Annotated in this window: 90 protein-coding genes and 1 pseudogene (2 of these 91 running past the window's edge); 58 read left to right on the forward strand and 33 right to left on the reverse strand. The window is 46.5% G+C overall.

Features of this window, described 5'->3' with window-relative positions; translation table 11 throughout:
* From rapJ to znuB, 6 genes are all read left to right on the forward strand, one after another.
* Window positions 1–568, forward strand: the 3' portion of a protein-coding gene (rapJ, locus tag SB658_RS14740; RefSeq protein ID WP_003234740.1) for a response regulator aspartate phosphatase RapJ. The gene continues 554 nt to the left of window position 1, outside the view; the window shows 568 of its 1,122 coding nt (coding positions 555–1,122); its start codon lies off the left edge, out of view; its stop codon occupies window positions 566–568.
* A gap of 107 nt (window positions 569–675) precedes the next feature.
* Entirely contained in the window at window positions 676–1,452 is a 777-nt protein-coding gene (locus tag SB658_RS14745) for an SDR family oxidoreductase (protein WP_003234739.1), read from the forward strand.
* 24 nt (window positions 1,453–1,476) lie between these two features.
* Window positions 1,477–3,162, forward strand: a complete 1,686-nt coding sequence (locus SB658_RS14750; protein WP_085186708.1) for a glycoside hydrolase family 13 protein — start codon at window positions 1,477–1,479, stop codon at window positions 3,160–3,162.
* Between the two features lie 187 nt (window positions 3,163–3,349).
* Window positions 3,350–4,309: a metal ABC transporter substrate-binding protein gene (locus SB658_RS14755; RefSeq protein WP_085186710.1), complete on the forward strand. Its 960-nt coding sequence runs from the start codon at window positions 3,350–3,352 to the stop codon at window positions 4,307–4,309.
* A 54-nt stretch (window positions 4,310–4,363) separates the two neighbouring features.
* On the forward strand, window positions 4,364–5,059 hold the full coding sequence (gene znuC / locus SB658_RS14760; protein WP_014475714.1) for a zinc ABC transporter ATP-binding protein ZnuC: 696 nt from the start codon (window positions 4,364–4,366) through the stop codon (window positions 5,057–5,059).
* Window positions 5,017–5,859: a zinc ABC transporter permease ZnuB gene (znuB, locus tag SB658_RS14765; RefSeq protein ID WP_003246340.1), complete on the forward strand. Its 843-nt coding sequence runs from the start codon at window positions 5,017–5,019 to the stop codon at window positions 5,857–5,859. The genes znuC and znuB overlap by 43 nt, the downstream gene beginning before the upstream one ends.
* Window positions 5,860–5,896: 37 nt before the next feature.
* Here the strand turns inward: znuB and SB658_RS14770 are convergent, their stop codons facing one another.
* Window positions 5,897–6,892, reverse strand: coding sequence for an LLM class flavin-dependent oxidoreductase (locus SB658_RS14770; protein WP_038828536.1), 996 nt, complete (start codon window positions 6,890–6,892; stop codon window positions 5,897–5,899).
* 283 nt (window positions 6,893–7,175) lie between these two features.
* On the opposite strand from SB658_RS14770, the gene SB658_RS14775 reads away from it, so the two are divergent.
* The 7 genes from SB658_RS14775 to niaP all read left to right on the forward strand — a co-directional run bounded on the left by SB658_RS14775 (window position 7,176) and on the right by niaP (window position 13,944).
* The gene (locus tag SB658_RS14775; RefSeq protein ID WP_003234725.1) at window positions 7,176–7,775 is read left to right on the forward strand and encodes a TerD family protein; all 600 of its coding nucleotides are present in this window, start codon (window positions 7,176–7,178) and stop codon (window positions 7,773–7,775) included.
* A gap of 21 nt (window positions 7,776–7,796) precedes the next feature.
* Complete coding sequence (locus tag SB658_RS14780) at window positions 7,797–8,378, forward strand: TerD family protein (protein ID WP_003234723.1); 582 nt, start codon at window positions 7,797–7,799, stop codon at window positions 8,376–8,378.
* A gap of 34 nt (window positions 8,379–8,412) precedes the next feature.
* Window positions 8,413–8,991, forward strand: a complete 579-nt coding sequence (locus SB658_RS14785) for a TerD family protein (RefSeq protein WP_003241242.1) — start codon at window positions 8,413–8,415, stop codon at window positions 8,989–8,991.
* 51 nt (window positions 8,992–9,042) lie between these two features.
* Entirely contained in the window at window positions 9,043–9,816 is a 774-nt protein-coding gene (locus SB658_RS14790) for a TerC family protein (RefSeq protein WP_003246458.1), read from the forward strand.
* Between the two features lie 83 nt (window positions 9,817–9,899).
* Window positions 9,900–11,513 carry a YceG family protein gene (locus SB658_RS14795; RefSeq protein ID WP_410601933.1) on the forward strand — a complete coding sequence of 538 codons (1,614 nt, stop codon included), beginning with the start codon at window positions 9,900–9,902 and terminating at the stop codon, window positions 11,511–11,513.
* A gap of 15 nt (window positions 11,514–11,528) precedes the next feature.
* The gene (locus SB658_RS14800) at window positions 11,529–12,620 is read left to right on the forward strand and encodes a toxic anion resistance protein (RefSeq protein WP_003234715.1); all 1,092 of its coding nucleotides are present in this window, start codon (window positions 11,529–11,531) and stop codon (window positions 12,618–12,620) included.
* A gap of 121 nt (window positions 12,621–12,741) precedes the next feature.
* The gene (gene niaP, locus SB658_RS14805; protein ID WP_003246397.1) at window positions 12,742–13,944 is read left to right on the forward strand and encodes a niacin permease NiaP; all 1,203 of its coding nucleotides are present in this window, start codon (window positions 12,742–12,744) and stop codon (window positions 13,942–13,944) included.
* A 252-nt stretch (window positions 13,945–14,196) separates the two neighbouring features.
* Here niaP and SB658_RS14810 read toward each other — a convergent pair whose 3' ends face one another.
* Together SB658_RS14810 and SB658_RS14815 are read right to left on the reverse strand one after the other, a co-directional pair.
* A complete protein-coding gene (locus tag SB658_RS14810; RefSeq protein WP_003246304.1) occupies window positions 14,197–15,369 on the reverse strand; it encodes an MFS transporter in 1,173 nt (390 codons plus the stop codon).
* A 68-nt stretch (window positions 15,370–15,437) separates the two neighbouring features.
* Entirely contained in the window at window positions 15,438–15,740 is a 303-nt protein-coding gene (locus SB658_RS14815; RefSeq protein ID WP_010886398.1) for an ArsR/SmtB family transcription factor, read from the reverse strand.
* 289 nt (window positions 15,741–16,029) lie between these two features.
* Here SB658_RS14815 and opuAA point away from each other — a divergent pair, with 289 nt between their 5' ends.
* The 3 genes from opuAA to opuAC are packed head-to-tail and all read left to right on the forward strand — an operon-like array spanning window position 16,030 to window position 19,017.
* On the forward strand, window positions 16,030–17,286 hold the full coding sequence (gene opuAA / locus SB658_RS14820) for a glycine/proline betaine ABC transporter ATP-binding protein OpuAA (protein ID WP_003246301.1): 1,257 nt from the start codon (window positions 16,030–16,032) through the stop codon (window positions 17,284–17,286).
* 1 nt (window position 17,287) lies between these two features.
* Window positions 17,288–18,136, forward strand: coding sequence for a glycine/proline betaine ABC transporter permease subunit OpuAB (gene opuAB / locus SB658_RS14825; RefSeq protein WP_003234703.1), 849 nt, complete (start codon window positions 17,288–17,290; stop codon window positions 18,134–18,136).
* On the forward strand, window positions 18,136–19,017 hold the full coding sequence (opuAC, locus tag SB658_RS14830; RefSeq protein WP_003234700.1) for a glycine/proline betaine ABC transporter substrate-binding protein OpuAC: 882 nt from the start codon (window positions 18,136–18,138) through the stop codon (window positions 19,015–19,017). The genes opuAB and opuAC overlap by 1 nt, the downstream gene beginning before the upstream one ends.
* 38 nt (window positions 19,018–19,055) lie before the next feature.
* Here the strand turns inward: opuAC and SB658_RS14835 are convergent, their stop codons facing one another.
* Window positions 19,056–20,207, reverse strand: coding sequence for a M20 peptidase aminoacylase family protein (locus tag SB658_RS14835; protein WP_003234698.1), 1,152 nt, complete (start codon window positions 20,205–20,207; stop codon window positions 19,056–19,058).
* Window positions 20,208–20,356: 149 nt separating this feature from the next.
* Between SB658_RS14835 and SB658_RS14840 the strand changes: the two genes are divergently transcribed.
* From SB658_RS14840 to SB658_RS14860, 5 genes are all read left to right on the forward strand, one after another.
* Window positions 20,357–21,790 carry a YfcC family protein gene (locus SB658_RS14840; protein WP_003246402.1) on the forward strand — a complete coding sequence of 478 codons (1,434 nt, stop codon included), beginning with the start codon at window positions 20,357–20,359 and terminating at the stop codon, window positions 21,788–21,790.
* A 115-nt stretch (window positions 21,791–21,905) separates the two neighbouring features.
* Complete coding sequence (locus tag SB658_RS14845) at window positions 21,906–22,487, forward strand: DUF6773 family protein (RefSeq protein ID WP_003246445.1); 582 nt, start codon at window positions 21,906–21,908, stop codon at window positions 22,485–22,487.
* A 148-nt stretch (window positions 22,488–22,635) separates the two neighbouring features.
* Window positions 22,636–24,615 carry an alpha-amylase gene (gene amyE, locus SB658_RS14850; RefSeq protein ID WP_003234692.1) on the forward strand — a complete coding sequence of 660 codons (1,980 nt, stop codon included), beginning with the start codon at window positions 22,636–22,638 and terminating at the stop codon, window positions 24,613–24,615.
* Window positions 24,616–24,791: 176 nt separating this feature from the next.
* Window positions 24,792–25,757: an L-lactate dehydrogenase gene (locus SB658_RS14855; RefSeq protein ID WP_072173905.1), complete on the forward strand. Its 966-nt coding sequence runs from the start codon at window positions 24,792–24,794 to the stop codon at window positions 25,755–25,757.
* Window positions 25,758–25,788: 31 nt separating this feature from the next.
* A complete protein-coding gene (locus SB658_RS14860) occupies window positions 25,789–27,414 on the forward strand; it encodes an L-lactate permease (RefSeq protein WP_101501840.1) in 1,626 nt (541 codons plus the stop codon).
* A 43-nt stretch (window positions 27,415–27,457) separates the two neighbouring features.
* Here the strand turns inward: SB658_RS14860 and bmr3 are convergent, their stop codons facing one another.
* The gene (gene bmr3 / locus SB658_RS14865; RefSeq protein ID WP_144500913.1) at window positions 27,458–28,996 is read right to left on the reverse strand and encodes a multidrug efflux MFS transporter Bmr3; all 1,539 of its coding nucleotides are present in this window, start codon (window positions 28,994–28,996) and stop codon (window positions 27,458–27,460) included.
* 112 nt (window positions 28,997–29,108) lie between these two features.
* Here bmr3 and SB658_RS14870 point away from each other — a divergent pair, with 112 nt between their 5' ends.
* From SB658_RS14870 to SB658_RS14880, 3 genes are all read left to right on the forward strand, one after another.
* On the forward strand, window positions 29,109–29,573 hold the full coding sequence (locus SB658_RS14870) for a MarR family transcriptional regulator (RefSeq protein ID WP_003246360.1): 465 nt from the start codon (window positions 29,109–29,111) through the stop codon (window positions 29,571–29,573).
* 71 nt (window positions 29,574–29,644) lie between these two features.
* A complete protein-coding gene (locus SB658_RS14875; protein WP_003246469.1) occupies window positions 29,645–30,274 on the forward strand; it encodes a LysE family translocator in 630 nt (209 codons plus the stop codon).
* Window positions 30,275–30,343: 69 nt separating this feature from the next.
* Window positions 30,344–31,105, forward strand: coding sequence for a YqcI/YcgG family protein (locus SB658_RS14880; protein WP_003246374.1), 762 nt, complete (start codon window positions 30,344–30,346; stop codon window positions 31,103–31,105).
* Window position 31,106: 1 nt separating this feature from the next.
* Here SB658_RS14880 and SB658_RS14885 read toward each other — a convergent pair whose 3' ends face one another.
* Entirely contained in the window at window positions 31,107–32,447 is a 1,341-nt protein-coding gene (locus tag SB658_RS14885; RefSeq protein WP_003234675.1) for an amino acid permease, read from the reverse strand.
* A 129-nt stretch (window positions 32,448–32,576) separates the two neighbouring features.
* Between SB658_RS14885 and SB658_RS14890 the strand changes: the two genes are divergently transcribed.
* Window positions 32,577–33,173 carry a DUF1989 domain-containing protein gene (locus tag SB658_RS14890; RefSeq protein ID WP_003246345.1) on the forward strand — a complete coding sequence of 199 codons (597 nt, stop codon included), beginning with the start codon at window positions 32,577–32,579 and terminating at the stop codon, window positions 33,171–33,173.
* 129 nt (window positions 33,174–33,302) lie between these two features.
* The gene (nadE, locus tag SB658_RS14895; protein ID WP_003246440.1) at window positions 33,303–34,121 is read left to right on the forward strand and encodes an ammonia-dependent NAD(+) synthetase; all 819 of its coding nucleotides are present in this window, start codon (window positions 33,303–33,305) and stop codon (window positions 34,119–34,121) included.
* A gap of 49 nt (window positions 34,122–34,170) precedes the next feature.
* On the opposite strand, the gene tmrB is transcribed toward nadE, so the two are convergent.
* Window positions 34,171–34,764: a tunicamycin resistance ATP-binding TmrB gene (gene tmrB, locus SB658_RS14900; protein WP_026009830.1), complete on the reverse strand. Its 594-nt coding sequence runs from the start codon at window positions 34,762–34,764 to the stop codon at window positions 34,171–34,173.
* Window positions 34,765–35,041: 277 nt separating this feature from the next.
* Here tmrB and SB658_RS14905 point away from each other — a divergent pair, with 277 nt between their 5' ends.
* Entirely contained in the window at window positions 35,042–35,602 is a 561-nt protein-coding gene (locus SB658_RS14905) for a shikimate kinase (protein ID WP_019712415.1), read from the forward strand.
* 27 nt (window positions 35,603–35,629) lie between these two features.
* Here SB658_RS14905 and SB658_RS14910 read toward each other — a convergent pair whose 3' ends face one another.
* Window positions 35,630–36,391 carry a class I SAM-dependent methyltransferase gene (locus SB658_RS14910; RefSeq protein WP_015715211.1) on the reverse strand — a complete coding sequence of 254 codons (762 nt, stop codon included), beginning with the start codon at window positions 36,389–36,391 and terminating at the stop codon, window positions 35,630–35,632.
* A gap of 117 nt (window positions 36,392–36,508) precedes the next feature.
* Here SB658_RS14910 and SB658_RS14915 point away from each other — a divergent pair, with 117 nt between their 5' ends.
* From SB658_RS14915 to putR, 7 genes are all read left to right on the forward strand, one after another.
* Entirely contained in the window at window positions 36,509–37,483 is a 975-nt protein-coding gene (locus tag SB658_RS14915; RefSeq protein ID WP_015715212.1) for a LysR family transcriptional regulator, read from the forward strand.
* 71 nt (window positions 37,484–37,554) lie between these two features.
* Window positions 37,555–38,511 carry a cephalosporin C deacetylase gene (cah, locus tag SB658_RS14920; RefSeq protein ID WP_015715213.1) on the forward strand — a complete coding sequence of 319 codons (957 nt, stop codon included), beginning with the start codon at window positions 37,555–37,557 and terminating at the stop codon, window positions 38,509–38,511.
* 83 nt (window positions 38,512–38,594) lie between these two features.
* A complete protein-coding gene (locus SB658_RS14925; protein ID WP_003246492.1) occupies window positions 38,595–39,377 on the forward strand; it encodes a nucleotidyltransferase domain-containing protein in 783 nt (260 codons plus the stop codon).
* A gap of 191 nt (window positions 39,378–39,568) precedes the next feature.
* Window positions 39,569–40,480 (forward strand): proline dehydrogenase PutB, encoded by a 912-nt coding sequence (putB, locus tag SB658_RS14930; RefSeq protein WP_003246421.1) that lies wholly within the window; start codon window positions 39,569–39,571, stop codon window positions 40,478–40,480.
* 16 nt (window positions 40,481–40,496) lie between these two features.
* Window positions 40,497–42,044 (forward strand): L-glutamate gamma-semialdehyde dehydrogenase, encoded by a 1,548-nt coding sequence (pruA, locus tag SB658_RS14935; RefSeq protein WP_003234655.1) that lies wholly within the window; start codon window positions 40,497–40,499, stop codon window positions 42,042–42,044.
* A gap of 90 nt (window positions 42,045–42,134) precedes the next feature.
* A complete protein-coding gene (putP, locus tag SB658_RS14940; protein WP_072175235.1) occupies window positions 42,135–43,589 on the forward strand; it encodes a sodium/proline symporter PutP in 1,455 nt (484 codons plus the stop codon).
* A gap of 152 nt (window positions 43,590–43,741) precedes the next feature.
* Complete coding sequence (gene putR / locus SB658_RS14945) at window positions 43,742–44,977, forward strand: proline utilization transcriptional regulator PutR (protein WP_003234651.1); 1,236 nt, start codon at window positions 43,742–43,744, stop codon at window positions 44,975–44,977.
* A gap of 36 nt (window positions 44,978–45,013) precedes the next feature.
* Here the strand turns inward: putR and SB658_RS14950 are convergent, their stop codons facing one another.
* From SB658_RS14950 to SB658_RS14960, 3 genes are all read right to left on the reverse strand, one after another.
* Entirely contained in the window at window positions 45,014–45,871 is an 858-nt protein-coding gene (locus SB658_RS14950; protein WP_003234649.1) for a TIGR03943 family putative permease subunit, read from the reverse strand.
* Between the two features lie 4 nt (window positions 45,872–45,875).
* On the reverse strand, window positions 45,876–46,760 hold the full coding sequence (locus SB658_RS14955) for a permease (protein WP_144500914.1): 885 nt from the start codon (window positions 46,758–46,760) through the stop codon (window positions 45,876–45,878).
* A gap of 99 nt (window positions 46,761–46,859) precedes the next feature.
* Window positions 46,860–47,714 (reverse strand): alpha/beta fold hydrolase, encoded by an 855-nt coding sequence (locus tag SB658_RS14960; protein ID WP_069963972.1) that lies wholly within the window; start codon window positions 47,712–47,714, stop codon window positions 46,860–46,862.
* Window positions 47,715–47,876: 162 nt separating this feature from the next.
* Between SB658_RS14960 and ffoR the strand changes: the two genes are divergently transcribed.
* A complete protein-coding gene (ffoR, locus tag SB658_RS14965; protein WP_029727065.1) occupies window positions 47,877–48,887 on the forward strand; it encodes a ferredoxin--NADP(+) reductase in 1,011 nt (336 codons plus the stop codon).
* Window positions 48,888–48,918: 31 nt separating this feature from the next.
* Here the strand turns inward: ffoR and cobA are convergent, their stop codons facing one another.
* The 5 genes from cobA to nasB all read right to left on the reverse strand — a co-directional run bounded on the left by cobA (window position 48,919) and on the right by nasB (window position 57,775).
* Window positions 48,919–50,370: a uroporphyrinogen-III C-methyltransferase gene (cobA, locus tag SB658_RS14970; protein WP_080348067.1), complete on the reverse strand. Its 1,452-nt coding sequence runs from the start codon at window positions 50,368–50,370 to the stop codon at window positions 48,919–48,921.
* A 60-nt stretch (window positions 50,371–50,430) separates the two neighbouring features.
* The gene (gene nirD, locus SB658_RS14975) at window positions 50,431–50,751 is read right to left on the reverse strand and encodes a nitrite reductase small subunit NirD (RefSeq protein WP_003246252.1); all 321 of its coding nucleotides are present in this window, start codon (window positions 50,749–50,751) and stop codon (window positions 50,431–50,433) included.
* A 31-nt stretch (window positions 50,752–50,782) separates the two neighbouring features.
* Window positions 50,783–53,200 carry an NADPH-nitrite reductase gene (gene nasD, locus SB658_RS14980; protein WP_144500915.1) on the reverse strand — a complete coding sequence of 806 codons (2,418 nt, stop codon included), beginning with the start codon at window positions 53,198–53,200 and terminating at the stop codon, window positions 50,783–50,785.
* Between the two features lie 120 nt (window positions 53,201–53,320).
* Entirely contained in the window at window positions 53,321–55,453 is a 2,133-nt protein-coding gene (gene nasC / locus SB658_RS14985; RefSeq protein ID WP_144500916.1) for an assimilatory nitrate reductase catalytic subunit NasC, read from the reverse strand.
* A 6-nt stretch (window positions 55,454–55,459) separates the two neighbouring features.
* A complete protein-coding gene (gene nasB / locus SB658_RS14990) occupies window positions 55,460–57,775 on the reverse strand; it encodes an assimilatory nitrate reductase electron transfer subunit NasB (RefSeq protein ID WP_144500917.1) in 2,316 nt (771 codons plus the stop codon).
* Window positions 57,776–57,954: 179 nt separating this feature from the next.
* Here nasB and SB658_RS14995 point away from each other — a divergent pair, with 179 nt between their 5' ends.
* From SB658_RS14995 to zinU, 5 genes are all read left to right on the forward strand, one after another.
* Window positions 57,955–59,160 carry an MFS transporter gene (locus tag SB658_RS14995; RefSeq protein ID WP_015252853.1) on the forward strand — a complete coding sequence of 402 codons (1,206 nt, stop codon included), beginning with the start codon at window positions 57,955–57,957 and terminating at the stop codon, window positions 59,158–59,160.
* 116 nt (window positions 59,161–59,276) lie between these two features.
* Window positions 59,277–60,191: a GTP cyclohydrolase FolE2 gene (gene folE2 / locus SB658_RS15000; RefSeq protein WP_144500918.1), complete on the forward strand. Its 915-nt coding sequence runs from the start codon at window positions 59,277–59,279 to the stop codon at window positions 60,189–60,191.
* Entirely contained in the window at window positions 60,188–60,772 is a 585-nt protein-coding gene (locus SB658_RS15005) for a L,D-transpeptidase (protein WP_032730538.1), read from the forward strand. Before folE2 ends, SB658_RS15005 begins: the two co-directional genes overlap by 4 nt.
* Window positions 60,773–61,002: 230 nt before the next feature.
* Window positions 61,003–61,182 (forward strand): hypothetical protein, encoded by a 180-nt coding sequence (locus tag SB658_RS15010; protein ID WP_032677541.1) that lies wholly within the window; start codon window positions 61,003–61,005, stop codon window positions 61,180–61,182.
* Between the two features lie 27 nt (window positions 61,183–61,209).
* Window positions 61,210–62,403, forward strand: a complete 1,194-nt coding sequence (gene zinU / locus SB658_RS15015) for a zinc metallochaperone ZinU (protein WP_024572175.1) — start codon at window positions 61,210–61,212, stop codon at window positions 62,401–62,403.
* Window positions 62,404–62,451: 48 nt separating this feature from the next.
* Here the strand turns inward: zinU and SB658_RS15020 are convergent, their stop codons facing one another.
* Together SB658_RS15020 and SB658_RS15025 are read right to left on the reverse strand one after the other, a co-directional pair.
* A complete protein-coding gene (locus SB658_RS15020) occupies window positions 62,452–63,132 on the reverse strand; it encodes an amino acid ABC transporter permease (protein ID WP_086343438.1) in 681 nt (226 codons plus the stop codon).
* 9 nt (window positions 63,133–63,141) lie between these two features.
* The gene (locus SB658_RS15025) at window positions 63,142–64,005 is read right to left on the reverse strand and encodes a transporter substrate-binding domain-containing protein (protein ID WP_086343439.1); all 864 of its coding nucleotides are present in this window, start codon (window positions 64,003–64,005) and stop codon (window positions 63,142–63,144) included.
* A 160-nt stretch (window positions 64,006–64,165) separates the two neighbouring features.
* Between SB658_RS15025 and SB658_RS15030 the strand changes: the two are divergent.
* The 4 genes and pseudogenes from SB658_RS15030 to bglC all read left to right on the forward strand — a co-directional run bounded on the left by SB658_RS15030 (window position 64,166) and on the right by bglC (window position 66,836).
* Window positions 64,166–64,362 (forward strand): annotated as a pseudogene (locus SB658_RS15030) (hypothetical protein).
* A gap of 18 nt (window positions 64,363–64,380) precedes the next feature.
* The gene (locus tag SB658_RS15035; protein WP_064672016.1) at window positions 64,381–64,836 is read left to right on the forward strand and encodes an RDD family protein; all 456 of its coding nucleotides are present in this window, start codon (window positions 64,381–64,383) and stop codon (window positions 64,834–64,836) included.
* Between the two features lie 81 nt (window positions 64,837–64,917).
* The gene (locus tag SB658_RS15040) at window positions 64,918–65,250 is read left to right on the forward strand and encodes a YckD family protein (protein ID WP_015252849.1); all 333 of its coding nucleotides are present in this window, start codon (window positions 64,918–64,920) and stop codon (window positions 65,248–65,250) included.
* Between the two features lie 152 nt (window positions 65,251–65,402).
* Complete coding sequence (gene bglC / locus SB658_RS15045; RefSeq protein ID WP_029727076.1) at window positions 65,403–66,836, forward strand: 6-phospho-beta-glucosidase; 1,434 nt, start codon at window positions 65,403–65,405, stop codon at window positions 66,834–66,836.
* A gap of 36 nt (window positions 66,837–66,872) precedes the next feature.
* On the opposite strand, the gene nin is transcribed toward bglC, so the two are convergent.
* The 5 genes from nin to hxlA all read right to left on the reverse strand — a co-directional run bounded on the left by nin (window position 66,873) and on the right by hxlA (window position 70,942).
* A complete protein-coding gene (gene nin, locus SB658_RS15050) occupies window positions 66,873–67,271 on the reverse strand; it encodes a DNA-entry nuclease inhibitor (RefSeq protein WP_015715226.1) in 399 nt (132 codons plus the stop codon).
* A gap of 26 nt (window positions 67,272–67,297) precedes the next feature.
* Window positions 67,298–67,747 (reverse strand): DNA-entry nuclease, encoded by a 450-nt coding sequence (gene nucA, locus SB658_RS15055; protein WP_003234608.1) that lies wholly within the window; start codon window positions 67,745–67,747, stop codon window positions 67,298–67,300.
* Window positions 67,748–67,914: 167 nt separating this feature from the next.
* Window positions 67,915–69,636, reverse strand: a complete 1,722-nt coding sequence (gene tlpC, locus SB658_RS15060; protein WP_410601861.1) for a methyl-accepting chemotaxis protein TlpC — start codon at window positions 69,634–69,636, stop codon at window positions 67,915–67,917.
* A gap of 110 nt (window positions 69,637–69,746) precedes the next feature.
* A complete protein-coding gene (gene hxlB / locus SB658_RS15065) occupies window positions 69,747–70,304 on the reverse strand; it encodes a 6-phospho-3-hexuloisomerase (RefSeq protein ID WP_003234605.1) in 558 nt (185 codons plus the stop codon).
* A 5-nt stretch (window positions 70,305–70,309) separates the two neighbouring features.
* Window positions 70,310–70,942, reverse strand: coding sequence for a 3-hexulose-6-phosphate synthase (hxlA, locus tag SB658_RS15070; RefSeq protein ID WP_003234604.1), 633 nt, complete (start codon window positions 70,940–70,942; stop codon window positions 70,310–70,312).
* Between the two features lie 232 nt (window positions 70,943–71,174).
* Between hxlA and hxlR the strand changes: the two genes are divergently transcribed.
* From hxlR to SB658_RS15100, 6 genes are all read left to right on the forward strand, one after another.
* Complete coding sequence (hxlR, locus tag SB658_RS15075; protein ID WP_003246265.1) at window positions 71,175–71,537, forward strand: transcriptional activator HxlR; 363 nt, start codon at window positions 71,175–71,177, stop codon at window positions 71,535–71,537.
* A gap of 573 nt (window positions 71,538–72,110) precedes the next feature.
* Entirely contained in the window at window positions 72,111–82,874 is a 10,764-nt protein-coding gene (gene srfAA / locus SB658_RS15080) for a surfactin non-ribosomal peptide synthetase SrfAA (protein WP_410601864.1), read from the forward strand.
* 12 nt (window positions 82,875–82,886) lie between these two features.
* Entirely contained in the window at window positions 82,887–93,638 is a 10,752-nt protein-coding gene (gene srfAB / locus SB658_RS15085; RefSeq protein ID WP_410601866.1) for a surfactin non-ribosomal peptide synthetase SrfAB, read from the forward strand.
* 36 nt (window positions 93,639–93,674) lie between these two features.
* Window positions 93,675–97,502, forward strand: a complete 3,828-nt coding sequence (gene srfAC / locus SB658_RS15090; RefSeq protein WP_410601868.1) for a surfactin non-ribosomal peptide synthetase SrfAC — start codon at window positions 93,675–93,677, stop codon at window positions 97,500–97,502.
* Window positions 97,503–97,530: 28 nt separating this feature from the next.
* Window positions 97,531–98,259: a surfactin biosynthesis thioesterase SrfAD gene (gene srfAD, locus SB658_RS15095; RefSeq protein WP_015715230.1), complete on the forward strand. Its 729-nt coding sequence runs from the start codon at window positions 97,531–97,533 to the stop codon at window positions 98,257–98,259.
* A gap of 100 nt (window positions 98,260–98,359) precedes the next feature.
* Complete coding sequence (locus SB658_RS15100; RefSeq protein ID WP_106610911.1) at window positions 98,360–99,586, forward strand: MFS transporter; 1,227 nt, start codon at window positions 98,360–98,362, stop codon at window positions 99,584–99,586.
* A 14-nt stretch (window positions 99,587–99,600) separates the two neighbouring features.
* On the opposite strand, the gene SB658_RS15105 is transcribed toward SB658_RS15100, so the two are convergent.
* Entirely contained in the window at window positions 99,601–100,158 is a 558-nt protein-coding gene (locus SB658_RS15105) for a YcxB family protein (RefSeq protein ID WP_106610912.1), read from the reverse strand.
* Between the two features lie 53 nt (window positions 100,159–100,211).
* Window positions 100,212–101,150 carry a DMT family transporter gene (locus SB658_RS15110; RefSeq protein WP_122060533.1) on the reverse strand — a complete coding sequence of 313 codons (939 nt, stop codon included), beginning with the start codon at window positions 101,148–101,150 and terminating at the stop codon, window positions 100,212–100,214.
* Window positions 101,151–101,273: 123 nt separating this feature from the next.
* On the opposite strand from SB658_RS15110, the gene SB658_RS15115 reads away from it, so the two are divergent.
* A complete protein-coding gene (locus SB658_RS15115) occupies window positions 101,274–102,608 on the forward strand; it encodes an aminotransferase-like domain-containing protein (RefSeq protein WP_144500871.1) in 1,335 nt (444 codons plus the stop codon).
* Here the strand turns inward: SB658_RS15115 and SB658_RS15120 are convergent.
* The 6 genes from SB658_RS15120 to bsdA form a co-directional block, all read right to left on the reverse strand.
* Entirely contained in the window at window positions 102,603–103,277 is a 675-nt protein-coding gene (locus SB658_RS15120) for a 4'-phosphopantetheinyl transferase (protein WP_032726545.1), read from the reverse strand. The genes SB658_RS15115 and SB658_RS15120 overlap by 6 nt on opposite strands.
* Before the next feature lie 104 nt (window positions 103,278–103,381).
* On the reverse strand, window positions 103,382–104,029 hold the full coding sequence (locus SB658_RS15125) for a YczE/YyaS/YitT family protein (RefSeq protein ID WP_014475783.1): 648 nt from the start codon (window positions 104,027–104,029) through the stop codon (window positions 103,382–103,384).
* Window positions 104,030–104,349: 320 nt separating this feature from the next.
* On the reverse strand, window positions 104,350–105,093 hold the full coding sequence (tcyC, locus tag SB658_RS15130; RefSeq protein WP_003234543.1) for a cystine ABC transporter ATP-binding protein TcyC: 744 nt from the start codon (window positions 105,091–105,093) through the stop codon (window positions 104,350–104,352).
* 13 nt (window positions 105,094–105,106) lie between these two features.
* The gene (gene tcyB / locus SB658_RS15135) at window positions 105,107–105,811 is read right to left on the reverse strand and encodes a cystine ABC transporter permease TcyB (RefSeq protein ID WP_003234541.1); all 705 of its coding nucleotides are present in this window, start codon (window positions 105,809–105,811) and stop codon (window positions 105,107–105,109) included.
* Window positions 105,798–106,604 carry a cystine ABC transporter substrate-binding lipoprotein TcyA gene (gene tcyA / locus SB658_RS15140; protein WP_015382752.1) on the reverse strand — a complete coding sequence of 269 codons (807 nt, stop codon included), beginning with the start codon at window positions 106,602–106,604 and terminating at the stop codon, window positions 105,798–105,800. The genes tcyB and tcyA overlap by 14 nt, the downstream gene beginning before the upstream one ends.
* 115 nt (window positions 106,605–106,719) lie before the next feature.
* Window positions 106,720–107,592, reverse strand: coding sequence for a transcriptional regulator BsdA (gene bsdA / locus SB658_RS15145; RefSeq protein WP_003234533.1), 873 nt, complete (start codon window positions 107,590–107,592; stop codon window positions 106,720–106,722).
* Window positions 107,593–107,681: 89 nt separating this feature from the next.
* Between bsdA and SB658_RS15150 the strand changes: the two genes are divergently transcribed.
* The 5 genes from SB658_RS15150 (at window position 107,682) to SB658_RS15170 (ending at window position 111,336) form a co-directional block, all read left to right on the forward strand.
* Window positions 107,682–108,296 carry a non-oxidative hydroxyarylic acid decarboxylases subunit B gene (locus tag SB658_RS15150; RefSeq protein ID WP_014478815.1) on the forward strand — a complete coding sequence of 205 codons (615 nt, stop codon included), beginning with the start codon at window positions 107,682–107,684 and terminating at the stop codon, window positions 108,294–108,296.
* A 2-nt stretch (window positions 108,297–108,298) separates the two neighbouring features.
* Complete coding sequence (gene bsdC / locus SB658_RS15155) at window positions 108,299–109,720, forward strand: phenolic acid decarboxylase BsdC (protein WP_410601873.1); 1,422 nt, start codon at window positions 108,299–108,301, stop codon at window positions 109,718–109,720.
* A gap of 16 nt (window positions 109,721–109,736) precedes the next feature.
* On the forward strand, window positions 109,737–109,964 hold the full coding sequence (gene bsdD / locus SB658_RS15160; protein WP_144500872.1) for a phenolic acid decarboxylase subunit BsdD: 228 nt from the start codon (window positions 109,737–109,739) through the stop codon (window positions 109,962–109,964).
* Window positions 109,961–110,425 (forward strand): pyridoxamine 5'-phosphate oxidase family protein, encoded by a 465-nt coding sequence (locus SB658_RS15165; protein ID WP_015715237.1) that lies wholly within the window; start codon window positions 109,961–109,963, stop codon window positions 110,423–110,425. Before bsdD ends, SB658_RS15165 begins: the two co-directional genes overlap by 4 nt.
* A 65-nt stretch (window positions 110,426–110,490) precedes the next feature.
* Complete coding sequence (locus SB658_RS15170) at window positions 110,491–111,336, forward strand: alpha/beta fold hydrolase (RefSeq protein ID WP_120363264.1); 846 nt, start codon at window positions 110,491–110,493, stop codon at window positions 111,334–111,336.
* 40 nt (window positions 111,337–111,376) lie between these two features.
* Here SB658_RS15170 and SB658_RS15175 read toward each other — a convergent pair whose 3' ends face one another.
* Window positions 111,377–112,855, reverse strand: coding sequence for a peptide MFS transporter (locus SB658_RS15175; protein WP_043940051.1), 1,479 nt, complete (start codon window positions 112,853–112,855; stop codon window positions 111,377–111,379).
* 279 nt (window positions 112,856–113,134) lie between these two features.
* Between SB658_RS15175 and SB658_RS15180 the strand changes: the two genes are divergently transcribed.
* A complete protein-coding gene (locus tag SB658_RS15180) occupies window positions 113,135–114,889 on the forward strand; it encodes a right-handed parallel beta-helix repeat-containing protein (RefSeq protein ID WP_124060090.1) in 1,755 nt (584 codons plus the stop codon).
* Window positions 114,890–114,903: 14 nt separating this feature from the next.
* On the opposite strand, the gene SB658_RS15185 is transcribed toward SB658_RS15180, so the two are convergent.
* Window positions 114,904–115,125: a YczF family membrane protein gene (locus SB658_RS15185; RefSeq protein ID WP_015715241.1), complete on the reverse strand. Its 222-nt coding sequence runs from the start codon at window positions 115,123–115,125 to the stop codon at window positions 114,904–114,906.
* 125 nt (window positions 115,126–115,250) lie between these two features.
* Between SB658_RS15185 and gerKA the strand changes: the two genes are divergently transcribed.
* Window positions 115,251–115,343: the start of a spore germination protein GerKA gene (gene gerKA, locus SB658_RS15190; protein ID WP_101169811.1), read on the forward strand. It continues 1,542 nt past the right edge of the window; the window shows 93 of its 1,635 coding nt (coding positions 1–93); its start codon is at window positions 115,251–115,253; the stop codon falls past the right edge of the window.

Genomic DNA, 115,343 nt, shown 5'->3' on the forward strand with positions numbered 1-115,343 from the left:
CATCGCCGGAAATTTGACCGATGTGTATCATCATGAAAAAGCACTGACCCACTTGTGCAGCGCTTTAGATCATGCCAGGCAGCTTGAAGAAGCGTACATGATCGCCGCTGCCTATTATAATGTCGGACACTGTAAGTACAGTCTGGGTGATTACAAAGAAGCGGAGGGCTATTTCAAAACAGCCGCCGCCATTTTTGAGGAGCACAACTTTCAGCAAGCTGTTCAAGCTGTATTTTCACTGACCCATATCTACTGTAAAGAGGGAAAATACGACAAAGCAGTAGAGGCGTATGACCGCGGGATAAAGAGCGCGGCTGAATGGGAGGATGACATGTACTTGACGAAATTCCGCCTCATTCATGAGCTGTATCTTGGAAACGGTGACCTGAACGTGCTAACAGAATGCTTTGACCTGCTGGAATCCAGGCAGCTTCTTGCAGACGCCGAAGATCTGCTGCATGATACAGCGGAACGTTTCAATCAGCTGGAACATTACGAGTCCGCCGCTTTCTTTTACCGCAGGCTGATGAATATTAAAAAGAAGCTTGCCGAGCAGCGTTTTCAATAGGAAATGGCAGAGAACTACAGATTCTCTGCTTTTTTTGTGCTGTTTTCAACTCGGAAAAACAGGGTATTTTCCACTGCATAGTGAGAAATCAGAGGAGGATATCAAGTATGTACAAAGATTTAACCGGAAAAACAGCGATTGTGACAGGGTCTTCAAAAGGAATCGGGAAAGCCATTGCGGAACGGTTCGGACAGGAGAAAATGAATGTTGTTGTAAACTACCACAGCGACCCGTCTGGAGCCGATGAAACCCTGGAAATCATTAAGCAGAACGGAGGGAAAGCCGTCGCAGTTGAGGCGGACGTGTCAAAAGAAGAGGGGATTCAGGCGCTCTTGGACACAGCTTTAGAGCATTTCGGCACGCTCGATGTGATGGTAAACAACTCTGGTTTTAACGGCGTTGAGGCGATGCCGCATGAGATGAGTCTTGAAGATTGGCAGAGAGTGATTGATGTCAATGTTACCGGAACCTTTCTGGGAGCGAAAGCAGCACTTAACCACATGATGAAAAACAATATCAAGGGCAATGTGCTGAATATCTCAAGTGTTCATCAGCAGATTCCGCGCCCTGTCAACGTTCAGTATTCCACATCCAAAGGCGGCATCAAGATGATGACGGAAACGCTGGCGCTCAATTATGCGGATAAGGGAATCCGCGTCAATGCGATAGCGCCCGGCACCATTGCCACAGAATCAAATGTTGATACGAAAAAGGAAGAGAGCAGGCAAAAACAATTGAAAAAAATCCCGATGAAAGCCTTCGGAAAGCCTGAAGAAGTGGCGGCAGCAGCAGCTTGGCTCGTATCTGAGGAAGCAAGCTATGTGACCGGCGCAACACTTTTCGTCGACGGCGGAATGACACTTTATCCGTCTCAGCTTGAATAGAACACAAAACAGGGGGATTGCGGGATGAAAACGGACTGGTGGAAGGATGCAGTGGTGTACCAAATTTACCCGAGAAGCTTTCAGGACAGCAATGGAGACGGAATTGGGGATTTGCGGGGGATTATTTCCCGTCTTGACTACATAAAGGAGCTCGGGGCAGATGTGATTTGGATTTGCCCGATCTATTCTTCTCCGAATGTTGATTACGGGTATGATGTGACAAACCATAAGGCGATTATGGATTCTTACGGAACAATGGACGATTTTCACCAGCTGCTGGACCAGGTGCATCAGCGGGGATTAAAGCTGGTGATGGACTTTGTGTTAAATCACACCTCGGTCGAGCATCCGTGGTTTAAAGAAGCGGAGCTGGACAAAAACAGCAAATACCGCAGCTATTATTATTGGCGTCCCGGCACAAAGAACGGCCCGCCGACAGACTGGCTGTCAGACTATGGCTGCCCGGTCTGGCAATACGAGGAGCACACCGGAGAATACTATCTTCATATGAATGCCGTCAAACAAGCTGATTTAAACTGGGAAAATCCTGAAGTTCGCCAGGCGGTGTATGACATGATGAAATTTTGGCTCGATAAAGGGGTCGACGGTTTGCGAATTGATCAGCTCCATCTCATTTCTAAGAAAGAATATCTTCCTTCGTATGAGGACTATATCAATCAGCAGGCAGAGCCGAAGCCCTTTCAGCCAAATGGCGAACGAATCCATGACTATTTAAAAGAAATGACAGATGAAGTGTTTTCTCAATATGATGTCATGTCTGTCGGAGAGGTCGGCAGTGTCACACCGGAAGAAGGCCTGAAATATACGGGAACAGATAAGCATGAGCTGAATATGATTTTTCACTTTCAGCATATGGAGCTTGATCAGCAGCCCGGAAAAGAACATTGGGATTTGAAGCCCCTTGAGCTTTCTGATTTAAAATCGGTTTTGACAAAATGGCAAAAGAAGCTTGAACATCAAGGCTGGAATACATTGTTTTGGTGCAACCACGACCAGCCCCGGATTGTGTCCAGATTCGGAGACGATGGGGAATACCGCAAAGCATCAGCGAAAATGCTGGCAGCCGTACTTTATTTTATGAAGGGCACGCCGTATATTTATCAGGGAGAAGAAATCGGGATGACAAACGCGCCGTTCACCCGGATTGAAGACTACAAAGATATCCAAACGATCAATATGTATCATAAACGGGTGTTTGAAAAAGGCTATGATCCAAATGATGTGATGAGATCGATCTTAGCCAAAAGCCGGGATCACGCCCGGACCCCGATGCAGTGGAACAGCGGCAAAAATGCCGGATTTACTGACGGCACGCCTTGGCTGAAGGTCAATCCGAACTTCACCGCAATCAATGTGGAGGAAGCGCGGGGAGATCCTGATTCTGTCTTAAACTATTACAAAAAGCTGATCAGCCTGAGAAAGCAGTACGCTGACCTCATGAAAGGGAGCTTTGATCTTTTGCTTCCGGACGATCCGCAGTTGTTTGTATACATGAGAGAAAACAGTAAACAGCAGCTTTTGTCGGTCAATAATTTTTCAAAAGAGCAGGCTGTTTTTCAGTGGCCTAAGAACTGCGGCAAAGCTCAGGCCTCACTGCTTCTCAGCAATTATAACAACGATGATCTTGCTGACGAAATGGTGTTCCAGCCTTATGAGAGCAGGGTCTATCTTCTGGACAAAACAAACTAATGATTGAAGTAGCCCGGCATTCTTAGCCGGGTTTTTTTAGTACATATATTCGCTCTGCAGGCGGGAAGAATAAATGAAAATGAAATTTATTCTTGCAAAACGTAATGACTTCGGTTTATTATGATATAGGATTACAAAATCGTTATCATTTTGATTTAAAGTTACTGAAAAAGAGGGGATATACGATATGTTTAAAAAATGGAGCGGTTTGTTTGTGATTGCAGCGTGCTTTTTATTGGTTGCAGCATGCGGCAACTCATCAACAAAAGGGTCGGCGGATTCAAAGGGTGATAAACTGCACGTTGTCACAACGTTCTATCCGATGTATGAATTCACAAAACAAATTGTAAAAGACAAAGGCGATGTGGATCTGTTAATCCCATCTTCCGTTGAACCGCATGATTGGGAACCGACGCCGAAAGACATTGCTAACATTCAGGATGCTGATTTGTTCGTTTATAATAGTGAATACATGGAGACATGGGTTCCGTCAGCTGAAAAAAGCATGGGCCAAGGCCATGCCGTTTTCGTTAATGCAAGCAAAGGTATTGATTTAATGGAAGGCTCTGAAGAAGAACACGAAGAGCATGATCATGGGGAGCATGAGCACAGTCATGCAATGGATCCTCACGTATGGCTCAGCCCTGTTCTGGCAAAGAAGGAAGTTAAAAATATTACGGCGCAAATCGTGAAGCAGGACCCGGATAACAAAGAATACTATGAGAAAAATAGTAAAGAATATATTGCAAAACTGCAGGATCTTGATAAACTATATCGTACAACCGCAAAAAAAGCGGAGAAAAAAGAATTTATCACGCAGCATACAGCTTTTGGCTATCTGGCAAAAGAATACGGCTTGAAGCAGGTTCCGATTGCAGGGCTGTCACCTGACCAAGAACCGAGTGCAGCCAGCTTGGCAAAGCTGAAAACATATGCCAAAGAACATAATGTAAAAGTCATTTACTTTGAAGAAATTGCATCCTCAAAGGTCGCAGATACGCTCGCCAGTGAAATCGGCGCGAAGACAGAAGTGCTGAATACACTGGAAGGCTTGAGCAAAGAAGAACAGGATAAAGGTTTAGGGTATATCGACATTATGAAACAAAACCTCGATGCCCTGAAAGATTCACTATTGGTTAAATCATAAGATAGTGTGCGCCGGAGGGTGCACACTATTTCTTTGTGAGAAAGGAAGATTAACATGAATCTCGTCTCATTGAAAGATATCGTTTTCGGCTATTCCCATACGCCTGTTTTAGATAAAGTATCACTTGATATTGAAAGCGGTGAGTTCGTCGGCATCACTGGACCAAACGGCGCCTCTAAATCGACGCTCATAAAGGTAATGCTCGGCATGCTGAAACCGTGGGAAGGCACAGTGACGATCAGTAAAAGGAATACAGAAGGGAAACGCCTGACCATAGGGTACGTCCCGCAGCAAATTTCTTCATTTAATGCCGGCTTTCCGAGCACGGTGCTGGAGCTTGTTCAGTCAGGCCGCTATACAAAAGGGAAATGGTTTAAACGTTTAAATGAAGAAGATCATCTTGAAGTAGAAAAAGCACTGAAAATGGTGGAAATGTGGGAGCTCCGCCATCGTAAAATCGGTGATTTATCAGGCGGACAGAAACAGAAAATCTGTATCGCCAGAATGCTCGCCAGCAACCCGGATCTGCTGATGCTGGACGAACCGACGACAGCTGTTGATTACGACAGCAGAAAAGGATTTTACGAATTTATGCATCACCTCGTGAAAAATCACAATCGCACAGTTGTGATGGTTACTCACGAACAAAACGAAGTACAGCAATTTTTAGATAAAGTGATTCGATTAGAGAGAGGAGAAAAAGGCGGATGGAAATGTTTGACTTGGAATTCATGCGACGAGCTTTTCTAGCAGGCGGCATGATCGCCGTCATGGCTCCGATACTAGGAGTGTATCTCGTTCTCAGAAGACAGGCCTTAATGGCTGACACACTTTCACATATCTCATTGTCAGGTGTTGCCATCGGCTTTTTTCTCAGCACCAATATAACCGCAGCAAGCATAGTCGTCGTGACCATCGGCGCGATCGGAATTGAATACATGCGGCGGGCGTATCGGACTTATTCAGAAGTGTCCATTGCCATCTTAATGGCAGCTGGTTTGTCCTTCGCGATGTTTTTAATCAGCCTTTCCAAAGGCACAGCCAATATGAGCATCGATCAATACCTATTTGGATCGCTTGTGACAGTAAACCAGCAGCAGGTCTATATTATCAGTATTATCACACTGCTGATCCTGCTTTATTTTATCGTACTGAGAAGGCCGCTCTACCTGCTGACGTTTGATGAAGCAACAGCCAAAACATCGGGAATCAATACAAACGTTCTCTCGTTGTCATTCAGTATTGTCACAGGCCTTGCGATTTCAGTCATTATTCCGATCATCGGGGTCCTTCTTGTATCGGCCCTGCTCGTATTGCCGGCAGCCTTCGCCATCAGAATTGCAAAAGGCTTTAACATGGTTTTCATTACAGCCATACTCATTTCATTATTCAGCGTATTTACGGGACTGACATCATCCTATCAGCTCGGGACGCCGCCAGGTCCGTCTATTACCCTTCTATTGATCGTTTTGCTATTAATCGGATTTGCAGTTCAGGGAGTTTGGACGTTTATCAAAAAAGAAGCTCAGCGCAAAAAAAGAAGCCGATAACATGAAAAGCAGTTTTCCCTAGGGAAAACTGCTTTTTTTATAGAAACAATCCGGCAAGGCGCTCATAAGATTCTTTTTTCGCCTCAAAATCAAACACATTGCACAGAACCATGATTTCATTTGTTTCGTAGCGGCCTGTGAGGTCTAACAGCTGTTGTTTGACAGTGGTTGGAGAACCGATCACCATCCGCTTTCTGTTTTCTTCTATGAGTTTTTTATCGGAAGCTGTATAGGGATGAGCTTTCGCTTCCTCGATGCTTGGCACGCGGCTGTCCAAGCCTTTTCCGACGCGAAGAAGCCACAAATCCTGGCTTAATGCGAGTTCTTCTGCCTCTTCATCTGTTTTTGCGCAAATGACAAAAATCGTAAACAGTGCGGATGGATTCGAAAAATGGGCTGAGGGCCGAAAGCTTTCCCGGTAGATGCGGAATGCATTTTCTCCTCGCTCGGGATTAATGAAATGCCCAAATACATATCCAATCCCCTGGTGCGCCGCGCGTCTTGCGCTGTTTTCACCAAGACCGAGCACCCATAGCTCGGGTGCCGTACCAATAAGGGGTGCCGCTTTGATTCCGGCATACGGATGGTCGGGAGGAAGGGAATCTGTTAGAAAATAAGAGACATCCTGCAGCTGTCTGTTAAATTCGGTTAAGCTTTTTTTCACCCCGTCCGTTAATGCAAGCCTGGTTTTTGTCGTGCCGCCGGGGGAACGACCGACGCCGAGGTCAATCCGGTTTGGATACAGGGCCTCAAGCTGGCGAAAGGTTTCAGCCACTTTAAATGGGCTGTATTGGGGCAGAAGCACGCCGCCTGATCCGACACGAATGGTGTTTGTCTGTGCTGCGATGCGGGCGATCATGATTTCAGGCGCTGTGCTTGCCAGTCCTTTCGTGCTGTGATGCTCGGCAAACCAATAACGCTTATAGCCCCACTCTTCGCTAAATCGAGCAAGCTCAACCGAATGCTGAAGAGTTGTCACAGGGCTCTCTCCTTTAGAAACAGGTGCCTGATCAAGTATGCTTAAATGAATCAAAAGGCCGCTTCCTTTCTGTCTGTTTTTAGATGGTGACACCAGAATAGGCAAAATGACTTGCCCGCGTCAAATTGTTTGTTTAAGAAGCGTACTTTATAGCATTTGCAAATCATATATCAAATATGGAAGTTTTTTTTCGAGGTTTTTCGTCAATTATTCTTAACTTTTACGAAACTTTGATATAATAACAAACGTATATATTAGTAATTTACGGCTTATTTTCCTTGTGAGCGTAAAAATAAATGTGACTATCTTCACATTTCGATGAGTAGGAGTGAATCGTGTGGCAATTTCTTTAGAAAAAGGTCAACGAATTGATTTAACAAAAGGAAAAGCCGGTCTGTCAAAATTGATGGTCGGTCTCGGCTGGGACCCAGTGTCCTCAGGCGGAGGATTCTTCAGCAAACTGCTTGGCGGAGGCGGTCCGAATATCGACTGTGACGCTTCAGTGCTGATGCTGGAAAACGGAAAATTCACCGATAAGAAAAACCTGATTTATTTCGGCAACCTGAAAAGCCGCTGCGGCGGTGTACAGCATACAGGCGACAACCTGACGGGTGACGGTGCGGGCGATGACGAGCAAATTATGATAGATTTAGATAAAGTGCCTGGAAACATCGATAAGCTTGTATTTGTAGTGAACATTTACGATTGTGTCAGAAGAAAACAAGATTTCGGCATGATTCAAAATGCGTTTATCCGCGTAGTTGATCAATCTAATCACGAGGAAATGCTCAAGTACAATTTGAGAGACAATTACGCCGGCAGAACAAGCCTGATTACAGCAGAAATCTACCGCAGCGGCAGTGAGTGGAAGTTTGCGGCGATCGGTGAAGGCACAAACGATACGAGATTAGAAGATATTATCAGCCGATACGTATAAAAGAAAAGGAGTGGATGAAACATGACAATTTCATTGGCAAAAGGACAAAAAGTAGATTTAACAAAAACAAATCCGGGTCTTTCAAAGGTTGTTGTCGGTTTAGGCTGGGATACGAACAAGTATGACGGCGGACACGACTTTGATCTTGACTCAAGTGTGTTTCTGTTAGACGCCGCAGGCAAATGCGCGTCACCAAACGACTTTATTTTCTACAACCAGCTTGAAGGCGGCAACGGTTCAGTCGTTCATTCAGGCGACAACCTGACTGGTGCTGGCGAAGGCGACGATGAGAATGTAAAAGTAAATCTCAGCGCTGTACCGGCAAACATTGATAAAATCTCATTTGTTATTACCATTCACGATGCAGAAGCGCGCAGCCAAAACTTTGGACAAGTATCAAACGCGTTTGTCCGCATCGTAAATGAAGAAACAAATGAAGAGCTCATCCGTTACGATCTTGCAGAAGATTTCTCTATTGAAACGGCAATCATTGCAGGGGAGCTTTACAGACATAACGGCGAGTGGAAATTCTCCGCAATCGGCTCAGGCTACCAAGGCGGCCTTGCCCGCATTGCAACAGACTACGGTTTGCAAGTCGGTTAAGACAAATACGAAGAGCAGAAAGGAGAGAGGCAGTATGGCCATTCAATTATCAAAAGGACAGCGCATTGATTTAACAAAAACAAATCCGGGACTGACAAAAGCGGTGATCGGCTTAGGCTGGGATACAAACAAGTACTCCGGCGGACACGATTTTGACCTGGATGCTTCGGCCTTTTTAGTTGATGCGCATGATAACTGCGTAAATGATCTCGATTTCGTCTTCTATAATAACCTTGAACATCCGAGCGGCGGTGTCATCCATACGGGTGACAACCGCACGGGTGAGGGCGACGGAGATGATGAGCAGATTATCGTTGATTTCTCAAAAATCCCGGCTCACATTGAGAAAATCGGCATCACAGTGACCATTCACGACGCTGAAGCACGCAGCCAAAACTTTGGACAAGTTTCCAATGCATTTGTCCGCGTTGTGGATGAAGAAACGCAGAATGAGCTTCTTCGCTTCGATTTGGGAGAAGACTTCTCCATTGAAACAGCTGTTGTCGTTTGTGAGCTTTACAGACACGGCGGCGAGTGGAAATTCAATGCGATCGGTAGCGGATTTTCCGGCGGGCTGGCTGCATTGTGCCGGAATTACGGTTTGCAAGTGTAAGCGAGTGACAAATAGAGAAGTCACCGTTTCAAATTAATAGGAGGAAAAAACTTGGACTTTTTACATCATATTTTGTCTACGTATGCTTCATTTTTCGATTGGAAAATGTGGGGGGAAGTTCTGACTGATCCTGTTTCCTGGGGTTTGATCGGTTCCCTTGTTGTTCTGGAAGGCCTTTTATCGGCCGATAACGCGCTTGTTCTTGCGGTCATGGTTAAACACCTGCCGGAAAAACAGCGGAAAAAAGCGTTAACGTATGGTTTGTTTGGAGCTTATATTTTCAGGTTTATTTTCATCGGGCTCGGTATGCTTCTCATTAAATTCTGGTGGATCAAGGTGCTTGGCGCGCTTTACCTGGCTTGGCTCGTCATTAAGCACTTCTGGATAGGCGAAAAAGAAGAGGAAGCGGACGGCATGAAGAAAAACTCTTGGATGGTCCGCACGTTCGGGATCTTCTGGGCGACTGTCATTTCAGTAGAATTAATGGATCTTGCCTTCTCTGTGGACAGCATCCTGGCCGCGTTTGCAGTATCTGAAAAAGTATGGGTGCTTCTGATCGGCGGTATGCTTGGTATTTTAATGATGCGTACAGTGGCAAAAGTGTTCCTTGTGCTGATTGATAAAATTCCTGAGCTGGAAAACACAGCATTCGTGTTAATCGGCATTATCGCGCTGAAAATGGCGGGGAGCGCTTTCCATTACGAAATGCCGCACTCTGTATTCTTCATTATCATTATCGCTGCATTTGCGGTAACATTGATCATTCACTACATCAATAAACAAAAGCAGGTGCGCGAACAAACAGCCGCTTCAAAAGAAGAATAAAACAAAACAAGGAGGGAGGTTCAATGTCCTTCCTTTTTTGTTACCGAAATATCGTTCAATGACAAACCGGAAAGGAGGATATGATGAGACAAGAAGAACTAACCATTCATAAAGCACTTCCGGCTGATGGCGATTGGAAAAGCCTGCTGTTTCAGCCATTGCCGGAGCGGGATCACTATGAAACTGCACAAGGCCTTTCTTTTTCTCGTCTTGCCGGTCAGATATTGGGCACGCCTATTGATGAGACGGACTACTATAACGAGTTGTATGAGCTGTCTGTAAACGACCGCATAACGATTTTGAGTGAAACGCTCGATAAAACAATCGAACCGGAAACATTTCAAAAGCTTCAGCATATTCATTCCATCAATCAGAAAGAAAAAGGGCTGTCAGTCAGCCGCTTTGTTGCCTTTCTGGACGGGGAAAAGCTGATTGCGAAGCACTCAAATCCTTTAATGCACCGCCATTTAAGAAAAGCGCTGATGACGCTTTTACATACCTTTGCGGACAGTCATGAAAAGGGGCTGAATCATCCTGATTTTCGCAGAGTGCTGCTTGATGTCTCGAAGTTTTCCTTAAACCATCTGAATCCTTGGCTGGAAAAAACCGATATAGAGCGGGAGATGCCGAAGATTGTTTGGTATGGAGATGCGACGAAAAGCCAGCTCTATTTCTTATATTATCTGATGCTGGTCGGCTGTGATGTACTGCTGTTCCATCCGGCGGGAACGGATCAGCTGGCGCTTGTCGACCCGAAGCAGGAGCTCGGTTTTACGGAAAAGCTCCCGGATGTTTCGGAGCTTCAGCCGTTTCCGAAAGAAAAACCAGACCGGAAATCAACAGTGGCTTACCGCTCAACAAAGGAAATTGAACATGTGCTGAATCACGAGGAATCCATGCTATATAAGCCGTGGCAGTTCAGAGATCACACACCGGTGTCCGTTACGCTGAAAACGACCTATGATGAATTGTTTTTAATCACGAAAGAACGCGCCTTTATTCGGCCGAATTTCAAAGCTGATAAACATTCCATTGAGATTCCGAATGTATTCGCCAAAATTATGGGCGTGTCGAAAGACAATAAGGAATATTGGAACAGGCTTCATACTCTAGCGGATTATCAGGAAACAGAAATGGTCAGAAGCTTTCCATTTACAGAAGAAATAAAGTCGAACTATCAATTTCACTACAGCCACGCACTTGATCAAGAAGGGAACATTGATCCGGACAAGCTGATGGCAAGCAATGTGTGGCAGTACAAACAGCTGCCGGCGGGCGTTCAGACTGCCATTGCCAAAACGATTTCGAGAATGTGCAGGTACCCGCGGCTTAAAGCCTTGCATCAGGAACAAGTCAAGGATGTTCAAATCTATTTGTTTAAACAAACAACAAACCTGCCTGCTAATCTGCTGAAATTGATTCAAATGTTCGACTATGCGCAAACCGTTCCGAAACTCGTTTTATATCATACGGAAATGAGCGGCGGACTCACGCGTTCGGATGCTGCCGCCCTGCTGTTCCTGAATGAAATCGGAATCGATATCATCATTTATAATCCGCCCGGACACCAAGATATTGAGCAGTTTATTGAAGAGGATCAGTATGATATCCACTGGCTGGATGACATGGTGTTTCAGCAGGACTACAAAGAGCCTTCGCTTGTGAAAAGGCTCTTCAGAACCATTACCCAAAAATAAGGAGAGAAGAAAAGCATGACAACAGAAAATCAAAATCCGCTTGTTCTCGATAAAAATGAAGAGATTTCCCAGCAAAAAGCTGACGATATCCGTCTTCAGCTCCGTCAGGAACCAGAAGTGAAGCGGCTTGCTCAACAAATTGACGTCAAAAACCAAATGGAGCTGCTTGAGTACGGCAAGGAGCCGGCCGTTGAAATATCCAAGTTCTCTGACCGCATCTTGGGGATGATGAAAACAACAAGCGTGACAGACTCCGGCACAATGCTGACTCAGCTTGGGAAAATCATGGACCGCTTCGACAAAAATGATTTTGATGAGCCAAAGGGATTAATGGCGAAAATTTTCAAACGCGGCGGCAGCATGATTGAAAAAATCTTTAAAAAGTATCAGACGCTTGGCGGAGAGATTGAAAAAATCCACGTTGAGATTTCAAAATACAAAGATGAGATGACGAAGACGAACTACACGCTCGATGAAATGTATGAAAACAATATCAAATACTATATGGAGCTTGAAAAATACGTCGTTGCCGGGCAGATGAAACTGGAAGAGATGCAGTCGATCCTTCCTTCATATGAGGAAAAAGCGGCAAGCGGGAACCAGCTGGCGCAAATGCAGCTCGATACGTTGCGCAACGGCATTCAGGCGCTTGAGGAACGGGTGTATGATCTTGACATGGCACGGATGGTGGCGCTTCAAACCGCACCTCAAATCCGTCTCCTGCAGCGAGGAAATGCAAAGCTGATCGGGAAAATCAACTCCGCGTTTATCATTACCATTCCGATTTTCAAAAACGGCATTATTCAGGCTGTTACGGTAAAGCGGCAAAAGCTTGTGGCTGATTCCATGAGCGAGCTTGACCGCCGGACAAACGAGATGCTGAAACGAAATGCTGAAAACATCTCGAGCCAAAGTGTTGAAATTGCGAGAATGGCCGGCAGACCGAGCATAGATATTGAAACGATTGAATCGTCTTGGAACACGATTGTCAGCGGCATGCAGGAAACAAAACAAATCGAAGAAGAAAACAAGCGCCTCCGCGAAGACGGCGCGAGACGAATTGCCCAGCTTCAGGATAATATTAAAAAAGCAGCATTGCAGCAATAATAAAAACCCCGCTTGTGGAACATAAGCGGGGTATTTCAATTACATCATTTAGTTAATGACAATGTGTAAAGACAGGTGTAAACTTAAACGGTAATCATTTTGCATATCAGAGGTGTTGGCAATGGGAAAACAACAGCCTATATCCCAGCGTAAACTGCTGGGCGTCGCCGGTTTGGGGTGGCTGTTTGATGCAATGGATGTCGGAATATTATCGTTTATTATCGCCGCGCTCCATGTAGAGTGGAATCTGTCGCCCGAAGAAATGAAATGGATCGGAAGCGTCAATTCCATCGGCATGGCTGCGGGTGCGTTTTTGTTTGGTTTGCTTGCTGATCGAATCGGCCGCAAAAAAGTGTTCATCATCACCCTTTTATGCTTTTCCATCGGAAGCGGCATTTCCGCTTTTGTGACGAGCTTATCGGCATTTCTAATCCTTCGTTTCGTGATTGGTATGGGACTTGGCGGCGAGCTTCCAGTCGCTTCAACACTCGTTTCGGAAGCGGTTGTGCCTGAAAAGCGGGGCAGAGTGATTGTGCTTTTGGAAAGCTTTTGGGCCGTGGGCTGGCTCGCAGCGGCCTTGATTTCTTACTTTGTGATACCAAGCTTCGGCTGGCAGGCTGCCCTTCTGTTAACTGCGCTGACTGCTTTTTATGCGCTGTACCTGCGGACGAGTCTACCTGATTCGCCGAAATATGAATCGCTTTCTGCCAAAAAGAGGTCGATGTGGGAGAATGTAAAAAGCGTCTGGGCAAGACAGTATATACGGCCGACGGTGATGCTGTCGATCGTTTGGTTCTGTGTGGTGTTTTCTTATTACGGCATGTTCCTATGGCTCCCGAGTGTCATGCTGCTGAAAGGCTTCAGCATGATTCAAAGCTTTGAATATGTCCTGCTGATGACGCTTGCTCAGCTACCTGGCTATTTCTCTGCCGCATGGCTGATTGAAAAAGCGGGCCGGAAGTGGATACTCGTCGTTTACTTGATTGGCACAGCAGGAAGCGCCTATTTCTTCGGAACGGCGGATTCCTTAAGTCTTCTGCTTACGGCTGGAGTGCTGTTATCGTTTTTCAATCTCGGTGCGTGGGGCGTGCTGTATGCTTATACCCCGGAGCAATACCCGACTGCGATTCGAGCAACAGGTTCAGGAACGACAGCAGCGTTTGGAAGAATCGGCGGCATCTTCGGGCCTTTGCTCGTCGGAACCCTGGCAGCCCGTCATATTTCGTTTTCGGTCATCTTTTCAATCTTTTGCATTGCAATCTTACTTGCGGTTGCTTGTATTTTGATTATGGGGAAAGAAACGAAACAAACTGAGCTAGAATAGGAAAAGCACCTCTTAAAAGAGGTGCTTTCAGCGTGTCGACAAACCCTCGCATTCGTTGTCAGGACTGCGCTTCGGTGCTCAATGCGAAGTGGATCAACGGCTAAATTCTCAGGCGTCCTGCCTAAACGCCGTCGTCATCACATCCTGTGAATGTCCGCTCCTATGCTCGTCCTTCCTAGACTTCAAGGGTTTTCAATCACGCTGAAAAGATTTTGTCAACAATCTGAGGCACCTCTTGAATGAGGTGCTTTTTTACAATTGCGCCCGGGCTGTGGATTGGCGTTTCCCGGTTTTACTGATTGTCTGGTAGAGCGTCATAGAAAGTATGAACAGAATGGCAGTAAATCCTGTGACAGCTCCGAAATGCTGTGTGCTTTGATATAAAAAACCTGCAATACTTGTACCGACAGTGGTTCCGGCATACATAGCGGCATTGGAAAGGGAAGCGATGGTTCCTCGCGCATTTGGTGCAATGGATTGAAAGACACCCATCATTAACGGAAAGATGATGCCAGCTGTAAAGAACGTGAGAAAAAAGCCGGCTTCTACTAAAAACAAGTTTGGAAAGAACGGAAGAGCGAAATAGAGAGCGCCCATTAGCAGCATCCCGCTGATCAGTGTTTTAAACATGCCCAGCTTTTCTGAAACCCGGCTGCCGATAAGGCTCCCGAGCATATTTCCCAGTCCGAGTACAAGCATAGCTGCGCCAATTTGTGACACGGTTAAATGATAATCCGCGGAAAGCCAAGTACCCAGAAAGCTGAACGATGCGAAGTTTCCGGTTTGAAACAGAAAATAGGCAAGCAGAATGACCGATGTTTTCGGCAATGAAAAAAGCTCCCGATAGGGGTTGACAATTGATGGGCGCGCCAATGGTTCAGAAGGCCGGATGCCAGGCATGACCGCCGCCAGGATCAATAGAAGAATAAGCGAGCACGCTGACAAAACGAAAAATGGCGTATGCCATGTAAAGGAAGCGAGAAACCCTCCAATAGGAAGTCCGAGCATTTGTGAAGCGGCCAAACCTGCTGTCGCAATCCCCATGCCTTTTATGATCTGAGAAGGCTGGACAATGACTGGGATGGACGCCCAAATTTGAGGCGTCACAAACGCAGCGCTAACGCCTGCGGCAAAACGGAACAGGCACATGGCGGCAAAAGAGGGAGCGATGCCGCATAAAAATGTGGATACGATAAAGCCTGCAAGTCCCCACAGCATGACTGTTTTCCTGTTCAGCCGGTCTGAGATTGGGCCTGCAATGAAAGCGAAGAGTGCATAACCGAGTGCATAAGCACTGACCATCCAGCCTGACAAATCAGTAGAGACATGAAACTGATCCTGTAAAAGGGGGAGAAGCGGCGAAAGCAAAAAGGTATCCGTGCCAATGACAAACATGACACTGAAGAAAAGCCAAATGCGATTCAAATTTTATCACTCCTATTGTTTTATAACTTTAAAACTATGAAACAGATATGTATAGAGAAAACCCTTTGTTAGAGGGTTTCCAAAAAGCCAGGCAGGTATGTTTGAAATGTGTCTTCACGCAGACTGACGTATTTTGTCCGCGAATCTTTCCGGGTTGCCGTCAATCCCGCTTCACGCAGCGTTTTAAAATGATAAGATGCCGTGGTTTTGACAATATTGCACTTTTCACCTACTTCACCGCAGCTGAGTTCTTTTCCGCTGACATAAAGCGTACGAATAATGGCAAGCCTTGATTCATCAGACAGTGCTTTAAAAATTTGCGCTCTGATTTGATCATCTGATTGTTTCATAGTCATGAAACTATAATACATAATGGGTGTTGAAAAAGCAACTTATTTTTCCAGTAAAGGAGCAGGAAGTCATAAGAGGAAGGAGGAATTCAATTCCAATAAAAGCGTTTTCAACTAAAGGTAGGAGAAAAATCACCCGTAAAATACAATCATATAGGAGGATTACAGAGCATTTAGAAGCATAAATAAGATCATGTGGTCACATGGATGTTTATAAAGAAATGGTACAGAATAAAAGAGAATATGCTGTTTGTGTGGGAAGTTACATAAATGTTACGGTAATAAAGATTGCTTAATATGGAGGGAAAATATGAGTGTAGATGAGAAACCAATTAAGATAAAAGTCGAGAAAGTCTCTAAGATTTTTGGGAAACAAACAAAGAAGGCAGTTCAAATGCTTGCCAACGGAAAGACAAAAAAAGAGATCCTGAAAGCAACCGGATCAACCGTTGGGGTTAATCAGGCAGATTTTGAAGTATATGATGGTGAGATATTTGTCATCATGGGTCTATCAGGGAGCGGTAAATCAACTTTAGTACGGATGTTAAACCGGCTTATTGAACCGACTGCCGGAAATATTTACATTGATGGTGACATGATAACAAATATGTCAAAAGACCAGCTCCGGGAAGTCCGCCGGAAAAAAATCAGCATGGTCTTCCAAAAGTTCGCTCTGTTTCCGCACAGAACGATACTTGAAAACACAGAATACGGACTGGAGCTTCAAGGTGTAGACAAACAAGAGCGGCAGCAAAAAGCGCTTGAGTCTCTTAAGCTCGTTGGACTGGAAGGATTTGAACACCAATATCCCGACCAGCTTTCCGGCGGGATGCAGCAGCGTGTCGGCCTTGCCCGCGCGTTGACGAATGACCCGGACATCCTTCTGATGGACGAAGCGTTCAGTGCGCTCGATCCACTGATTCGTAAAGATATGCAGGATGAGCTTCTTGATCTTCACGATAATGTCGGAAAAACAATTATCTTTATTACGCATGACTTGGACGAAGCGTTGCGGATCGGCGACAGAATTGTCCTAATGAAGGACGGCAACATCGTTCAAATCGGCACGCCTGAAGAAATCCTGATGAATCCATCTAACGAATATGTTGAGAAATTCGTCGAAGATGTTGATTTGTCTAAAGTCCTCACAGCAGGCCACATTATGAAACGCGCTGAAACAGTGCGGATTGATAAAGGGCCTCGCGTAGCATTGACACTGATGAAAAACCTTGGAATTTCTTCAATTTATGCAGTGGATAAACAAAAGAAATTATTAGGTGTTATCTATGCGTCTGATGCGAAAAAAGCGGCTGAGTCTGATTTGTCACTTCAAGACATCTTGAATACAGAATTTACGACTGTACCAGAGAATACGTATCTGACTGAGATTTTTGACGTTGTGTCCGATGCGAATATTCCAATTGCGGTTGTGGATGAGAAGCAAAGAATGAAAGGAATTGTCGTAAGAGGCGCGCTGATTGGCGCACTTGCCGGCAATAACGAGTATATCAATGCTGAAGGCACTAACGAACAAACACAAGATCCTTCTGCACAGGAGGTGAAATAAGATGGATAGACTGCCTAGAATACCTTTAGCAGATATTATTGACCGTTTTGTTGACTGGATTACGATGACGTTTGGCGGATTCTTCGACGGAATCGCTAACGGATTGGCCGCTTTTGTAAATGGAATTGTCACCGGTCTTGGATTTATTCCATCTATTTTGTTAACGATTATTTTCGCCGCACTTGCGTGGTGGATCAGTACAAGGGGAATTGCGTTATTTACGTTGATTGGATTCCTCCTGATCGATTATTTAGGATATTGGGACCCAATGCTGCAAACATTGGCGCTTGTGTTGACATCTGTGATTATTTCGATTGTGGTCGGGGTACCGATCGGAATTTGGGCGTCTCAGAAGGAAACGGTTCGCCGTATTGTAACGCCAATTCTTGATTTAATGCAGACAATGCCTGCTTTCGTATATCTATTGCCGGCGATTTTCTTCTTTAACATCGGTGTTGTGCCGGGTGTTGTTGCATCTGTTATCTTCGCGATGCCGCCGACAATCCGCATGACTGTTCTCGGTATTAAACAAGTGCCGGCGGATCTGATTGAAGCGACTGAGGCATTCGGTTCTACAACAGCTCAGCGTTTGTTTAAAGTTCAGCTTCCGCTTGCGACAAAAACGATTTTGGCCGGAATTAACCAGAGCATCATGCTTGCGTTATCAATGGTTGTTATCGCCGCAATGGTCGGTGCACCGGGACTTGGTTCTGAAGTATACAGTGCCGTTACACAGCTGAAAACCGGGGTCGGAGTAGAGGCCGGTATCGCCATCGTTATCGTTGCCATTACCCTGGACCGTATTACTCAAAATATTAAAGTGAAGAAGAAAAGCAGGGGGAATGCCTGATGCTTAAAAAAATCATCGGCATCGGCGTTTCAGCCATGCTGGCGCTCTCACTTGCGGCTTGCGGTTCAGAAAACGATGAAAATGCATCCGCAGCAGAACAAGTGAATAAGACCATCATCGGGATTGACCCCGGTTCAGGGATTATGTCCCTGACTGACAAAGCGATGAAGGATTATGACCTGAATGACTGGACATTGATTTCAGCGTCAAGTGCTGCGATGACCGCTACGCTTAAAAAGTCATACGACCGTAAGAAACCGATTATCATTACAGGATGGACACCGCACTGGATGTTCTCCAGATATAAGCTGAAATATCTCGATGATCCGAAACAATCTTATGGCAGCGCAGAGGAAATCCATACGATCACACGCAAAGGCTTCAGCAAAGAGCAGCCGAATGCCGCAAAGCTTCTGAGCCAGTTTAAATGGACGCAAGACGAAATGGGCGAAATCATGATCAAAGTGGAAGAAGGCGAGAAACCTGCCAAAGTTGCTGCTGAGTACGTCAATAAACACAAGGATCAGATAGCCGAATGGACAAAAGGCGTTCAAAAGGTGAAGGGAGACAAAATCAACCTTGCCTATGTGGCGTGGGACAGTGAGATTGCAAGTACAAACGTCATAGGCAAAGTCTTAGAAGACTTGGGCTATGAGGTAACACTTACTCAGGTAGAGGCTGGGCCGATGTGGACTGCAATTGCAACGGGAAGTGCGGATGCATCACTTTCCGCATGGCTGCCGAATACCCATAAAGCATACGCTGCTAAATATAAAGGCAAATATGATGATATTGGCACCAGTATGACTGGTGTGAAGATGGGGCTTGTTGTTCCTCAATATATGAAAAATGTCAACTCAATTGAAGATTTGAATAAATAATGAAGAAAGCAGCCTGTAGCCAGGCTGCTTTTTTTGCGTTAAGAAGCGTTAGCGGCAGCAAGTGATTCCGCCTTCTGAAATGTTTTGAGCACGGCGTTCGCCAAAATATGAATGCCGGTAAATATCGCATTTCTGTCAAAGGTCATGTGCGGATGATGGAGCCCCGGCTGGAGCCCGCAGCCTAGTCCGAGCATCGTTGTTTTCAGATTCGGCACCTTCACGGCGTAAAAATGGAAATCCTCTCCGCCGGTAGTAACAAGCGGGTCATCAAGCCGCTCAGCCCCGATGATATCTGTAATGGCTTCTGCCATGATCGCTTCAGCTTCTTTGTTTTGTGTTGCCGCAGGAAGGCTGTGTTCTTTTTGCAGATCGATTTTTGCGCCGAATGCAGCGGCGGCCGCTTCACAGGCTCTTTCTGTCTCGGCGATTAACGCCTCCATGGCTTCATTGGTCTGTGCGCGCAAATCAAGGCTGAACGATGCTTTTCCTGGAATGATGTTAGAGCTTTCACCGCCGGCTTGAAGTTTTGTCATTTTGACGGTATGCGGGATTTGCGGGTCAATATGAATGAGTCCGAGCTTATGTACAAGAAATGCCGCAATTTCAATGCTGTTTTTCCCGAGGTGCGGACGGGCGCCATGAGCCTCTTCCCCGATGATCGTTCCCTCAATGTGCTGGCTTGATCCGTGCAGAATAGACGGAGCGCAGCGGCCGTTCTGTGTTTCCTGGATCGGACGGACGTGAACGCCATACAAATAGTCGATATCATCAAGCACGCCTTCTTCTATCATTTTCAAGGCGCCGCCGCCTTTTTCTTCTGCCGGCTGAAAGATAAAACGGATTGTGCCCTTCGGAAGCTCAGGTTGTTTTTTGAGCAGCATTAACGTGCCCAATGCCATTGTCATATGTGAATCGTGTCCGCAGGAATGGTTGGCGCGAAATGTGCCGTTAACCTCCTGCCACAGCGCGTCAATATCAGCGCGTACCGCTACAACAGGTGAGCCTGAGCCGATTTCGCCGACAACCCCGGTGCAGTCTGAAAACGTGCGCGTCCGGCACCCTAAATCCTCAAGCTTTTGTTTCAAAAATGAAGTTGTCTCATATTCCTTCCAGCTGACTTCAGGGTTCGCGTGCAGATGCTCGAAGATGTCCATAATGGTTTGTTTCATTTCTTCTGAAAGCTTTTGCATGGTTAGAAATACCTCCTTCTATCAGAATGAATTTTTACCTTCTTTACTTTATTTATATTGAAACAGAAATATAGGCTGTATATAATATAGCACATATTGCTACTTTTCAGAATAATTAATATTTTCAAACAGAGGGGATGGATCGAAATATGAGTATGCCAGCAGCCGAAACACAGCCTAAGAAAAAACGTATGACATTTAAAATGCCTGACGCCTATGTCCTCTTATTTATGATTGCTTTCATTTGCGCAATCGCTTCATATATTGTGCCGGCAGGTGAATTTGACCGCGTGACAAAGGGGGATGTCACGACCGCTGTTCCGGGAAGCTATCATTCAATTGAACAGTCTCCGGTCAGCTTGATCAGCTTTTTTACTTCTCTACAGGATGGAATGGTTGGATCAGCACCCATCATCTTTCTGATTTTATTCACAGGCGGCACCATTGCTATTCTAGAAAAAACGGGTGCCATCAATGGCCTGATTTACAATGTCATCAGCAAATTCCGCACAAAGCAATTATTATTTATTTGTATTGTCGGCGCATTGTTCTCCATTCTCGGAACAACCGGGATTGTCGTGAATTCAGTTATCGGTTTTATCCCCATCGGCCTCATTGTGGCACGATCCTTAAAATGGGACGCAGTCGCGGGAGCCGCTGTTATATACATCGGCTGCTACGCTGGATTTAACTCCACCATATTATCACCGTCACCGCTCGGTTTATCACAATCAATCGCGGAGCTCCCTCTTTTCTCAGGAATCGGCCTGCGAGTTGTGATATACATATGCTTTTTGCTGTCTTCTATTATTTATATCTATTTGTATACGAGAAAATTAAAAAAATCAAAAGATGCCAGTGTGTTAGGAACAGATTGGTTCCCTGCGGCAGGAATGGGCGAAGCCGGTAAAGAAGAAGATCAGTCAGTGCCGTTTACCGTTCGCCATAAGCTGATTTTGGCTGTGGCGGGACTCTCACTTGTCGGATTTTTATACGGCGCTTTGAAGCTTGGCTGGTCAGATTCCCAAATGGCTGCGACATTTATTTTTATTTCTGTCCTTGCCGGTTTAATAGGCGGGCTTGCGGCGAACGATATTGCCAAAACCTTCATTACGGGCTGCCAAAGTCTTGTATACGGGGCGCTGATTGTCGGGATGGCACGAAGCATTTCCGTTATCCTTGAAAATGGAAAGCTTCTCGATACTGTCGTCAATGCTTTGGCTTCACTTTTGGATGGATTCAGCCCGATTGCTGGGGCAATCGGCATGTATATCGCCAGTGCGCTGCTTCATTTTCTCATCTCTTCAGGTTCTGGCGAAGCCGTTGTATTTATTCCAATCCTGGCGCCGCTCGCTGATTTGATGGGAATCACGAGACAGGTTGCGGTTGAAGCGGTTATGCTTGGAGAAGGGGTCGTCAACTGTGTGAACCCGACATCCGGCGTTCTCATGGCGGTGCTTGCCGCCAGCGGTATTCCGTATGTCAAGTGGCTGCGGTTTATGGTGCCGCTTGCTCTGATTTGGTTCTTGATCGGGCTTGTCTTTATCGTGATCGGAGTCATGATCAATTGGGGGCCGTTTTAACGATTGCTGCCCGCCGGCTTGTACGGCGGGCTTTTGAGTTATTCATTGCAGAAGCGCAGGCTGTTATTGTAACATGTAAGCCATAAGCCATTCGTAAAAGTGCGGGAGGAAGGTCATGAATAATCTGCGTAATAGACTTTCAGGCGTGAATGGGAAAAATAAGAGAGTAAAAGAAAAAGAACAAAAAATCTGGTCGGAGATTGGGATGATAGCGGGAGCATTTGCGCTGCTTGATGTGATCATCCGCGGCATTATGTTTGAATTTCCGTTTAAAGAATGGGCTGCAAGCCTTGTGTTTTTGTTCATCATTATCTTATATTACTGCATCAGGGCTGCGGCATCCGGAATGCTCATGCCGAGAATAGACACCAAAGAAGAACTGCAAAAACGGGTGAAGCAGCAGCGAATAGAATCAATTGCGGTCGCCTTTGCGGTAGTGGTGCTTACGATGTACGACAGGGGGATTCCCCATACATTCTTCGCTTGGCTGAAAATGATTCTTCTTTTTATCGTCTGCGGCGGCGTTCTGTTTCTGCTTCGGTATGTGATTGTGAAGCTGGCTTACAGAAGAGCGGTAAAAGAAGAAATAAAAAAGAAATCATCTTTTTTGTTTGGAAAGCGAGGGAAGCGTTCACAGTTTCGGGCAGCTTTTTTTATAGGAACATTGATTTGTATTCACTCTGCCAAGTTGTTTTGATAGAGTGATTGTGATAATTTTAAATGTAAGCGTTAACAAAATTCTCCAGTCTTCACATCGGTTTGAAAGGAGGAAGCGGAAGAATGAAGTAAGAGGGATTTTTGACTCCGAAGTAAGTCTTCAAAAAATCAAATAAGGAGTGTCAAGAATGTTTGCAAAACGATTCAAAACCTCTTTACTGCCGTTATTCGCTGGATTTTTATTGCTGTTTCATTTGGTTCTGGCAGGACCGGCGGCTGCGAGTGCTGAAACGGCGAACAAATCGAATGAGCTTACAGCACCGTCGATCAAAAGCGGAACCATTCTTCATGCATGGAATTGGTCGTTCAATACGTTAAAACACAATATGAAGGATATTCATGATGCAGGATATACAGCCATTCAGACATCTCCGATTAACCAAGTAAAGGAAGGGAATCAAGGAGATAAAAGCATGTCGAACTGGTACTGGCTGTATCAGCCGACATCGTATCAAATTGGCAACCGTTACTTAGGTACTGAACAAGAATTTAAAGAAATGTGTGCAGCCGCTGAAGAATATGGCATAAAGGTCATTGTTGACGCGGTCATCAATCATACCACCAGTGATTATGCCGCGATTTCCAATGAGGTTAAGAGTATTCCAAACTGGACACATGGAAACACACAAATTAAAAACTGGTCTGATCGATGGGATGTCACGCAGAATTCATTGCTCGGGCTGTATGACTGGAATACACAAAATACACAAGTACAGTCCTATCTGAAACGGTTCTTAGACAGGGCATTGAATGACGGGGCAGACGGTTTTCGATTTGATGCCGCCAAACATATAGAGCTTCCAGATGATGGCAGTTACGGCAGTCAATTTTGGCCGAATATCACAAATACATCTGCAGAGTTCCAATACGGAGAAATCCTGCAGGATAGTGCCTCCAGAGATGCTGCATATGCGAATTATATGGATGTGACAGCGTCTAACTATGGGCATTCCATAAGGTCCGCTTTAAAGAATCGTAATCTGGGCGTGTCGAATATCTCTCACTATGCATCTGATGTGTCTGCGGACAAGCTAGTGACATGGGTAGAGTCGCATGATACGTATGCCAATGATGATGAAGAGTCGACATGGATGAGCGATGATGATATCCGTTTAGGCTGGGCGGTGATAGCTTCTCGTTCAGGCAGTACGCCTCTTTTCTTTTCCAGACCTGAGGGAGGCGGAAATGGTGTGAGGTTCCCGGGGAAAAGCCAAATAGGCGATCGCGGGAGTGCTTTATTTGAAGATCAGGCTATCACTGCGGTCAATAGATTTCACAATGTGATGGCTGGACAGCCTGAGGAACTCTCGAACCCGAATGGAAACAACCAGATATTTATGAATCAGCGCGGCTCACATGGCGTTGTGCTGGCAAATGCAGGTTCATCCTCTGTCTCTATCAATACGGCAACAAAATTGCCTGATGGCAGGTATGACAATAAAGCTGGAGCGGGTTCATTTCAAGTGAACGATGGTAAACTGACAGGCACGATCAATGCCAGGTCTGTAGCTGTGCTTTATCCTGATGATATTGCAAAAGCGCCTCATGTTTTCCTTGAGAATTACAAAACAGGTGTAACACATTCTTTCAATGATCAACTGACGATTACCTTGCGTGCAGATGCGAATACAACAAAAGCCGTTTATCAAATCAATAATGGACCAGAGACGGCGTTTAAGGATGGAGATCAATTCACAATCGGAAAAGGAGATCCATTTGGCAAAACATACACCATCATGTTAAAAGGAACGAACAGTGATGGTGTAACGAGGACCGAGAAATACAGTTTTGTTAAAAGAGATCCAGCGTCGGCCAAAACCATCGGCTATCAAAATCCGAATCATTGGAGCCAGGTAAATGCTTATATCTATAAACATGATGGGAGCCGAGTAATTGAATTGACCGGATCTTGGCCTGGAAAACCAATGACTAAAAATGCAGACGGAATTTACACGCTGACGCTGCCTGCGGACACGGATACAACCAACGCAAAAGTGATTTTTAATAATGGCAGCGCCCAAGTGCCCGGTCAGAATCAGCCTGGCTTTGATTACGTGCTAAATGGTTTATATAATGACTCGGGCTTAAGCGGTTCTCTTCCCCATTGAGGGCAAGGCTAGACGGGACTTACCGAAAGAAACCATCAATGATGGTTTCTTTTTTGTTCATAAATCAGACAAAACTTTTCTCTTGCAAAAGTTTGTGAAGTGTTGCACAATATAAATGTGAAATACTTCACAAACAAAAAGACATCAAAGAGAAACATACCCTGGAAGGATGATTAATGATGAACAAACATGTAAATAAAGTAGCTTTAATCGGAGCGGGTTTTGTTGGAAGCAGTTATGCATTTGCGTTAATTAACCAAGGGATCACAGATGAGCTTGTGGTCATTGATGTAAATAAAGAAAAAGCAATGGGCGATGTGATGGATTTAAACCACGGAAAGGCGTTTGCGCCACAACCGGTCAAAACATCTTACGGAACATATGAAGACTGCAAGGATGCTGATATTGTCTGCATTTGCGCCGGAGCAAACCAAAAACCTGGTGAGACACGCCTTGAATTAGTAGAAAAGAACTTGAAGATTTTCAAAGGCATCGTTAGTGAAGTCATGGCGAGCGGATTTGACGGTATTTTCTTAATCGCGACAAATCCGGTTGATATCCTGACTTACGCAACATGGAAATTCAGCGGCCTGCCAAAAGAGCGGGTGATCGGAAGCGGCACAACACTAGATTCTGCGAGATTCCGTTTCATGCTGAGCGAATACTTTGGCGCAGCGCCTCAAAACGTGCACGCGCATATTATCGGAGAGCACGGCGACACAGAGCTTCCTGTTTGGAGCCACGCGAATGTCGGCGGTGTGCCGGTCAGTGAACTCGTTGAGAAAAACGATGCGTACAAACAAGAGGAGCTGGACCAAATTGTAGATGATGTGAAAAACGCAGCTTACCATATCATTGAGAAAAAAGGCGCGACTTATTATGGGGTTGCGATGAGTCTTGCTCGCATTACAAAAACCATTCTTCATAATGAAAACAGCATATTAACTGTCAGCACATATTTGGACGGGCAATACGGTGCAGATGACGTGTACATCGGTGTGCCGGCTGTCGTGAACCGCGGAGGGATCGCAGGTATCACTGAGCTGAACTTAAATGAGAAAGAAAAAGAACAGTTCCTTCACAGCGCCGGCGTCCTTAAAAACATTTTAAAACCTCATTTTGCAGAACAAAAAGTCAACTAACCGCAACTTTAGAGTAAAGGGCTGATTGTCAATGTGGGAGCAGTTGTATGATCCGTTTGGAAACGAGTATGTGAGCGCACTTGTGGCGCTCACTCCGATTCTCTTTTTTCTTTTGGCTTTAACTGTTTTGAAAATGAAAGGCATTCTTGCGGCATTTCTTACCCTAGCCGTCAGTTTCTTCGTCTCCGTTTTGGCATTTCATATGCCGGTTGAAAAAGCGATTTCTTCTGTTTTGTTAGGAATCGGGAGCGGGCTGTGGCCTATTGGCTACATCGTCCTGATGGCGGTGTGGCTGTATAAAATCGCAGTGAAAACCGGGAAATTTACCATTATTCGGTCCAGCATTGCCGGCATTTCGCCTGACCAACGATTACAGCTATTATTAATTGGTTTTTGTTTTAACGCGTTTTTAGAAGGCGCGGCCGGTTTTGGTGTTCCGATTGCGATTAGTGCGGCGCTGCTCGTCGAACTTGGTTTTAAACCGTTAAAAGCGGCGGCGCTCTGCTTGATTGCAAACGCCGCCTCCGGAGCCTTTGGGGCGATTGGGATTCCTGTCATCACAGGGGCGCAGATTGGTGATTTGTCTGCTCTTGAGCTGTCTCGGACATTAATGTGGACACTGCCGATGATCTCATTTTTAATACCATTCCTGCTTGTATTCTTATTAGACCGAATGAAAGGAATCAAACAGACATGGCCCGCTCTTCTGGTTGTGAGCGGTGGGTATACAGCGGTTCAGACACTGACAATGGCGGTGCTCGGGCCGGAATTAGCAAACATTTTGGCGGCCTTATTCAGCATGGGCGGGCTTGCCCTCTTCCTCCGCAAATGGCAGCCGAAAGAGATTTACCGCGAGGAAGGGGCCGGCGATGCTGGTGAGAAAAAGGCATACCGTGCCGCTGACATTGCGAAAGCGTGGTCTCCTTTCTACATTTTAACTGCGGCGATCACCATCTGGAGCCTTCCTGCCTTCAAAGCGCTTTTCCAAGAAGGCGGGCTGTTATATCAATCAACGCTCCTGTTTAAAATGCCTTTTCTGCATCAGCAAATTATGAAAATGCCGCCGATTGCGCCATCTGCCATGCCGTTAGATGCAGTCTTTAAAGTTGATCTGCTGTCAGCGACTGGTACAGCGATTTTAGCGGCGGTCATCGTGACAGGGCTGTTCAGCAAAAAGTTCTCCTCCCGGGATGCCTTTGCTTCCCTGAAGGAGACAGGAAAAGAGCTGTGGGTGCCGATTATGACGATCTGCTTCGTGATGGGGTTTGCCAATCTGGCCAACTTCGCAGGGCTCAGCTCTTCAATTGGGTTAGCATTGGCGAAAACAGGAGACCTGTTCCCGTTTGTCAGTCCTGTTCTTGGCTGGATTGGCGTGTTCATCACCGGTTCTGTTGTCAGCAATAATGCTTTGTTCGGCCATTTGCAGGTTGTCACCGGAGCGCAGATCGGTGCGGGTTCAGACTTGCTGTTAGCCGCAAATACGGCGGGCGGTGTCATGGCGAAACTTGTTTCTCCTCAATCTATCGCCATCGCTGCCGCAGCGGTAGGCCAAACAGGCAAGGAATCTAAACTGTTTAAAAGGACAGTGGCGTACAGCCTGATTCTGTTATTGATCATTTGTATATGGACGTTTATTCTTGCAAGATTTGGAGTGTAATAGAAAAAAGCAGTACATGCCCAGCATGTACTGCTTTTTTATGTTAATTTGCTTTCTTTGTCATTTCGGCTGTTGTTTTCACTCTGGCTTTTCCCATAAATAAAATGGTAACCGCCGCGAGGACAATTGGAATCAAAGCGAGCAAAAAGACATACGTAATACTTGATGACATCGCGTCAATAATGCGATTCAGGATCGCATCAGGAATCTGGGAACGTGTTCCCGCTTGGAATATCTCTTGCGGGTCGCCAATATTTTGCGTAGCACCTGATCCCGCTGAGCCTTTCATACCGCTGAAGGCGTCACTCAGCTTGTTCGTGAATACGTTTGTTTGCACCGTTCCGAAAATGGTGACGCCTAAGGTCATGCCAAATGATCGCAAAAATGAATTTGTAGAGTTTGCCGTTCCCCGAAAGCGAGGTTCAAGATCATTCATCGATGCCGCCGGCAGCAGGGAGAAGTTAAAGCCTACACCAAAGCCTGAAATCATCATAAAGACTGTCAGCCATACCCGTGCTGTGTCAGGCGTCATATTGGAAAGAAGCAGCATGCCGATAAAGAAAGCTATAACAGATATCAGCATCAAATTGCGGAAGCTTGCCTTCGTTTGGAAGATTCCGCCGATCATGCTTCCGATGACTGATCCAATCATCATCGGCGTCAGAATGAAGCCCGCGCTTGTCGCCGAGCTGCCGTAGACCGCCTGAACGAAAATCGGAATAAATACCGCTAAAATAATAAATGTTCCGCCATACAAAAAAGCGAGAATCTGCGCTGTGGCAAACAAGCGGTTCTTAAACATCCAGAAAGAAATAATCGGCTCTTCTGCTTTTCTCTCCACAATAAAAAAGGCAATGAAGAAAACGGCGAATACAATAAACAGCCCGATGATCTGAATGGAATTCCAATCGTATGTTTTGCCGCCAAGCTCAAGGGCGAACATCAGGCATACAATGGATACGATTAATGTAATCGCGCCGCCCCAGTCTATTTTCTGCTTTCTGTGCTCCAGAGATTCTTTGTAGTAGCGAATAATGAAAAACAATGACAATGCGCCGATCGGCACATTGATGTAAAACACCCAGTGCCAGCTGATCGAATCTGTAATGATCGCCCCTAAGAGCGGACCAAGAACACTGGATAATCCAAATACAGCACCGAACATGCCGGACATTTTTCCGCGTTTTTCCGGCGGAAACAAATCAAAGATAATGGTAAAGGCAATCGGCAGGAGCGCGCCGCCTCCGATCCCTTGAATGGCCCGGAAGATGATCAGTTGATTCATCGTCTGGGCAATCCCGCATAAAGCCGAACCGATTAAGAAAAAAATAAGTCCAAACAGGAAAAAACGTTTTCGGCCGTACATATCGGAAAGCTTGCCGTAAATCGGCATGCCAGCCATAACCGCCACCATATAGGATGCCGTCACCCAGGCAAATTTATCGAAGCTTCCAAGATCGGCTACGATATTGCCCATCGCGGTGGCAACAATCGTATTGTCCATTGCAGACATCAAGATGCCCAGCAGGAGACCGAGGACCACAAATTTGGTGGAAGCCTGTTTTTCTGTTGTTGTGTCCATTTGTTCTACCTCCTCTTACTTTTCTATGTAAGTTCTGATATCATGATAATAGTTTGATCATTGAATATCTCGATTATCAAGATAAACTCGATTTTATAGGGAGGACTGTCAGTTGTCAACAAGAAATTCCAGAAGTGAGTTGGAAAAGACTGCTGTTCAGCTTTTTCGAAAACTGGGCACAAGAACGGTTCTGTTTCATCAGGCAGCCGCTCAAGCTCTCGGTCTGTTTCCTACCGATTTGAAATCAGCTGACATTTTAAATGAAGCAGGTCCGATGACGGCCGGAGAACTGGGGAAAAAAACCGGCCTCAGCACGGGTTCCGTCACGGCGCTTGTTGACCGGCTGGAAAAAGCGGGGTATGTGGCTCGTGAAAAGGACCCGAACGATCGCAGGAGAGTCGTAATCGTCCCTTTGACTGCTTCGAAAAAACATATAAAGGATTTGTTCCGTCCTCTGTCTGAGTCAACGATGGATTTGTGCCGCGAATATACGGAAGAGGAGCTGGAACTCATTTTCAGTTTTGTAGGCAAAGCCGCCGATATTATGGAGGAAGAGCTTGAACGTCTGAAACAGTAAGTGAATTTGTGCATAGCTTGGCCCTTTCCCGAATAAATTGTACAAGATACATAAGAAGGGAGTACGGGCCGGTGAACATTTTTTTGAGCTATATTGTGCTGGGACTGTCCTTGTCTGCGCCTGTGGGGCCAGTGAATGCGGCGCAAATAGACAAAGGAATTAAAAACGGTTTTTGGCATGCATGGATTTTCGGTTTAGGCGCCATGACAGCGGATGGGCTGTACATGCTTTTTATCTATTTCGGGCTGTCACAGTTCTTGACCGCTCCATTTGTAAAAACGTTTTTGTGGCTGTTCGGCTTTTTTGTCCTGACCTATACCGGAATTGAAACGCTGAAAAACGTCAGAGAACCGATGGATGTGCGAAGCTCGCGGGGGAAACCGTCATACAGGAAAACATTCGCATCGGGTTTTCTCATTTCATTGTCAAACCCATTGAGCATCCTTTTTTGGCTTGGAATTTACGGAAGCATTCTTGCGAAAACAGCAGAGGCCTACAATATGAATCAGCTTCTAATCTATAGCTCCGGCATCATGATCGGCATTTTAATCTGGGATTTCTGCATGGCTATCACAGCCAGTACGTTCAGAAACCTGCTTCATGAAAAGCTATTGAGAGGATTGACCGGAATCGCCGGTGTATCCCTCCTTGTGTTTGGCTTTTACTTTGGTTATCAGGGCATCAAACAGTTATTGGGCTGATTCATGAAGGACAGTCACCTGCCGCTTCCAGTTTTAATATAGTATCCAGATGATACTGGAGGTGGATCAATGGTGAATGGGATTTACACCAAAAGTTTTCTGGAACGTATTCAGGAAGAGCTTCCTGAATGGCAAAGAATCGCTTTTGAGCTGCTGGCAGAAACTCTGGGGGACGACGCGGATACATTTCCGTGCATTCCCGGACGCCAGGCGTTTCTGACTGATCAGCTTCGGATTGCTTTTGCCGGAGATCCGCGGGAAAACCGCACAGCGGAGGAACTGGCTCCGTTGCTTGCGGAGTACGGCAAGATATCGCGGGACACGGGAAAATACGCATCCCTCGTTGTGTTGTTTGATACACCGGAAGATTTGGCGGAGCATTATTCGATTGAAGCGTATGAAGAGCTGTTTTGGCGCTTTTTAAATAGACTGAGTCATCAAGACGAAAAAGAATGGCCGGAAGACATTCCGGCCGATCCTGAGCATTATAAATGGGAGTTTTGTTTTGACGGCGAGCCGTATTTCATTCTGTGCGCTACACCGGGGCACGAGGCAAGAAGAAGCCGGAGCTTTCCTTTTTTTATGGTCACGTTTCAGCCAAGGTGGGTGTTTGATGACCTAAATGGATCAACTGCATTTGGCCGTAACATGAGCAGGCTGATCCGATCTCGTTTAGAGGCCTATGATCAGGCTCCGATTCACCCGCAATTAGGCTGGTACGGAGGAAAAGATAATCGTGAATGGAAGCAGTATTTCCTCCGTGATGACGAAAAACAGGTATCGAAGTGCCCGTTTTCTTATTTAAAGAACATGTTCAACAAAATGAAATAAATCAAGGACTGGCAGGGCGATCTTTATGACCCTGCTTTTTTTGATAGATCATGGTAACGATGGCGATAATCACGAGAAAACCTATGCTGACGAAAAAACCGGGCCGGCTTGATTTTTCAAACAATGTACCGGACACAGCCGCAGCAATCAGAACCATCGCTAAATAAATTTGCGTTTTTCCCATGCCCTCGGGATCAGTCAGCTTTTTGCTGGAGAACAGGATAAACAGCCAAGTGTATAAAAGCATAAGCCCCGCAGCTGTTGTCATATGCTCATAAATGTTTTTAGGCAGCACTAACGACAGAATAATGGAGAGAACAAGCCCCGCAAACGTCAGCCCAAGTGCCGGCCAGCATATTTTTTTGCCTTCCTTTAGAGTAAAGCATTTCGGCGCGTCGCCGTCATCAGCCATTGTACAAAGCAATGTCGTAACGGCAAAAAGCGAAGCGACAAGGGTCGAGAACCCGGCGATGATGAAAATCCCGTTAAATATATCAAGGATGATCTCAAGGTTATATCCTTTTAATGATGTAATGAACGGACTGTCCTGTTCAGTAAACGCGTGTAACGGAACCAAAAGCAGAGCCAGCCCGATTGAAATAATATAAATAATCGCCAGCGTTGCCAGCATCAGTTTCCCTGATTTAGACGCTTCCTCAGGTTTTTTTAAGTGAACCGCCATCAGCCCCATGACCTCAATTCCGCCAAAAGCGTAAAACGCGTAGATTAAACCTGTCCACAGCCCCATGGCGCCGTATGGGAAAAACTCAATCGTCTTATTTGGAACATGTATGCCATGATTTCCGCCGGACAGGATACCGCATAAAGCCAGGATGGCAATGACAATAAACATAAAAATAGCAGCTGTTTTAATGACTGCCAGCACGTTTTCTGTTTTTTCAAAGACGGACAGGCCGGTGAAAATAATAAGGAGCCCAAGTACTGCGTAGATTGAGGCAAACACCCATAGCGGCACTTGAGGAAACCAATGCTTCGTAAAGAGCGAAATGGCTGTCAGCTGGCTTCCGGTAATCAGCATTTCTGATGTCCAGTACACCCAGCCGTTGCTGAAGCCTGCCCATTTGCCGAATGCTTTTCGGGCATACGCACAAAATGAGCCCTTTTCCGGCTGCTTCGCCGATAGCTTGGCGAGCTGTTCAAAGACAAAATACGTACCGATCCCTGCGATCAGAAATGAAAGGAGAACGGAAAAACCGCTTTTTACAATTGCGATGCTGGAACCGAGAAAGAAGCCTGTTCCAATCGTGCAGCCGACTCCGATCAGTGACAGCTGCCACCAAGCCAGATTCCCTTTTGGCTGGTCTTTTTTTGTTTGGCTCATTATTTATTCAACCCCTTTTATCTAAGGTTAGATTGTGATCTGTCCGAAGCTTATATACATCGGATTTTTGCCTCTTTTTACATGGAGAAGGAAGCGGACGCTCATACTAATGAAAAAAGGAGCAAACCAATGACACAGCAATATATTGTGGAGCCGAAAAAAGGGCTTGGGCTGAAGCTGAAAAAGGGTCAGATTTTAAAGGTGGTTGATGTAGAAGGGCAGCAGGTGGCTGATTTTGTCGCATACCATGCCAAGGATTTTTATGAACACCTTGATCAGGGAGCGACGATAGACGCCAATCACTCCATTCATGTGAAGGTCAACGACCATCTCTACTCCAACCTGTATAAGCCGATGTTAACCCTGATTGAAGATACGGTCGGCAAGCATGATCTGCTGCTGCCCGCCTGCCGTCCTGATATGAACAGGCTCTTATATGGGAAGCAAAAGGATGAGTTTCAGGATACGTGCTATGACAATATGAACCGTGCGCTTGAGCAGTTTGGCGTACCGAAGCCTCACATGCATTACCCATTTGCGATTTTTATGAATACTGTCCTTGATGAGAAAGGGAATCTGTCTGTGGAAACGCCGCTTTCGAATGCCGGAGATTATGTAAGGCTCAGGGCGGAGATGGATTTAATTGTCGCGTTTTCTTCCTGCCCGATTGAAAAAGGGAAATGCAATGGCGACAGTGTGACATCCATACGGGTTGAAGTCAGCTGATCTCTCTTGTTCACTGTGAATGAAGACCTGTGCTATATTTAATAGGGATACATAACAGTCATGATTCATTTTCATTGATTTGGGGAAATGATCAGTAACAAGGGAAAATGTACAGGAGGAATGATTGGGATGAGCATGCAGGAAAAGATTATGCGTGAGTTACATGTGAAGCCCTCAATTGATCCAAAGCAAGAAATTGAGGACCGAGTCAATTTTTTAAAACAATATGTAAAGAAAACCGGTGCTAAAGGCTTTGTATTGGGAATCAGCGGCGGCCAGGATTCAACACTTGCGGGAAGACTCGCTCAGCTTGCGGTGGAGAGCATTCGCGAGGAGGGCGGAGACGCTCAATTTATCGCGGTCCGTCTTCCGCATGGCACACAGCAGGATGAAGACGATGCCCAGCTTGCTTTGAAGTTTATTAAGCCGGATAAATCATGGAAGTTTGATATTAAATCGACAGTCAGCGCTTTTTCTGATCAGTATCAGCAGGAAACAGGCGATCAGCTGACTGACTTTAATAAAGGAAACGTAAAAGCAAGAACAAGAATGATCGCGCAATACGCGATCGGCGGCCAGGAAGGCCTTCTTGTGTTAGGAACAGACCATGCTGCTGAAGCAGTGACTGGTTTCTTTACGAAGTACGGTGACGGCGGAGCAGACCTCCTGCCGCTGACAGGCTTGACGAAGCGCCAGGGAAGAACCTTGCTGAAAGAGCTGGGTGCACCGGAACGCTTATACTTAAAAGAACCGACTGCCGATCTGCTCGACGAAAAACCGCAGCAGTCGGATGAAACAGAGCTTGGCATTTCCTACGACGAGATTGACGATTATCTCGAAGGAAAAGAAGTATCAGCGAAAGTATCAGAAGCGCTGGAAAAACGCTACAGCATGACTGAACATAAACGCCAGGTTCCGGCGTCTATGTTTGATGACTGGTGGAAATAAGTTGAAGAAAGCCCGCTCTCGGAGCGGGCTTTTGTCGTGTACAGGAGCTTTATTTGATGCGGATATGATTCAGCTTGACCATTAATCTGTCGGTGAACCTTCGGAGGCTGCCTCTCGTATCAGGATCTAATGGGAGTTCGGCTCTCGCGGCAATGTTCTCTGCCACATCCTGAATCGACAGGTTGTCTGTTTGAATGTGGTCCTCAAAAATGGGTGATGATAATCCTTCAACACAGCGGTTGATTTGTTTGGCGGCCCATGAGTTTTTTCCTTCTGCTCTGGTGCGCAGCCTTTTTAACAAGGTTTCCTTTGAAGCCATTAGTGTAAAGTGGTGAACGATCCTGCCTTCCTGTCTGAGCCTGCCGATGATCTCATTGAAGTATTCAGGGTGTACAATCGTCATAGGCACAATAATGATGCCGCGGTATGTATCTGTCAGAGAAGCTAGCAAACTGTAATTGAACGCCCGCCATAAAGGATAGCTTTGAAAATCGTCCTTTGCGATCTCCTGCGGCACCATGGAGCGCAGCGCAAAACCCATTTTCTCGGGATCATACACGTAAGATGGGTTCAGCCTTCTGTGCAGTTCGAAGGCTGTTTGTGTTTTTCCCGAACCGAATGCCCCGTTTATCCAAATGATCATCGCCATTTCTCCCTTCCTATTTATCATACAGAAAAAGACCCTTCCATCGAAGAGTCAGCTGGAAAAACAATAAAGGCAGAAGGTTTTAATGCTTTTTTGCGTCGAAGTATTAAAATACCTGCAGAAATGTTGTACAATGAATGTCATTCAGGCAAAAATGGCTAAACAACAAAGCGCACTATAAGCTTGACCGGTAAAGCCGGTATCTATATAAATATTCGCTAAATAATCATATAATGAATATAAAATTTCATTCCTTAGGAGGATTTCGCCGAAGATGAACGCTAAACGAGCCATCCCAGTAAGAGAAAGAAATATCGTCCTGATCGGATTCATGGGTGTAGGAAAAACAACAATCGGCCAATTGGTCGCTAAAAAATTATATAGAGATTTTATTGATATTGACCAAGAGATCGAAAAGGATTTCAATATGACAATTCCTGAGATATTTGAGAAAAAGGGAGAAGACTTTTTCCGGAAAACGGAGAAGGAATATATTTTAGACATCTGCCATCATAAACGATTCAAAATCGTATCTCTGGGCGGGGGATCTTTTAAACAAGAAGAAATCAGGAATTGCTGTCTGGAAAACTGTCTCGTGCTTCATCTGGACCTGTCATGGGAGAACTGGAAGCAGCGCGCGGATTTATTGATCGAAAGCCGCCCTGTACTGCATAACCGTTCAATGGATGAAATGGAACAGCTGTTTAACGAAAGAAAAGTCATTTATGACAAGCACAATTCAAAAGTGGCAACAGACAACCTTTCCCCGGAAGAGGTTGCCGATTACATTGTTGAGACATTAAAAATTGGCTGGGATCTTTATCAGCCGATGTAAAAAGCCGTGCGCAGCGCACGGCTTTTTTTATCGTTTTATCCCTTGTATCAAAATCGCTTTTAAACAAAAGGAGATGGGCTGTCCGTTTTGGTTCAATGTAATACAGAACGTGTCGCGTGCTTCGTCTGATGCGTGATTCAAGTGGGTAATGATTTGTTTTTTCCGGTCAGCGGGAGTTCCGCCTCGTTTGATCCAGCTATCGTATTGAATCGGCAAGTTCCACTTTTGGATGTCTTGATAGGGCAGTTGATTGGCGCTGAACATCGACTGCCATTCTGATAATGAGCTTTCTCGAACATGGGAAGGGTCTCGAAGCCGGTTCAAATGATTGACAAACTCATCAAGAACGGGATCTTCAGGCGCGTAATGATCAACTAAGAGAAAACGTCCGTCCTGTTTTAGTACGCGTGCAACCTCGCTGACAGCTTTGCGGACATCTGAAAAATGGTGGGCTGCGTATCGGCAGGTGATGATGTCAAATGAATCGTCGGGGAAGGGGAGTGACTCTGCCGTTCCTTGCTGAAAGCGTACGTTTTCAGCTCCTTTTTCTTGCGCGAAGGAGGACGCAACCTCAACCATCTCTTTCGTCGCATCAACACCGATGCACTCCTGTACATAAGGAGAAAATGCCAGCGCCGTATGGCCGGCGCCCGCTCCTATATCCAGCACTCGATGCTCTGCCCGGCATTCCGCTGTTTTGATCATCAACCCCAAATCTTCCCCCTCGGCAAATACCTTTTCATCCCGATACATCTCGGCGTTTTTAGAAAACGGTGTTTCATTAGTCATTTGAACCAGCTCCTTCTTTTCGTAAATGATGATATGGATTATGTTAGCAATTTTTGTTATGATTCGTCCAAGATATAAAAATGATGAAAATGATAGGTTCAACCTATGGAGGCTGAAATGGATATTAAAGTGATGGAATATGCAGCGGAAATTGCCCGGCGCCAAAGCTTTACAAAGGCGGCGGAACATCTTCATATCGCACAGCCGTCTCTCAGCCAGCAAATCAAAAAGCTTGAGGCTGAGCTGGGGCTTACCCTTTTTCACAGATCCCATAGCTCTGTTACACTGACACCTCACGGCAGGCGTTTCATTGAAAAAGCCGAGGACATCATTCGTTCCAGAGATGATTTGCTTCGGGAAATGCAGGAGCGATCACAGGGAATCGGTCATAAATTATCCATCGGGATTCCTGCTGTAACAGGGAGATATCTCTTTCCCCCGCTGCTGAAGCAGTTTTTGGCGCGCTATCCTCATGTGGAGGTTCAGCTTGTTGAAAAAGATCCGGTTTCATTGGAGGAGATGACGGCAAAGGGAGAAGTTGACCTTTCTGTTATATCCTTGCCCATCGAGGATGAACGGCTCTCCATTACACCCTTGCTCACGGAACCGGTTGTTCTCGCGGTGCCGAAGGAAAAACAAAGGTGGATGCCGCCGGAATTGGTCGCGCTGATTGAGAAAGCGCTGGAAGAAGATGAGGGACGCCAGCCGTGTGTGCCGATTGACATGGTAAGGAACGTGCCCTTTATTCTGTTAAAAGAAGGCTTCGGCTTTCGCAGGACAGTTCTCGATCTCTGTGCGGAAAGCGGCTTTAAGCCGAATGCTGCCTTTAAGACGAGCCATATTGAAACCGCCCAATCTCTTGTGGCTAATGGATTAGGTGTGACTATGGCACCGAATATGGTCAGAAGGGATAAAGATCCGGGTGTGATCTATTTATCGATTCAATCCGCGCCATCACGAACCCTCGTCTTTGTCTTTTTAAAGAACCGCTATGTCAGTCTGACGGCCCAGGCCTTTATGGAACTAAGCCGGGAAAGTCTTAAACAAACGTTTGATGAAGGCTGTCTGGGAAACAAAGATGAAAATATTTAGAAAACAAAGACGAAACGTGGTAGTATAGGAATACAAACTAAATCTTATAAAACAAAGGGGAATAATCGGAAATGCAACTATTCGATCTGCCGCTCGACCAATTGCAAACATATAAGCCTGAAAAAACAGCACCGAAAGATTTTTCTGAGTTTTGGAAATTATCTTTGGAGGAACTTGCAAAAGTCCAAGCAGAACCTGATTTACAGCCGGTTGACTATCCTGCTGACGGAGTAAAAGTGTACCGTCTCACATATAAAAGCTTCGGAAACGCCCGCATTACCGGATGGTACGCGGTGCCTGACAAGGAAGGCCCGCATCCGGCGATCGTGAAATATCATGGCTACAATGCAAGCTATGATGGTGAGATTCATGAAATGGTAAACTGGGCACTCCATGGCTACGCCGCATTCGGCATGCTTGTCCGCGGCCAGCAGAGCAGCGAGGATACGAGTATTTCACCGCACGGTCACGCTTTGGGCTGGATGACGAAAGGAATTCTTGATAAAGATACATACTATTACCGCGGTGTTTATTTGGACGCCGTCCGCGCGCTTGAGGTCATCAGCAGCTTCGACGAGGTTGACGAAACAAGGATCGGTGTGACAGGAGGAAGCCAAGGCGGAGGTTTAACCATTGCCGCAGCGGCGCTGTCAGACATTCCAAAAGCCGCGGTTGCTGATTATCCTTATTTAAGCAACTTCGAACGGGCCATTGATGTGGCGCTTGAACAGCCGTATCTTGAAATCAATTCCTTCTTCAGAAGAAATGGCAGTCCGGAAACAGAAGTGCAGGCGATGAAGACACTTTCATATTTCGATATTATGAATCTCGCTGACCGAGTGAAGGTGCCTGTCCTGATGTCAATCGGCCTGATAGACAAGGTCACGCCGCCGTCCACCGTGTTTGCCGCCTACAATCATTTGGAAACAGAGAAAGAGCTGAAGGTGTACCGCTACTTCGGACATGAGTATATCCCTGCTTTTCAAACGGAAAAACTTGCTTTTTTTAAGCAGCATCTTAAAGGCTGATAAATGTGAAAAGCCGCCGCATATCATCAGGCGGTTTTTTTCTGCAAACTGCCGGAATGAGAACAGACTGGAGACGAATAGATATGAAACAAAGAATCATTGATGAATTAAAACGGATCGAGCAGTCATACGGAGTCAAAATCGTGTATGCCGTCGAGTCAGGAAGCCGCGCATGGGGATTTCCCTCGCAGGATAGTGATTACGACGTCCGCTTTATTTATGTGCCGAAAAAGGAGTGGTATTTTTCAATTGAGCAGGAGCGTGATGTCATTGAGGAACCGATTCACGATTTGCTGGATATCAGCGGCTGGGAGCTGAGAAAAACGCTTCGGCTTTTCAAAAAATCAAACCCTCCGCTCCTCGAATGGCTGTCCTCAGACATTGTGTATTATGAAGCATTTACGACCGCAGAGCAGTTAAGAAAACTGCGCACGGAGGCATTTAAGCCTGAAGCAAGCGTGTATCACTATATCAATATGGCGAGAAGGAACGTCAAGGATTATCTACAAGGACAAGAGGTCAAAATTAAAAAGTACTTCTACGTTCTTCGGCCTATTTTGGCCTGCCAATGGATTGAAAAGCACGGAACCATACCGCCAATGGACTTTACTGTTTTGATGAATGAACTTGTTGCTGAACCCGAGCTGAAGGCTGAAATGGAAACCTTGCTTGAACGGAAAAGAAGAGGGGAAGAGCTTGACCTCGAAGCAAGAATCGATGTTATTCACCAATTCATTGAAACGGAAATCGAAAGAATCATGGAAGCGGCAAAAGAACTGAAGGCAGAGAAAAAAGATATGACATCTGAATTGAACCGTTTGCTTTTGAATACGGTTGAAGAAGTGTGGAAGGATGGAGGAAGCTGATGTTTTTTGTCGCTTCCTTTTCTCCTTTATTCGACAGAATCCCCCCCCCGACTTTCTAACTATCTGATTGTGGCAAACCCACAAAAATAATCAGAATCTTTGTATTTTGAGAATATTGTGAACGCTGGTTTTGTCCATTTACAATAAACTCATACAAATACTTCTTAGATTGCGGGGTGTTGAGGTTGGAAGTGATCACAAGAGATTTTTTCTTATTTTTATCCAAAAGCGGCTTTCTCAATAAAATGGCGAGGAACTGGGGAAGTCGGGTAGCAGCGGGTAAAATTATCGGCGGGAATGACTTTAACAGTTCAATCCCGACCATTCGACAGCTTAACAGCCAAGGCTTGTCAGTTACTGTCGATCATTTAGGCGAGTTTGTGAACAGCGCCGAGGTCGCACGGGAGCGTACGGAAGAGTGCATTCAAACCATTGCGACCATCGCGGATCAGGAGCTGAACTCACACGTTTCTTTAAAAATGACGTCTTTAGGTTTGGATATAGATATGGATTTGGTGTATGAAAATATGACAAAAATCCTTCAGACGGCCGAGAAACATAAAATCATGGTCACCATTGACATGGAGGACGAAGTCAGATGCCAGAAAACGCTTGATATTTTCAAAGATTTCAGAAAGAAATACGAGCATGTGAGCACAGTGCTGCAAGCCTATCTGTACCGGACGGAAAAAGACATTGACGATTTGGATTCTTTAAACCCGTTCCTTCGCCTTGTAAAAGGAGCTTATAAAGAATCAGAAAAAGTAGCTTTCCCGGAGAAAAGCGATGTCGATGAAAATTACAAAAAAATCATCCGAAAGCAGCTCTTAAACGGTCACTATACAGCGATTGCCACACATGACGACAAAATGATCGACTTTACAAAGCAGCTTGCCAAGGAACATGGCATTGCCAATGACAAGTTTGAATTTCAGATGCTGTACGGCATGCGGTCGCAAACCCAGCTCAGCCTCGTAAAAGAAGGTTATAACATGAGAGTCTACCTGCCATACGGCGAGGATTGGTACGGCTACTTTATGAGACGCCTTGCAGAACGTCCGTCAAACATTGCATTTGCTTTCAAAGGAATGACAAAGAAGTAAAAAAGGAGAGATTATCATGACAACACCTTACAAACACGAGCCATTCACAAATTTCCAAGATCAAAACAACGTGGAAGCGTTTAAAAAAGCGCTTGCGACAGTAAGCGAATATTTAGGAAAAGACTATCCGCTTGTCATTAACGGCGAGAGAGTGGAAACGGAAGCGAAAATCGTTTCAATCAACCCAGCTGATAAAGAAGAAGTCGTCGGCCGAGTGTCAAAAGCGTCTCAAGAGCACGCTGAGCAAGCGATTCAAGCGGCTGCAAAAGCATTTGAAGAGTGGAGATACACGTCTCCTGAAGAGAGAGCGGCTGTCCTGTTCCGCGCTGCTGCCAAAGTCCGCAGAAGAAAACATGAATTCTCAGCTTTGCTTGTGAAAGAAGCAGGAAAGCCTTGGAACGAGGCGGATGCCGATACGGCTGAAGCGATTGACTTCATGGAGTATTATGCACGCCAAATGATCGAACTGGCAAAAGGCAAACCGGTCAACAGCCGTGAAGGCGAGAAAAACCAATATGTATACACGCCGACTGGAGTGACAGTCGTTATCCCGCCTTGGAACTTCTTGTTTGCGATCATGGCAGGCACAACAGTGGCGCCGATCGTTACTGGAAACACAGTGGTTCTGAAACCTGCGAGTGCTACACCTGTTATTGCAGCAAAATTTGTTGAGGTGCTTGAAGAGTCCGGATTGCCAAAAGGCGTAGTCAACTTTGTTCCGGGAAGCGGAGCGGAAGTAGGCGACTATCTTGTTGACCATCCGAAAACAAGCCTTATCACATTTACGGGATCAAGAGAAGTTGGTACGAGAATTTTCGAACGCGCGGCGAAGGTTCAGCCGGGCCAGCAGCATTTAAAGCGTGTCATCGCTGAAATGGGCGGTAAAGATACGGTTGTTGTTGATGAGGATGCGGACATTGAATTAGCGGCTCAATCGATCTTTACTTCAGCATTCGGCTTTGCGGGACAAAAATGCTCTGCAGGTTCACGTGCAGTAGTTCATGAAAAAGTGTATGATCAAGTATTAGAGCGTGTCATTGAAATTACGGAATCAAAAGTAACAGCTAAACCTGACAGTGCAGATGTTTATATGGGACCTGTCATTGACCAAGGTTCTTATGATAAAATTATGAGCTATATTGAGATCGGAAAACAGGAAGGGCGTTTAGTAAGCGGCGGTACTGGTGATGATTCGAAAGGATACTTCATCAAACCGACGATCTTCGCTGACCTTGATCCGAAAGCAAGACTCATGCAGGAAGAAATTTTCGGACCTGTCGTTGCATTTTGTAAAGTGTCAGACTTTGATGAAGCTTTAGAAGTGGCAAACAATACTGAATATGGTTTGACAGGCGCGGTTATCACAAACAACCGCAAGCACATCGAGCGTGCGAAACAGGAATTCCATGTCGGAAACCTATACTTCAACCGCAACTGTACAGGTGCTATCGTCGGCTACCATCCGTTTGGCGGCTTCAAAATGTCGGGAACGGATTCAAAAGCAGGCGGGCCGGATTACTTGGCTCTGCATATGCAAGCAAAAACAATCAGTGAAATGTTCTAAGCGGGACTAAATGGGCATCCTCCCTGCGGGGGTGTCCATTTCATCCATATACTATAAAAAAGAGGAGGAAGTGCCATAGAAAACACACAGCTGATTATTTCGATTTGTATTTATATGGCGGGAATGCTGCTAATCGGCTACTTTGCTTACAAGCGTACGTCGAATCTGACGGATTACATGCTGGGAGGACGCTCTTTGGGTCCGGCAGTAACTGCTCTCAGTGCCGGCGCTGCCGATATGAGCGGCTGGCTGCTAATGGGGCTTCCGGGCGCCATGTTTTCTACTGGTCTGAGCGGCGCTTGGATCGTCATCGGACTTTGCCTTGGAGCGTGGGCGAACTGGCTTTACGTCGCACCACGGCTGAGAACCTATACTGAAAAAGCGGGGAATTCTATTACAATTCCCGGATTCCTGGAAAATCGCTTCGGAGATCAAACAAAGCTTCTCAGACTGTTTTCGGGAATTGTCATTTTAGTCTTTTTCACGTTTTATGTATCGTCCGGAATGGTGTCCGGCGGCGTCTTATTCAACAGCATCTTGGGGATGGATTATCACACCGGCCTGTGGATTGTGACGGGTGTTGTTGTGGCATATACCCTGTTTGGCGGCTTTTTGGCAGTCAGCTGGACAGATTTTGTTCAGGGGATTATTATGTTTGCCGCACTCATTCTTGTGCCGATCGTTACGTTTTTCCACACGGGAGGAGCAGGTGATACAGTTGCTGAAATCCGCTCTGTAGATCCTGATATGTTTAATATTTTCAAAGGAACGAGCGTCCTTGGCATTATTTCTTTGTTTGCCTGGGGGCTGGGATACTTTGGCCAGCCGCATATTATTGTGCGTTTTATGGCGATAACGTCTGTCAAAGAGATCAAAAGAGCGCGCAGAATTGGGATGGGCTGGATGATTTTGTCTGCAGTAGGCGCAGTGCTGACCGGTTTGGGCGGAATCGCTTATTACCATCAGCGCGGCATGACACTGAAGGACCCAGAGACGATTTTTATTCAATTAGGGAATATCTTGTTCCATCCGATTATCACGGGTTTTCTGATTTCAGCGATTTTGGCCGCGATTATGAGTACAATTTCTTCCCAGCTGCTTGTGACATCAAGCTCTCTGGTAGAAGATTTGTATAAGTCGATGTTCAGACGCTCAGCTTCAGATAAAGAACTGGTGTTTTTAGGCCGACTGGCTGTTCTGGCTGTTTCAATTGTCGCGTTGGTTCTGGCTTGGGAGAAAAATAACACCATCCTTGGATTGGTCAGCTACGCGTGGGCGGGCTTCGGTGCATCATTCGGGCCAGTTGTACTGCTCAGTCTGTTTTGGAAACGAATGACCAAATGGGGGGCACTCGCCGGCATGATTGTGGGAGCAGCGACTGTAATCATTTGGGCGAATGCCGGTCTTTCGGACTTTCTGTATGAAATGATACCTGGTTTTGCTGCGAGTCTATTATCTGTCTTTTTTGTCAGCATATTGACGCAGGCTCCGTCACAAGCTGTCACAGACCAGTTCAACGACTACCAAGATACAATGTCGCAATAAAGATCGAAAGGAGGAGGAAGGGGCTGTCCCTTTTTCCTCTTTTCTCCTTTTAAGCGGCCATTTTTTTCTTTTGGAAACAAACGTATTTTTTTCTATACAAAAAGACCCCGTATGGATATGATTAAAGTAAAAAAAGTATAGGAGAAAAAGGTATGGAAGAGCTTTTAGAGAGAGTTTTTTCATTTTCAGATGTTGATAAACTGATTGATTTTATTAGCTATGAGCTGCAAAAGCCAGTGATACTGGAAAGCGCGGATTTCTTTTTGTTAGCCTATAATTCTTACTATATTAACCATTTTGATTCTGCCAACCAGCAGACTATTTTTTCGAAAAAGTGTCCGGTCCAGATTTTTGAGAGGTTTCTGAAGGACGGAATTATTGAAAAATTGAAAACAGAGCCTGAGCCTTTTCGCGTCAATAAAATTGAAAGCATTGGGTTAAACCAGAGGGTGGTCGTGAGTGCAAAGCACAAAGGGGAAGTCATGGGCTACATCTGGATTCAGGAGCTGGACCAAAATCTGACGGATGAAGAGCTCGACTTTTTGTACGAGACCTCCTTCCATGTCGGGAAAATCATTTATAAAACGAATAAATTGAAACAGGAAAAGGAAGAAAAAGCAGAGGATCTCATCAAACGGGCGATCTATCAGCAATTTACCTCTGAGAAGGAACTCAGACGGGAAGCTGAAAGGATCAACACTGTGCTGCCTTCCATGTTTTCAGTTGTTATCCTGCACGCCGCAAATGGGGATGGGGAAGCGGTTGAGGATTTAAAGGAAAATATCAGGTCGTACCTGAATTTACGGGATAAGGTCAGTCATGTCTTAACGATCGAATCAAACATTGTCATCGTCGTAGCGAGTTTTTCCCAAAAAAGCTCCGTCTCCTCAGCAGCTTCTGAGTTTATTAACAAGCTGTTAACACATTTTCACTTTCAAAAAATACCTACCCCTATTTATATCGGTATCGGAAACGAATATAATCACCTATTAAAACTTGGCAAGAGCTACACAGAAGCACTTGAAGTCATCAAAGCCGCAGAAATCACCGGCAATCAGGAAAACATTCCATATGAATATGCCAAACTCGGCATTTACCGCTATTTAGAAAGCATCGAACAGAAAAATGAATTTTTAGAATACGAGAATAAAGATTTAGCTTTATTAAAAGCAAAAGACGAAGAAAGCAGCACTGAGCTGCTCAAAACCTTGGAAATCTATCTCCTCAACAACTGCAAAACAAAACCAGCGGCAGAACAGCTGTTTATTCACCAAAATACATTGAATTACCGCATCAAACAGATTACTGAGATGACGTCGATCGATTTAAGCGATTTCAGAACGCGGTGCCAGCTCTATCTCGATTTGATGCTGATGAAAAAGAAATAAAAAAGAAACCAGTACTTGTACTGGTTTCGTCTTCACTTAAAATCCTCTGTAAACATACGGATCATCAGGTTTTTTAATGGTATTCCAGTCAGTTACTTTGACGACAGGGAGAGTTGACTTGAATGGCTGGTAATATTCTGAGGCCAGAGTGCCCTTAATGTGAATCCATTCATCATCCTTGATGTCCATGTCCTTCGGAAATTCCACAAGCATCCCGTACACGCCGGAATCAGCGATACAGTGAATGATGCCAAACCTTAATACGAACAGCTGATTTTTGTTAATTGCGTTTCCTTTGTAAGCAAATCCATGAAATTCTATCGTCCGTCCGAGAAATTCACCCGGATAGTTATAGATGGTTTCCATTCCTTTTAGGAAATCGTCATCGGTCAGAGAAATCTCTTTTTTGCTGGAATACTTATTAAACAGCTGTTTCATTTGTTTGTCATAGCTGTCTTGCGCGTAATAAAGGCTGGCATCAGGCCGCAAATACTGTGTTTGGGAGTAGTGATCTCCGCTCTCCATCGCCTTAAACGAGAACCCTTTTGTTTTGACTATGGATGAGTCAAGCGTTGCAATCGGGAAGAAGATGCCTGACACCAAAGGAAAAAGAAAAACAACATAAATCAAATAACGCTGATAAAATGGCTTGTTTTGTTCATGGTCATGCTCGTGATCATGGCCGCACCCGCAATCATGGTCATGGTGATGTCCGCTTTTTTCAGGCGACTTGATAAATAGATATGCTTGGACGGCGGTCAGAATGGCCAGCAGGAAGATCGCAATAAAGGAAAGATAGGCATATTTCATATTGATATATTTTGTTAGATTTCCTGAGGCATGCAGATGATAAAAGAAAAACGTAAATCCCATCAGCACCAATAAACGAAACATCCAATCACCCCTTTACCAGTAGTGATCCCGCTAAAACAATCACGACAATGTATGTAATCAGCAGGAAAACAAATCGTTTTTTGAAGGCCGCAAGCATCATCAATAGATTCTTAATATCCACCATTGCACCAAAGACGAGAAAGGCGATTAACGATCCTAATGAAAACGTGCTGCTGAAGGAAGACGCGATGAACGCATCAACTTCTGAACAAAGCGACAGGACAAACGCCAGACCCATCATCACGAGGGAAGAGGATACATCATTCTGCCCGATCGCAAGCAGAGTGGATGTTTTGACATACGTCTGCATAGCGGCTGCGATAAAGGCGCCGATGATTAAATATTTCCCCACGGAGAAAAATTCATCAATGGCATGCCGCAAGGTCCCGCCCAGTTTTTGGAGCAAGGTGCCGTGATGATGATGGTGGTGCCCGGGTTCATCAGGCTTTAAAAGCTGGTTATCCTTAAATTGATAGGATAAGATGACCCCGATGATCAGCAAAACGGCGAGAGCCAGTCCGCCTCTGTAAAAGACCACGCTCCATCTATTCCCGAACGCAATATAAGTAGAAAATAAAACGATAGGATTAATGATAGGCGCGGTCAGCATGAAAGCAACGCCCGCATGCAGAGGAACTCCCTTTAACAGAAGCCGCCTCGTAATCGGGATGATGCCGCATTCGCAGGCGGGAAATAAAACGCCGGCCAGCGCACCGAATAAAACGGCGAGAAAACGGTTTTTCGGCATGATTCTTGCAATCATTTCTTCAGAAACAAACATTTGAATGATTCCGGAAAGTATGACGCCAATCAGAATAAACGGAATGGCTTCTATTAAAATGCTGATAAAAATAGAATTCAGCTGAAGAAAAGATGATTGTGCTGTCACAATAAAACCTCCGCTCATGTTAAGCTGCCTTTCTTATGATACCAGAAAAAAAGGCACTGCTTGTTTGACGGAGGAAGGGAAAGGATCGTTTCACTTTGGTTAGGATTCCAAAAAACCGAGTAGGATACTGTCTGTTTCTGCAGCTTCTTTTCCGAGCCAAATCAGGTGTCCCCATGAGTGAAGCAAACAGAGAACAGCGCCACGAATGTGCTCTTTTGCATGATGTGCATGTGACAAGCCAACTAATCCATCATAAACACTTTGCATAATCAGCACGGGACATAAGATGGCTTGCAGGTCTTTTAAAGTTACAGCGGCGGTTTGTGACAAGTCAAGCAGAAATCCTTCACCCGAGCGCTGCCGGCTGTTCATTTTCCGAAATGCTTCTATGTCTTTTTCATCCATCAAGGACTTGATTCGCTGAAACGGAAGCGTGCTGAATTGGGGGCTCATAGCTCGAAACATCAAACCCGGGAAAGCGTTATTCAAAGAAGAAATCAGCTTCCATATCCACTTTTCCACCGGCGGGCGGAAGAGAATTCTCCCCAATTTATATTCAGTGTCTTTTGGGGTGAGCCACTCTTTGGTGACCGCGGATTGCAGGGTCAATGTATTTACTCTTTTCGGATAATGTGAGGCAAAGCATATGCCGCTCGGCCCTCCTGCTGAGATGGCGATCACATGGACACTCTCGATTTGTAAATGATCTAATAATTTCACATAGAAACGGCAGGCATTGGCAAGACTTTTTCCAATTTCTTTTGACGTCCGTCCATAGCCAGGCCTTGAAGGCGTAATGATGGAATACCCTTGCTCAATCAACGCTGTGTATCCGAATTCCTCGTAACAATTTGAATGCCCGCCATGCATGACAAGGATCGGAGTTCCCTTGCCTGTCACAGAATATTCTAGTGTACTGCCATCGAAGGTGATCGTTTCGACTCGTCTTTTCATCTGTTACTCCCATTTGTTTTTTGCCTATTATAGAGTTTTCAGCAATTGATCACAAGGTGAAGAAATGAATAAACACAGGCTCGTGAAATATGATATACTCTGTATTGATATTCATTCTCAATTAAAATGATTTGATATAGATGTGAACGGGAGGCAGGACGGATGGCTGAGAATCAAGAGGTATATGACGTTACGATTATAGGGGGCGGGCCGATCGGGCTGTTTACTGCTTTTTACTGCGGGATGCGGGAGCTGAAAACAAAGGTAATCGAATTTTTGCCGAAGCTCGGAGGGAAGGTGTCTTTATTCTTTCCTGAGAAAATCATTCGCGATATCGGCGGCATACCGGGGATTGCGGGAAAGCAGCTGATCGAGCAGCTGAAGGAGCAGGCGGCAACATTTGATCCTGATATCGTATTGAATCAGCGTGTGACCGGGTTTGAACGCCTGAATGACGGCACCATTGTACTGACGGGTTCTGAAGGGGAAAAGCACTATACAAGAACTGTGATTTTGGCTTGCGGCATGGGTACACTTGAGGTCAATGAGTTTGACAGCGAGGATGCGGCCCGATATGCGGGCAAAAATCTTCATTATGGAGTGGAGAAGCTCGATGCGTTTAAAGGGAAACGCGTGGTGATATCAGGCGGCGGAGATACTGCGGTCGATTGGGCTAATGAGCTTGAACCGATTGCGGCGTCTGTGACTGTCGTTCATCGGCGTGAGGAATTCGGCGGAATGGAAAGCAGCGTGACGAAAATGAAGCAATCATCGGTGCGGGTGCTTACGCCTTATCGGCTGGAGCATTTGAACGGAGATGAAGAGGGCATCAAAAGCGTGACCGTTTGTCATACTGAGTCTGGCCAGAGGAAAGACATAGAAATTGATGAGCTGATCATTAATCATGGCTTCAAAATTGATCTAGGGCCGATGATGGAGTGGGGGCTGGAGATTGAAGAAGGCAGGGTGAAAGCTGACAGACATATGCGGACGAATCTTCCGGGCGTGTTTGTAGCGGGTGACGCGGCTTTTTATGAAAGCAAGCTGAGATTGATTGCCGGCGGCTTTACCGAAGGCCCGACAGCGGTCAACAGTGCCAAGGCTTATCTGGACCCTAAGGCCGAGAATATGGCGATGTATTCCACCCATCATAAAAAATTGGTACATAAATAAAACAGCCCTTGGGGGAAAGGGCTGCCAGCCATCAGCTGTGAAGGAGCTTTTTCTGCGTCTGTTGATTCTGAATGAAAGCTAGCAATTCATCCTGTTCTTGTACAGCTGTGAATCCATAAGCTTCGGCAGCTGAGTCATCGCCTATACAGACGATAGGGGGCCGGCTTGCTGACAATTCCGGCGAAATGCCAATTTGTTCGCCACCATTGATCAATTGCTGAACGGACAGCTTGTTCGGGCAAATGACCATGTGCAGCGGGGATTCACTGATGGTACGCTGAATCATGTGGGTGAACCGGTCATCTATGACGTTTTCATGAGTGATATAAAACGAACAGGATTCATGCTTTTGCATGAATTCCACTGCATGGCGGCTCCCGACAACAAGACGTTTCTCTGAATCAGGTTGAATGGCGGTGACAAGAAAGCCCCGTTTCTCAAGCTCTGTCTTTGCTTGCTCAGATGCTGCACTCAGTTTGGCTGTCAGCTGGCGGATGTCGATTTTCTGAGAAGCCAGTGCTCTGAAAAATTCACAAACCGCTCGGCGCGATGTGAAAAAAACGTCTTCAAAGGTGCCAATCTTTCGAAGAATGTCTTCATTGACTGGCATGTTTTCGGTCCGCCATTTCGGCCACTCGATGACATCGGCGCCGGAATCGCGCAGCTTGTCTGCAAGCGGGTCTTCATCTTCGCCATGAGTCACAACCATCAAATGCCGTCCGATGAGCGGTTTGCTTTCAAACCAGCCGTGTGTTTGAAAGTTGACGATGTCTCCGATGACGATAATCGCAGGGTTTGTAATCTGGTGTTCCTGCACTTTTTGCTGAATGTTCTCAAGTGTTCCTTTCACACTCCGCTGGCGGCCCCACGTTCCCCATTGGATGACAATGACAGGGACAGAAGGCGATTTCCCGTATGAAATAAGCTGCTGGCAAATATAAGACAAGTTCTTGACACCCATGTAAAAAACAAGGGTTTGTACGCTTCGTGCAAGCCCTTCCCAGTCAAGGTTCGGCGTGCCTTTTAATGATTTATCATGCGCTGTAATCATGGCAAAAGACGATGCGAAATCCCGATGCGTGACGGGGATGCCCGCATATAGCGGCGCTGCAATTCCAGAGGTGATTCCCGGCACCATTTCATAGCGAATGCCGTGCTCATGAAGAGCATCTGCTTCCTCGCCGACTCTGCCGAATACGCTCGGATCTCCGCCCTTCAAGCGAACGACGGTTAACCCATTTAATGCTTTTTCAACCAGCAGGGCGTTAATTTCTTTTTGTTTCATAAAATGGCGGTTTGGCAGTTTTCCGCAATAAATAAACTGGCAGTCCGGTGATGCAAATTCGAGCAGCTTCGGGTTGGCGAGCCGGTCATATAAAATCACATCTGCTTCCTCGAGCGCCTGTTTTCCTTTGATGGTGAGCAGGCCTGGGTCGCCGGGTCCGGCTCCCACGAAATATACGATTCCGTTCTTCATGATCATGTCATCCTTCCGTCACTGTAAAAAATGAAGGACCACTAGAAAAGTGATCCGGTCTTTTGATCAATATACGAGATAAACATGTTCTCCTTCGATCAGCGTTTCATATGTTTTGACGCATCCGTGGTCAGGTTCTTGGACGATTCCGTCTTCTAAGGAAATTTTCCAGTCGTGCATCGGGCAGAAAACATATTGACCGCTGACGATGCCTTCTGCCAGGACGCCGCCCTTATGCGGACAGCGGTTTTCGATGGCGCGGATGCTTCCGTCTGAAAGCTTGAAAACCGCGAGCTCCTTATCTTCAATATACACTGTTTTGCCTAATTGTTCAGGCAATTCTTCAATTTTTCCGATACATACTTTTGTTACGTCTTTGTTTACCATGTCCATTCCTCCTCAATGATTGTTTTTGTCATTATGATGTGGTCACGACATTTTCAAATAATTCTTTTGAGGTTTGTTTATCCTCTAAAAAGTCTTTCCACGGATCCTTGTGGACAGAGAGTGTTTCATTCATTCGGTCGTTCAGCTCCTGCCGCTTTTGCGGATCGTTTAACACGGATTGGACATGGGATAAACCGACGCGCTCAAGCCATGCGGACGTACGCTCCAGATAGTTTGCGGTTTCCCTGTAATATTGCAGGTAAGCGCCTGCGTATTCTAAGACTTCTTCATTTGTTTTCACCTTCATCAGCAAATCGCCGGCACGCAAGTGGGTTCCGCCGTTTCCGCCGACATAAAGCTCCCAGCCTCCGTCGATGCCGACAACGCCAAGGTCCTTAATGCCGGATTCCGCACAGTTTCGCGGGCATGCAGACACGGCCATTTTGACTTTGTGCGGCGTGTTTAGCCCTTCGAATTTTTTCTCAAGCGCAATGCCCAGTGCCATGGAGTCTTGTGTGCCAAAGCGGCAGAATTGCTCGCCTACACAAGTTTTCACTGTGCGGAGCGTTTTTCCGTACGCGTAGCCCGACGGCATATCAAGATCTTCCCATACCTTCGGAAGGTCTTCTTTTTTCACGCCGATAAGATCAATTCGCTGGCCGCCTGTCATTTTCACGAGCGGGATCTCATATTTGTCAACGACATCGGCGATCTTGCGCAAATCTGTGGAGTTGGTCACGCCGCCGTACATCCGAGGAACGACTGAGTATGTTCCGTCTTTTTGAATATTGGCGTGCATTCGTTCATTAACAAAGCGGGATGTCCGGTCATCCTCGTATTTGGTTGGATTGATCATGCCTAAGTAGTAGTTCAGAGCGGGCCGGCATTTGGAACAGCCTTCTGGCGTTTTCCAGCCGAGCACATTCATGACTTCTCTTGTATGTGACAGCCCTTTGGCTTTGATTTCTTCTACGACTTCATCTCTTGACAATGTGGTGCAGCCGCAAATGGCTTCTTTTTGCGCTGACGCATCAAAGTCTGATCCGAGCGTATGCTGGAGGATTTCTTCTACGAGTGGCTTACAGCCTCCGCATGAGCGGGATGCGCCGGTGCATGCTTTGATTTCGTCCGTTGACGAGCAGCCCTTTTCCTGTATGGCTTGAATAATCGCACCTTTTGACACGCCGTTACAGCCGCAGATGATTTCATCGTCGCTCATCGCTGCGGTTATGCTTGTGCCTGCTTCTTGGCTGAGAGGCTGTAAGATTGATATTTTAGAGGTTTCAGAGATATCGGCTTCTTTTTGAATCATAGAAAACAGGCGGTTGCCTTCGTTGCTGTCACCGAATAAAACAGCACCGACAATTTGATTGCCTCTCAGGACTATTTTTTTATAGATGCCGTCCTGCTCATCGAAGACTTTAATCGCTTTTTTCTCCTCTGATTCGTTAAAGTCACCGGCAGAGAAGACCTCGACGCCTGATACCTTTAACTGTGTGGAGAGAACGGAGCCCTCATACGGTTTTGTTTCGATGCCGCAAATATGCTTCGCCAGCACTTTTGCCTGTTCATAGAGCGGCGCCACAAGCCCGTAGGCGATTCCGCGGTGCTCGGCACATTCGCCGACCGCGTAAATGTGCGGGATTTCAGTCTGCATATAATCATTGACGATGATGCCGCGGTTAACCGGAATGCCGCTCTCGGCGCCGAGTGTTGTATTCGGGCGGATGCCGACAGCCATGACGACTAAATCGGCTTCAATGCTTGTGCCATCTTTGAAGCGAAGGCCTTCGACACGGTCATCACCGACAATTTCTTCTGTTTGCTTTTCGAGTAAAAAGGTCATACCTTGTTTTTCTAACTCGTTTTGCAGCAGGCGTCCTGCCGTTGCATCAAGCTGGCGCTCCATCAGGAATGGGGCGAGGTGGATGACGGATACTTCCATGCCGAGATTCAGCAGTCCGCGAGCGGCTTCCAAACCAAGAAGTCCTCCGCCGATGACGGCAGCTTTTTTATATTGTTTTGACGCGGCGAGCATTGTGTCTGTATCTTTTATATCCCGGAAAGCTGTGACGCCTTTTTTGTCTGCGCCCGGAATCGGAAGGATAAAAGGGACCGAGCCTGTCGCCAGGATCAATTCATCGTAAGGCTGGATTCTGTCTGCATCTGTGATGACTGTTTTGTTTTCCGTGTCCACTTTGATGACTGTTTCATTTGTATACAATTGAATGTTGTTTTCTTCGTACCAGTCCCAATCGTTTAACGTAATATCTTTAATATCTGTATCGCCTTGAAGCACTTTTGACAAAAGGATTCGGTTGTAATTGGGATGCGGTTCGGCACCGAAAATTGTGATCTGAAACTCGTCTTTAGCAACACTCAGTATCTCTTCAATGGCCCTTACCCCGGCCATTCCATTACCAACAAGAACTAGCTGTTTTTTTCCCATCAGATGATCCGCTCCTTATCAATGTTTTTTCCAGCGTAGCACAGCAAAAAGGAATATTTAAGATACATGTTATAAAATGTAACAAAATATACGAAAAGTTCTAAAAATTTTATGAAAAATTTAAATAGGTCTGATTCGGACAGCGCATACCTTAAAACCGGGCATTTTACAGGCTGGATCTAAGGCTTCTCCGATTAAATCATTCACATTTTGAGCGTCTGCCCAATGGATGGGAACAAAAACAGTATCTTTTCTGATTTGTTCTGATAATTTGCTGCGGACGGTGATGCTTCCCCGCGGCGATTCTATTTTTACCAGTACACGGTCCTCGATATTGTAGGTCGCTGCTGTTTGCGGATGGATTTCCATAAACGATTCAAAATGTCTCGCGGCAAGGGCGGCGCTTTTTCTTGTTTGGACGCCTGTTAAGTAGTGAGACATGACTCTGCCTGTCGTTAAATAAAGCGGATAATCGGCTGTCGGCTTCTCTTTTGGAACAGATGGTTCGTTTGGAATCACACTTAATGCCGCTTTTTGATCCGGATGAGCAAATGATTCTGTAAACAAGCGCCCAGTTCCGGGATGATCAGATTCCGGACACGGCCAATGAATGCCGCCTTCACGTCTGAGCCTGTCGTATAAGATGCCTGAATAATCGGCAATCCCGCCTCGGCTCGCTTCTCTCAATTCATTAAAAATATCCTCCGCTGACGTATAAGAAAAGTAGCGGCCCTTGCCGAGAGCGGATGCGAGATCACAAATGATCTGCCAATCATGCTTTGCTTCGCCGGGACATGGCCGGCTTGCTTCTCTTAATGTCACGCGTCCTTCTACATTTGTCATGGTGCCTTCATCTTCTAAGTAAGAGGAGGCGGGTAAAATCACATCTGCGTATTTCGCAGTCTCAGAAATAAACAAATCGATTGCAACAAAGAATGTCAGTTTACGTAAAGCCTTTTTTACGAGATTCGCATTTGGACTGGAGACAGCAGGATTGGAGCACATGAGGAACAATCCCTTGATGTCGCCGTCATTGATTTTTTCCATCATTTCATAGGCTGAGACACCTTTTCGCGGCAGATCATCCTGATGGATTCCCCACACTTTCGCAACATGTGCCCGGTGTTGTTCGTTTTCAATAGATCGATAGCCCGGAAGCTGATCGGCTTTTTGGCCATGCTCTCTTGCACCTTGCCCGTTGCCTTGTCCGGTGATCGCCCCGTAACCTGAGTAAGGTGTACCGATTTTTCCTGTGATCAGCACCATGTTTAAGAAGCCTTTCACAGCCGCTGTTCCATCGGTTTGCTGTTCAATCCCGCGGGCTGTAAACAGCATGCCGGACGTTTCCTTGGCAAACTTTACAGCAGCTTTTCTTATATCCGCTAGGGGGACACTCGTCTGTTCGGCGATGTCATTCAGGTCCAACGAGTCAGTATGCTGCTTCAGCTCTTCGAATCCATTTGTTCGTGATTGAATGAAATCCTCGTTTATAAGCTGTTCGTCAATGATGATTTTGACGAGAGCGTTGGCAAGGGCGGCGTCTGTGCCAGGTTTGATTTTCAGATGAAGATCGGCGATTTTTGTTGTTGCTGTTTCACGCGGATCAATGGCAATGATGTAAGCTCCGTTTTCTTTCGCTTTTTCAAAATACGGCATAATCGTAGGCTGGCATTCCGCGATATTGGTGCCGGCCAGAATGATCACACGGGTGTGGGGAATGTCTGATAAGGGATTCGTTAAGCCTCTATCGGCTCCGAATGTTTGGTTGGCTGCGGTTGCTGCGGCGGACATACAAAGCCTCCCGTTATAGTCGATGTATTTTGTCTGTAAGCCCACCCGTGCGAATTTCCCTAACAAATACGCCTCTTCATTTGTAATCGAGGCGCTTCCGTATACCGCCATGGCGTCATGGCCGTGTTCTGCTTGGATCATTGTCACTTGGTCTTTAATGTAATTCAATGCTTCTTCCCAGGAAACAGGGATAAACTCGCCGTTTTTCTTCAGCAGAGGGCGGGTGATGCGAGAGGAGTTCAAGGCATGCTGGTGAGCATTCATGCCCTTCATGCATAGCCGACCCTGTGTCGTAGGATTATCAATCCCGATCGCAGTGTACTTTTTGCGCGTGACGATGGTTTGTTCCACGAGCTGCATTTTGCACTGCATGCTGCAAAACGGGCATTGAGTGTCATATGTTTTTTCTGATTGGACGTCTTGCTGTTTATCACGGAAATATCTAAGCAGTCGTTCAGTCAAAATGCCTCATCCTTTCTTATATGCACCCGTCTCTACAGTCGGGTTTTGAATCAGTGACAGATCTGTTTGGAGGCTTTCCAGCAGCTGTGCCCTTAGGTCTTCTTCGAATAGCACTTCTCTGATATGAACGATCCCGAGACGGTCTATCCACTGATGAACACCTTCTAAGTAATGAGCCGTTTCCCGATAATACTGGATCAGTCCTTTGATCATGCCGGCAGTGCTGTCTTCGTTCTCAGTCACGCAAAACAAAGCTCCTGAACGGGCATGAGTTCCCCGGACGCCGCCGATGTGAATGTCCCAGCCAGCTTGTGTCCGAATTGCGCCGACATCTTGCAGGGCGGCATCGGTGCAGTCAGTTTCACATGATAAGCTGATAGAAATGGGAGCGGGTAAGGGAAGCGTCTCAAGTTGTCTTTCGATTTGGGCTGCCAGCTGCTGAATCGATCGATTTTGCCCGCATGTACATGCTTTGATGCTTTGCAGCGTGTGTCGGTGTTCATTGGTGTAAACGGGCATTTTCAGATCTTTTTTCATGTTCGGGAGATCCGCAGGCTTGATCCCGGAAAGCTTCAGCCTTTGGCCGTGAGTGATGGATACGTCGGAAATGCTGTATGCCTCAATGATGTTAGCGATGGTTCTTAGCTGCTCCGCGTTTGTCCGCCCGCCGTACATTTGCGGAATCAGGATGCATGTCTCTTCAGTGGCTGGCTCAGGCTGTACAAACCCGGGGTACAGCATTTCCAGATAGTATTGAATCGCAGGAACACAAGTACTGCATCCGTTTTTTGTTTTCCAGCCAAGCTGGTTCATCACTTCTGCCGGATTAGTGAATGGCCTGCGCTGAAGCTCAGCGATGATGTCGTCTTCTGTAAAATCAGTACAGCTGCAAAACGAAAGTGTGCCGGCGGGCTTCGTATATTCGCTGTTGGTCATGTACCTCAAAAGGTCTTCAACGAGCGGTTTGCATCCCCCGCAGGACCCAGAGGCTTTGGTGCAGTGCTTGACTTCCTCAACAGTTGTTAAGCTTTTCGTGTTCACCGCATCTTCAATCGCGCCTTTCGTCACTGTGTTGCATTGGCAAATCGTTTCACTGGAAGGCATGGATTCAAATAAAGTGCTGCTTGTCTCCGGTTCGATGATCTGCTTTTTGACAATGGAGATGTCTCGTTGTTTAAGCAGGCTGTCGAGAAGCCGCTGCTTGTCACGGGTGTCTCCGAATAAAATAACGCCGGCCAGTTTGTCATCTACAAAAAGCGCTTTTTTATAAACGCCTGCTTGTTCGTCGTAGATTTTGATGCTCGTCGTGCGTTCATCCTCTTGGATCTTTCCTGCTGACCACACATCGATTCCAGCTATTTTTAACGCCGCAGATGGTGCTGAGCCTTGATATTCCTTACATGGAACGCCGCAAATATGACTGGCGAGAACTTTTCCCTGCTCATAAAGCGGAGCGACCAATCCGTACACCGTTCCGTTATGCTCAGCGCATTCACCAACGGCGTAGATATTCGGTTCGCTTGTCTGCATGAAGTCATTCACGATGATCCCGCGGTTCACTTTGATTCCAGCGGATACAGCCAATTCAATATTCGGTTTGACGCCGGCCGCCATCACAATCAAGTCTGCTTTTAATGAAGAGCCATCTTTAAAATGGATTCGGTCTGCCTTCGTGGCGCCGGAAATGGAGACGGTGTCTTTCTCCAAAAGAAAGGTTAGGCCTTTTTGTTCCAGCTCTGTTTGCAGCAGCCGCGCCGCTGTTTGATCGAGCTGTTTTTGCATAATGCCGGCGGAGTGGTGAATGACGCTGACATCCATACCGAGATGCTGTAAACCTACTGCAGCTTCCAGTCCTAATAAGCCGGCTCCGATTACCGCAGCCTTTTGAAAGTGCTGGGCCATGTTCATCAGCGCTTGGCAGTCTTCTATTGTCCGAAATCCATAGACACCTTTTTTGTCTGCCCCGGGGATAGGGAGAATATGAGGGGAGGAGCCTGTTGCCACTATTAATTTGTCATACGACAGAGTGCGTTTCCGATCTGTGATGACCTGCTGCTGATCTGTATCAATCTGAATAACCGTTTCGCCTGTGTAAAGCGTGATCCCGTGCTTGTCGTACCAATCCTTGCTGTTCAGTGTAATATCATCGAGTGACGCTTCACCCTGCAATACAGAGGATAAGAGAATGCGATTGTAATTGGGATGCGGCTCGCTTCCGAAAATGACAATCTCAAACATGTGGCGATTCAGCTTTAATACTTCTTCAATACAGCGGATTCCGGCCATGCCGTTTCCCGCTAACACCAATCTTTGTTTCTTCATGTATCAGACCTCCTTTGGCGAAGCTCGTAAGTTTTCTCCTATTAAAAATTATGTCACAATGCACTGTTAACGCATTAAACGTGTCACAAAAACTTACACATGTCTTTTCCAGAAAATAATGGTCCTATATCCTTGATTCAGAAAATGTAAAATAATGAGGGTCTAGAAAGGGGAATCTTATGAAGCTGTCGGAACTGAAAACTAGCGGTCATCCACTCACTTTGCTCTGTTCCTTTTTATACTTTGATGTCAGTTTTATGATATGGGTTATGCTTGGGGCGCTGGGTGTTTATATTTCTCAGGATTTTGGCCTGTCTCCTTTTGAGAAAGGGCTTGTCGTAGCTGTGCCGATTTTATCTGGATCTGTGTTTCGTATCATTCTTGGTATTTTAACGGACAGAATCGGACCGAAAAAAACGGCAGTGATCGGGATGCTGGTGACGATGATTCCGCTGCTTTGGGGGACATTCGGCGGCCGTTCCCTGACTGAGCTGTATGCCATCGGGATTCTGCTTGGCGTGGCGGGGGCAAGCTTTGCTGTAGCGCTGCCTATGGCCAGCCGCTGGTATCCGCCTCATTTGCAGGGACTTGCGATGGGGATTGCCGGAGCGGGGAACAGCGGCACGTTGTTTGCAACCCTGTTTGGCCCTCGTCTGGCAGAGCAGTTCGGCTGGCACATTGTCATGGGAATTGCGCTAATTCCATTATTGATCGTCTTTATTCTTTTTGTATCCATGGCAAAGGATTCTCCTGCACAGCCGGCTCCGCAGCCGCTCAAAAGCTATCTGCATGTGTTCGGGCAAAAGGAAACATGGTTTTTCTGCCTGCTGTACAGCGTCACATTTGGCGGATTTGTCGGGCTCTCAAGCTTTTTATCTATTTTCTTTGTTGATCAATACCAGCTGTCAAAAATTCACGCAGGGGACTTCGTTACATTATGTGTGGCGGCGGGGAGCTTTTTCCGGCCTGTCGGGGGCTTGATTTCGGATCGTGTCGGCGGCACGAAAGTTCTTTCTGTATTGTTTGTCATCGTGGCACTGTGTATGGCCGGAGTCAGCAGCCTGCCATCTCTTTCAATGGTTATTGTTCTATTGTTTGTCGGAATGATGGGGCTCGGAATGGGAAACGGCGCAGTATTCCAGCTCGTGCCGCAGCGTTTTCGCAAAGAAATTGGCATGGTGACGGGAATCGTCGGTGCGGCCGGAGGAATCGGAGGGTTTTTCCTGCCGAACATCTTAGGATCTCTCAAACAGATGACAGGCACATATGCTATCGGTTTTATCACGTTTTCCTGTATCGCGCTGCTGGCGTTTGCACTTGTGCTTGCCGCAGGCTATTACTGGCGGAAAAGCTGGAGCGCGGAAAGCAGCCCGGCGGATGTTTAGGATTTTGACGGACACGCGTTTGTGCGTGTCTTTTTTATTTTCTCTTGATTTTCAACAGTGAAAAGATCAAAATAAATAGTAATTATTACGATTTGTTAGCGAGAGGAGTTTTCTGAATGAATCAACATACGCTGCTCCCGAAAAAAACGGAGCGTCTTCAATACTTTGGATCGGTCAGTCCGATCAAAGGCGAGAAACCAGTGGAAAAAGAGAAAATGAAGGACCTGCAAAATATCAGGAAGGATTATTTTTTTGACATTCAGCATGTAGGTGTCGCTAATGTGTCCCATCCAGTCACAATCACTTCTGCCATGATGCCTGCCGAGCAAACAACGGCTGCGAACTTTACAATGACTTGTAATTTGCCGAGAAATCAGAAAGGGATTAACATGAGCCGGTTAACAGAGCTGCTGCAAGTCTATCATCAAAATGGCTGGATTCTCTCATTTTCCTCTCTTCAGCAATTTACGAAAGAGCTTGCAGAAAACATGGACACATCATCTGCCACAGTTGAAGTGAGGTTTCCGTGGTTTTTCGAACGGAAAAGCCCGAAGCTTGAGAAAGCGGGTTTGATGCATGCTGATATATTCATGTCTGTCACCTATCGCAAAGATCAGCCGTTTAAACAGCGTGCCGGCATCTCAGCAAAAGTAACGACTCTGTGCCCTTGCTCCAAGGAAATCAGCGAATACAGTGCCCATAATCAGAGGGGAACGGTCAGCATTTGGGCGGATATTCACCCGGCCGCATCGCTGCCAAGTGATGTTAAAGCTGATTTGCTTCACGCCGCAGAATCAAATGCTTCTGCGAGACTGCATCCGGTATTGAAGCGGCCTGATGAAAAAGCCGTGACAGAAACGGCCTATGAAAACCCGAGATTTGTTGAGGATCTCGTCCGGCTGATTGCTGCTGATTTGTTTGAGCTTGAATGGGTGTCGGCCTTTGAGATTGAATGCCGCAATGAAGAATCGATCCATCTCCACGATGCCTGCGCGAAGCTGCGTTTTTCGAAACAGGTGGATAGAATATGAAACGCTCATTATTCATTATTGCAGTTCTTGTGCCGGCCAGCCTGCTGTCAGCGTGTTCTTATCATACGGAAGAACACGCAAGTTTAAATACGAAGAAAACGGACGAGCACATGACGGCCGCCCGAAAACCAGAAAAAACAAGCATTGATTGGACAAAGCCTTCGGGCGGAGAATACCCGGATATTAAACAGAAGCATGTCTGGATTGATGTGAATGTGAAGGAGCAGAAGGCTTACATCAAGGAAGGAAGCAACACCATCTATACAATGATGATTTCTTCTGGTCTTGATCAAACAAAAGATGATGCTACGCCAAAGGGCACCTTTTATGTAGAGCCTGAACGGGGAGAATGGTTTTTCTCCGAAGGATACCAGGAAGGCGCAGAATACTGGGTATCATGGAAAAATCACGGTGAATTTTTATTTCATAGTGTGCCAATGACTAAGGATCAAAAAGTCATCAAAACGGAAGCAGAAAAACTAGGAACGAAAGCATCTCACGGATGTATCAGGCTGACCATTCCAGATGCGAAATGGGTATATGAAAATATCCCTGAACATACAAAAGTGGTGATCAGCTGAATTGAAAACCGTTGACAAAAAGGAAAAAAGACCATACAATTTAAATCGTAACAATTACGTTTTGTGATAAATGGCTTATCATTGTCTGTATCTGTGAAAAGCGTAAAGGCTAAGGATCTTGCTGTCATTGATCCCCATGAAGCGTCTCTTGAAAACTGGAGACGATACACAAGCCGCATTCTGATGAGATATTTGCGCTCTCCATCGGTTCAGCAACGCAAGTGGAGCAATTGCTTTATGCAAGCTGCGGTTTTCCGAATGTCGGCAAGGGCAGGGATTTGCGATGGGGAAAAGGATTAAACGCGGTTGGAGTCTTTACTGATTTAGAAATCGGGCGGCAGCGAGAAATGAGCGCGAAAAGCTGCTCTACACCATTGTACATACGGCGAAGTATTCAATTTAAATCGTAATCATTCTATTTTAATGGAGGCACTATTATGAAAAAAATTCCGGTTACCGTACTGAGCGGTTATCTAGGTGCGGGAAAAACAACATTGCTGAACAGCATTTTGCAAAATCGCGAAGGCTTGAAAATAGCGGTTATCGTAAACGATATGAGCGAGGTGAACATTGACGCGGGCTTGGTTAAGCAGGAAGGGGGCCTTTCCAGAACAGATGAAAAGCTTGTGGAAATGTCAAACGGCTGCATTTGCTGCACGCTTCGCGAAGACTTATTAATTGAAGTTGAGAAGCTGGCAAAAGACGGACGGTTTGATTATATCGTCATCGAATCGACAGGAATCAGTGAACCGATCCCGGTGGCCCAGACTTTCTCTTATATCGATGAAGAAATGGGAATCGATCTTACAAAATTCTGTCAGCTGGATACGATGGTGACAGTGGTTGATGCCAACCGTTTTTGGCATGATTATCAGTCAGGCGAAAGCCTTCTGGACCGCAAAGAAGCATTGGGGGAAGAGGATGAAAGAGAAATCGCCGACCTCTTGATCGATCAAATTGAGTTTTGCGATGTACTGATCTTAAATAAATGTGATTTGGTCAGCGAGCAAGAGCTCGAACAGCTTGAAAAAGTTCTTCGTAAACTGCAGCCAAGAGCCAAGTTCATTCGTTCCGTCAAAGGAAATGTAAAACCGCAGGAGATTTTGCATACAGGGTTATTTAACTTCGAGGAAGCGAGCGGATCGGCGGGCTGGATTCAAGAGCTGACGGCAGGCCATGCGGAACACACCCCGGAAACAGAAGAATACGGTATCTCTTCATTTGTATATAAGAGACGTTTGCCGTTTCATTCTACACGGTTTTATCAATGGATAGATCAAATGCCAAAGAACGTGGTTCGTGCCAAAGGAATCGTCTGGTGCGCATCTCATAACAACCTCGCTTTGCTGATGTCGCAAGCAGGTCCGTCGGTTACGATTGAGCCTGTATCTTATTGGGTGGCGGCGCTGCCGAAGCTTGAGCAGGAGCAAGTCAAACAGCAGGAGCCGGAAATCCTGGAGGAGTGGGACCCGGAGTTCGGCGACCGCCTAACGCAGCTAGTTTTTATCGGAACTGACCTGGATGAAGAAACGATCACGAAAGAGCTTGATCAATGCCTGTTGACTGAGTATGAATTTGATTCCGACTGGTCGCTGTTTGAGGACCCGTTTAAATGGAAGCTGAATCAATAGAAAAAAAGCCGTCCCATGGGGAACGGCTTTTTTTAATGAAACGTTTGTTTAAACATAATGAGCGTATTTTTTCTCAAGGATATTCTGAAAGACCGCGGCAATGGAGCAGATGGCCCAATAAATGAGAGCGGTCAGAATATACATGGTCATATAATCAAACTCTCTGCCCCCGATGATTTTCGCATGCTGGAGCAATTCCGGCACTGTAATCATCGCAGCGAGAGATGACGCCTTGATTAAGTCGAGCAATACATTGGCAAGCGGAGGCAGCGCAATACGTATCGATTGCGGCAAAATGATGCCCCTCATCGTCTGCCAATAGGAAAGACCCAGCGAGGATGCGGCTTCCCACTGTCCTTTTTCGACGGATGAAATGGCTGAACGGTTAATTTCCGCAATGTAGGCGGCGCTGTTAAGGCTAAAGCCGATTAAAGCAGCCGTGATAGCGGAAAATTGAATGCCGATATAAGGAAACCCGAAATAAAGGATAAACAAAATCACTAAAATCGGAACGCCCCGCATAAATGAGATATAGAGCTTCGCCGGCCATCTTAACAAAGCAATCTTAGACATTCTGGCGAGTGATATGAACAGGCCGATCACAGTTCCCGCAAACATGCTTACAAAAGAGATGAGCAGTGTATACCCAATGCCTTTTATGACATAAGGGAACGATTCAATAGCCAGCTTCGTGTTGAAAATATATTCCCATTGAATGCTATTGATCATGGCGTCCGATTACAAATCAACGTCCTGAACGTCGGCATCAATTTTTTTTGATACATCTGCTTTATTGAAGAATTGTTTCGACAGTTTAGTCAAAGAGCCATCCTTGCTCATCTCTTTCAATGCTTCGTTCATCTTTTTCTGAAGTGCCTCATTGCTTTTTTTCATGACAAGGGCCTGTTTGTTCGGCATGTACTTGATGTCAGGATGAATTGTAATGTTGAGATCCGGGAATGCCGCGAGCGCAAGTGTCTGCAGGTAATAGTCGTTTAAAATGACGTCAGTGCGTCCGTTGGCAACATCTTTTAAATATTGCTCATTCGTCGCATTATCATAAATCACTTCTTTGGCGCCGTATTTTCTCGCGACATCCATGTAGACGGTCGTAGCCGCGCCAGCCGCTTTCTTCCCTTTTAAATCCTTAAGCGTTTTAATCCCTGATAAATCGTCTTTTCGGACAATTGCCGTACCGTATGAATATTTATATGGAGTAGAAAATGCGAACTTCTTCTCGCGGTCCTTCGTCACATCGATGTCATTCGCGGCTGCGTCAACCTGTCCGCTGTTCACCGCTGTCAGCATCCCGTCAATGCCCATCTCCTTGAACTCAACCTTCAGTCCCAGGCGTTTTGCCGCTTCACGAACGACTTCAACCTCGTAGCCCGTCAGCTTATCGGAGCCAGAGTCGGTATCATGATAAGAAGTGGGATAAAGCGTACCTGATGTAGCGACTACGATTTTCCCTTTGTCCTTGATTTGCTCCCAGCCTGTATCCTTGGAATCGGCTTCATTTTTGCCGGAACAGGCTGCCAATATAAGAAAGAAAGCCATTGTGAAACTGAATATAACGGCTTTGGATTGCTTGAATGATTTCACCTATATTTCCCCCAATCTGTTAATCAACTAAAAAGATAGCATTGAACATAAGGGGTTGCAATATGTTGATCGCGTTTTCAAAAAGTTCGAATTGTGTATACAAAAGGCATAGTGGGTGTTTAATAGCGGCTATGAAGGGAATTGGTGATGAACAAAGGAGTTGTCCAAGGATGAATGCCCGACGTACCAAGGAAACACATATGGACGTGAAGGATGCAGTAGATCCGTTATTCCTCTATGCCAATACCGTAAGAAATGGTCAGAAGCATGAAATCGATCTTCAGAATAAATTTAAGTCTTGCTGATGCCCCTAAGACATATGATATATCCGATGAGAAAGAAAATGGAAACATTTAAACCATAATGGGGAGTCAAATGAATATTTACAAACCAGCCGGATTTTGGATCAGACTTGGAGCTGCATTGTTAGACTATATTATAGTCTCCGTGCCGCTTTTGCTGATCTATTGGCTGATTACAGGAAAAGACCCAAACGACAGCATGTTCATCAGTTTGGTTGTTCTGCTGTATTCTATTTTGCTGCCGGTGTTTTGGCGCGGTTATCTTATCGGAAAAAGGATCTGCGGAATCAGAATCGTAAAAAAAGACGGATCACAGGTCAGTCTGTTAACAATGTTTTTACGGGTTATTGTAGCCGGCCTGGTTTACGTTATAACCTTCGGACTCGGCTTGATCGCCAGCCTGATTCTGATTGCCGTACGAGAAGACAAACGGACCCTGCATGATTTAATCGCGGGAACATATGTCACTTATGCGACACCAGGTGAAGAAGAACTTAATGCTGACGAAGAGATTAGAAAGAGCGAATAATGGTTCGCTCTTTTTATTTTTATGCATAAAAAATACAAGGCAGCAAAACATATGAAAAATAGGATTGGAGGAATAAACTGGATGAAACGAATAACCATCAACATTATCACAATGTTCATTGCAGCGGCTGTCATTTCTCTGACCGGTACAGCTGAGGCCGCTGAAAAACAGCAGCAGCCACCCGCAAATGTTACACTGACAGATCAGCAAAAGAAAGAGATTGAACAACTGGAAGCAGAGATTCTTAAAAAGCGCAAAGACGTGATCTCAAAGTATGTACAATACGGTATCCTGCCTAAAGAAAGAGGAGAACACATCAAAAATCACTTGGACAAACACTTTGAAATGATGAAACAAAACGGCTTTGTTCCAAAGCACCATCCTCATCCGCATAAATTTGAAAAAAGACATTAAGATGGAAAGCATCCAATGGGAATTGGGTGCTTTTGCGTTATTTACAGGTAGGCAATATTAGCTGAGCTGTTCCGCGACTAACATCGAGTTGATATGAAACGCGTTTCATAGCCTATGATAGGTTTATCAATAATTCAGGAGTGATAAACACTATGATCCACCAGCATCCAGAATCTTTTCCGAAACATTTTTTGTGGGGCTCTGCTTCTGCAGCGTACCAGATTGAAGGCGCTTGGAATGAAGATGGCAAAGGCCCTTCTGTTTGGGATGTGTTTACGAAAATACCGGGCAAAACGTTTAAAGGAACCAATGGCGAGATTGCGGTTGACCATTATCACCGATTTAAAGAAGATGTCGCTCTGATGGCTGAGATGGGGTTAAAAGCATATCGATTTTCCGTCAGCTGGCCACGGGTTTTTCCAAAAGGAAAAGGAGAGATCAATGAAGCAGGTCTAGCGTTTTACGATAGTCTGATTGATGAATTGCTTTCTCATCACATCGAGCCGGTTCTGACTTTATATCACTGGGATTTGCCTCAAGCGCTTATGGACGAATACGGCGGGTTTGAATCCAGAAACATCATAGAGGATTTTAATCACTACTGTATTACTCTTTATAAACGTTTTGGAGACAGGGTGAAATATTGGGTTACGTTAAACGAACAGAACTACAATTTTAATCACGGATTTATTACAGCCATGCATCCGCCTGGAGTGAAAGACAGAAAACGATTTTACGAAGCAAATCATATTGCGTTTCTGGCTAATGCAAAAGCCATCGAATCATTTAGAGAATATGTGCCTGAAGGCAAAATAGGTCCTAGCTTTGCTTATTCTCCGGCTTACCCTTTATCAAGCCATCCAGAGGATATACTGGCATTTGAAAACGCCGAAGAATTTATGAACAATTGGTGGCTTGACATGTATTGCTGGGGAACCTACCCACAAATTCCATTCCGCTACTTGGAAAAACAGGGATGGGCGCCGACAATTGAAGCAGGAGATATGGACCTGCTCGCCAAAGGGAAGCCTGATTTTGTAGGTGTCAATTATTATCAGACGATCACCTATGAACGAAATCCGCTTGATGGTGTGTCAGAAGGGAAAATGAATACGACAGGCCAAAAGGGAACCAATCAGGAGACGGGGATACCCGGAGTGTTCAAAACGAAAAAAAATCCGCATCTGACAACGAGCAACTGGGATTGGACAATTGACCCAATTGGGCTGCGTATCGGTCTTCGCCGAATTACAAGCCGCTATCAGCTTCCAGTGTTTATAACAGAGAACGGTTTGGGTGAATTTGATAAAGTTGAGGACGGCACTGTACAGGATGATTATCGAATTGATTATTTGCGTTCGCATCTTGAGCAATGCAGACAAGCCATCAGTGACGGTGTCGATTTAATCGGCTATTGCAGCTGGTCGTTTACTGATCTGTTAAGCTGGCTGAACGGCTACCAAAAAAGATACGGATTTGTATATGTCAATCGTGATGAAGAAAGCACATCCGATTTAAAACGCTTGAAGAAAAAAAGCTTTTATTGGTATCAAGATGTCATCAAGACAAACGGAGAAAGTTTATAAAGAGTCCCTGAGAGTTATTCTCTCAGGGGTTTTTCATTACACAGAAACAGCATCAATAATATAAGTGTCGGCGTGCAAATCTGACATTTCAGCCGGCACAGTCCAGCATGTCAATTGATAGTCTCCTTTAGGCAGATCAAAGGACAGTCTTTTAGACATGATGCTTTCAATATGAATTCCGTTTTCTGTGACATGAAAAGGAACAGTCACTTTTTTTTCGTAGGAGCTTACTGTTTCTGAACTGTTCAGGCGCAAAAGAATAAAGGCCTTTGTATTTCGCTGTGCCTCAAAGGAAATGGCTCCGTCTGCCGCAGCATATCCTTTTTCAATCGCTTCGTCAGTCCAATCCATTACAGGAGGTGTAGAATCCTTTTGAAATACAGTAAATTGATGATATGAAATCGAAAGTTCTTGCGGCTTCCATGATTTGATCAATGTGCTGTTCCTCCTCTATGTACTGTTTACTGAATTGTGAATAAAACCTTTGTGCCGTCTGGGTAATCGGTAAGCTGATGCCCGACCCAAGAGCCTGCTCCGCGGTTGTCAGCGGGAGAAATGTATTCTACAGAAGCTCCCTCACCGCCTTCTTTGCACATGGCCATTGGCCATTCATCTCTGTCATACCCCTTTTTGGAAGGTACGTCCTTTAATGATTGCTCGCGGCGTTCCTCAGCTCCGTCTCTGTCAATAGTGCACACCTCTGAGTGTCCCTCATTTATCGCATCCTTAATATGCTTGGCAGTTTCGGGATACCGGTCAGATGGGAAGGCGATTGTTTCATCATATTCTTTCGTTTGAGACGTTTTTTGATCAGTTGAAAAAAAGTCTCCTTTTATCAGGCCGACAGCTGCAGCTGCTATGATGACGATGACGAGAAGTATCGTTTTTATGATGTCCGTCGTGATGTTCACCTCCCGCTTTTAAAACTGACACAAGAGTAATCCAGAAAGCATTTGGTGTAAAGGTTTAAATTTTATGTTTTACGCTCAGTTTATTGCAGAAATCGTAATTTTAGCAGATCGAAATATTTGTTTTCAGCAAAATACGATTGCCAATTTACAATAATGATAGTAAGTCATCAGCCGTTTTCGGCTTGATTAATCATTTTAAATTGGCTTATGATACCGGTAAGCTCCTCAGCTAATTGAGAAAGTGTTTCAGAAGCTGTGGTAATCTCCTCCATTGCAGCAAATTGCTCCTCTGTTAATGCAGCCGCTTGCCGGGTATTTTTAGTAGATTCTTTAATGTCGGCCGTATTGGCTGCAAAGGAATCATTTATATGATGTGCACTGGCTGAAATGTTTGTTACAGATGCTGATAAATCACTAATCTCGGCGCTGATTTCACCTGTTGCAGCTGCAATTTCCTTAAATGCATCTCTGGTGCGCTGGATCATGGTGACTCCTTCTGCAGCTTCTGTTTTCACATGCTCAACAGATCTTGCAGACCGGTTCATATCCTTTTGTATTTCTATGATCAGTTTTGAAATCTGCCCCGCAGACTGTTGAGACTCTTCCGCTAATTTCCGTACTTCATCAGCAACAACAGCAAAGCCTTTTCCTTGTTCACCGGCTCTGGCAGCTTCAATCGCTGCATTCAGCGCAAGCAGGTTTGTCTGATCGGCAATTTGGGTGATGACCGATAAAATTTGCTCAATTTGTTTAGAGCGGCCGTCTAACTGGTGTATGATTTCTCCGCTTTTCTGAATTGACTGGTGAATCGCATCCATTTGCGCCTGTACATTTGCAATTTCCTTTTGTCCAATGTCTGCTTTTGATTGAGCGAGCTGCCCTTTGTCAGCGATAGCGGCAGTATTTGCAGAAATATCCCGGATGTCTGCTGAAGCTTGTTTTAATGAGCTTTCACTACTTTCAATTCGGGTGATCTGATCTTGGGCTCCATTTGCAATCTGCTGTACAGCTTCTGTGATTTTTTCTGAAGCTTGATTTGTTTCCTCTGCTCCGGCTGAGAGCTGCTGAGAGGCTGACGCAAGCTGAAGGGCTGATTGTTGTACGGTTTGTATGGTATCGTTCAGCTTCATTCTCATCTTATTATAATAGACGCTTAGTTCTGAAAGCTCGTCACCGGTTTTGTCTGACACCTCTATTGTCATATCTCCGTTTCCGGCACTTTCAAAGGCGCTTTTTAAAGCGTTCAGCCGCTTGTTGATTTTTCTGGTGAAAACCAAGACAAGGATGACTGATACCATAATGACGATAACAAGAACGATAGCGAATTGAGTGAAAAGTGATTGTGTAAGTGATGCTAAAATACTTTGATTAGCTCCGGTATACAGCATGCCGATGATGTTCCCATTTTGATCTTTTAACGGCATGTATGCAGTCTGATAAGAAGAACCTGCTACATCTGCTTGTCCGTAAAAACGCTTTCCTTTCTTTAAAACAGCGGCAATAACTTCAGAAGAAGCCTGGGTGCCGACAGCTCTTTCGCCATTCTTCATGACATTGGTTGCAACACGAGTATCGCCTTGGAAAATGGTAATGGTATCACCTGTTTTTTCGCCAAGCAGATCAACAATATCTTCATTTCCATTGATTTGTGTTTGCCCTTTATAGAGCTTATTGTTTTTCACCTGCCAGTCGCCTGACATGACATCATCAATATAAGTGCTGCTTAAAGCAAGATCACCTTTCGCTTTTTCAGTTGCCATTTGTTTCATGTTTTCTGTAATTTCCTTAAGCATCACAGTGCCAACTGATGCCGAAAACAAAAGAATCACCACGAAAACGAGGCAAAGAATTTTAGTTCCTAGCTTCATCTTAAATCGTTTTATCAACATAATTCCTCCCTTTACGATTTGTAGGTCATATTACTTATCGGGTTTTCGGGTTTAAAGTTTTATTTTAGAAAAAATAAAACCGGCCTGATCTTCAGGCCGGTTGTGTGATGCTATTCAAGGTTTGCGTGGTGAGTGAACATAGTTTCAGAATCGAGTCCTTTTTTCTCCATGAGTTTTAAAATCACTGCATCATAGAAGAGCAGCAAAGTTTGTTCAAATAATGATCCCATTGGCTGAATGGTTTTATAGCTTCCGTTAGACTGGTCTTTAGGAGAACCAGGCATTCTGATGATGAGGTCCGCTTGTTTTCCGATGCTTGATTCCGGATTGATGGTTAAAGCGGCAACAATTCCGTGTAAGCTTTTTGCTTTTGCTGCGGTATGAATCAAGCTTTTTGTCTCGCCTGATCCTGAGCCGATAATAACTAGATCTCCTTCGGCGAGCGGCGGAGTGAGAATCTCACCTACAATATGGGCGTTGAAGCCCATGTGCATCAGTCTCATCGCGAAGGATTTTGCCATCAGGCCAGACCGCCCCGCACCCGCAGTGAAAATTTGGTGGGATGAAAGAATGTGATCGGCAAGCTGGTCAGCCTCTTCATTAGAAATATAAGCTGCTGAACGGTGTAACTCATTGAGAATTTCCGCTACGTATTCAGTCGTTTTCATAGGAGTTATCCTTGGACAATCAGCTGCTTCATTTTTGAAGCTGTTTCCGCCTTATCAGCTGCGCTTGTAATTCCGCCCCCAACAATGACAAGGTCAGGGTTTTGCTTGATCACTTCTGGCAGTGTATCAAGTTTGATGCCGCCCGCGATTGCGGTTTTTGCGTTTTTTACGGTATTTTTGATTGTCGTTAATTCTTCGAAAGAGTTTTTGCCCTCTGCTTGAAGATCATAGCCAGTGTGGACGCAGATGTAGTCAACACCGAGTGCGTCAATTTCTTTCGCACGGGATTCGATATCTTTCACGTTAATCATGTCCACTAAGATTTTCTTCTTTTGTTTTTTGGCTTCTTCTACTGCGCCTTTAATCGTTGCATCGTCTGTAGCCCCTAAAACGGTGATGATGTCAGCGCCTGCTTCCGACGCTTTCATAATTTCGTAGCCTCCGGCATCCATGATTTTCAGGTCTGCAAGAACCTTCAATTGAGGAAATGCTTCTTTTATTTCTTTAACGGCTCTTAGGCCTTCATTGATGACGACCGGTGTTCCGATTTCAACTACGTCGATGTATTGTTCTACCTCTTTGACGAGCTCAATGGCTTCCGGGATGTTGACGAGGTCTAATGCAAGCTGTAATTCCATTGTTGATCCACTCCCTTTTTCGAATTATTTTTCATTCTATAGGTTCCTTCTTTTGATGAGAAGTAGGCACTTTGAAGTCAACAAGTTACTTGGAGGATACTGTGAGGAGAGACAATCAGATTTCTTTCGCTTGATTTTATGAGTGAGTATAATGAAAAAAGAGTCTGCAAAAAAGTAAGTAAGTGATGATACGTATCTAACATACAAAAAGGTTACTAAGGGGGGGATTCTATTGAGCCGGATGGACGACAAAAGGTTTAATTGTGAGAAGGAATTAACGCTTGCAGTGATTGGCGGTAAATGGAAAATGCTCATTTTATGGCATTTAGGAAAAGAAGGCACAAAACGGTTCAATGAATTAAAAACATTGATTCCTGATATTACGCAGAAGATCCTCGTGAATCAGCTGAGAGAGCTTGAGCAGGATATGATTGTTCACAGGGAAGTGTATCCAGTTGTCCCGCCGAAGGTTGAATATTCTCTGACCCCGCACGGAGAAAGCCTCATGCCTATTCTTGAAGCCATGTATGAGTGGGGGAAAGGTTATATGGAATTGATTGATATCGACAAAAATGTCATGAAAGAATCGTTGTAAGACGCTCTTCGCAAGGGTGTCTTTTTTTTGCCTTTTTTTCGGTTTTTGCGCGGTACACATAGTCATGTAAAGATTGTAAATTGCATTCAGCAATAAAAAAAGATTGAACGCAGCAGTTTGGTTTAAAAATTTTTATTTTTCTGTAAATAATGTTTAGTGGAAATGATTGCGGCATCCCGCAAAAATATCCCTGTAAATAAACTGGAATCTTTCGGCATCCCGCATGAAACTTTTCACCCATTTTTCGGTGATAAAAACATTTTTTTCATTTAAAGTAAACGGTAGAAAGATAAAAAATATTGAAAACAATGAATAAATAGCCAAAATTGGTTTCTTATTAGGGTGGGGTCTTGCGGTCTTTATCCGCTTATGTTAAACGCCGCAATGCTGACTGACGGCAGCCTGCTTTAATAGCGGCCATCTGTTTTTTGATTGGAAGCACTGCTTTTTAAGTGTAGTACTTTGGGCTATTTCGGCTGTTAGTTCATAAGAATTAAAAGCTGATATGGATAAGAAAGAGAAAATGCGTTGCACATGTTCACTGCTTATAAAGATTAGGGGAGGTATGACAATATGGAAATAACTTTTTATCCTTTAACGGATGCACAAAAACGAATTTGGTACACAGAAAAATTTTATCCTCACACGAGCATTTCAAATCTTGCGGGGATTGGTAAGCTGGTTTCAGCTGATGCGATTGATTATGTGCTTGTTGAGCAGGCGATTCAAGAGTTTATTCGCAGAAATGACGCCATGCGCCTTCGGTTGCGGCTAGATGAAAACGGGGAGCCTGTACAATATATTAGCGAGTATCGGCCTGTTGATATAAAACATACTGACACTACTGAAGATCCGAATGCGATAGAGTTTATTTCACAATGGAGCCGGGAGGAAACGAAAAAACCTTTGCCGTTGTACGATTGTGATTTATTCCGTTTTTCCTTGTTCACCATAAAGGAAAATGAAGTATGGTTTTACGCAAATGTTCATCACGTGATTTCTGATGGTATCTCCATGAATATTCTCGGGAATGCGATCATGCACATTTATTTAGAATTAGCCAGCGGCTCAGAGGCAAAAGAAGGAATCTCGCATTCATTTATCGATCATGTTTTATCTGAACAGGACTATGCTCAATCGAAGCGGTTTGAAAAGGACAAGGCGTTTTGGAACAAACAATTTGAATCGGTGCCTGAACTTGTTTCCTTGAAACGGAATGCATCCGCAGGGGGAAGTTTAGATGCTGAGAGGTTCTCTAAAGATGTGCCTGAAGCGCTACATCAGCAGATTCTGTCGTTTTGTGAGGCGAATAAAGTCAGTGTTCTTTCGGTATTTCAATCGTTGCTCGCCGCCTATTTGTACAGGGTCAGCGGCCAAAATGATGTTGTGACGGGAACCTTTATGGGCAACCGGACAAATGCGAAAGAGAAGCAGATGCTTGGCATGTTTGTTTCTACGGTTCCGCTTCGGACAAACATTGACGGCGGGCAGGCGTTTTTAGAATTTGTCAAAGACCGGATGAAGGATCTCATGAAGACACTCCGCCACCAAAAGTACCCGTATAATCTCCTGATCAACGATTTGCGTGAAACAAAGAGCTCTCTGACCAAGCTGTTTACTGTTTCTCTTGAATATCAGGTGATGCAGTGGCAAAAAGAAGAGGACCTTGCCTTTTTGACTGAGCCGATTTTCAGCGGCAGCGGATTAAATGATGTCTCGATCCATGTGAAGGATCGATGGGATACTGGGAAACTCACCATAGATTTTGATTACCGCACTGATTTATTTTCACGTGAAGAAATCAACATGATTTGTGAGCGCATGATTACAATGCTGGAGAACGCGTTAACGCATCCAGAACATACAATTGATGAATTAACGATGATTTCTGATGCGGAGAAAGAGAAGCTGCTTGCGAGGGCGGGCGGTAAATCTGTGAGCTACCGTAAGGACATGACGATCCCGGAACTGTTCCAAGAAAAGGCTGAGCAGCTTTCAGATCATCCAGCGGTTGTATTCGAAGATCGTACATTGTCCTATCGAACGTTACATGAGCAATCTGCACGCATCGCCAATGTGCTGAAACAGAAAGGGGTTGGCCCGGACAGTCCTGTCGCGGTTTTGATTGAACGTTCTGAACGGATGATTACAGCTATCATGGGAATTTTAAAAGCCGGCGGAGCCTATGTGCCGATTGATCCGGGTTTTCCTGCAGAGCGGATTCAATATATTTTGGAGGACTGCGGGGCGGACTTCATCCTGACTGAATCGAAGGTTGCAGCGCCTGAAGCCGATGCTGAGCTGATTGACTTAGATCAGGCAATTGCGGAAGGTGCAGACGATATGACGGAGGCTGATGTAAACGCGCGGAATCTTGCCTACATTATTTACACATCGGGAACAACCGGACGTCCGAAAGGCGTTATGATCGAGCATCGCCAGGTTCATCATTTGGTTGAATCTCTGCAGCAGACGATTTACCAAAGCGGCAGCCAAACCCTGCGGATGGCATTGCTTGCGCCGTTCCACTTTGATGCGTCAGTGAAGCAGATCTTCGCGTCGCTTCTTTTGGGACAAACCCTTTATATCGTACCGAAGAAAACAGTGACGAACGGGACCGCCCTTACTGCATATTATCGGAGAAACAGCATTGAAGCGACGGATGGAACACCGGCTCATTTGCAAATGCTGGCAGCAGCGGGCGATTTTGAAGGCCTAACACTGAAACACATGCTGATCGGAGGAGAAGGCCTGTCATCTGTTGTTGCGGACAAGCTGCTGAAGCTGTTTAAAGAAGCCGGCACAGCGCCGCGTTTGACTAATGTGTACGGGCCGACTGAAACGTGCGTTGACGCGTCTGTTCATCCGGTTATCCCTGAGAGTGCAGTTCAATCAGCGTATGTGCCGATTGGGAAAGCGCTGGGGAACAATCGCTTATATATTTTGGATCAAAAAGGCCGGCTGCAGCCTGAAGGCGTGGCGGGCGAGCTTTATATCGCGGGAGACGGTGTGGGCCGAGGCTATTTGCATTTGCCTGAATTAACGGAAGAGAAGTTTTTACAAGATCCATTCGTGCCGGGCGATCGCATGTACCGGACCGGGGATGTGGTGCGCTGGCTTCCAGATGGAACAATCGAATATTTAGGCAGAGAGGATGACCAGGTCAAAGTCCGCGGATACCGGATTGAGCTTGGGGAAATTGAGGCCGTGATTCAGCAGGCGCCAGACGTTGCAAAAGCCGTTGTTTTGGCACGCCCTGACGAACAGGGAAATCTTGAGGTTTGCGCATATGTTGTGCAGAAGCCTGGAAGCGAATTTGCGCCAGCCGGCTTGAGGGAGCATGCGGCCAGACAGCTTCCTGACTATATGGTGCCGGCTTACTTTACAGAAGTGACAGAAATTCCGCTTACGCCAAGCGGCAAAGTCGACCGCCGCAAGCTGTTTGCGCTAGAGGTGAAGGCTGTCAGCGGCACTGCCTATACAGCGCCGCGAAATGAGACTGAAAAAGCAATCGCAGCCATTTGGCAGGACGTGCTGAACGTGGAGAAGGCGGGGGTCTTTGACAATTTCTTTGAAACGGGCGGGCATTCATTGAAGGCCATGACCCTTTTAACAAAGATTCATAAGGAAGCAGGCGTCGAGATTCCGCTTCAATATTTGTTTGAGCATCCGACGATTGCGGCTCTTGCAGAGGAAGCTGATCACAGAGAAAGCAAAGCTTTTGCGGTGATTGAACCTGCTGAAAAACAGGAGCATTACCCGCTTTCCCTGGCACAGCAGCGAACATATATCGTCAGCCAGTTCGAGGATGCGGGAGTCGGCTACAACATGCCGGCAGCAGCAATTCTGGAAGGGCCTTTAGATATTCAAAAGCTGGAGCGCGCATTTCAGGGGTTAATCCGACGCCACGAGTCATTGAGAACATCATTTGTTCTTGAAAACAGCACGCCGAGACAGAAAATTCACGATAGCGTTGATTTCAACATCGAAATGATTGAAAGAGGCGGCCGCTCAGATGAGGCAATTATGGCTTCATTCGTTCGGACATTTGATTTGGCGAAAGCTCCGCTGTTCAGAATCGGTTTGCTGGGGCTTGAAGAGAACCGTCATATACTGCTGTTTGATATGCACCATTTGATTTCTGACGGTGTATCCATTGGCATTATGCTGGAGGAGTTAGCACGCATTTATAAAGGCGAACAGCTTCCTGAGCTTCGTCTCCAGTATAAGGACTACGCTGTATGGCAAAGCAGACAGGCTGCTGAAGGGTACAAGAAGGACCAGGCTTATTGGAAGGAAGTCTTTGCAGGCGAGCTCCCGGTGCTTCAGCTTCTGTCCGATTACCCAAGACCGCCTGTTCAAAGCTTTGAAGGGGATCGGGTGTCAATCAAGCTGGATGCGGGGGTAAAGGATCGCCTCAATCGTTTGGCTGAACAAAACGGCGCCACTTTATATATGGTGATGCTGTCCGCTTACTATACGCTTTTGTCAAAGTATACGGGGCAGGATGACATCATTGTCGGGACACCGTCAGCGGGCAGAAATCACTCCGATACAGAGGGCATTATCGGGATGTTTGTCAATACGCTTGCGATTCGCAGTGAGGTGAAGCAAGATGAGACGTTTACCCAATTGATCTCGCGTGTCCGCAAACGGGTGCTGAATGCCTTTTCTCATCAGGACTATCCGTTTGAGTGGCTTGTTGAAGATTTGAACATCCCGCGTGATGTTAGCAGGCATCCGCTGTTTGACACGATGTTCAGCCTTCAAAACGCGACAGCAGGCATTCCGGCTGTCGGCGATCTGTCCTTGTCTGTTCATGAGACCAATTTCAAGATTGCCAAATTTGATTTGACCGTGCAGGCGAGAGAAACCGATGAAGGCATTGAGCTTGATTTGGATTACAGCACAAAGCTGTTTAAACAAAGCACGGCAAACAGGCTGCTTACGCATTTTGCGCGTTTGCTTGAAGATGCTGCGGCTGATCCAGAGAAGCCGATTTCTGAGTATAAGCTTCTTTCTGAAGAGGAGGCCGCTTCGCAAATTCAGCAGTTTAACCCGGGCAGAACACCTTATCCGAAAGATAAAACAATTGTTCAGCTGTTTGAGGAGCAAGCGGCGAATACGCCAGACCACACTGCGCTTCAATATGAAGGCGAATCACTCACTTATCGTGAGCTGAATGAACGGGCCAATCGTTTAGCCCGCGGCATTCTTTCTCTTGGAGCTGGCGAAGGCAGGACAGCGGCTGTCTTATGTGAGCGGTCAATGGATATGATTGTGTCGATCTTGGCAGTATTAAAATCAGGTTCGGCTTATGTTCCGATTGATCCGGAACATCCGATGCAGCGGATGCAGCATTTCTTCCGTGACAGCGGAGCAAAGGTGCTTCTCACTCAGAGAAAATTAAAGGCTTTAGCGGAAGAAGCGGAATTTAAGGGCGTTATCGTGCTAGCCGATGAGGAAGAGAGCTATCATGCCGATGCGCGCAATCTCGCACTGCCTCTTGATTCTGAAGCAATGGCCAACCTGACGTATACCTCTGGAACGACTGGAACACCTAAGGGGAATATCGTGACACATGCCAATATTCTCCGCACGGTGAAGGAAACGAATTATCTCAGCATTACAGAACAGGATACGATTCTCGGTCTTTCCAATTACGTGTTTGACGCGTTTATGTTCGATATGTTCGGCTCTTTGTTAAACGGAGCCAAGCTGGTGCTGATACCGAAGGAAACCGTTTTGGACATGGCTCGTCTGTCCCGCGTCATTGAACGGGAGAATATCAGCATTCTCATGATTACAACCGCTTTGTTCCACTTGCTTGTGGACTTGAATCCGGCATGCTTGTCAACGCTTCGCAAGATTATGTTTGGCGGGGAACGGGCTTCGGTTGAGCATGTCAGAAAAGCTTTGCAAACGGTTGGAAAGGGCAAGCTCCTTCATATGTATGGACCGTCTGAAAGCACGGTTTTCGCGACGTATCATCCGGTTGATGAATTGGAGGAGCACACGCTGTCTGTTCCGATTGGAAAACCGGTCAGCAATACGGAAGTATACATTCTTGACCGTACGGGACACGTGCAGCCTGCCGGGATTGCCGGAGAGCTTTGCGTCAGCGGCGAAGGACTCGTGAAAGGCTATTACAACCGTCCAGAACTGACTGAGGAGAAATTTGTTCCCCATCCGTTTACATCCGGCGAACGCATGTATAAAACGGGAGACCTTGCGAGATGGCTGCCGAATGGCGACATCGAATTTATCGGGCGAATCGACCATCAGGTGAAGATTCGCGGACAGCGCATCGAGCTTGGAGAAATCGAACATCAGCTGCAAACCCATGATCGTGTTCAGGAAAGTGTTGTGCTTGCCGTTGATCAAGGAGCGGGAGATAAACTGTTGTGTGCTTACTATGTCGGAGAAGGAGACATCTCATCACAAGAGATGAGAGAGCATGCTGCGAAGGACTTGCCGGCATATATGGTTCCTGCGGTGTTTATCCAAATGGACGAGCTGCCGCTGACAGGGAACGGAAAAATTGACCGGAGAGCGCTGCCGATTCCTGATGCCAACGTTTCAAGAGGTGTTTCATATGTTGCGCCACGCAATGGAACGGAACAAAAAGTCGCGGACATTTGGGCACAGGTACTTCAGGCAGAACAAGTCGGCGCTTATGACCACTTCTTTGACATTGGCGGACATTCATTAGCAGGCATGAAGATGCTTGCCTTGGTTCATCAGGAACTGGGCGTTGAGCTGTCACTCAAGGATCTCTTCCAGTCACCGACGGTTGAGGGCTTGGCACAGGTGATTGCCTCTGCTGAAAAAGGGACAGCCGCAAGTATCAGCCCGGCAGAGAAACAAGATACGTATCCTGTTTCTTCACCGCAAAAACGGATGTACGTGCTTCAGCAGCTTGAGGATGCGCAAACGAGCTATAACATGCCGGCGGTTCTGCGCCTGACAGGTGAGCTTGATGTTGAAAGGCTTAACAGCGTCATGCAGCAGTTAATGCAGCGTCATGAAGCCTTGAGAACCACGTTTGAAATAAAAGATGGAGAAACGGTGCAGCGGATCTGGGAAGAGGCTGAGTGCGAGATAGCCTATTTCGAAGCCCCGGAAGAAGAGACAGAGCGGATCGTTTCTGAGTTTATTAAGCCTTTCAAAATCGACCAACTTCCACTGTTCAGAATAGGGCTTATCAAGCATTCAGACACTGAGCATGTGCTGCTGTTCGATATGCATCATATTATTTCTGATGGTGCATCTGTCGGTGTGCTGATTGAGGAGCTTTCAAAGCTGTACGACGGAGAAACCCTTGAGCCGCTCCGTATTCAATATAAGGATTATGCCGTGTGGCAGCAGCAGTTCATTCAGTCTGAGCTTTACAAGAAGCAAGAAGAGCATTGGCTGAAGGAGCTGGACGGAGAGCTGCCGGTGCTGACGCTTCCGACTGATTACAGTCGGCCTGCCGTTCAAACATTTGAGGGAGACCGCATTGCATTTTCATTAGAAGCAGGCAAAGCTGATGCTCTGCGCAGGCTTGCAAAAGAAACGGATTCCACGCTTTACATGGTGCTTCTGGCTTCATACAGTGCGTTTTTATCAAAAATTAGCGGGCAAGACGATATCATCGTCGGTTCACCTGTGGCCGGACGATCTCAAGCGGACGTCAGCCGCGTCATCGGAATGTTCGTCAATACATTGGCGCTGCGCACGTATCCGAAGGGTGAAAAGACGTTTGCTGACTATCTTAACGAAGTGAAAGAAACGGCACTCAGCGCTTTTGATGCGCAGGATTACCCACTTGAGGATTTGATCGGAAATGTTCAGGTTCAGCGTGACACAAGCAGAAATCCGTTATTCGATGCAGTTTTTTCAATGCAAAATGCGAATATAAAGGATTTAACAATGAAAGGGATTCAGCTTGAGCCGCATCCGTTTGAACGGAAAACAGCCAAGTTTGACCTCACGCTGACGGCTGACGAAACCGACGGAGGGCTTACATTCGTACTCGAATACAATACAGCTCTGTTTAAGCAGGAAACGATTGAACGATGGAAGCAATATTGGATGGAGCTTTTAGATGCAGTTACTGGGAACCCGAACCAGCCGCTTTCCAGCCTGTCACTGGTCACCGAGACAGAAAAGCAAGCGCTTCTTGAGGCATGGAAGGGCAAAGCGCTGCCTGTGCCGACAGACAAAACGGTTCATCAGCTATTCGAAGAGACTGCCCAGCGCCACAAAGACCGCCCGGCTGTCACATACAACGGCCAGTCTTGGACGTACGGCGAGCTGAATGCGAAGGCAAACCGTCTCGCGCGGATTCTGATGGACTGCGGCATCAGCCCGGATGACCGCGTCGGCGTTCTCACGAAGCCGTCGCTTGAAATGTCCGCCGCGGTGCTCGGCGTCTTGAAAGCCGGAGCGGCGTTTGTGCCGATTGATCCTGACTATCCGGATCAGCGGATTGAGTATATTTTACAGGACAGCGGCGCGAAGCTTCTCTTGAAACAGGAAGGCATTTCAGTGCCGGACAGCTATACGGGAGATGTCATTCTTCTCGACGGAAGCCGCACGATTCTAAGCCTGCCGCTTGATGAAAACGACGAGGAAAATCCAGAAACCGCTGTAACCGCGGAGAACTTGGCGTACATGATTTACACGTCTGGAACGACCGGACAGCCGAAGGGTGTCATGGTCGAGCACCATGCGCTTGTGAACCTGTGCTTCTGGCACCACGACGCGTTCAGCATGACAGCGGAGGACCGCAGTGCGAAGTACGCGGGCTTTGGGTTCGACGCTTCCATTTGGGAGATGTTCCCGACCTGGACGATCGGTGCCGAACTTCACGTCATTGAGGAAGCGATCCGCCTCGATATCGTCCGCCTGAACGATTATTTTGAAACGAACGGCGTAACGATCACGTTCCTGCCGACACAGCTTGCGGAACAGTTCATGGAGCTTGAGAACACATCACTTCGCGTATTGCTTACTGGAGGAGACAAGCTGAAGCGCGCAGTGAAAAAGCCGTACACACTCGTCAATAACTACGGGCCGACAGAGAATACGGTCGTTGCCACAAGCGCAGAAATCCATCCGGAGGAAGGCTCGCTTTCCATCGGAAGGGCCATTGCCAATACGAGAGTATACATTCTCGGCGAGGGCAATCAGGTGCAGCCGGAAGGCGTAGCCGGAGAGCTTTGCGTGGCGGGGCGCGGACTGGCACGAGGCTATCTGAATCGAGAAGACGAAACCGCGAAGCGGTTTGTCGCTGATCCGTTTGTGCCGGGTGAGCGCATGTACCGCACCGGCGATTTGGTGAAATGGACGGGCGGCGGCATCGAATACATCGGCCGGATCGACCAGCAGGTCAAGGTCCGCGGCTACCGGATCGAGCTCTCAGAAATTGAAGTCCAGCTCGCCCAGCTTTCTGAGGTGCAGGATGCGGCGGTGACAGCTGTCAAAGATAAAGGCGGCAACACAGCGATCGCGGCGTATGTCACACCGGAATCAGCTGACATAGAAGCACTGAAATCAGCACTGAAGGAAACCCTGCCGGATTACATGATCCCGGCGTTCTGGGTGACGCTGAACGAGCTTCCGGTTACGGCAAACGGCAAAGTGGACCGCAAAGCCTTGCCTGAGCCGGACATCGAAGCGGGAAGCGGAGAATACAAAGCGCCGACGACCGACATGGAAGAGCTGCTTGCCGGCATCTGGCAGGACGTGCTTGGAATGTCTGAAGTCGGTGTCACCGACAATTTCTTCTCGCTTGGCGGAGATTCCATCAAAGGAATTCAAATGGCGAGCCGCTTGAACCAGCACGGCTGGAAGCTGGAAATGAAAGATCTCTTCCAGCACCCGACGATCGAAGAGCTCACCCAGTACGTAGAGCGTGCCGAAGGCAAACAGGCAGACCAAGGCCCGGTGGAGGGCGAAGTCATCCTGACGCCGATCCAGCGCTGGTTCTTTGAAAAGAACTTCACGAACAAGCACCACTGGAACCAATCTGTGATGCTTCACGCCAAGAAGGGCTTTGATCCTGAACGGGTGGAGAAAACATTGCAGGCGCTGATCGAGCATCATGACGCGCTCCGCATGGTCTATCGTGAGGGACAGGAAGACGTCATTCAATACAACAGAGGTCTTGAAGCTGCTTCAGCTCAATTGGAGGTCATCCAGATTGAGGGCCAAGCTGCAGATTACGAAGACCGAATAGAGAGAGAAGCGGAGCGTTTGCAAAGCAGCATCGACTTGCAGGAAGGCGGCTTGTTAAAAGCAGGCTTGTTCCAAGCGGAAGACGGAGATCACTTGCTTCTTGCCATTCACCACTTAGTGGTTGACGGCGTGTCGTGGCGGATTTTACTGGAGGATTTCGCCGCGGTATATACACAGCTTGAGCAAGGCAATGAACCGGTTCTCCCGCAGAAAACACATTCATTTGCAGAGTATGCAGAGAGATTGCAAGACTTCGCGAACTCCAAAGCCTTTTTGAAAGAAAAAGAGTATTGGAGACAGCTTGAAGAACAAGCTGTTGCGGCAAAGCTTCCGAAAGACCGCGAATCTGGTGATCAGCGAATGAAACATACAAAGACAATTGAATTCTCGCTGACTGCTGAAGAGACAGAACAGCTCACCACAAAGGTGCATGAGGCATATCACACAGAAATGAATGATATTTTGCTGACGGCATTCGGATTGGCAATGAAGGAGTGGACGGGTCAAGATCGAGTAAGTGTTCATTTAGAGGGGCATGGACGTGAAGAAATCATAGAAGACCTGACCATTTCTCGCACAGTCGGCTGGTTTACAAGTATGTACCCAATGGTGCTCGATATGAAGCATGCGGATGATCTGGGCTACCAGCTGAAGCAAATGAAAGAAGATATCAGACATGTGCCGAATAAGGGAGTCGGATACGGCATTCTGCGCTATCTGACGGCACCGGAACATAAAGAAGATGTGGCGTTCTCGATTCAGCCGGATGTCAGCTTCAACTATTTAGGTCAGTTTGACGAAATGTCGGATGCAGGTTTGTTTACGAGATCAGAGCTGCCATCAGGACAGTCATTAAGCCCTGAAACAGAAAAACCGAATGCGCTGGATGTTGTCGGATATATCGAAAACGGAAAACTGACGATGTCACTGGCCTATCATTCTCTTGAATTTCATGAAAAAACAGTACAAACATTCAGTGACAGCTTTAAAGCGCATCTTCTCAGAATCATTGAACATTGCCTATCTCAAGATGGTACGGAACTGACCCCGAGTGATCTTGGTGACGACGATTTGACGCTGGATGAGCTGGATAAATTAATGGAAATTTTCTAATAGAGGTGGCATATGAGCAAAAAATCGATTCAAAAGGTGTACGCACTGACACCAATGCAGGAGGGAATGCTGTATCATGCGATGCTTGATCCGCATTCTTCCTCGTACTTCACACAATTAGAGCTTGGGATTCACGGCGCTTTTGATCTTGAAATCTTTGAGAAAAGCGTCAATGAACTGATTCGGTCATACGATATTCTCCGTACGGTATTTGTGCATCAGCAGCTGCAAAAACCGCGTCAGGTCGTGTTAGCGGAACGCAAAACAAAAGTGCATTATGAGGATATCAGTCATGCAGACGAAAACCGCCAGAAAGAGCACATTGAGCGTTACAAACAAGACGTTCAGCGCCAAGGCTTTAACCTGGCAAAAGACATATTGTTCAAGGTAGCGGTTTTCCGCCTTGCTGCAGATCAGCTGTATCTTGTCTGGAGCAATCATCATATTATGATGGACGGCTGGAGCATGGGCGTCCTCATGAAAAGCCTGTTCCAAAACTATGAAGCGCTCAGAGCAGGCAGGACACCGGCAAACGGTCAGGGCAAGCCTTATTCCGATTACATCAAGTGGCTTGGAAAACAGGACAATGAAGAAGCGGAGAGCTACTGGAGCGAGCGCTTGGCGGGTTTTGAACAGCCAAGCGTGCTCCCGGGCCGCCTGCCTGTGAAAAAAGACGAATACGTCAATAAAGAATATTCATTTACATGGGACGAAACACTGGTTGCCCGTATTCAGCAAACCGCAAATCTCCATCAAGTGACAGGGCCTAACCTATTTCAGGCCGTTTGGGGCATTGTTCTCAGCAAATACAACTTTACGGATGATGTGATCTTCGGAACGGTCGTCTCGGGACGACCGTCTGAAATCAACGGAATCGAAACGATGGCGGGGCTGTTTATCAACACCATTCCAGTGCGGGTGAAAGTTGAACGAGATGCTGCATTCGCTGATATTTTCACAGCTGTTCAGCAGCATGCAGTAGAGGCAGAGCGTTACGATTACGTGCCGCTCTATGAGATTCAAAAACGCTCAGCTCTTGATGGCAATCTCTTAAACCATCTGGTCGCGTTTGAAAATTATCCGCTTGATCAAGAGCTTGAAAACGGCAGCATGGAAGACCGCCTCGGGTTTTCGATTAAGGTAGAAAGCGCATTTGAACAAACGAGCTTCGATTTCAACCTGATTGTGTATCCGGGCAAAACGTGGACCGTCAAAATTAAATATAACGGAGCCGCCTTTGATTCCGCTTTTATCGAACGGACAGCGGAGCACCTTACCCGCATGATGGAAGCAGCTGTCGATCAGCCGGCCGCTTTTGTGCGTGAGTACGGGCTTGTGGGAGACGAAGAGCAGCGGCAAATTGTCGAGGTGTTTAACAGCACGAAAGCCGAACTCCCTGAAGGAATGGCTGTTCACCAAGTGTTTGAAGAGCAAGCGAAACGGACGCCGGCGAGCACCGCCGTCGTATATGAAGGAACCAAGCTGACGTACCGCGAGCTGAATGCAGCGGCTAACCGTCTGGCGAGAAAGCTTGTCGAACATGGGCTTCAAAAAGGGGAAACAGCAGCGATTATGAACGACCGCTCAGTAGAAACCGTTGTCGGCATGCTGGCTGTTTTAAAAGCAGGCGCCGCATATGTGCCGCTTGATCCAGCGCTTCCTGGGGATCGTCTTCGTTTCATGGCAGAGGACAGCTCCGTTCGAATGGTTTTGATCGGAAATTCTTATACAGGGCAGGCACATCAGCTGCAAGTGCCGGTTCTTACACTGGACATAGGCTTTGAAGAGAGTGAAGCGGCTGACAATCTCAACCTGCCATCCGCCCCGTCTGATTTGGCGTACATCATGTACACATCCGGTTCAACGGGCAAACCGAAAGGCGTCATGATCGAACATAAAAGCATTCTGCGCCTCGTCAAAAATGCCGGGTACGTTCCTGTTACTGAAGAAGACCGCATGGCGCAAACGGGAGCTGTCAGCTTTGATGCCGGAACGTTTGAGGTATTCGGCGCACTGCTGAATGGCGCAGCACTTTATCCGGTCAAAAAAGAGACACTGCTTGATGCGAAACAATTTGCTGCATTCCTGCGTGAGCAAAGCATCACAACTATGTGGCTGACATCACCTTTATTCAACCAGCTTGCTGCAAAGGATGCGGGTATGTTCGGCACACTGCGCCATTTAATCATCGGCGGAGATGCCCTTGTCCCGCATATTGTCAGCAAAGTAAAACAGGCATCGCCGTCGCTTTCATTGTGGAACGGATACGGCCCGACAGAAAACACGACGTTTTCAACCAGTTTTCTGATCGACCGCGAGTATGGCGGCTCTATCCCAATCGGGAAGCCGATCGGAAATTCCACTGCCTATATTATGGATGAGCAGCAATGCCTGCAGCCAATCGGCGCGCCTGGTGAGCTTTGCGTAGGCGGAATCGGTGTAGCGCGTGGGTATGTCAATCTCCCTGAGCTGACGGAGAAGCAATTTCTGGAAGACCCGTTCAGACCGGGTGAGAGAATTTACCGCACTGGTGACTTGGCAAGATGGCTGCCGGACGGCAATATCGAATTTTTAGGCAGAATCGACAACCAAGTGAAGGTGCGCGGCTTCCGAATTGAGCTTGGCGAAATTGAAACAAAACTGAACATGGCTGAGCATGTGACAGAAGCCGCGGTGATCATACGCAAGAACAAAGCAGACGAAAATGAAATTTGCGCGTACTTCACGGCGGATCGTGAAGTGGCTGTGAGTGAGCTGAGAAAAACACTGTCTCAGTCTTTGCCTGACTATATGGTCCCTGCCCACCTGATTCAAATGGACAGCCTGCCGCTCACGCCAAACGGGAAAATCAACAAAAAGGAACTGCCTGCACCGCAATCAGAAGCCGTGCAGCCGGAATACGCAGCACCAAAAACAGAGAGTGAAAAGAAATTAGCGGAGATCTGGGAAGGAATACTCGGCGTCAAAGCAGGCGTTACCGATAACTTCTTTATGATCGGCGGCCATTCTTTGAAAGCGATGATGATGACGGCGAAAATTCAAGAGCATTTTCATAAGGAAGTTCCGATAAAAGTGCTTTTTGAAAAGCCGACTATTCAAGAACTGGCACTGTATTTGGAAGAGAACGAAAGCAAGGAGGAGCAGACGTTTGAACCGATCAGGCAAGCATCTTATCAGCAGCATTATCCTGTATCCCCGGCCCAGCGGAGAATGTATATCCTCAATCAGCTTGGACAAGCAAACACAAGCTACAACGTCCCCGCTGTACTTCTGCTGGAGGGAGAAGTAGATAAAGACCGGCTTGAAAACGCGATTCAGCAATTAATCAACCGGCACGAAATCCTCCGTACATCGTTTGACATGATCGACGGAGAGGTTGTGCAAACCGTTCATAAAAACATATCGTTCCAGCTGGAGGCTGCCAAGGGACGGGAAGAAGACGCGGAAGAGATAATCAAAGCATTTGTTCAGCCGTTTGAATTAAACCGCGCGCCGCTCGTCCGTTCGAAGCTTGTCCAGCTGGAAGAAAAACGCCACCTGCTGCTCATTGATATGCATCATATTATTACTGACGGAAGTTCAACAGGCATTCTAATCGGTGATCTTGCCAAAATATATCAAGGCGCAGATCTGGAACTGCCACAAATTCACTATAAAGATTACGCAGTTTGGCACAAAGAACAAACTAATTATCAAAAAGATGAGGAATACTGGCTCGATGTCTTTAAAGGCGAACTGCCAATACTGGATCTTCCCGCGGATTTCGAGCGGCCAGCTGAACGGAGCTTTGCGGGAGAGCGCGTGATGTTTGGGCTTGATAAGCAAATCACGGCTCAAATCAAATCGCTCATGGCAGAAACAGATACGACAATGTACATGTTTTTGCTGGCGGCGTTCAATGTACTCCTTTCCAAGTACGCGTCACAGGATGATATCATTGTCGGCTCGCCGACAGCTGGCAGAACACATCCTGATCTGCAAGGTGTGCCGGGTATGTTTGTCAACACGGTGGCACTCAGAACGGCACCAGCGGGAGATAAAACCTTCACGCAATTCCTTGAAGAGGTCAAAACAGCCAGCCTTCAAGCATTCGAGCACCAGAGCTATCCGCTTGAGGAGCTGATTGAAAAGCTTCCGCTTACAAGGGATACAAGCAGAAGTCCGCTGTTCAGCGTGATGTTCAACATGCAGAATATGGAGATTCCTTCATTAAGATTAGGAGATTTGAAGATTTCCTCGTATTCCATGCTTCATCATGTTGCGAAATTTGATCTTTCCTTGGAAGCGGTCGAGCGTGAAGAGGATATCGGCCTAAGCTTTGACTATGCGACTGCCTTGTTTAAGGACGAGACGATCCGCCGCTGGAGCCGCCACTTTGTCAATATCATCAAAGCGGCCGCGGCTAATCCGAACGTTCGGCTGTCTGATGTAGATCTGCTTTCATCTGCAGAAACGGCTGCTTTGCTAGAAGAAAGACATATGACTCAAATTACCGAAGCAACCTTTGCAGCACTTTTTGAAAAACAGGCCCAGCAAACACCTGACCATTCTGCGGTGAAGGCTGGCGGAAATCTGTTGACCTATCGCGAGCTTGATGAACAGGCGAACCAGCTGGCGCATCATCTTCGTGCCCAAGGGGCAGGAAATGAAGACATCGTCGCGATTGTTATGGACCGGTCAGCTGAAGTCATGGTATCCATTCTCGGTGTCATGAAGGCGGGGGCAGCTTTCCTTCCGATTGATCCTGATACACCTGAAGAACGAATCCGTTATTCATTAGAGGACAGCGGAGCAAAATTTGCGGTCGTGAATGAAAGAAACATGACGGCTATTGGGCAATATGAAGGGATAATTGTCAGCCTTGATGACGGTAAATGGAGAAATGAAAGCAAGGAGCGCCCATCATCCATTTCCGGGTCTCGCAATCTTGCATACGTCATTTATACGTCCGGTACGACCGGAAAGCCAAAGGGAGTGCAGATTGAGCATCGTAATCTGACAAACTATGTCTCTTGGTTTAGTGAAGAGGCGGGCCTGACGGAAAATGATAAGACTGTATTGCTTTCATCTTACGCATTTGACCTTGGCTATACGAGCATGTTCCCTGTACTTCTGGGCGGGGGCGAGCTCCATATCGTCCAGAAGGAAACCTATACGGCGCCGGATGAAATAGCGCACTATATCAAGGAGCATGGGATCACTTATATCAAGCTGACACCGTCTCTGTTCCATACAATAGTGAACACCGCCAGTTTTGCAAAAGATGCGAACTTTGAATCCTTGCGCTTGATCGTCTTGGGAGGAGAAAAAATCATCCCGACTGATGTTATCGCCTTCCGTAAGATGTATGGACATACCGAATTTATCAATCACTACGGCCCGACAGAAGCAACGATCGGCGCCATCGCCGGGCGGGTTGATCTGTATGAGCCGGATGCATTTGCGAAACGCCCGACAATCGGACGCCCGATTGCGAATGCCGGTGCGCTTGTCTTAAATGAAGCATTGAAGCTTGTGCCGCCTGGAGCGAGCGGACAGCTCTATATCACGGGACAGGGGCTCGCGAGAGGGTATCTCAACAGGCCTCAGCTGACAGCCGAGAGATTTGTAGAAAATCCATATTCGCCGGGAAGCCTCATGTACAAAACCGGAGATGTCGTACGAAGACTTTCTGACGGTACGCTTGCATTTATCGGCCGGGCTGATGATCAGGTGAAAATCCGAGGCTACCGCATTGAGCCGAAAGAAATTGAAACGGTCATGCTCAGCCTCAGCGGAATTCAAGAAGCGGTTGTACTAGCGGTTTCCGAGGGCGGTCTTCAAGAGCTTTGCGCGTATTATACGTCGGATCAAGATATTGAAAAAGCAGAGCTCCGGTACCAGCTTTCCCTAACACTGCCGTCTCATATGATTCCTGCTTTCTTTGTGCAGGTTGACGCGATTCCGCTGACGGCAAACGGAAAAACCGACAGAAACGCTCTGCCGAAGCCTAACGCGGCACAATCCGGAGGCAAGGCCTTGGCCGCACCGGAGACAGCGCTTGAAGAAAGTTTATGCCGCATTTGGCAGAAAACGCTTGGCATAGAAGCCATCGGCATTGATGACAATTTTTTCGATTTAGGCGGCCATTCATTAAAAGGGATGATGCTGATTGCCAACATTCAGGCGGAATTGGAGAAAAGCGTACCGCTTAAAGCACTGTTCGAGCAGCCGACAGTTCGCCAGCTGGCGGCTTATATGGAGGCGTCTGCTGTTTCAGGCGGCCATCAAGTACTCAAACCGGCTGACAAGCAGGATATGTATCCATTGTCATCCGCACAGAAACGAATGTACGTGCTCAATCAGCTTGACCGCCAGACGATAAGCTACAACATGCCATCTGTTCTTCTAATGGAAGGAGAGCTTGATATTTCGCGCCTGCGCGACTCACTCAATCAGCTTGTGAACCGTCACGAATCATTGCGGACGTCATTTATGGAAGCTAATGGTGAGCCTGTTCAGCGCATCATTGAGAAGGCGGAGGTTGATCTTCATGTGTTTGAAGCCAAAGAAGACGAAGCGGACCAAAAGATTAAGGAATTTATCCGGCCATTCGACTTAAACGACGCACCGCTCATTCGCGCAGCTTTGCTTCGAATAGAAGCGAAAAAACATTTGCTGCTTTTAGATATGCATCATATCATCGCAGACGGCGTCTCAAGAGGCATCTTTGTAAAAGAATTGGCGCTGCTTTACAAAGGAGAGCAGCTTCCGGAGCCGACGCTTCATTATAAAGATTTCGCCGTTTGGCAAAATGAAGCTGAGCAAAAAGAACGGATGAAGGAGCATGAGGCGTACTGGATGTCAGTTCTTTCAGGCGAGCTGCCAGAGCTTGATCTCCCGCTCGATTATGCCCGTCCGCCTGTGCAAAGCTTTAAAGGAGATACGATCCGTTTCCGTACGGGAAGTGAGACGGCAAAGGCGGTAGAAAAACTGCTTGCCGAAACCGGAACGACCTTGCACATGGTGCTCCATGCTGTTTTCCACGTCTTTTTAAGCAAAATTTCCGGACAGCGGGATATCGTCATCGGCTCCGTTACTGCCGGCCGGACGAATGCTGATGTTCAGGACATGCCGGGAATGTTCGTCAATACACTTGCCCTGAGAATGGAAGCGAAAGAACAGCAAACATTTGCGGAGCTTTTGGAGCTAGCAAAGCAGACGAACCTGTCAGCCCTTGAGCATCAGGAGTATCCGTTTGAAGATCTGGTTAATCAGCTTGATCTCCCTCGGGATATGAGCCGAAACCCATTGTTTAATGTGATGGTGACGACAGAAAACCCTGATAAAGAACAGCTTACATTGCAAAATCTGAGCATTTCACCTTATGAGGCTCATCAGGGAACTTCTAAGTTTGATCTGACACTGGGCGGATTTACTGATGAAAATGGCATTGGCTTGCAGCTCGAATATGCGACAGATCTGTTCGCAAAAGAAACAGCTGAAAAATGGAGCGAATACGTTCTGCGGCTACTAAAGGCTGTTGCGGATAACCCGAACCAGCCGCTTTCCAGTCTGTTACTGGTCACCGAGACAGAAAAGCAAGCGCTTCTTGAGGCATGGAAGGGCAAAGCGCTGCCTGTGCCGACAGACAAAACGGTTCATCAGCTATTCGAAGAGACTGTCCAGCGCCACAAAGACCGCCCGGCTGTCACATACAACGGCCAATCTTGGACGTACGGCGAGCTGAACGCGAAGGCAAACCGCCTCGCCCGGATTCTGATGGACTGCGGCATCAGCCCGGATGACCGCGTCGGCGTTCTCACGAAGCCGTCGCTTGAAATGTCCGCCGCGGTGCTCGGCGTCTTGAAAGCCGGAGCGGCGTTTGTGCCGATTGATCCTGACTACCCGGATCAGCGGATTGAGTATATTTTACAGGACAGCGGCGCGAAGCTTCTCTTGAAACAGGAAGGCATTTCAGTGCCGGACAGCTATACGGGAGATGTCATTCTTCTCGACGGAAGCCGCACGATTCTAAGCCTGCCGCTTGATGAAAACGACGAGGGAAATCCAGAAACCGCTGTAACCGCGGAGAACTTGGCGTACATGATTTACACGTCTGGAACGACCGGACAGCCGAAGGGTGTCATGGTCGAGCACCATGCGCTTGTGAACCTGTGCTTCTGGCACCACGACGCGTTCAGCATGACAGCGGAGGACCGCAGTGCGAAGTACGCGGGCTTCGGGTTCGACGCTTCCATTTGGGAGATGTTCCCGACCTGGACGATCGGCGCTGAACTTCACGTCATTGATGAAGCGATCCGCCTCGATATCGTCCGCCTGAACGATTATTTTGAAACGAACGGCGTAACGATCACGTTCCTGCCGACACAGCTTGCGGAACAGTTCATGGAGCTTGAGAACACATCACTTCGCGTCCTCTTGACCGGAGGAGACAAGCTGAAGCGGGCAGTGAAAAAGCCGTACACACTCGTCAACAACTACGGGCCGACAGAAAATACGGTCGTTGCCACAAGCGCAGAAATCCATCCGGAGGAAGGCTCGCTTTCCATCGGACGGGCCATTGCCAATACGAGAGTATACATTCTCGGCGAGGGCAATCAGGTGCAGCCGGAAGGCGTAGCCGGAGAGCTTTGCGTGGCGGGGCGCGGACTGGCACGAGGCTATCTGAATCGAGAAGACGAAACCGCGAAGCGGTTTGTCGCTGATCCGTTTGTGCCGGGTGAACGCATGTACCGCACCGGCGACTTGGTGAAGTGGGTGAACGGCGGCATCGAATACATCGGCCGGATCGACCAGCAGGTCAAGGTCCGCGGCTACCGGATCGAGCTCTCAGAAATTGAAGTCCAGCTCGCCCAGCTTTCTGAGGTGCAGGATGCGGCGGTGACAGCTGTCAAAGATAAAGGCGGCAATACAGCGATCGCGGCGTATGTCACACCGGAAACAGCTGACATAGAAGCACTAAAATCAACACTAAAGGAAACCCTGCCGGATTACATGATCCCGGCGTTCTGGGTGACGCTGAACGAGCTTCCGGTTACGGCAAACGGCAAAGTCGACCGCAAAGCCTTGCCTGAGCCGGACATCGAAGCGGGAAGCGGAGAATACAAAGCGCCGACGACCGACATGGAAGAGCTGCTTGCCGGCATCTGGCAGGACGTGCTTGGAATGTCTGAAGTCGGTGTCACCGACAATTTCTTCTCGCTTGGCGGAGATTCCATCAAAGGAATTCAAATGGCGAGCCGCTTGAATCAGCACGGCTGGAAGCTGGAAATGAAAGATCTCTTCCAGCATCCGACGATCGAAGAGCTCACCCAGTACGTAGAGCGTGCCGAAGGCAAACAGGCAGACCAAGGCCCGGTGGAGGGCGAAGTCATCCTGACGCCGATCCAGCGCTGGTTCTTTGAAAAGAACTTCACGAACAAGCACCACTGGAACCAATCGGTGATGCTTCACGCCAAAAAGGGCTTTGATCCTGAACGGGTGGAGAAAACATTGCAGGCGCTGATCGAGCATCATGACGCGCTCCGCATGGTCTACCGCGAGGAAAACGGGGACATCGTTCAGGTGTATAAACCGATCGGTGAGAGCAAGGTCAGCTTCGAAATCGTGGATCTGTACGGCTCCGATGAAGAGATGCTGAGAAGCCAGATTAAGCTTCTCGCGAACAAGCTGCAAAGCAGTCTCGATCTGCGAAACGGGCCGCTTTTAAAGGCGGAGCAATATCGCACAGAAGCTGGGGATCACCTGCTCATTGCTGTACACCATCTCGTGGTCGACGGTGTGTCATGGCGGATTTTGCTTGAAGACTTTGCTTCAGGCTACATGCAGGCTGAGAAAGAAGAGAGCCTTGTCTTCCCGCAAAAAACAAACTCCTTCAAGGATTGGGCGGAAGAACTGGCGGCATTCAGCCAATCAGCGCATCTTTTACAGCAGGCTGAATACTGGTCGCAAATTGCCGCTGAACAGGTTTCTCCTTTACCTAAGGATTGTGAAACAGAGCAGCGGATCGTCAAGGATACATCATCTGTCCTATGTGAATTAACGGCAGAAGACACTAAGCATCTTTTAACAGATGTTCATCAGCCATATGGAACTGAAATCAACGATATTCTTCTCAGCGCGCTCGGTTTGACAATGAAAGAATGGACAAAGGGGGCCAAAATTGGCATTAACCTTGAGGGACACGGCCGGGAGGACATTATCCCGAATGTGAATATCTCCAGAACGGTCGGCTGGTTTACGGCACAATACCCTGTTGTGCTCGACATATCTGACGCAGATGCCTCAGCTGTGATCAAAACAGTCAAAGAAAACCTGCGCCGCATTCCGGACAAAGGTGTTGGCTACGGCATTCTTCGTTATTTCACAGAAACAGCGGAAACAAAGGGCTTCACACCGGAGATCAGCTTCAACTATTTGGGCCAATTCGACAGTGAAGTCAAAACCGATTTCTTTGAACCGTCCGCTTTCGATATGGGGCGCCAAGTAAGCGGAGAATCAGAGGCGCTGTACGCATTAAGCTTCAGCGGCATGATCAGAAACGGCCGGTTTGTGCTTTCCTGCTCCTACAATGAGAAGGAGTTTGAAAGAGCTACAGTCGAGGAGCAAATGGAACGGTTTAAAGAAAACCTCCTGATGTTAATCCGCCATTGCACGGAAAAAGAAGACAAGGAATTCACACCAAGCGACTTTAGCGCCGAAGACCTTGAAATGGACGAGATGGGAGATATCTTTGACATGCTTGAGGAGAATTTAAAATAAAACGCAAGGGAATTACAGAAGGCGGGAGCGAAACATATGAGTCAATTTAGCAAGGATCAGGTTCAAGATATGTATTACCTATCGCCGATGCAGGAAGGGATGCTTTTTCATGCCATCCTGAATCCCGGCCAAAGCTTTTACCTTGAACAAATCACGATGAAAGTAAAAGGCAGCTTGAATATCAAATGTCTTGAAGAAAGCATGAATGTGATCATGGACCGGTACGATGTATTTCGTACCGTGTTCATTCACGAAAAAGTAAAAAGACCTGTCCAAGTCGTATTGAAAAAACGGCAGTTCCATATAGAAGAAATCGATCTGACACACTTAACGGGCAGCGAGCAAACAGCCAAAATCAATGAGTACAAAGAACAGGATAAGATCAGGGGTTTTGATTTGACGCGGGATATTCCGATGCGGGCAGCCATTTTCAAGAAAGCTGAAGAAAGCTTTGAATGGGTGTGGAGCTACCACCACATTATTTTGGACGGATGGTGCTTCGGCATCGTCGTACAGGATCTATTTAAGGTATACAATGCTCTGCGCGAACAAAAGCCGTACAGCCTGCCGCCCGTCAAACCGTATAAAGACTACATCAAGTGGCTTGAAAAGCAGGATAAACAAGCATCGCTCCGCTACTGGCGCGAGTACTTGGAGGACTTTGAAGGACAAACGACGTTTGCGGAGCAAAGGAAGAAACAGAAGGACGGCTATGAGCCGAAAGAGCTGCTCTTTTCACTGCCGGAGGCGGAAACAAAGGCCTTTACCGAGCTTGCAAAATCGCAGCATACCACTTTGAGTACGGCGCTGCAGGCAGTCTGGAGCGTATTGATCAGCCGCTATCAGCAGTCTGCTGATTTGGCCTTCGGTACAGTTGTTTCAGGGCGTCCCGCGGAAATCAAAGGCGTTGAACATATGGTCGGGCTGTTTATCAACGTTGTCCCGAGACGTGTGAAGCTGTCTGAGGGTATCACATTTAACGGCTTGCTCAAGCAGCTGCAGGAGCAATCGCTGCAGTCTGAGCCGCATCAATATGTGCCGCTTTATGACATCCAAAGCCAGGCCGATCAGCCGAAACTGATTGACCACATCATTGTTTTTGAGAACTATCCGCTTCAGGATGCGAAAAATGAAGAAAGCAGTGAAAACGGCTTTGATATGGTGGATGTTCATGTTTTTGAGAAGTCGAATTATGATCTCAACCTGATGGCTTCCCCTGGAGATGAGATGCTGATTAAGCTTGCCTATAATGAGAATGTGTTTGATGAGGCGTTTATCCTGCGCTTGAAATCTCAGCTTCTCACAGCAATTCAGCAGCTCATCCAGAATCCGGATCAGCCTGTCAGCACGATCAACATCGTTGACGACAGGGAGAGAGAATTTTTGCTAACCGGCTTAAACCCGCCGGCTCAAGCTCGTGAAACAAAGCCTCTGACGGATTGGTTCAAGGAAGCAGTGAACGTCAATCCGGATGCACTGGCGCTTACGTATTTCGGCCAGACCCTGTCTTATCGCGAATTAGATGAGGAAGCGAACCGCCTTGCACGCCGGCTGCAAAAACACGGTGCGGGCAAAGGTTCTGTTGTAGCGCTGTACACGAAGCGCTCACTTGAACTGGTGATCGGCATTCTCGGTGTATTAAAGGCGGGAGCAGCCTATCTGCCGGTTGATCCGAAGCTGCCAGAGGACCGAATCTCGTATATGCTGGCTGACAGTGCGGCAGCCTGTCTTCTGACGCATCAGGAGATGAAAGAACAAGCGGCTGAGCTGCCGTATACAGGCACAACGCTCTTCATTGATGATCAAACACGGTTTGAAGAACAGGCAAGCGATCCTGCAACCGCGATTGATCCTAATGATCCGGCATATATCATGTACACGTCCGGCACAACCGGAAAGCCAAAGGGCAATATCACCACTCATGCCAATATTCAAGGATTGGTCAAGCATGTAGACTACATGGCATTCTCTGAGAAAGATACATTCTTGTCTGTTTCGAATTACGCCTTTGACGCATTTACTTTTGATTTCTATGCTTCTATGCTGAATGCGGCACGGCTCATTATCGCAGATGAACATACGCTGCTTGATACAGAACGGCTCACAGATCTGATCCTGCAAGAGAATGTCAATGTCATGTTTGCGACAACCGCACTATTTAATCTTCTCACAGATGCGGGAGAGGATTGGATGAAGGGACTACGCTGTATATTATTCGGCGGAGAGCGCGCCTCAGTGCCTCATGTCAGAAAAGCGCTGCGGGTCATGGGGCCGGGCAAGCTGATTAACTGCTACGGGCCGACTGAGGGAACAGTGTTTGCGACTGCTCACGTCGTGCATGATATACCGGATTCCATCTCCTCATTGCCGATTGGAAAGCCGATCAGCAATGCCAGTGTTTATATTCTGAATGAGCAAAGCCAGCTCCAGCCATTCGGGGCGATCGGTGAACTGTGCATCAGCGGAATGGGCGTGTCAAAAGGATATGTAAATCGTGCTGACCTCACGAAGGAAAAGTTTATCAAGAACCCGTTCAAGCCGGGAGAAACGCTTTACCGCACAGGGGATTTAGCACGCTGGCTGCCGGATGGAACGATTGAATACGCCGGCCGTATTGACGACCAGGTCAAAATACGCGGACACCGGATTGAGCTTGAAGAAATCGAAAAGCAGCTGCAGGAATACCCAGGTGTGAAAGATGCGGTCGTTGTGGCGGACCGCCATGAGTCTGGCGATGCATCAATCAATGCCTACCTTGTGAACCGAACGCAGCTTTCAGCTGAGGACGTGAAGGCGCACCTGAAAAAACAGCTTCCTGCTTATATGGTGCCGCAAACCTTTACCTTCTTGGATGAGCTTCCTTTAACGACGAACGGGAAAGTCAATAAACGGCTGCTCCCAAAACCTGATCAGGATCAGCTGGCGGAAGAATGGATTGGACCGCGGAACGAGATGGAAGAAACAATCGCACAAATCTGGTCTGAGGTTCTCGGCAGAAAGCAAATTGGCATTCATGACGATTTCTTTGCGCTCGGAGGGCATTCCTTAAAGGCCATGACCGCCGCTTCCCGCATCAAGAAAGAGCTTGGGATTGATCTTCCTGTAAAGCTTTTATTTGAAGCGCCGACGATCGCCGGCATTTCAGCGTATGTGAAAAACGGGGGCCCTGATGGCTTGCAGGATGTAACGATAATGAATCAGGATCAGGAGCGGATCATTTTCGCATTCCCGCCGGTTCTGGGCTATGGCCTTATGTACCAAAATCTGTCCAGCCGCTTGCCGTCATACAAGCTGTGCGCCTTTGATTTTATTGAGGAGGAAGACCGGCTTGACCGCTATGCGGATTTGATCCAGAAGCTGCAGCCGGAAGGGCCTTTAACATTGTTTGGATATTCAGCGGGATGCAGCCTGGCGTTTGAAGCTGCGAAAAAGCTTGAGGAACAAGGCCGTATTGTTCAGCGGATCATCATGGTCGATTCCTATAAAAAACAAGGTGTCAGTGATCTGGACGGACGCACGGTTGAAAGTGATGTCGAAGCGTTGATGAATGTCAATCGGGACAATGAAGCGCTCAACAGCGAAGCCGTCAAACAAGGCCTCAAGCAAAAAACACATGCCTTTTACTCATACTACGTCAACCTGATCAGCACAGGCCAGGTGAAAGCAGATATTGATCTGTTGACTTCCGGCGCTGATTTTGACATGCCGGAATGGCTTGCATCATGGGAAGAAGCTACAACAGGTGCTTACCGTATGAAAAGAGGCTTCGGAACACACGCAGAAATGCTGCAGGGCGAAACGCTAGATAGGAATGCCGGGATTTTGCTCGAATTTCTTAATACACAAACCGTAACGGTTTCATAAATGAAGTGATGAAAGGAGGAGACAGCCAATGAGCCAACTCTTCAAATCATTTGATGCGTCGGAAAAAACGCAGCTCATCTGTTTTCCGTTTGCCGGCGGCTACTCGGCGTCGTTTCGCCCTCTCCATGCTTTTTTGCAGGGGGAGTGCGAGATGCTCGCTGCCGAGCCGCCGGGACACGGCACGAATCAAACGTCAGCTATTGAGGATCTCGAAGAGCTGACGGATTTGTACAAGCAAGAACTGAACCTTCGCCCTGATCGGCCGTTTGTGCTGTTCGGACACAGTATGGGCGGAATGATCACCTTCAGGCTGGCGCAAAAGCTTGAGCGTGAAGGCGTCTTTCCGCAGGCGGTTATCATTTCTGCAATCCAGCCGCCTCATATTCAGCGGAAGAAAGTGTCCCACCTGCCTGATGATCAGTTTCTCGATCATATTATCCAATTAGGCGGAATGCCCGCAGAGCTTGTTGAAAATAAGGAGGTCATGTCCTTTTTCCTGCCTTCTTTCCGATCAGATTACCGGGCTCTTGAACAATTTGAGCTTTACGATCTGGCCCAGATTCAGTCGCCTGTTCATGTCTTTAACGGGCTTGATGATAAAAAATGCATACGAGATGCGGAAGGCTGGAAGAAGTGGGCAAAAGACATCACATTCCATCAATTTGACGGCGGGCACATGTTCCTGCTGTCACAAACGGAAGAAGTCGCAGAACGGATTTTTGCGATCTTGAATCAGCATCCGATCATTCAACCGTGATCAAAAGCGGACAGCTTCGGCTGTTCCGCTTTTTTTGTGTAGAATGCCAACTTTTGCATGGTATAATAGTCGAAATACTCAAACAAAGGCAGGTCGAAACATGCGCACGTCTCCCAGGATGAAATGGTTTGTATTGCTGTTTACGTTTGTTTTCGCCATCGGAATGAACTCATTCAGAAATTCCTTTCAATTTTTTATGCTGCCAATGGCGGATGCCTTCCATGCCGACAGGTCGCTGATTTCGGTTTCTGTCAGCATTTTTATGATCACAACCGGCATCGTCCAGTTTTTTGTCGGTTTTTTTATCGACCGTTTCAGTGTCAGAAAAATTATGGCGCTTGGAGCTGTCTGCATCAGCACAAGCTTTTTGGTGCTTCCTTATTCACCGAATGTTCATGTGTTTTCCGCCATTTACGGTGTGCTTGGCGGAATCGGCTATTCCTGCGCGGTCGGCGTGACGACCCAGTATTTCATCAGCCGTTGGTTTGACATACACAAAGGTCTGGCGCTTGCTATTTTGACCAATGCCAACTCTGCGGGCCTGCTGCTTCTCTCGCCCATTTGGGCTGCGGCTCCGTATCATGCAGGCTGGCAGAGCACCTATACGATTTTGGGAATCGTCATGGCGGCTGTTCTGCTGCCGCTCCTCGTCTTTGGGATGAAGCACCCGCCGCATGCGCAAGCGGAGTCTGTGAAAAAATCTTATGATTGGCGGGGGTTTTGGAACGTGATGAAGCAATCCCGCCTCATTCATATCCTGTACTTCGGCGTGTTTACTTGCGGATTTACAATGGGAATTATTGATGCTCACCTCGTCCCGATACTTAAGGATGCGCATGTCTCTCATGTCAACGGAATGATGGCCGCGTTCGGGGCGTTTATCATCATTGGCGGATTATTGGCAGGCTGGCTGTCCGATCTCCTCGGGAGCAGAAGCGTCATGCTATCCATCTTATTTTTCATTCGGCTGCTCAGCCTCATTTGCCTGCTCATTCCCATTCTCGGAATTCATCACAGCGACCTTTGGTACTTCGGGTTTATCCTGTTATTCGGGCTCAGTTACACAGGCGTGATCCCGCTGACCGCGGCGTCAATTTCGGAAAGCTATCAAACAGGATTGATCGGATCGCTGTTAGGCATCAATTTCTTTATCCATCAGGTTGCCGGAGCTCTCAGCGTGTATGCGGGCGGTTTGTTTTTTGACATGACTCATGGTTATTTGCTGATTGTCGCTGTGTGCATCGTGTTTGTGGGTTTATCGGCTGTAATAGAGCTGGTGCCGTTTTTAGATAAACAGAAGGCAAAAGAAACCCACCATTCAATATAAAAGGATCAGCACTGTCAATGCTGATCCTTTTTAAATTTGAGTTTTTTTGTTCCGGTATTTTTAAGGATAATCTCCTTGAATCTGTTCATTTCCTCTTTGGAATGAAAAAAACGTTTTGGGATCGCAATATATTGGCCACTTGATGTATTGACCCTGAAGATATTATTATATTCGAAAACAGCTGTGATTTCATCCCAATTGAAAATGAGGTCATATTTTTTAGAACATATACGAATTCCTTCTTGGTTCAGAGTATATGTTCTTTTAGATTTCATCCGTTCGTTCTTCTTGTATGCTCTGGAAAACTTCACATATAGAAGAAGGAGGAGCAGCAGTGTAAACAGAACTGACATCACGATAATCAACATACTGTTCATAAACAAGTTAAGCGCGTCACTGCCATAAACGATACGGGGCCATCCGTTAATGAAGTTAACTGCAGTAAATATGGCGCAAAACAACAGAAAGTAAAAGCATGATATTTTTGCGATTTGATAAAAAAAGATTTCTCTTACATCCTTAAAAGCGATTTCTCCTGGAAGATTGATACTTTCACTAGCATATTGAATCATACGGTAAACCTACACCTCTAACCATGTTTTTCCTTTCAGTCTAGCATAATTTCTCATTTTTTTGCAGGCATACCAGGGCGCTTTGTTTTTTTCTCCAGATTGATATTGCTCCCCACCACGCCAATCATAATACAAACAGCCCCGGCAAGATGATACCAGGCCAGGCTTTCGTTGAGAATCACAACTCCTGCAATCATCGTCACAATGGTAGATACATGATTAAAAGCGCTCATTTTAAACGCCTCAATTCGCGACAGCGTATAGTTAGACAGAAATGAAGTGACAAGTGAAGACAGCACGCCCAAATACACAATGGCGAGAACGAAGCCGGGCTCCCGGAACGGCAGAAAATAAGTGCCGACTGTTCCCGCCGCTCCGTGACGCACAAGGGCGATGGCGTTGAAGACGACAAAGCCGATGGCTGACATGATGTAGGTGAGCTCTGTCAGCTTGAACCGCTGCGTCATTTTTCTGGCAGCAGTATTGTACATCGCTGAAGACAAAGCGGACAATAGGATCAGCAAAGACCCTTTTAAGCTGGCTGATTCCACGTCAACGCCTTTCATCACAAAAATAAACATGACGCCGGCAACGGATAAAACCGTGAACCCCTTTTGCGTCCACGTTGGGCGTTCCTTTAAAACATAAGCGGCAAAGACCATCGTGAAAATCGGAATGGCTGCCTGAATAATTCCCGCTTCAGAGGAGGACGAGTACACAAGGCCGAATGCCTGAAAGCTGAAAAATAACGCGGGATACAGCAGGGCGAGCGGCAAAATGGCAATGACGTCCTTTACGCGGATTGATAGCTTTACCCAGCCGAATAAAATCGGTACAGTGGCCGCAGCAAACGCAATGGTGAACCGATGCGCCAAAATATCAAACGGCTCTGCTGTTTGCAGTGCGATTTTTACGAATAGAAAGGATAAACCGATAATGAACGAATATAAAGTAGCCGCTATATAAGCGGGGGCTTGCTGATGTTTAACCATAATGGGAAGGGCTCCTTTACCTGAATTGCAGCGCCGGTCGCTCCCTTTATTGTATGGCCGCGGTCAGAACGGTACAATGAGAAAAACAATGAACTGTACCGGTACAAAACAGGGGGAGAAGGCATGGAGAAATATATGAGTCTAGTAACGAGGATAGAGGAGATGATGCAAAGCACCGCCTATCAAGAAGGAGACAGGCTTCCATCTATCCGTCAGCTGTCCGCCCGCTACCAAGTCAGCAAAAGCACAGTGATCCGCGCGCTGCAGGAGCTGGAAAAGCGCCACCTTATCTATTCTGTTCCGAAAAGCGGCTATTATATTGTGAAAAAGACGGGAAAAGCCAAAAGCGGGCAGCTTGGCCCCATCGACTTTGCCACATCTGCGCCGGATCCAGATGTGTTTCCGTATCTTGATTTTCAGCACTGTATCAACAAAGCGATTGATACATACAAAAACGATTTGTTTATTTATGGGACGCCAAAGGGGCTTCCATCACTCATCCGCGTACTCCGAAAGCTCTTGGCCACTCAACAGGTATTTGCGGATGAACGGCATATTTTCATTACATCAGGTGTCCAGCAGGCGTTATCCTTGCTTTGTGCCATGCCGTTCCCAAATGGGAAAGAGAAGATCGCCATTGAACAGCCGGGCTACCATTTGATGGTCGAACAGCTTGAGACGGTCGGGATTCCCGCCATCGGGGTGAAACGAACAGAAGAAGGGCTTGATATAGCCAAGGTTGAGCGGTTATTTCAAACAGAATCGATTAAATTTTTTTATACGATGCCGCGCTTCCATAACCCGCTTGGGTGCTCATTGTCAGAGCGTGATAAACAGGAGCTTGTGAGACTGGCAGAAGCGTATGATGTCTATCTCGTTGAGGATGATTACCTCGGTGATCTGGAGGAAAATAAAAAGGCAGATCCGCTGTACGCATATGATCTGTCCTCACATGTCATCTATTTGAAAAGCTTCTCGAAAATGATGTTCCCCGGCCTCCGCGTGGGGGCGGCTGTTTTGCCCGAAGCGCTGACTGACACGTTCTATGCGTACAAAAAACTGAACGACATCGACTGTTCGATGATTTCTCAAGCGGCATTGGAGATTTACCTGAAAAGCGGTATGTATGGAAGGCATAAGGAGAAAATCAGAGATTCTTATAAAGAGCGGTCGCTGAGGCTACATCAAGCCATTCGAACTCACAGGCAGCTGGGAAGCGGACGCTTTACGTTCTCCAGCGGGCAGGCACCCTGTATGCACACCCATCTGGTGCTTCCTCAGGATCTGCCCGCCTCAAGAGTGATTCATAGACTGAAAAAACAAGGGGTTCTCCTTGAGGCGATAGACCGTCATTATTTATCAGATTATCCGAAAGAAAATCTATTAAAAATCAATATTTCCAATGTGAAAACGGAAGATATTGAGCGCGGTGTCAAGCTGTTGATGAGCCATTTATAAAAGCTCTTCGTACGAAACCATTGTGATATCCTCAGGGAAATCAGGGTGTGCGGCGCATACAGCCATTTTGTAGCCGGGATCGACCTCATACGTTTTGATATAGCATGGGGAATGGCTGTCCGGAAGCTCAATGGATACTTGTCCGTCCTGGTGCAGGCGCACTGAAAAGGAATCAAGCGGAAGCGATAAGCCTTTGCCTTCCTGTTTGATAAAGCTTTCTTTCATTGACCATAGATGATAAAAATAGTCTGTCTGCTCGTCCTTGTCTTTTGCTAAAAGGTCGCTGTACTCTGTTTTTGAAAAGAAGCGCTTGGCGATCTCAAGGCTGATCGGTTTCGTTTTTTCGATATCTATGCCGATCGGCTGTGAATCAAACGCACCAATGACCCAGCGGCCGGAGTGAGAAATGTTGAAATGAGCGTCGGGAAGATCAGGGATGCACGGCTTCCCGTATTCCTGTGTGCTAAAGCGGATATCGGATTTGTCCAACTGATACTGCCTGCTTATGACTGAGCGAACGAGCACATCTCCCAGCAGGGTGCGGTGAGCATCTTCTTTATGATAAAATCTCCGGCATTTCTCCCGTTTTTCAGGTGATATGAAAGACATGAACCGTTCATTTTCTTCCTGTGAAAGCGGGCGGTCCATATAAATTCCGTAAATCTTCATTCTAGATCCTCCGTCTGCAAAAGATTGTCAAAACCATCCTATCATACTTCCACAAGACTCATATAGAGGAGAAAATAAAAAAACAAAGCCAAGGCGGCTTTGTTTTAGTGTACAGGCGGAGATGCTTTCACAGCGGCTGTCCGCCTTGCCACAGCATAATTCAGCAACTGGATTGACTGGGGCAATGAAAAGCGCAAAATAAGTCCGGTGAGGATGGCGGTCAAAATGGTGCCAAAACCGATCGGCCCGCCCATGCCCCATGCCGCAAACAAAATGGTTATTTCCATGCCGTTCCGCACCCATTGCACATTCCAGCCGGTTTTTTCTGTAATCAGCATCATCAGTGAATCACGCGGCCCCGCGCCAAGGCCTGCTGATACATAAACACCGACGCCGTAACCGATCAGCACTACGCCGAGAGAGAAGACGATGATCGAGCCTGTATAGGTCGAGGGGGCAGGCAGAATGAAATTGAAAAAATCTATAAATACACCAATGAGCACCATATTCAGGAGGGCCCCAATTTTCGGCCAAGCCCTCGTAAACAATGACGTGAATCCGACGATGAGCGCTCCAATAATGATGGACCACTGGCCGACGGTAAGCCCGAAGTGCTGAAACAGGCTGTAATGAAATGCATCCCACGGACTAATGCCGAGTGCTTTTCCTTCTATCGTCAGGGATACACCAAAAGCCAAAATGATCAAACCGGCAAAATAAAATGTCCAGCGCAGAACAAGTTCTTGCTTCACGTGAGGTCCCTTCTTTCGTAAAAATCAGTCGATTGTCATTGTAGCACATCTGACAGAAGGGCGGAATAGGCGAAAGGGGCTCAACAAAAAAACAGGGTCGCCGCAGGCGCCCTGTTTCAGCGTGTTGGCAAACCCTTGCATTCGTTGTCAGGCCTGTGCTTCGGTGCTCACGAATTTAACATTCGCTGTGCTCCAATGCTCGCCCTTCCTAGACTTCAAAGGTTTTCAATCACGCTGAAAATCACAAAATCCTAAAACGAAAATCGTTTTAGGATTTTGTCAATAATCTGAAACAGGGCGATGGCGCCCTGTTTTTCTTATTACAGCGGGTTCAAAATCCGGTTCAAGAACCGCTGTGTCCGTTCTTCTTTTGGTGCAGAGAAAATTTGCTCCGGCGGTCCTTGCTCCACGATAACGCCGCCGTCGATGAAGATGACTTCATCCGCAACTTCCTGCGCGAACTTGATTTCGTGGGTCACGACGACCATGGTCCAGCCTTCATTGGCCAAGTCCTTGATAACCTTCAGCACCTCTCCGACAAGCTCGGGATCAAGCGCTGAGGTCGGTTCGTCAAACAGCATGAGCTCAGGCTGAATCGCCAGTGCGCGGGCGATGCCGACGCGCTGCTGCTGGCCGCCGGAAAGCTGGAACGGATATAAATCCATTTTGTCCTTCAATCCGACTTTATCAAGAAGCTGAATCGCTTCTTTTCTGACTTCCTCTTTGTTCCGTTTTTGCACCTGAATAGGGCCCTCCATCACGTTTTCGAGGGCTGTGCGGTGCGGGAACAGGTGATACGCCTGAAACACCATTCCGGATTTTCGGCGAAGCTTTAGGATATCCGCCTGTTTCACCTTTTTGGAGAAATCGATGGAGAAATCATCAAATGCAAGCTCTCCGCGATTCGGGATCTCCAGAGCGTTCAGGCAGCGAAGCAGCGTCGTTTTCCCTGAACCTGAAGGCCCAAGTATGGCGATGACTTTTCCTTTTTCAATCTTCATATCTATCTTTTTTAAAATTTCATTTTCACCGAATGATTTGTTTAATCCTTTAACGGTAAGCATACTCGGAACCTCCTTATTTGGCCACGTAGCGGTCAAGACGCCGTTCGATGACATGCTGGACGAGTGAGAGCAGGAAGCAGATAATCCAATAAATAAAGGCTGCTTCAATATAGATCACTAAAATTTGATCAAGATTCCGCGCGCCGATTTCCTGGGCTTTTCTGAACAGCTCAGCGACCAGAATTTGAGAGGCGAGGGATGTATCTTTAATCAGGCTGATAAAGGTATTGGATAATGGCGGGATCGACACACGAAACGCCTGCGGCAAAATGACGCGGAACAGCGTTTTTTGATGTGTCATGCCAATTGTGTAGCCGGCTTCCCATTGCCCTTTCGGCACGGATAAAATAGATGCCCGAATGATTTCAGATGCATAGGCGCCGACGTTTAAAGAAAAGGCGATAACTGCGCTTGGAAATGGATCTAATGTGACGTTAAAGGCCGGGAACAGATAGAAAATGATGAACAATTGAACGAGAAGAGGAGTGCCGCGTATTGCGGATACGTATACGCTGAACACCCATCTCAAAGGTCTCACTTTCGACATTCTGGCAAGCGCCGTAATCAGCGCCAGGATCATTCCGAATATAAAGGAAAGAATCGTAAGGGGAATCGTATAGTAGATTCCCCCTGAAAGTATCGGCCAGAATGACTGCTGCACCAGATCCCACGGGATCGCCGTGCCAAGCGTCAATGCCGGCAGATTATTTAGAAACATCTTCGCCGAACCATTTTTTAGATATTTTAGAAAGAGTCCCGTCCTCTTTCATTTCTTTTAATGCTTTGTTGACTTGATCAACAACCTCGCCGCTTCCTTTACGGAACGTGAAATATGTTGACTGAGGATCACCTGTTTCAAACGCGATTTTCACGTTTTTATTGCCAGATGTTTTTAAGTAGTTCAATACGGCAAGCTTATCGTTGTATGTCATATCGACGCGGCCTTGCTGGATCATTTGAAGGGCCTGCGCCATACCTTCAACGCCTTCTACTTTAGCGCCGGCATTTGTAGCTAATTTGTTGTAGTTGCTTGTCAGTGATTGAGCTGACGTTTTTCCTTTTACATCTGCTTCAGACTTAATATCGTTGTTGTCTTTTTTCGTTACGACAACGGCTCTTGATGTTGTGTATTTATCTGAGAAATCATATTTGTCTTCACGATCTGTTTTTCCGACTTGGTTGGCAACAACGTCAAACCGTTTGGAATTCAGGCCGGCAAACATACTGTCCCACTGTGTTTCCTTAAAGTCGACTTTAAGCCCGAGGCGTTTTGCGACTTCTGTGATAACTTCGACATCATAGCCAGTCAATTTATCAGTGTCTTTGTCGTGGTAAGTGAACGGCTCATATGTTCCTTCCGTTCCGACTGTGAGCACACCTTTTTTCTTAATTGAAGCCCAAAGATCGCCATCTTTGGCATTATCTTTTGACTGATTGTCATTTCCTGCTCCGCAAGCTGCAAGAGCTGCAATACTTACGACCATGAATAAAGCCAATAATGCTTTTTTCATCTTATTCCCCACTTTTCTGGTTGATTTTATTGAAATAAAAAAATAGCTTACAAATCTAAAGGATAACTTTTTTTTAGTATGAGTCAAGTAATTGGTTTTCATAAGGCAAAATCTTTTAAAATAAATCCAAAAATTGCTGTGCCGGTTTAGGCAAATAACTGTCCGTTCTCCACATGACAGCCGGTGTCATAATGAAGGGATTATTTTCGATATGGACGGTGTGAACGTGATTTCTCATATGAACGGGAATCATTGTGACGGGCAAAATAGACGCGCCGAATCCGGATGACACGAGGCTGAGCAAAGTTGCAGAGTCGTGGCATTCACAAACAATGCGCGGCTCCAGGTTCAAACGATGAAATTCATTCATGACCTGATTATAGACGCCTTTTCCGTTGACAGGCCGCAGCAGGATCAGCGGAAATGAAGGAATGTCCTCCATCTTAATGGTGTCTCCGCACGGATATCCGGCTTCATCTGAAAGCACGAGCACACATGGAATGTCATCAAGCTGTTTGAATTGTACTGTATCACTTTTGATCAGTGTTGTCGTGACCGCCGCATCGATTTGCCGGCTTTCCAGCAGCTCCAACAGTGTCGCGGGTTCATTTTCCCAAATATTAAAGGTGAGATGGGGGTATCTCTCTTTGATCTGTGTTACTTTTTCAAGCATCAGAGCCGCGCAATAAATCGTTGATCCCACGGCAAGTGTGCCGGCTACTTCCTCCTTCAGCTCCTGTACCTCAATGACTGCATCTTCAAACCTATGCAGAATCTCTTTTGCTCTTTTTAGAAAAACAGCTCCTTCATATGTAAGAGTCATTTGTTTTTTCTTGTTACGGTCAAACAGAACAACACCAAGTTCGTCCTCCAGCTGTTTGAGCTGCCTGCTTAAAGGCGGCTGCGCCATGTGAAGCTTTTTGGCTGCGGACGTAATTTTCTGTTCTTGGGCAATGGTAATGAAGTATCGAAGCTGGCGAATATCCAAAAGAAAGCGCCTCCTTATCATACCTTTTAGGTATTAAATATAGATTTAATAGATATTTTTCATATGGATATATCAGGAGTATGATTGAAATGAAAGCAGAATTCAAGCGTAAAGGAGGGGGCAAAGTGAAACTCGTTGTCGGAATGACAGGGGCAACAGGGGCCATTTTCGGGGTCAGGCTGCTACAGTGGCTGAAGGCCGCCGGAGTGGAAACCCATCTCGTTGTGTCTCCTTGGGCAAACGTCACGATCAAACACGAAACAGGCTATACCTTACAAGAAGTAGAACAACTGGCCACATACACTTACTCACATAAGGATCAGGCGGCAGCCATTTCAAGCGGGTCGTTTGATACCGATGGAATGATTGTTGCGCCGTGCAGCATGAAATCTCTCGCGAGCATTCGCACCGGCATGGCGGATAATCTGCTGACACGTGCGGCGGATGTCATGCTCAAGGAGAGAAAAAAACTCGTCCTCTTAACGAGAGAGACGCCTTTGAACCAAATTCATCTCGAAAATATGCTAGCGCTTACGAAAATGGGCACAATCATTCTTCCTCCGATGCCGGCATTTTATAATCAGCCGAGCAGCTTAGAGGAAATGGTTGACCATATTGTATTCAGAACGTTGGACCAATTCGGCATTCGGCTTCCTGAAGCGAAGCGCTGGAATGGGATTGAAAAACAAAAAGGAGGAGCTTGATCATGGCCTATCAAGATTTCAGAGAATTTCTCGCAGCCCTTGAAAAAGAAGGACAGCTGCTTACAGTGAATGAAGAGGTAAAGCCGGAACCGGATTTAGGGGCCGCCGCACGGGCAGCCAGCAATCTTGGCGATAAAAGCCCCGCGCTCTTATTTAACAACATTTATGGCTATCATAACGCGCGAATTGCGATGAATGTCATCGGCTCTTGGCCAAACCATGCAATGATGCTGGGCATGCCGAAAGACACACCGGTTAAAGAACAGTTTTTTGAATTTGCGAAGCGTTATGACCAGTTTCCGATGCCGGTCAAACGTGAGGAAACAGCGCCATTTCATGAAAATGAAATCACAGAAGATATCAATTTGTTCGATATACTGCCTCTTTTCAGAATTAACCAAGGTGATGGAGGCTACTATTTAGACAAAGCATGTGTCATTTCCCGTGATCTTGAAGACCCTGACAACTTCGGCAAACAAAATGTCGGCATTTACAGAATGCAGGTCAAAGGAAAAGACCGTCTCGGCATTCAGCCTGTTCCGCAGCACGATATTGCAATCCATCTGCGCCAAGCTGAAGAACGCGGCATCAACCTTCCGGTCACTATTGCGCTCGGCTGTGAGCCGGTCATTACAACGGCGGCATCGACTCCGCTTCTCTATGATCAATCAGAATACGAAATGGCAGGTGCGATTCAAGGCGAACCATATCGCATCGTCAAATCAAAGCTGTCTGATCTGGATGTTCCGTGGGGCGCTGAAGTGGTGCTTGAAGGTGAGATTATTGCCGGAGAGCGCGAATATGAAGGGCCGTTCGGTGAATTCACAGGCCATTATTCCGGCGGACGCAGCATGCCGATTATCAAAATTAAACGCGTCTATCACAGAAACAATCCGATCTTTGAACATTTATACTTAGGCATGCCTTGGACAGAATGCGATTACATGATCGGCATTAACACATGCGTGCCGCTTTATCAGCAGTTAAAAGAAGCGTACCCGAACGAAATTGTGGCAGTGAACGCCATGTACACACACGGTTTAATCGCGATTGTTTCCACAAAAACCCGCTATGGCGGATTTGCGAAAGCGGTCGGCATGCGCGCACTCACAACGCCGCACGGACTCGGCTACTGCAAAATGGTCATTGTCGTTGATGAGGATGTCGATCCATTCAACCTTCCGCAGGTCATGTGGGCGCTTTCGACCAAAATGCATCCGAAACACGATGCGGTCATCATTCCGGACTTATCTGTCCTGCCGCTTGATCCGGGATCCAATCCATCAGGAATCACTCACAAAATGATTCTTGACGCCACTACACCGATTGCGCCGGAAACAAGAGGCCATTATTCACAGCCGCTTGATTCTCCGCTAACAACGAAAGAATGGGAACAAAAACTAATGGACTTAATGAATAAATAAGGAAAGGATGTTCGAAATGCATACATGTCCTCGATGCGACTCAAAAAAGGGAGAAGTCATGAGCAAATCGCTTGTAGAAGGCGCATGGGAAGTTTATCAGTGCCAAACATGCTTTTTTACATGGAGATCCTGTGAACCGGAAAGCATTACAAATCCCGAAAAATACAATCCAGCGTTTAAAATTGATCCAAAGGAAACAGAAACAGCAATTGAAGTTCCGGCGGTGCCGGAACGAAAGGCTTGATCGGCGTGAACAGTATGTCAGACCGTCTCTTTGAGCTGCTTGACGGGAGATGCCTGAATGAGAAGCAGCATGAGGCCTTCGTTCTGCAAACAGTATCAGAGGATGGCTGGCCGCATGCCGCTATGATCAGTGCGGGTGAAATTATCGCGCTGAGCCGAACTGATATCCGAATCGCTCTGTGGAAAAACACAATGACTTCGGCCAACATCCTTCGCACAGGAAAAGCACAGTTCACGGCGTGGTGGAAGGGAGCGGCCTATTATGTAAAGCTTGAATGCGCGCCTTTACCGCCTTTGAAAGATGCCGAATATGATAGAGACCGTTTTTCCTGCCGCATCGTTTCAGTGAAGGAGGACGTTGCGAAATACGCTGATTTGACTTCAGGTGTCCGTATACAGCTTCACAGCCCTGAAGAGGTGCTGGGCAGATGGGAAAAGACCCTGGAAGATTTAAAGCGGTAATATCGATAGCCTGACGCCATGCGTCAGGCTTTTTTTATATAATGAAAACAAAGGGGGCGTGAGAAATGGAACGTGCGGGGATCTGTCACTCGGACGGCTTTGATTTAGCTTATCGAATTGAGGGCGAGGGCGCACCCATCCTTGTGATCGGGAGTGCGGTTTACTATCCGCGCCTTTTTTCCTCAGATATCAAACAGAAATATCAATGGGTCTTTGTCGACCATAGGGGATTTGCTAAGCCTAAGCGGGAGCTTCGTGCGGAGGATTCGGGGCTTGATGCCGTCTTGGCTGATATCGAAAGGATGAGAGCATTTCTTCAGCTTGAGGATGTTACTATTCTGGGACATTCTGGGCACGCTTTTATGGCTTTAGAGTATGCCAGGACATATCCCAAACAAGTTCGGAAGGTGGCGCTCTTCAATACTGCGCCTAATAACAGTGAGGAAAGACAGCGGAAAAGCGAATCATTTTTCATGGAAACAGCCAGTCTTGAGAGAAAGAAACGCTTTGAAAAAGACATCGTGAATTTGCCGCAGGACATCGAAAAAGATCCTGAAAGGCGCTTCGTGCACATGTGTATTCGCGCTGAAGCGAAAAGCTTTTATCAAGAGCGGCCGCATGCTGCGGCCTTATGGGACGGTGTATTCACGAATATGCCGATCATGGATGAATTATGGGGCAATACATTTGCCCAGATTGATCTTATTCAGCGGTTAGCTGATGTTCGTATACCGGTGTATATTGGATTAGGGAGATATGATTATTTGGTTGCGCCCGTTTCGCTATGGGATGCAGTTGACGGTTTATATCCCCATGTGGATAAGGTTATTTTTGAAAGGAGCGGCCATCAGCCGATGCTGGAAGAACCGGAAGTCTTTGATCAAAGCTTCAGCAAATGGCTTGATCAATAAAAAAACAGCCCGCAGATCAAAATCCGCGGGCTGTTTCTGATTATAAGACCCCTTTCATCGCGCGTTTGATCATCGGCGAGAGCAGCAGGAGAATGCCGCCAAGAACGATAGAAATCAAACCGATGGTGCCGAAGTACATTGTTTCAGGAATTTTATCAAACAATCCGGCTACTTGGGCATTGATCGCTTGGGCTGCTGCGTTCGTCAGAAACCACATACTCATTGTCTGTGCAGAGAAGGCAGCTGGTGCCAGTTTCGTTGTCACGGATAAACCGACTGGAGACAGGCACAGCTCTCCAAGTACGACAAGCAGGAAGCTGAGAACGAGCCAAAGCGGGCTTACGAGTGCTTCTTTTCCTTGCATAGCAGGGAATACCATAATGATAAATGACAATCCGGCTAAAATAATTCCGATTGAGAATTTAACTGGTGTAGACGGCTGGCGTTTGCCAAGCTTCATCCAGAGCCATGCGAATATTGGTGCAAAAATGACGACAAACAATGGATTTAATGATTGGAACCATGATGACTGAAGTTCGAATCCGCCCAATGAAAGTCTTATTCGTTCATCAGCGTATACCGCAAGAATGGTCGCTCCCTGTTCCTGAATGGCCCAGAACATGACAGCACCGATAAACAAAGGAATGTAAGCGGCAAGACGGGATTTTTCTGTGCTGTCCGCTTTTTTGCTTGTAAACATGATGATGAAATAAATGACAGGAATCAAAATACCGAGAATACTTACAAGGTCGATAAAACGATTGATCGTCAGCACGCCTGTTTGTACAGAGATCATCACTGCGATCGCCACGATGATAACACCGATTCCGGTGCCAATCGCAGATTTTTTAGACAGCGGATTCGGCACATTGGAACCTGCAAGCCCGAGGTTTTTCTTTCTTGTCAAAGCAAAAACGATAAGTCCGAGAAGCATTCCGACCGCGGCAGCTCCGAATCCGAGATGATAGTTGTACTTCTGTCCGAGTGTTCCGACAATTAACGGCGCGAGTAAACCACCGAGGTTAATCCCCATGTAGAAAATACTGAAACCTGAGTCGCGGCGCGGGTCTTCTTTCGTGTAAAGATCCCCAACTACGCTTGAAACGTTTGGTTTTAATAAGCCTGTTCCGACAATGATAAGCACCATACTGATATAGAATGCTATCGAACTGCCCGGATAGGCGAGTGCAATGTGGCCGAACATAATGAATATGCCGCCGTAAAACACGGTGTTTGCGGTACCGAATACCCGGTCAGCGAGCCATCCGCCAATAATGGTGGACATGTATACGAGTGATCCGTAAATCGACATAATGGCAACCGCAGTGCCCTTGTCAAAGCCGAGCCCTCCGTTTACCGTCTCTGTATACAAATAGTAAAGTAAGATTGCTCTCATTCCATAGTAAGAGAAACGCTCCCAAAATTCGGTGAAAAATAGTGTAAATAGTCCTCGCGGGTGACCAAAGAACCCTTTTTGCGGGACGCTTTTAATGATACTTTCGTTATCAATCGAAGCCATGTCAGCCAAACCCTTTCTAAAAAAAGTGTATTATAAAAATCATATTCTTATATAATACTTGTGTCAATATAATTTATACTCATTTCAAATAGTTCCATATTGGAAAAATTATAAATACCTAAAAATAGTGATTTCCTCCTAATTTTTAAACTTTTTATCGTGAGATTTTCTTACACAACTATTCCTTTATATTTTTTTAATAAAATTTTAGAGAAATGTACAAGCAGATCGGGCCTTTGTGAGTAACATGATAGTAATCATAGAGAAGGAGGCTCGCAATTGGCTGAATTCATATTAAATGCAGCGGATTTCGGTGTTCCTGGAGATGGTAAAACGGATTCGACAGAACGGATTAATCAGTGCCTCAGTACAGCTGTTTCGAAAGGCTATCATACTGTCTGGTTTCCAAAGGGAACATATTTAATAGACGCAACGCTTGGCGGAGATCTTAATCAGAGGTTTCGAAACGCGGGGATCATTGTTCCCGGCAACCTTGAGATTATGATGGACCCCGAATGTATCATGAAAGTGATACCGAATAGTTCGTGGGGTTATTCCGCATTTTATGTAGGCAAGCAAGAGAATATAACCATTTCCGGGGGACAAATTATCGGCGAACGGGATGAGCATACGTATGCCTCGGCAGGGATAAGGTCAACCCATGAATGGGGCTTTGGCATATGTATTGAAGGATGCTCGAATGTTGTCATTGATGATGTGAAAATATCCGATTTTACGGGCGATGGGATCATAGTCAGCCCAAGGGGATTAAAGACCAATCAAGATTATCGAACGTCAGAGCAAATTATCATCCGCCGCTGTGAGGTTCGGCGGTCGAGGAGAAATAACATTTCCATTACCGGATGTGACATGGTCACGGTGGAGGAATGCTTGATTGAAGATGCCGGAACGGGGAATGGAACAGCCCCGAAATTCGGAATTGACATTGAAGGATATGGCGAAGGTGACGTTGATTATGAGGAACCGATTAATGTATCAATTCGCAATAACCACTTTGTTGGAAACGTTTCAAGTTCTGTGACCAATTTTAACGGGTATGGCATTTTAATAGAAGGAAATCACTCAGACAATACAATCAGCTACGGATATGGGACGCAAACAGTGATCAAGGGCAATATTCTGAGACGCCCTGAAGACGCGGCGGCTGCGCCAAGAGTCGGGATAACCGGACTCGGTGTATCACAAGGAAAAGAGACCAGTGATGCAGTGATCGCTGGCAACCTCATTACCGGATTTTCAACTGGAATTGATGTCAGGGGAAAGAGCGTTCTTGTGACGAACAACAAAATCAGCAACTTTGAAAACACAGGGATATTGGTTTATCAGTCTTCCGATGTAAAGGTAGACGGAAACCAAATTCAAAACGGACTGTCTGAAACAAGGCGCAGCATCGGTCTTCGCGCAGTGCTGTCAGATGACATCGCTTTTCTGAATAACTGTCTCATTCAAGTCGTTGACGGTGTGAACGTTTCCGGCGGAAATATGATCATTAAAGATAATCTCCTGAGAAAATTCAGCCGGGGCATTTGGATTGCTCAAGGGAACGCGGTGATTGAAGGGAATACACTGAATCCTGACGCGTTTGAAGCAGTGCCGGAATCATATTCTGTTTCCGTCACAAACAATGCCGGCGCCATCATCAAAAACAATACATTTAAAGAGTTCAAAAATTACCCCATTTATTGCTCCACAAGTGCAAAAACCTCAATTATCGGCAACCACTTAGAGAGATCTCCGCTTTTGGTCACCATCTATATCAGCGCCGGTGTGCATGAGATTTTTGATAATACCATTTCAGTCAACAGAACAATCGGGAATCCGATTGTGATTTATATTAATGGCTCTGCAGGCTCTATCATCTCTGGAAACACCATCAATAACCTCTCCACGGGCACTGCGATAGCTATTCAAACAAACACGGCAACCAATTCCAAAATCATTGGCAACCGCATTTTTAAAGGGACAATCAACAAACACAGCAGTGATACAATAGACGGCAATATGATTGTCTGAAAAAAGCGCCCCCTCTAGGGGTTCTTTTTTTTCGATTTATAGATCACGTACATTTCTCTCACAAGTACTAAAACAAAAAATAAAAGCACGACCCATTCCGCAAATGTTGTCATCTTAAAGCTGGACATATTGTTATAAACGGCTTTTGTTAAACTGAACCCTTGAAGCATGTCCATCAACACAGAAATAGCTAATAAACAAATTAATATGACTCCGGTCACGCCCAATATCTTCATGCTTCATCATCCTCCGCTTTTAGTGTCTATCTTTGACGGAGAAGTTATACCGCATCTAACCCTAATGCATAATCTCAATTTTAAAAGGAAGAATATGAGAAAACGACAAGGAAAGGTATTTGTGTATGCCTTTATTTTCTAAGCGAAAGAACAATACCGATTCAAAAGACAAGCAGAATACAGACAAAAGGAACCAGGAACAGCAGCAAGAAAAAGAA

Origin of the sequence: Bacillus sp. SIMBA_008 (assembly GCF_046535495.1) — a bacterium.
GTDB classification, from domain to species: domain Bacteria; phylum Bacillota; class Bacilli; order Bacillales; family Bacillaceae; genus Bacillus; species Bacillus subtilis.

What these genes read in the sequence shown, in the direction of transcription:
- SB658_RS14800 (WP_003234715.1), top strand. Translation starts at nt 11,529, where the DNA reads ATGACAACAGAAAATCAAAATCCGCTTGTTCTCGATAAAAATGAAGAG.
- niaP (WP_003246397.1), top strand. Translation starts at nt 12,742, where the DNA reads ATGGGAAAACAACAGCCTATATCCCAGCGTAAACTGCTGGGCGTCGCC.
- opuAC (WP_003234700.1), top strand. Translation starts at nt 18,136, where the DNA reads ATGCTTAAAAAAATCATCGGCATCGGCGTTTCAGCCATGCTGGCGCTC.
- SB658_RS14910 (WP_015715211.1), bottom strand. Translation starts at nt 36,391, where the DNA reads ATGACTAATGAAACACCGTTTTCTAAAAACGCCGAGATGTATCGGGAT.
- opuAB (WP_003234703.1), top strand. Translation starts at nt 17,288, where the DNA reads ATGGATAGACTGCCTAGAATACCTTTAGCAGATATTATTGACCGTTTT.
- SB658_RS15020 (WP_086343438.1), bottom strand. Translation starts at nt 63,132, where the DNA reads ATGATCAATAGCATTCAATGGGAATATATTTTCAACACGAAGCTGGCT.
- amyE (WP_003234692.1), top strand. Translation starts at nt 22,636, where the DNA reads ATGTTTGCAAAACGATTCAAAACCTCTTTACTGCCGTTATTCGCTGGA.
- cah (WP_015715213.1), top strand. Translation starts at nt 37,555, where the DNA reads ATGCAACTATTCGATCTGCCGCTCGACCAATTGCAAACATATAAGCCT.
- SB658_RS14905 (WP_019712415.1), top strand. Translation starts at nt 35,042, where the DNA reads ATGAACGCTAAACGAGCCATCCCAGTAAGAGAAAGAAATATCGTCCTG.
- bsdC (WP_410601873.1), top strand. Translation starts at nt 108,299, where the DNA reads ATGGCCTATCAAGATTTCAGAGAATTTCTCGCAGCCCTTGAAAAAGAA.
- SB658_RS15150 (WP_014478815.1), top strand. Translation starts at nt 107,682, where the DNA reads ATGAAAGCAGAATTCAAGCGTAAAGGAGGGGGCAAAGTGAAACTCGTT.
- SB658_RS14960 (WP_069963972.1), bottom strand. Translation starts at nt 47,714, where the DNA reads ATGAAAAGACGAGTCGAAACGATCACCTTCGATGGCAGTACACTAGAA.
- bmr3 (WP_144500913.1), bottom strand. Translation starts at nt 28,996, where the DNA reads ATGGACACAACAACAGAAAAACAGGCTTCCACCAAATTTGTGGTCCTC.
- tmrB (WP_026009830.1), bottom strand. Translation starts at nt 34,764, where the DNA reads ATGATCATTTGGATAAACGGGGCATTCGGTTCGGGAAAAACACAAACA.
- srfAA (WP_410601864.1), top strand. Translation starts at nt 72,111, where the DNA reads ATGGAAATAACTTTTTATCCTTTAACGGATGCACAAAAACGAATTTGG.
- SB658_RS14795 (WP_410601933.1), top strand. Translation starts at nt 9,900, where the DNA reads ATGAGACAAGAAGAACTAACCATTCATAAAGCACTTCCGGCTGATGGC.
- bglC (WP_029727076.1), top strand. Translation starts at nt 65,403, where the DNA reads ATGATCCACCAGCATCCAGAATCTTTTCCGAAACATTTTTTGTGGGGC.
- SB658_RS14950 (WP_003234649.1), bottom strand. Translation starts at nt 45,871, where the DNA reads ATGTTTCGTTTATTGGTGCTGATGGGATTTACGTTTTTCTTTTATCAT.
- SB658_RS15105 (WP_106610912.1), bottom strand. Translation starts at nt 100,158, where the DNA reads ATGATTCAATATGCTAGTGAAAGTATCAATCTTCCAGGAGAAATCGCT.
- SB658_RS14915 (WP_015715212.1), top strand. Translation starts at nt 36,509, where the DNA reads ATGGATATTAAAGTGATGGAATATGCAGCGGAAATTGCCCGGCGCCAA.
- SB658_RS14780 (WP_003234723.1), top strand. Translation starts at nt 7,797, where the DNA reads ATGACAATTTCATTGGCAAAAGGACAAAAAGTAGATTTAACAAAAACA.
- nasB (WP_144500917.1), bottom strand. Translation starts at nt 57,775, where the DNA reads ATGAAGAAACAAAGATTGGTGTTAGCGGGAAACGGCATGGCCGGAATC.
- SB658_RS14815 (WP_010886398.1), bottom strand. Translation starts at nt 15,740, where the DNA reads ATGTATTATAGTTTCATGACTATGAAACAATCAGATGATCAAATCAGA.
- SB658_RS14995 (WP_015252853.1), top strand. Translation starts at nt 57,955, where the DNA reads ATGAAGCTGTCGGAACTGAAAACTAGCGGTCATCCACTCACTTTGCTC.
- SB658_RS14855 (WP_072173905.1), top strand. Translation starts at nt 24,792, where the DNA reads ATGATGAACAAACATGTAAATAAAGTAGCTTTAATCGGAGCGGGTTTT.
- tcyA (WP_015382752.1), bottom strand. Translation starts at nt 106,604, where the DNA reads ATGAAAAAAGCATTATTGGCTTTATTCATGGTCGTAAGTATTGCAGCT.
- SB658_RS14845 (WP_003246445.1), top strand. Translation starts at nt 21,906, where the DNA reads ATGAATAATCTGCGTAATAGACTTTCAGGCGTGAATGGGAAAAATAAG.
- nirD (WP_003246252.1), bottom strand. Translation starts at nt 50,751, where the DNA reads ATGGTAAACAAAGACGTAACAAAAGTATGTATCGGAAAAATTGAAGAA.
- SB658_RS14885 (WP_003234675.1), bottom strand. Translation starts at nt 32,447, where the DNA reads ATGAGCCAAACAAAAAAAGACCAGCCAAAAGGGAATCTGGCTTGGTGG.
- SB658_RS14835 (WP_003234698.1), bottom strand. Translation starts at nt 20,207, where the DNA reads ATGCAAAAGCTTTCAGAAGAAATGAAACAAACCATTATGGACATCTTC.
- SB658_RS14785 (WP_003241242.1), top strand. Translation starts at nt 8,413, where the DNA reads ATGGCCATTCAATTATCAAAAGGACAGCGCATTGATTTAACAAAAACA.
- putR (WP_003234651.1), top strand. Translation starts at nt 43,742, where the DNA reads ATGGAAGAGCTTTTAGAGAGAGTTTTTTCATTTTCAGATGTTGATAAA.
- SB658_RS15185 (WP_015715241.1), bottom strand. Translation starts at nt 115,125, where the DNA reads ATGAAGATATTGGGCGTGACCGGAGTCATATTAATTTGTTTATTAGCT.
- nasD (WP_144500915.1), bottom strand. Translation starts at nt 53,200, where the DNA reads ATGGGAAAAAAACAGCTAGTTCTTGTTGGTAATGGAATGGCCGGGGTA.
- SB658_RS15040 (WP_015252849.1), top strand. Translation starts at nt 64,918, where the DNA reads ATGAAACGAATAACCATCAACATTATCACAATGTTCATTGCAGCGGCT.
- SB658_RS14745 (WP_003234739.1), top strand. Translation starts at nt 676, where the DNA reads ATGTACAAAGATTTAACCGGAAAAACAGCGATTGTGACAGGGTCTTCA.
- srfAD (WP_015715230.1), top strand. Translation starts at nt 97,531, where the DNA reads ATGAGCCAACTCTTCAAATCATTTGATGCGTCGGAAAAAACGCAGCTC.
- SB658_RS14750 (WP_085186708.1), top strand. Translation starts at nt 1,477, where the DNA reads ATGAAAACGGACTGGTGGAAGGATGCAGTGGTGTACCAAATTTACCCG.
- SB658_RS14840 (WP_003246402.1), top strand. Translation starts at nt 20,357, where the DNA reads ATGAGTATGCCAGCAGCCGAAACACAGCCTAAGAAAAAACGTATGACA.
- SB658_RS15120 (WP_032726545.1), bottom strand. Translation starts at nt 103,277, where the DNA reads ATGAAGATTTACGGAATTTATATGGACCGCCCGCTTTCACAGGAAGAA.
- zinU (WP_024572175.1), top strand. Translation starts at nt 61,210, where the DNA reads ATGAAAAAAATTCCGGTTACCGTACTGAGCGGTTATCTAGGTGCGGGA.
- ffoR (WP_029727065.1), top strand. Translation starts at nt 47,877, where the DNA reads ATGGCTGAGAATCAAGAGGTATATGACGTTACGATTATAGGGGGCGGG.
- nadE (WP_003246440.1), top strand. Translation starts at nt 33,303, where the DNA reads ATGAGCATGCAGGAAAAGATTATGCGTGAGTTACATGTGAAGCCCTCA.
- hxlA (WP_003234604.1), bottom strand. Translation starts at nt 70,942, where the DNA reads ATGGAATTACAGCTTGCATTAGACCTCGTCAACATCCCGGAAGCCATT.
- tcyB (WP_003234541.1), bottom strand. Translation starts at nt 105,811, where the DNA reads ATGTTTCTAAATAATCTGCCGGCATTGACGCTTGGCACGGCGATCCCG.
- SB658_RS14925 (WP_003246492.1), top strand. Translation starts at nt 38,595, where the DNA reads ATGAAACAAAGAATCATTGATGAATTAAAACGGATCGAGCAGTCATAC.
- znuB (WP_003246340.1), top strand. Translation starts at nt 5,017, where the DNA reads ATGGAAATGTTTGACTTGGAATTCATGCGACGAGCTTTTCTAGCAGGC.
- SB658_RS15100 (WP_106610911.1), top strand. Translation starts at nt 98,360, where the DNA reads ATGCGCACGTCTCCCAGGATGAAATGGTTTGTATTGCTGTTTACGTTT.
- hxlB (WP_003234605.1), bottom strand. Translation starts at nt 70,304, where the DNA reads ATGAAAACGACTGAATACGTAGCGGAAATTCTCAATGAGTTACACCGT.
- folE2 (WP_144500918.1), top strand. Translation starts at nt 59,277, where the DNA reads ATGAATCAACATACGCTGCTCCCGAAAAAAACGGAGCGTCTTCAATAC.
- SB658_RS15035 (WP_064672016.1), top strand. Translation starts at nt 64,381, where the DNA reads ATGAATATTTACAAACCAGCCGGATTTTGGATCAGACTTGGAGCTGCA.
- SB658_RS14880 (WP_003246374.1), top strand. Translation starts at nt 30,344, where the DNA reads ATGGTGAATGGGATTTACACCAAAAGTTTTCTGGAACGTATTCAGGAA.
- srfAC (WP_410601868.1), top strand. Translation starts at nt 93,675, where the DNA reads ATGAGTCAATTTAGCAAGGATCAGGTTCAAGATATGTATTACCTATCG.
- srfAB (WP_410601866.1), top strand. Translation starts at nt 82,887, where the DNA reads ATGAGCAAAAAATCGATTCAAAAGGTGTACGCACTGACACCAATGCAG.
- SB658_RS15115 (WP_144500871.1), top strand. Translation starts at nt 101,274, where the DNA reads ATGGAGAAATATATGAGTCTAGTAACGAGGATAGAGGAGATGATGCAA.
- SB658_RS15110 (WP_122060533.1), bottom strand. Translation starts at nt 101,150, where the DNA reads ATGGTTAAACATCAGCAAGCCCCCGCTTATATAGCGGCTACTTTATAT.
- znuC (WP_014475714.1), top strand. Translation starts at nt 4,364, where the DNA reads ATGAATCTCGTCTCATTGAAAGATATCGTTTTCGGCTATTCCCATACG.
- pruA (WP_003234655.1), top strand. Translation starts at nt 40,497, where the DNA reads ATGACAACACCTTACAAACACGAGCCATTCACAAATTTCCAAGATCAA.
- opuAA (WP_003246301.1), top strand. Translation starts at nt 16,030, where the DNA reads ATGAGTGTAGATGAGAAACCAATTAAGATAAAAGTCGAGAAAGTCTCT.
- SB658_RS15005 (WP_032730538.1), top strand. Translation starts at nt 60,188, where the DNA reads ATGAAACGCTCATTATTCATTATTGCAGTTCTTGTGCCGGCCAGCCTG.
- SB658_RS15175 (WP_043940051.1), bottom strand. Translation starts at nt 112,855, where the DNA reads ATGGCTTCGATTGATAACGAAAGTATCATTAAAAGCGTCCCGCAAAAA.
- SB658_RS14860 (WP_101501840.1), top strand. Translation starts at nt 25,789, where the DNA reads ATGTGGGAGCAGTTGTATGATCCGTTTGGAAACGAGTATGTGAGCGCA.
- SB658_RS14890 (WP_003246345.1), top strand. Translation starts at nt 32,577, where the DNA reads ATGACACAGCAATATATTGTGGAGCCGAAAAAAGGGCTTGGGCTGAAG.
- SB658_RS15170 (WP_120363264.1), top strand. Translation starts at nt 110,491, where the DNA reads ATGGAACGTGCGGGGATCTGTCACTCGGACGGCTTTGATTTAGCTTAT.
- bsdD (WP_144500872.1), top strand. Translation starts at nt 109,737, where the DNA reads ATGCATACATGTCCTCGATGCGACTCAAAAAAGGGAGAAGTCATGAGC.
- tcyC (WP_003234543.1), bottom strand. Translation starts at nt 105,093, where the DNA reads ATGCTTACCGTTAAAGGATTAAACAAATCATTCGGTGAAAATGAAATT.
- SB658_RS14755 (WP_085186710.1), top strand. Translation starts at nt 3,350, where the DNA reads ATGTTTAAAAAATGGAGCGGTTTGTTTGTGATTGCAGCGTGCTTTTTA.
- cobA (WP_080348067.1), bottom strand. Translation starts at nt 50,370, where the DNA reads ATGATCATGAAGAACGGAATCGTATATTTCGTGGGAGCCGGACCCGGC.
- tlpC (WP_410601861.1), bottom strand. Translation starts at nt 69,636, where the DNA reads ATGTTGATAAAACGATTTAAGATGAAGCTAGGAACTAAAATTCTTTGC.